This is a genomic window from Pseudomonas sp. A-R-19, from assembly GCF_019956575.1.
Taxonomy (GTDB): Bacteria; Pseudomonadota; Gammaproteobacteria; order Pseudomonadales; family Pseudomonadaceae; genus Aquipseudomonas.
On record NZ_JAHBDR010000104.1, the window covers coordinates 1 to 114,359 of the forward strand.

Consider the following 114,359-nt stretch of genomic DNA (forward strand, 5'->3'; position numbering starts at 1 on the left):
GCTCGCGAAGAGGGTGGGTCAGTCGAAGACATTGCCGTCTGACACTCCCTCTTCGCGAGCAAGCCCGCTCCCACAGGGTCCGTCGTGCAGACAAACATCCCAATGGACAGTCGGCTGTATCAGGCCAATGATGAAGGTCAGTGGCCTCCTGCGAGAGTCATGAACCCATGAACATTCTCTACGATGAGCGCGTTGACGGCGCCTTGCCCGACGTCGACAAACAGGCGCTCCTGCACGCCCTGCAAACCCGCTTGCCGGCTCTGGAAATCCTGCATCAGCAGGAGGAGCTCAAGCCCTACGAATGCGATGGGCTGTCGGCCTATCGCACCACCCCGCTGCTGGTGGTGCTGCCCCGGCACATCGACGAGGTGCAAGGGGTGCTGCGCGTCTGCCATGAACGGCAGGTCGCCGTGGTGGCCCGTGGCGCCGGTACCGGTTTGTCCGGTGGAGCGCTGCCCCTGGAGAAAGGCGTGCTGCTAGTGATGGCGCGCTTCAACAACATCCTGCACATCGATCCCGCCGCCCGTACCGCACGGGTTCAGCCCGGCGTGCGCAATCTGGCGATTTCCCAGGCGGCGGCCCCCTTCGGCCTGTATTACGCGCCGGATCCGTCCTCGCAAATCGCCTGCTCGATTGGCGGCAATGTCGCGGAAAATGCCGGTGGCGTGCACTGCCTGAAATACGGCCTGACCGTGCACAACATACTCAAGGTCGACATCCTTACCGTGGACGGTGAGCAGTTGAGCCTGGGCTCCAACGCCCTCGACTCCCCCGGCTTCGACCTGTTGGCACTGTTCACCGGCTCCGAAGGCCTGCTCGGGGTGATCACCGAGGTCACGGTCAAGCTGCTGCCCAAACCGCAGACCGCCAAGGTGCTGCTGGCGGCGTTCGACTCCGTGGAAAAAGCCGGGCGCGCGGTCGGTGACATCATCGCCGCCGGCATCATCCCCGGTGGCCTGGAAATGATGGACAACCTGGCCATCCGCGCCGCCGAGGACTTCATCCACGCCGGTTATCCGGTGGATGCCCAGGCCATCCTGCTGTGCGAGCTCGATGGCGTTGAAGCCGATGTCGCCGATGACTGCGAGCGGGTGCGCCAGGTACTGCAACAGGCCGGCGCAACCGAGGTGCGCCAGGCCAAAGACGAAGCCGAGCGCGTGCGTTTCTGGGCCGGGCGCAAGAATGCCTTCCCGGCGGTCGGCCGCCTCTCGCCGGACTATTACTGCATGGACGGCACCATCCCCCGTCGCGAACTGCCCGGTGTGCTGCATGCCATCGCCGAACTGTCGAACGAGTACGGCCTGCGGGTGGCTAACGTGTTCCATGCCGGGGACGGCAACATGCATCCGTTGATCCTGTTCGATGCCAATCAACCCGGTGAACTGGATCGAGCCGAAGCCCTGGGCGGCAAGATCCTGGAGTTGTGCGTGAAAGTCGGCGGCAGCATCACCGGTGAACACGGCGTGGGCCGCGAGAAGATCAATCAGATGTGCGCGCAGTTCAACAGCGATGAGCTGACCCTGTTCCATGCCATCAAGGCCGCCTTCGACCCAAGCGGCCTGCTCAACCCCGGCAAGAACATTCCGACCCTGCACCGCTGCGCCGAATTCGGTGCCATGCACGTGCATGGCGGGCAACTGCCCTTCCCCGAGCTGGAGCGTTTCTGATGCACGGCCCTGAAGATTTCGACGACAGCCCGTCACTGCTGGAGCAGGTCAATCAGGCGCTGGAAAACGCCACGCCGTTGCGCATCCAGGGTTCCAACAGCAAAGGCTTCCTGGGGCGCACCACCGCCGGGGAAATTCTCGACACCCGCTCGCACCGGGGCATCGTCAGTTACGACCCGACAGAGCTGGTGATCACCGCCCGTTGCGGCACGCCGTTGTCGGAGCTGGCGCAAGTGCTGGATGCCGCGCAACAGATGCTGCCCTGCGAACCGCCGTCCTTCGGCGACGGCGCTACTGTCGGCGGCATGATCGCCTGCGGGTTGTCCGGGCCACGGCGCCCGTGGTCCGGCTCGGTGCGGGATTTCGTCCTCGGCACGCGGGTGATCACAGGGCATGGCAAGCTGTTGCGCTTCGGTGGCGAAGTGATGAAGAACGTCGCCGGCTACGACCTGTCGCGCCTGATGGCCGGCAGTCATGGCAGCCTCGGGCTGCTCACCGAAGTCTCGCTCAAAGTGCTGCCCAAACCCCGGCAGTGCCTGAGCATCAGCCTGGAAATGAACACCGAACGGGCCTTGCTGCGCCTGGCGGAATGGGGCCAGCAACCGCTGCCGATCAGCGCCGCCTGTCACGACGGCACACGCCTGCACCTGCGGCTCGAGGGCGGTGAGGGTTCGGTGGCGGCGGCCCATGAGCGCCTCGGCGGCGAACGGCTGGACGCTGCCTTCTGGGACGATCTCAACGAACAGCGCCTGAGTTACTTCGATGAAGACCAGCCGCTGTGGCGCCTGTCCCTGCCGCACAACACGCCACGCCTGTCGCTGCCGGGTCGCCAGTTGCTCGACTGGGGCGGCGCCCAGCGCTGGCTGAAGTCCGATGCCGAAGCGGCGTTCATCCGCCAGGTGGTCGACGAGGTCGGCGGTCATGTCACCTGCTTCAGCCACGGCCTGACCGACAGCCCCTTCCATCCGCTGCCGCCGGCGCTGATGCGTTATCACCGCAACCTCAAACAACAACTCGATCCACGGGGCATCTTCAACCCCGGACGCCTGTACGCGGAGCTTTGAACCATGCAGACGACCTTGAGTGAACGCGCCAGCCATCTGCCCCGTGCCGCAGAAGCCGAAAGCATCCTGCGCACCTGCGTGCACTGCGGCTTCTGCAATGCCACGTGTCCGACCTATCAATTGCTCGGCGATGAACTGGACGGACCGCGAGGCCGCATCTACCTGATCAAGCAAGTGCTGGAAGGCAACGACGTCACGCAAAAGACCCAGCAACACCTGGACCGCTGCCTGTCGTGCCGCAACTGCGAAACCACCTGCCCGTCGGGCGTCGATTATCACAACCTGCTGGACATCGGCCGGGCGGTGGTCGATGCGGCGGTGCCGCGCCCGCTCGGTCAACGCCTGTTGCGCGAAGGGTTGCGCCAGACCGTGCCGCATCCCGATCTGTTCAAGAGCCTGGTCAATGGCGGTCAGGTGTTCCGCGCCCTGCTGCCCGGCCTCCTGCAAAGCAAGTTGCCGCGCAGTGTCTACCCGGCCAAGCCGCGGCCCATGACCCACCGTGAGCGCCAGGTGCTGATGCTCGAAGGTTGCGTGCAGCCCGGCCTGTCACCCAACACCAATGCCGCCGCGGCGCGGGTGCTGGACCGGTTGGGGATCAGCGTCATCGCGACCCGCGAAGCCGGTTGCTGTGGTGCCGTGGATTACCACCTGGATGCCCAGGCCGCCGGTCTCGATCGCGCCCGGCGCAACATCGACGCGTGGTGGCCGGGCATCGAAAAAGGCGCCGAGGCGATTGTGCAGACCGCCAGCGGTTGCGGCGCCTTTATCAAGGACTACGGCCATCTGCTCGCCAGCGACCCGGCCTATGCAGCCAAGGCGAAAAAGGTCAGCGAACTGGCCCGGGACCTGGTGGAGGTGTTGCGCGACGAACCCCTGGAAAAACTTGGCATCCACGCCTCCCAGCGCCTGGCCTTCCATTGCCCCTGCACCTTGCAGCACGGGCAGAAACTCGGCGGAGCCGTGGAAGCGCTGCTGAGCGAACTCGGTTTCAACCTCACGCCCGTTCCCGATGGGCACCTGTGCTGCGGCTCGGCGGGCACCTATTCGCTGACCCAGCCCGAATTGTCGCGACAACTGCGCGACAACAAGCTCAACGCCCTGGAAAGCGGCCATCCCGAGGTGATTGTCACGGCCAACATTGGCTGCCAGTCGCACCTCGACGGCGCGGGCCGAACCCCGGTGCGGCACTGGATCGAACTGGTCGAAGCCGCCCTGCCTTAAGCGAATCCTGGAGATGCCCATGAACAGCAAAGCCGTCCTGAGCCAGGCCGAAGTCGGCCAGATCATCAAAGCCGCCCGCGCCGAAGCACAGGCCAACCAATGGGCCGTGACCATAGTGGTGGTCGATGACGGCGGCCACCCGCTGGCCCTCGAACGCCTCGACGGCTGCGCGCCGAGCAGCGCGTACATCGCCACCGAAAAGGCCCGCACCTCAGCCCTCGGGCGACGCGAATCGAAAAGTTATGAGGACATGGTCAACAGTGGGCGCTACGCTTTCCTGTCAGCACCGGTGCTGACTTCGCTTGAGGGTGGCGTGCCGATTGTTTTCGATGGGCAGGTGATTGGTGCTGTCGGGGTGTCGGGCGTCAAGCCCGAACAGGATGCGCAGGTGGCGAAGGCCGGGGCGCAGTGCCTGGAATGAGGTGTCGGCTTCACCCTTTTCCCCTGTGGATGGGCTTGTGGCGAGGGGGCTTGCCCCCGTTGGGTCGCGAAGCGGCCCCCGAAAAATGGGACTGCTGCGCAGTCCAACGGGGGCAAGCCCCCTCGCCACAGGCCCGCTCCCACAGGGGCCGCGTTCAACCAGCCGAGAGGAACTCTGCGATGCCCCGTCTAACCGCAAAAGACTTCGCCCCCGAACTGCTGGAACTCTACGACTACTACGCCCACGGCAAGATCAACCGCCGGGAGTTTCTCGACCGTGCGGCGTTGTTCACCTTCGGCGGCTTGACCGCTGGCGCCCTGCTCGCCGCGCTAAGCCCCAACTATGCGCTGGCCGAGCAGGTCGAGTTCACCGATCCGGACATCCTTGCCGAATACGTCACCTACCCGTCGCCCAAGGGCCACGGCCAGGTTCGCGGTTACCTGGTGCGCCCGGCCAAGACCGCCGGCAAAGTACCGGCGGTGGTGGTCGTGCACGAGAACCGTGGGCTCAATCCGTACATCGAAGACGTGGCCCGGCGAGTGGCCAAGGCCGGGTTCATCGCCCTCGCCCCGGATGGCCTGACGTCGGTCGGCGGTTATCCCGGCAATGACGACAAGGGTCGCGAGCTTCAAGCCACGGTCGATCCGGAAAAGCTGATGAACGACTTTTTCGCCGCCGTCGAGTGGATGATGAAACACCCGGCCGCTACGGGAAAAGTCGGCATCACCGGGTTCTGCTACGGCGGTGGCGTGACCAACGCGGCGGCCGTGGCTTTTCCGGAATTGGGTGCCGCCGTGTCGTTCTATGGCCGTCAGCCGACGGCGGAGGAAGTGCCCCGGATCAAGGCCCCGGTGATGCTGCACTACGGCGAACTGGATACGCGGATCAACGAAGGCTGGCCCGCCTATGAGAAAGCGTTGAAGGCCGGGGGCAAGACCTATGAGGCCTACATTTACCCGGGCTGCAATCATGGTTTTCACAATGACTCGACACCGCGTTATGACGAGGCGGCGGCGAAGCTGGCGTGGGAGCGGACGGTGGGGTGGTTTAAGAAGTATCTGGTTTGACCGGGAGTTCTTGGTCTGCGGGGCCGGCCTCTTCGCGAGCAAGCCCGCTCCCACATTGGATCTCTGTCGTACACAGATTTTGTGTTCACTGGAGATCCCCTGTGGGAGCGGGCTTGCTCGCGAAGGCGATCTTAAGGCCGCAGCAGTTACTTCGGCTGAGCCACCGTCCGCAGATACGGCTTCAATGTCTTGAAGCCCTCCGGGTATTTCTTCTTCGCATCTTCGTCAGACACTGAAGTCGGGATGATCACATCCTCACCCGGCCGCCAGTTCACCGGCGTGGCAACGGTGTGCTTGGCATTCAGTTGCAGGGAATCGAGCAGGCGCAGCACTTCATCGAAATTACGCCCGGCGCTCATCGGGTAGATCAGCATGGCCTTGACCTTCTTGTCCGGGCCGACGATGAATACCGAACGCACCGTGGCGTTGTCCACTGCCGTACGCGCGCCGCCGCTGGCATTGGGGTGGATCATGTCGTAGAGCTTGGCCACCACCAGGTTCTCGTCGCCGATCAGCGGATAGTTGACCGCGCAGCCCTGGGTCTCGGCAATGTCACCGACCCAGCGGTTATGGTCACTGACCGGGTCGACGCTGAGGCCGAGGACCTTGGTGTTGCGCTTGTCGAATTCCGGCTTGAGTTTGGCCAGGTAACCCAGTTCGGTGGTGCACACCGGGGTGAAATCCTTGGGATGGGAAAACAGGATAGCCCAGCCATCGCCGACCCATTGGTGAAAATTGAGCGTGCCTTCGGTGGTTTCAGCGGTGAAATCCGGTGCTTCGTCGCCAATGCGGATAGCCATGTTCGATCTCCTTGCAGTGATGGACAGGGACGCCGTCAGGGCACCGAATGCGCTTTCAACGGCATGGACGCGAGACAGTATAGGAGAGGTTGCGGGACTCGCCGGACCGCATCGGGTGCGTCGTTAGCCGACCAGCGCGATCAGTTGCTGACGCTGGGCGTCGGTCAATGTCGGGCCGAATCCGGCCCTGGCATTTTCCGCCATGTAGCGCGGGTTGCCGGTGCCCGGAATCACGCAGGTCACCGCCGAATGCGACAGCAGGAACTTCAGCGCCAGTTGCGGCCAGCTCTTGACCCCGACTTGCGCCGCCCAGCCTGGCAGCGGTTTGTCTTTCAGTTTGGCCAGCAAGCCGCCACCGCCAAACGGTCGATTGCAGATCACCGCCACGCCCCGTTCGCGGCACAACGGCAGCAGGCGTTTCTCGACGCCGCGATCATCCAGCGCGTAGTTGATCTGCAAGAAATCCACTGGCTCGGCCTTGAGTACCGCTTCCACTTCTTCATAGGCCGATGGGGTGTAATGGGTGATGCCGATGTAGCGGATGCGCCCTGCTTCCTTCCAGTGGCGCAGGGTCGGCAGGTGCGTCTGCCAGTCCAGCAGGTTGTGGATCTGCATCAGGTCGATAATGTCGGTCTGCAACAGGGCGAAGGATTGCTCCATCTGCGCAATGCCTTCTTCGCGGCCCCGGGTCCACACCTTGGTGGCCAGGAACGCCGGCGAACGTGGCTCATGGATCGACAGCAGTTCGCCGATGGTCTGTTCGGCGCGACCATACATCGGCGAGCTGTCGATCAACGTGCCGCCCTTGTCGAACAACGCATCCAGTACCGTGGGCAGGTCCTTGTAGGTCGGTTGCGAAGGCTCGACGTCGAATCCGCGATAAGTGCCCAAGCCTACGATCGGCAAGGGCTCGTTACTGGAAGGAATGGCGCGAGTCTGCATGGTCTTGCCTCCTGTTCCCGTCGGCGGCGCGGGTTGTGCCCCCACCGGACCGAACGTGAAGACCGCCGAAGCACCGGCAGCCAGCGTGAGTATTTCTCTACGGGTGTAACCCTCAGGATGGCTCATAAAACGCTTCTCACCAGTCGTTCGGGTTCGGTCCGTTGCGTCGACCGTCCGGACAACCCGCGCCAAAGGTCGATTGACTACACTCAGAAAGCCTTGCGCCAGCCACTTTCAAACCCCGAGCGTTCATGCCGCCCACTAACGTTAGTCGAATGTCACGCACCCTGGTGTTGCTCGTCGTCATCGTCGCTGCGCTGTACCTGGCGCTGTGCGTCGCGCTGTTCGTGTTTCAACGGGCGCTGATCTATTACCCGCAACCGCGCACCGTCGGGACAGCCGCAACGCTGCTGACCCTGCCGGTCGCCGACGCACAGGTGCTGGTCACTGTCCGCCCTCACGATGGCCCGAACGCGCTGGTTTATTTCGGCGGCAATGCCGAGGACGTCTCGCGCAACCTGCCCGGGTTCACCCAGGCGTTCCCTGACTACGCGCTGTATCTGCTGCATTACCGTGGCTTTGGCGGGAGTTCCGGCTCGCCATCCGAAGAGGCCATTGCCCGCGATGCCATCACGTTGTTCGACCAGGTGTATGCCACCCATCCGCATGTGGCGGTGGTCGGGCGCAGCCTGGGTTCCGGGGTTGCCGTGCGCCTTGCCAGCCAGCGGCCGGCCGCGCGGCTGGTGCTGATCACGCCCTACAACAGCCTCGAAGGGCTGGCCGCCCGTCAGTTCCGCTGGTTTCCGGTGCGCTGGTTGCTGAAGGACAAATACCCGTCCTGGCAGTACGCCGCCCGCATCACGGTGCCGACGGTATTGATTGCGGCCGGGCATGACGAAGTGATTCCGCGCTCCAGCACCGAGCGCCTGTTGAGTCACTTCACCAAAGGCGTGGCTTCGATGCAGGTCATCGAGGGAACGGGGCATAACTCGATCGGCGAAAGCCCTGAATACCTCAAGGCGCTGGGGGATGGGTTGTAACGGGATCAGCGGTCTTTGTGGCGAGGGGGCTTGCCCCCGTTGGACTACGAAGTAGTCCCCAACCCAGACGATACGGTATATCAGACAAACTTTTGCGACCGCTTCGCGGTCGAACGGGGGCAAGCCCCCTCGCCACAAAAAGCCAAATCGCTTTTGGCGACAGGCTATGGCCGTTCATCCGAGAACTCACCTGCGCCCAATAAAAACATATTTTTATGCCTATATTGATATTGTCGAATGTTTCCACTCTCTGAGGGTGCCGTCATGAATATCAAAACCCTGGCTTTGCTCCTGCTGGCATTGTGTGCACAACCGGTCTGGAGCCAGACGCCTGCCGCTTCACCCGCCGCTGCCGACAGCCCCGCGCTGACCACGCGCCTGGCCTTGCGTGACCTTTGGGTCGAGCACATTTTCTGGATCCGAAACTACGCGCTGGCCAATCAATCCGCCGACCAGAGACAAGCCAAGGTCGCCGCCGACCAGGTCGTCGACAACGCCACCAAAATCGCCAACAGCATTGCCCCGCTCTACGGCCAACCGGCGGCAGATCAATTGCTCAAGCTGCTTGCCGGTCACTGGGGCGCGGTGAAACACTACAGCGATGCCACCGTCGCCAAGGATGCGAAAGGCAAGCAGGCCGCCGTCACCGAGCTGACCAGCAATGCCAAGGCGATCGCGGCTTTCCTGGCCGGTGCCAACCCCAATCTGCCTGAAGCCACACTGGTCAACATGCTGTCGGCCCATGGCGGTCACCACATCGCCCAGATCGATGAGTTTGCCGCGCACGATTACGCTGGCGAAGCCCGTACCTGGGCGATGATGCGCACGCACATCCTGGCCCTGGCCGACGCCTTGACCGGCGCGCTGGTCAAGCAATTCCCGGACAAGTTCTGATATCGCGCGAGGGCACACCATGCTGGAAGGACTGGGCCGAACACAGCAAGACCTGCTCAATGCCCTACTGCACCATGCCGGCGGCATGAGCATTGACGAGTTGGCTGAACATCTGGCCGTCACACGTACGGCGATCCGCCAACACCTGGCGGCGCTGGAGCGTGACGACCTGGTGCTGCGCGGCGACACCCGCCCGACGGGCCGTCGCCCCGAGCAGCTGTATCGGCTCACCGCCCACGCGCGGGAGCAATTCCCTCGCCACTATCAGCTGCTGGCCAGCGTATTGATCGGTGAAGTCGCCGCCATCATCGGCCCCGAAGCCCTGGCCTCGCTGATGCGCAGCATGGGCCGAAAACTGGCCTTGGACCGTGAACAACAGGTCGTTGACGAAGCCAGGATCGTCCAGCACATGAACCAGGCGGGCTACGAAGCCGAGGTGTTTTTTCGCTCAGGCGACAGCCCGGAAATCGTTGCGCACAACTGCGTGTTCCATCGCCTGGCCGCCGAGCATCCGGTGGTCTGCGAACTGGACCTGGCCTTGATCGGCGCGCTGGGCGGCGGTGAAGTCGAACACAGCGAATGCATGGTGCGTGGCGGGCATGTCTGTCGCTTCAAGCTGCGACCGACAGAAAGCCCGGAGCCGCCGCTCGAACCCTGACGTTACAGATCGACCATCTGCATGTTCGCCTTGAGAAACCCCATCAACTCGGCCGCCGCTGGCGACAGGCTCTGCCCCTTGCGGCACAGGATGCCGATCTGGCGCTCCACCCGCGGCTCTGACAGCGGCAGGAACACCAGTTTCTCGTTGCCCTGCGGGAACGCCAGGGACGGCAGCGTGGTGATGCCGATGCCCTCTTCCAGCATCGCGATCAGCGAAATCATGTTGGAGACGAACAGCAGACTGCTGTCCAGCAACCCCGCCGCCTCCGTGCCAGCGAGCAAGCGCGACGTGCCATTGCGCACCAGCGGGTAGGCTTGCAGGCTCGACCAGTGCAATGCCTCGCCGCTCGCCACCAATGGATGATCGTGGCGGCAGACCACCCCCACCCGATCACTCAGGATCGGCACGAACTCAATGTTTTCGTCCGCTGTCCACACGCTGCTGATCGCAAAGTCCACCTGCCCCTGGACCAACAACTGCTGGACGCTGTCGGCGTTGCCGTCCTGCATGCTGATCTGCATTTTCGGGTGCTCGCTGACAAACCGTGCCAGCAGATGCGGCAGCAACCGACTGGCCACCGATGGCACCGTGGCGATGCTCACCTGACCGATTTCATGCCGTGCCAGCAAGCTGACTTCACGGGCGATACGGTCGTGATGCGCGAGCAAATCCTGGAACAGCGGCAAACAGTGTTCGCCGAAGGGTGTCAGTTCGGTCTTGCCGCCCTTTTCGAACAATGGCTGGCCGAGTTTCTGCTCCAGCTCACGCACGGCCAGGGACAGCGCCGGTTGCGTGCGATAGGCCTGCTTCGCCGCGCCGTGAAAGCTTTTCAGCTGGGCGACCAGGACGAAATAGCGCAGTTGGGTAATCTTCAGCTCAGGCAGCACGGTAAGTTTTCCTTATCATTTCATATTTATTATTAATTTTTATTTGCAGACTAATACTCTCAAGATGGGGCCAACGCAATCGGAGGTTCCCATGGCACTGCAACCCTACAAAAACTACATCGGCGGCAACTGGTGCGAAGGCCAGGGCGTCATCGCCAACCACAGCCCTTCGGATGTTCAAGACCTCATCGGCCACTACCAGCAAGCCAGCGCCGAACAGACGCTCGACGCCATCGCTGCCGCCCGCGACGCCCAGCCGTTATGGGCCGCCAGCGGCCTGGAACAGCGCCAGCAAGTGCTGATGGCCATCGGCAACGAGCTGATGGCACGCAAGGAAGAACTCGGCGAACTGCTCTCCCGGGAAGAAGGCAAACCGCTGGCAGAGGGCATCGGCGAGGTCAATCGCTCCGCGCAGTTCTTCCACTACTACGCCGCCGAAGTGCTGCGCCAGATGGGCGAGACCGCCGCCTCGGTACGCCCCGGCATCGAGATCGAAGTGCAGCGTGAACCGGTCGGTGTGGTCGGCATCATCACCCCGTGGAATTTCCCCATGGCCACCGCCGCCTGGAAGATTGCCCCGGCCCTGGCCTTCGGCAATGCCGTGGTGTTCAAACCGGCCAACCTGGTGCCGGCCAGCGCCTGGGCCCTGACCGAAATCATCAGCCGCCAGGCCCTGCCCGCCGGCACCTTCAACCTGGTCATGGGCAGCGGCGCGGTGGTCGGCGAAAGCCTGATCCAGTCCGCCGACATCGATGCGTTGACCTTCACCGGTTCCCTGCAGACCGGTCGCCGCGTCGCGGTCGCCACCGCCGGCAACCTGGTGCGTTGCCAACTGGAAATGGGCAGCAAGAACGCCCTGGTGGTGCTCGATGACGCCGACCTCGACATCGCCGTGGAATGCGCGTTGAACGGCGCCTTCTTCGGCACCGGGCAAAAGTGCACGGCTTCTTCGCGATTGATCGTCTGCGACGGCATCCATGACCGTTTCGTCGAGGCACTGGTGGCGCGCATGCGTCAGCTGAAGGTCGGCCATGCCCTCGGCCAGGGCGTACAGATCGGCCCGGTGGCCGAAGCCCGGCAACTGGAGCAGAACCTCCATTACCTGCAACTGGCCGAAGACGAAGGCGCGACCCTGGTCGAGGGCGGCGAACTGCTCAACCTGGAGCCGGCCGGGCACTACATGCGCCCCGCCCTGTTCATCAATACCCACAACAGCATGCGCATCAACCGCGAGGAAATCTTCGGGCCGATTGCCTGTGTGATCCGGGTCAACGATTACGAACAAGCCTTGTCGGTGTTGAACGATACCGAATATGGCCTCACCGCCGGGATCATCACCCAGTCGCTGCGTTATGCCAGCGACTTCAAGCGCCGGGCCCGTACCGGTTGCGTGATGGTCAACCTGCCCACCGCCGGCACCGATTACCACGTGCCGTTCGGCGGCCGCAAAGCCTCCAGCTTCGGACCACGCGAGCAAGGGCAATACGCCCGCGAGTTCTACACCGTGGTCAAGACCACCTACGTGCGACCTTGAACGGGAGATCAGCATGCACGACTTATTGATGATCGACGGCCTGCAATATTCCCACTGGAACGAAGAGATCTTTCGCCAGATGCGCGAAGGCGGCCTGAGCGCGGTGCACGCCACCATCGCCTACCACGAGAACGCCCGGGAAACCCTGTCGCGCATCGGCGAGTGGAACCGTCGATTCGAAACCTGGCCGCAGCTGATTCGCCCGGTGCGCGAGGCGTCGGACATTCGCCTGGCCCATCAGGAAGGCCGCGTGGGGATTTTCTTCGGCTTCCAGAACTGCTCGCCGATTGAAGACGACATCAGCCTGGTGGAGGTTTTCCGCCAGCTCGGTGTGCTGATCATGCAGCTCACCTACAACAACCAGAGCCTGCTGGCCAGCGGTTGCTACGAGACCGAAGACAATGGCATCAGCCGTTTCGGCCGCCAGGTGATCCGCGAGATGAACCGCGTCGGCATGCTCATCGACATGTCCCACAGCGCCGAGCGCAGCACGCTTGAAGCCATCGAGCTGTCGAGCCGGCCGGTGATCGTCTCCCACGCCAACCCGTCGAGTTTCCACGCGGCCAAGCGCAACAAATCCAACGCGGTGTTGCGCGGCATCGCCGAGTCCGGCGGCCTGCTCGGTTTCAGCACTTACCCGTTCCACCTCAAGGGTGCGTCGGGCTGCACCCTGGAAGACTTCTGCGACATGGTCGCCAGCACCGCGGAGTTGATGGGCGTCGAACACATCGGCATCGGCACCGACCTGTGCCAGCAACAACCGCTGCAAGTGCTCGAATGGATGCGCAACGGGCGCTGGAGCAAAGACAAGGATTACGGCGAAGGCTCGAAGGACAACGCCAACTGGCCGGCACCGCTGCAATGGTTCCGTGACAGCCGGGACTTCCCGGTCATCGCCCAGGGTCTGCGCGACCGAGGCTTCGCCGAGGACGAGGTACGCAACATCATGGGACTCAACTGGCTGCGCCTGCTGGAAAACGCTACGACGGCGCAAAACTGACTCTTGATCGACACCGTGAGGACAGCATGAAAAATAACAACAATAGCCTCCCGTTCATCTCCCCGACCGGCGATGCACAGCCCCAGGCGCGTATTTTGGAGGCATCATGAAAACTTCCGACACCCTGCAAGCCGACGTCCAGCCAATGGACCTTGCACCGCCGAAAAAAAACATCGACTGGCCGCTGTTCCTGATCAGTGGCGGCTTCCTTGGCGCCTTCCTGATCGCGGCACTGGTCGACATCGATGGCGTGTCGCACCTGGTGAACACGCTGTTCGCCTGGTCGACGAAGTTCTTCGGCTTGTACTGGCAGATCCTGATGCTCGCGACCTTCGCCATGAGCCTGTTCATCTGCTTCAGCAAATGCGGGCGGGTACGCCTGGGCGGCATCGACCAGCGTCCCGATACCAGCACCTTCAACTGGATCGCCGTGATCATGTGCGCCCTGCTCGCTGGCGGCGGCGCGTTCTGGGCGGCAGCGGAACCGATGATGCACTTCGCCAGCCCGCCGCCGTTGTTCGCCGGGGTGCAACCGCACACCGAAGCCGCCGCACACGTTGCGCTCGCGCAATCATTCGTGCACTGGGGCTTCCTGGCCTGGGCAGTGCTGGGCAGCCTGCTGGCCATCGTGCTGATGCATCTGCATTACGACAAAGGCCTGCCGCTGGCGCCGCGCACCCTGCTCTATCCGTTGTTCGGCGAACGTGCGCTCAAGGGACCGATCGGCACGCTGGCGGACGCCACCTCGATCATCGCCGTGGTTGCTGGCACCATCGGCCCGATCGGGTTCCTCGGCCTGCAGATCAGCAGTGCGTTGCACTCGGTATGGGGCATCCCCAACGACCTGGTGGTGCAGTCCATCACCATCGTGCTGGTCACGGTGATGTACACCATCTCCTGCCTGGTCGGGCTGGAGGGCATCCGCTTCGTCAGTGGCATCAACGTCTGGCTGATGATCGGCCTGGCGGTGTTCATGGTGCTGCTGGGGCCTACCGCCTTCATTCTCGGCGGCTTTCCCAGCGCGTTTGCCTTGCACCTGGAGCAGTTCATCCCGATGACCCTGTTCCGCGCCGATCCGAAATGGCTCGACTGGTGGACGGTGTTCTACTGGGGCTGGTTCATTGGCTACGCGCCGATGGTTGCCCTGTACGTGGCGAAGATTTCCCGTGGCCGGACCATCCGTGAAGTGATCATGACCCTGTCGATCATCGCACCGCTGGTGACCATGTTCTGGTTCACCATCGTCGGTGGCGCCGGCATCGGTATGGAATTGCAAACCCCGGGCATCATCACCGCCCACGGCGCGCAGCCCGAAGACCTGCTGCTGGGCGTGACCCAGAACCTGCCCTTGGGTGGACTGATCTCGGCGCTGTTCCTGTTCCTGAGCTTCATCTCGGTGGCCACCAACGGCGATGCGATGGCGTTCACCGTGGCGATGGCCATGTCCAGCAATGACAAGCCGAAAGCATGGCTGCGGGCCTTCTGGGCCATCGGCATGGGCCTGGCCGCCGTGGTGTTGATCACCATTGGTTCGGGCGGGGTCACGGCGCTGCAATCCTTTATCGTAATTACCGCCGTACCGGTTTCACTGCTGATCCTGCCGTCGCTCTGGGATGCACTGCGCATCGCCCGGCAGATGGCTCGCGAACAGGCAGTCTGATGATGAACAGTTCAGGAATCGCAATGATGTCGCACACCGACGCAGACACCTCTCCGACCTTGCGGCCCGCCGCCCGGGTCATGGACCTGGAGCGGCTGGGCAGTCACTTTCAGAGCCGCTTGAGTTTCGTGCGCAGCAGCATGCGGCGGATGATGAACGAGCAGTGGCGCATCCAGCGCACCTGCTTCGACCTGGACGCCGAGGGCTTTGGTACGGCGATCTACCGCATCGACACCGCCAGTGCCCATTATCACTGCGTGATTTTTTCCATGTACCTGCCACCGGAAAAGCGCAGCGACCGGGTCATTGCCGATCAGTGGGACGTCAGTTTTGTCCTGCTCGCCGGCGACGTCGACGAGCAGCAATTGGCTGACTTGCGACGCAATGTGCCGCTGCAGGAAGCCGGGCGATTCGATTCGCGAGTGTTGGTGCTGTCGCGGGCCAACCGCAGCCTGCGCAACTTCGAGCGTTTCCTCGAAGCGCTGGCCGAAGGTTGCCAGCCAGACCCTCGGCAACTGGCCGAGGTCGGCTACCTGTATCGCACCACCGCGGTGTACGGCAACGGCAAGTTCGGCATCGCCGACTTCAGTTGCCTGCAAGGCACGGCGGACTTCACGCAACCCTTCAGTGCGCAAATGTTTACCGTGTACCTGTTGCGGCATTTCAGCATCGAACAGATCGAACACATGGCCCGGGCGCGCAACCCGCAGCGGGCGGTGGGTCTGGACCCGGCCCTGCAGCGTTACCTTGGAGTCGGCAATTCCACGGGACTGGGCATGGCGCCGTTCCTGATCAACCACCCGCAACTGGTCAACCAGTGGATGTGGGCGCGGGAAACGGCGTTGGGGTTGGTGCTGGCCCAAGCAGCTGACGTGCCTCAGGCGCAGCGCTTCCAGGCATTGCTGCAACGGGCCCGTCAGCACTTGCAGCAAACCCGCACCGATGACCAACGACAAAGCGGTATCGACCAGCAGACGCTGGCCGATCTCGATCATCTGGCCGAGTGGTTCACCGGCCAGCCCGTCAACGCGGGTTTGTGGTCGCAACTACAAGCCTGGGCCGACGTGAACGTCGGCGCCGGTTGCCAGGAACTGCTGGTCAGCCTGCTGCTGGAGTTGTACCCCGAACAGGTCGATCCGCTGGCCGGGCAGATGTCGGTCAACGAGGGGTTTCGCCTGAATGCCGAGATGCCGCTGGATGAACTGAGCGACCTCATCGAGACCGAGTACCGCTGGGCGCTCGAGTACGACTTGAGCGGTGCCGAGGCCAACCACTTCTTCTGGTATCGCTCGGCGGAAAAGGAAGAGCCACGCCTCGGCGAACGGGCCATGGAGCCAGGCGCAGAGAAAGAAATGCAACTGGGGATCGCGCACAACATTCAACGTTGCCATCGCGCCCTGCTGGCCTACCGCGAGCAACACCCACGGCAATTGACCGCGCACTTTCTGCTGGCACTGCCGCAGTTCAAAGGCACTGTCTGCCGCCTGCAAGGCATGGCCCGCTGCGCCTTCGGCGAGATCCGCGCCAACCTGATGGACCGCGGCATGCTGCCGATCCACTTGCTGCGCTGCAAACTGGCGTTCTTCGGCGCTGGCAAGTTCGACCCCAAGTCCAGCCGCTGGGTGCGCATCACCTTGTTCCAGGGGGCACCGCTGGTCAGCGAGATCGGCCAGCCGTTCGCCGACGACTGGAATTTCGCCGTCATGCCTGAACTGACCAACGCTGCCGGAGCACTCTGAAATGCGCGTATCACTCAATGAAATCCAGGTGATCTGCCGCAAGGCCTTCGAAGGCATCGGTTTTGCGCCCGGTGATTGCGACGACGCCGCCGAGATGATCGCCAGGCTGCAACAGCAAGGCCTCGACGGCATCGGCGCGCTGAAAAAGGCCTTGGACTTTCTTCACGATGAAGTCGATCGCCCCATCGAAACCTGCTACGAAGACGCCACGCAACTGACCCTCGATGCCCATGGCCAAAGCGTGTTGCGCTGCGCCGCCCAGGCCATCGAACTGGGGGTGAGCAAGGCCTTGCGTGGCGGTAGTGCGCTGATCCGCATTCGTCACTGCCACAACCGCATTCTGCTGCTGGGCTACCTGGCGCGCTGTGCCGGAGAAGGCCTGAACTTTTGTGTGTATTGGCGCGATGCCCGGCAGGAACTGGTGGCCACCTTCAGCGCCGGGAACACCCACCCGGCCTTGCGCGTGTATGACCTGCCGCAACCGGCGCAGGGCGACGAGCAAAGCATCAACGTGCTGATGTCCAGGCACTTCGCGCTGCTGCCACGGCTGAGTGCCGAAGACGCGGCCCCGACGTTTGAACACAGTCAGCCAACCCCCGCGGGTGGGCTGCAGGTCAATGATGAAGTCTGGGCCCAGTTGAAGAAACTCGGTGAGCGGGTGCTGGTGGAAAGCACCGAAGAATCCCGTCGCCGTGGCGCCGGCGAAGGCAGCGACACCCGATAAAACCCTCAAATCTGCATCAGGAATCATCCATGAAACAGGCGATCAAGACCGATCTCTTTGCCTCGCGCGCGCCATTGGAATGGGCGGTTGTCGGCAACGGCACGCTGTACACCGCGCAAATCCCCATCGACCGTCAGGGCCAGGTGGTGAGCGGCGGCATCGAAGCGCAAACCCGGCAAACCCTGGACAACCTGCGCCATACCCTGCAAGCCGCCGGCAGTTCGCTGGACGCGGTCACCCAGGTGCTGATCTACGTCACCGACCGCAGTTATCTGGCAACCGTGAATGCCGTCTACGCCGAGTACTTCCAGGCGCCCTACCCCAATCGTGCTGCCATAGTCGTGGCAGGTTTGGCCCGGGAAGAAATGCTGGTGGAGTTGGTGGTGTACGCCTGCGTGGATTGATCGATTCAGGACCGCGTGCGGGTCACTGTTTCTAAACGGGCATTGGTGTACACAAAACTTGTGGGAGCGGGCTTGCTCGCGAAAGCGGGGTGTCAGGCACCATCGATGTTGAATGTGCCGGCCCCTTCGCGAGCAAGCCCGCTCCCACAGAAGACCTACCCTTCGTCGGACATTTCGCTCCGACAATAAACAGGTTCACGTCCGCCGTGAACCTTGTTCCAGGAAGCCAGTCATACCCCAGCGTTTTTTCCTCTCCTATCGTCGTCATCTCATTCGAGTTGTCCGTCCATGCGCCAAACTGTCGTTGCCTTGCGCTTTTCTTCGCTGTGCCTGTTTTCCCTGCTCCCCGTTTTCGCCAGCCCCGCCCACGCCGATGGGCAACGACAACTGGTCGACGCCATCAACGACTATCGCGCCCATCCGCAAGGCTGCGACCGGCGACCGACGCAACGTTTATCACCCCTGAGGCTGAAATCGAACCTGGCCCTGCCCGTTGGCTACGGCGGTGGGTTGCGGGACCGGTTAAAGGCTTCCGGCTATCAGGCCACCATGGTGCGGTCGATCCGCGTGGTGGGTGCACGGGATGCCGAAGAAGCGTTCGATATGTTCCAGGACGAGCACTGCGCCGCGCTGCTCGACAACCAATACGCCGATATCGGCGTCAGCCGTTCCGGCAGTGAGTGGCAGGTGGTGCTCGCCAAGCCGGTACTCGACGGGCAAACCGGCGATCCACGCAGCGCCGCCCAGGCGTTGCTGGCGCAGGTCAACGCAGCCCGGGGCAAACCGCGCCTGTGCGGTCGCCAGCGTTTCGCCGCCGCGCGACCGCTGTCCTGGAGTTCGGCCTTGGGTTCCGCTGCACAAAGCCACAGCAAGGCCATGGCCTACGGCAACTATTTCGCCCACCAGGACCCCGACGGCGACATGCCCTCCGACCGCGCCAGGGCCGCCGGTTACCGTGGCCGCCAGATCGGTGAAAACATCGCCGCCGGGCAAGGCTCCCCGAGCAAGGCCATGGCCGGCTGGCTCGCCAGCCCCGGGCATTGCGCCAACCTGATGAACCCGATGTTCACCCAGGTCGGTGCCGCGTACGCCGCCAACGCGCGCAGCGACAATGGTGTTTACTGGACAATGCTGTTTGGCGCGCCTTGAGCCGCCGGCCGCCCCCACCTTGCGGGCATTAAAAAGCCCGCTCTGAGCGGGCTTTGTGGGTGAATGTAACAAGTAGGTGGCCGGTGCTGGTCTCCGGCTTACAAGGTTTATCAGGCCTCCCACAAAAGAGTCGTGAAACCGTAATGGAACTCTTCTGCTTCACACGGCATAAGGGCTGGATCCCAGCGCGGGGATCTTTCTAACCGTGTACCCTTCGGAACGCGCCCCACGTCTCCTTGCTATCCTTTTGCGCATCAGTCTGCGTCTTCACCTACAGGATTGAGAATAGCAAAACAGGCGCGATTGCCAACCAGGCTTTTAGACCGATTTCGACCAGCAGAAAACCCGGCAGGAAACAAAAATACTATCGACAAGGAGATGACGTTACATGGATGAGTTTCACCGGGGCAGTTGCCTCTGCGGCACCGTCAAATATGGTTTGTCGAGCGAGCTGAAAGCCGTCACCCATTGCCATTGCGGCCAATGCCGAAAGAGCCATGGGGCTGCGTTTGCGACCTACGCTAGCACACCCGCCTCGGCGCTATCGATCATGACCGGCACTGATTCGCTGATGGCCTATGAATCGTCCAAAGGCGTCACGCGGCGGTTCTGTTGCCGCTGTGGATCTTCACTGTTCTGGACTGACTCGACAGGCGCATTTTCCGACTGGGTTTCGATTGCCCTCGGCACCCTGGATACGCCGCTGCGCCCCCGCAAGCAAAAACATGTGCATGTCGGCTCGAAAGCGGACTGGCACGACATCAGCGATCAGCATCCTCAGACGGACTGAGGCACATTCAACATCCATGGCGCCTGACCCACCGCCATCGCGAGCAAGCCCGCTCCCACAGTTGATTTGCGTCGAATGCGATATCTGCGTACACCCTGAAGAATGTGGGAGCGGGCTTGCTCGCGAAGAGGCCGGCACATTCAACATCCATGGCGCCTGACACACCGTCTTCGCGAGCAAGCCCGCTCCCACAGTTGATTTGCGTCGAATGCGATATCTGCGTACACCCTGAAGAATGTGGGAGCAGGCTCTGCGTCCGTGCTTCACGAAGGCCGGCGCACCACCCTCACCTTGCCGCTACCCCCACCACCGCAGAACAACCGCTCGCCGCCATCGGACTCCAGTCCCGACACGCCGACGCCCTCCGGCATCTTGAGGCTCTCCAGCACTTCACCGGTTTGCGAGTCGATGCGCCGCAGTTCACTCTCGTCGCCCTCCCAGGTGCCATGCCACAGCGAGCCTTGCACCCAGGTCACGCCGGTGACGTAGCGGTTGGATTCGATGGTGCGCAGGATCTTGCCCGTCTCGGGGTCGATCTGGTGGATCTTGCGTTCGCGGTACTGGCCCACCCACAACGTCCCTTCGGCCCAGGTCAGCCCCGAATCGGTGCCTGCGCCAGGCGCAGGAATCGTCGAGAGGATGCGGCCGCTGCGCGGGTCGATCTTGTGGATGCGGTCTTCGGCGATCTGGAACAGGTGCTCGCCATCGAACGCGGTGCCCGCATGGGCGGCGACATCGATGGAGCTCAGCACCTTGCCGCTTTCCGGGTCCAGGGCGTTGATTTTGTCGTTGCAGGCGAACCAGACCTTTTCGCCGTCCCAGGTCACGCCGCACACATGGTCGACATCGGCAAACGGGCCATATTCACGAATGACTTCAGCAGTTGCGTGTTTCATTCCGGCATTCCTCATTGGGGTTGGTGGCGTTCATCCTAGCCACCGGGCAGCGGCGCCGGGAGTAACAAGGTCGTCGCGAAACCCGGCACGGGCGGTGTCATCCAGCGCCGTGCGCGGCCACGGCCAAACCACTGCACCTTGCCCTGCTCCGCCAGTGTATCGAGCGCCCGTTGCACCGTGCGCTGGCTGGTGCCCAGCGCCAATGCCAGGGCGGAACTCGACCACGACTCACCATCGGCGAGGCAGGCAAAGACCGAGGCAAATTTTTCCTCGACCGGTTGCGCCAATGTCACCACATCGGTACACACCGGCGATTGCAGCGCATAACCGCGAGCTGTCGCGGTGATGCCGGCCAAGGGCCTGAGCGCTTGACGCAGCCTTCCGATTTCCACGCGAAGCCGGGCGCGATGGGATTCATCCGCGAGCTTCAAGCGGAACGCCCGGGCGATCAGCGTTTCCCGCGCAACATCGGCGGGCCACGCTTCGGCCAATGCGCGGGCCAGCAGGAACAGGATCGGCCGCGTCGCGAGCGACACCGACATGCCACAGCCACGCACGGCGTAGCGGCAGGCATCCACCACCAGCGACGTTGAGCTGAGCAAGGCTTCAACTTCCTCGAGCAACAGCGGCCGTGCTTCCCCTTGGGCAATCAGGCGTGCCGCGGGGGCATCGAGCAGTTGCGCAGCGTGTTCGACCTCGGCCATCAACGCGGCAATTCCCGTTTGACCGGCTGCCTGCCGGGCCCTGGTCAACGCATCCCGTGCCGCGCTCGATTGCAGGCGTCGAATGGCGATCCCCGCCAGCACCAGCTCATGGGTTGCGCGCAACGCCGGCGGCAACGCGCCGGGGTCGAGTCCGGCCAGTAACTGCTGCGCTTCATCGAGTTGACCGATCAGCAGCAAGCGGCGGATTTGCAGATACCGCGCATGGGCGGCATTGACCCGGTCACCGTGTTGCTCAAGGGTGACCCGCGCCGTTTCGAGCGCCTTGACCGGCCAGCCGAGCTCCCGCGAAGCCAGGGCGATTTCGGCCTCGGCCACCACACAGCGCGCCCGGGCCAGCACTTCTTTGGGCGCGAAAGCTCGTTGCGCGCGCTTGAGCAGCGCCCGGGCCCGCACCAGGTCGCCCAGTTGCGCCATGGCGATACCGCGCAGGGCCAGCGCCGGCGCATCGTCACGCAAGGCCACGCGGTCCATTGCGCCGAGCGGATTGCCCGCCGCCAGCGCCTGGGCGGCTGCCGTGATCATCGAGTCCATCGAAATCCCGCCACGCTTGTCACTCCCCTCATTCGATACCCGGGTTTAGTCTAATTCACGACCTTTCACCAGGAGCGTACAGCGATGAACACGCACAAAACCGCGACCCGTGACCAATGGCTGACGGCACGCCTGCAACTGCTCGAAGCGGAAAAGGCCCTGACCCGACGCAGCGATGAAGTGGCCAGGCAACGCCAGGCATTGCCGTGGGTTCGCCTCGACAAGACGTACCGTTTCGAGACCGACAACGGCAGCGCAACCCTGGCCGAGCTCTTTCAGGGGCGCTCGCAATTGCTGGTCTACCACTTCATGTTCGGCCCCGACTACACCGCCGGCTGCCCGTCCTGCTCAGCCATTGCCGATGGCTTCGACCCCTTGGTCATCCACCTGGCCAACCACGACGTGACCCTGATGGCGATCTCCCGCGCGCCCTTGGTAAAACTGCAGGCCTACAAGCGCCGGATGGGCTGGACTTTCCCCTGGGCCTCGGCCGCCGATAGCGACTTCACCGCCGACTTCAACGTCTACTTCACCGAAACCCAGCAGCGTGAAGGGCTGGTCGAATACAACTACCAGCGCGGCGGACATGCCATGGACGCCAGTCAGATCCCGGAACCGGTGAAACAGTTCGCCGCGACCTGTGGCACCGACGCGCCGACCTACTCCCGCGACCGGCCGGGGTTGAGCTCCTTTGTGTTGGAGGACGGCGCGATCTATCACACCTATTCCACCTACGCGCGGGGCCTTGACGGGTTGTGGAGCATGTACCAGTGGCTCGACCGCGCGCCCAGGGGACGCAATGAAACGGGGCCCTGGTGGCGCCGGCATGATGAGTACCAGTGAGCGCCGGCGGTGCCGGTCACTGAGCGCCGATGAAGACATCCGCCAGTTTGTCCACCAGTGCTGGCTTGGTCTGCAAGACCCAGCGCCGGGTCGCCCTTTCCTGCCATTCCTCGGCACGATCGAGGGTGTAGCGCGGCACAAAGTCACCGAGGAACCGACCCAGGTTGTGCAGCGTGACTTCATGCCCGGCGTCGGCCATTTGCTCGAGCAAGTCCCTCAGGGCCACTTCTAATTCGGGCGGCCACTGTTCGCCGCCCAACACCTGTTCGACCGAAGGGTGTCGATCACAACCAAGCGAATTGCAGACAGGCATCGGCATTTTCCTCGGTGTTGCGTTGTGTGTGAGTCAGCCAAAGATGCTGCACAGTTCAATGCTGCGCAACCACTTCACCTGACGAGCCCCGGAGTGGCGATCGCTACCCGAGACCAATGAAAGGTGTTCGCCAGGCTCCGTCTGCCCGTGCGCATGCTGTCGATACACCACCAACACCGCATCGCCCACGTCGGTATTGATCAATTCGTTCCAGCTGAACAACGCGACATAACCGTCACTGGCCCGCGCCACCACATAGGCGCGTTTCCAGCCCTTGGGGTCATCACTCTGCAACCCGGCCTTGAGCACAATTTCCCGCAGCAACACGCCGCGATAGCCCTTTTTCCGGGCTTTTTGCGCATTGCCTTCGCAGGTGTTGCTGGTCAGCGTCACCCAGTCATAGCCCGGCATGGCTTGCAGGTCGGCCACGCTCAAGCGCAGCGGGTTCTGTACTTGCCCGACCACCTCGAGTGTCTGTTCCGCCACATCGATGGTTGCGCCGGGCAGCAGCACGGGTTTGGCGCTGGGGCGAACAAGGCTTTGCACAGTCGAAAAAATGGAACGCATGGCGATGCTCCTGTCGTGGTTGACCAATCACCTGCAGGTCCCGGAGCGCGCATCGCCCGCCCGGGACCGCTACGCCGTGCTTAAAGCAGCGGCAGGCTGTAGCTGAGGATCAGGCGGTTTTCATCCAGGTCACTGCTGGCATTGCCACGCAAGCTGGCGTTGCGCCAGGAAATGCCCAGCCCCTTGAGTGGACCGCTTTGCAGCGCGTAATCGATACGCAGGTCGCGCTCCCATTCCTTGCGATCACCCGCGGCGGAATCGATGTTGTCGCCACTCAGATAAGTGACCACGGTCTTGAGCCCCGGCACGCCCAGCGCGACGAAGTCATAGCCGTACTCGGCCAGCCAGGTGCGCTCGCCGGCGCTGAGGAACTTGCCGATCTGCCGGTCCGTGATCAGGTACGCCGTGGCGCCGTCGCCCTGGTTGACGAACGGGAACGCGCTGTCGCCGGACACTTGCTGGTAGCCCGCGCTGAAGGCATGGCCGCTCAGGCTGTAGGTGAACAGCGCGCTCCAGGTGTTATTGTCCACCTCACCGGCGTGGGTGTCCCCCGCGCTCCAGAAGCCGCTGCTTTTGTAGCCCTGGGCACGTCCGGCCGCGTTGCCGTTCTTGCCATCGGCGCTGCTGTTGAAATAGCGCAGATCAGTCTTCAACGCGCCGGGGCCGATGGCCAGGGTGTGGATCAGGCCGAGGAAGTGCTGCTTATAGAAATCTTCGAGACTGCCGTAGTAGTACTGGGCGGTCAGGTCCTTGCTGATCTTGTAGTCGCCGCCGGCGAAGACAAAGTTGTCCGAGTCGGCCAGCGGCGTGCTGGCCGGAGTGCGGGCGGGACGTGTCGCGCCGGCGATGCGCAGATCGATATCGTCGGTGGAACTGCGGGTCTTGGTGCTTTGCAGTTGGCCGGCGGTGAGGGTCAGGCCGTCGATCTCGCTGGAGGTGATCTGCCCGCCTTCGAAGGTTTGCGGCAGCAGGCGACCGTCGTTGAAGTTGATCACCGGCAGCTTGGGCTGCAGGGTGCCCAGCCGCGCCTCGGTCTTGGAGATGCGCACCTTGCCGGTCACGCCGCCCTTGGAATATTCATCGACCGCGTGGCCGTCGCTGTCCGTGGGAAACAGCGCCCCCGGCGTACGGTCGATACCAGCCTTGCCCACGCGACCGCCGCTGTCCAGTTTCAGCCCGGTCATGGCGATGGCGTCCAGGCCAAAGCCGACGGTGCCCTGGGTGAATCCGGAGATCACGTTGAGTTGCAGCCCCTGCCCCCACTCCTTGGCCTGGCTGGCGTAGGCGGCATTGCCCACCTTGTCCTGGCTTTCGCGGTTGTCCGAATTGAAATAGAAATTGCGCAGGCTCAGCGAGGCCTTGCTGTCATCGATAAAACCGGCGGCGATGGCCTGGTGGGTCAAGCCACCCAGGGTGATGGCCAGGGCCAGGGGTTGCAGCTTCATTGTGTTTACTCCGGTACGGGGCTCTTGTTTTTTTGGTGTCCATGGACCTGATTCCCTCGAGACCTGACGTTTTCGCCTATCGCTATATATTTTTGTATATAGCGATAGGCGAAATTTACCGCTTGCAGGTCTGCAAGCGCCGTCGGTGCTACGTGATTGAGGCTAGGAAAAGGTTGAAACAGGTCTGGCGGCCTGCATCTTTCTAGAAGTTGACTTTTAAGTCAATAAATTTAACAAAAGTGAATGGAGCGTTTGATCACGCTTGCCGTAGGCGTTCAGCAGAAAGTAAAACAGAGTCACCAGAAATAAAGTGCGGTGGTTGCAGCGAGGGATTCGGTGTCACAACAGGCTCCGCCAGGTACTTAACACCCTCGGGCTGTTCAACCCGCACTTCACCTACCTTCAGGGTCTGGTGTTCGGTGAAGAGGCCGTCCGGGCAACGCTCCACGATACCCGTGCCCGATTGTCACTGGAGCCGGTGTTCAGCAATCTCATTTGCAGCTCATCAGTAGAACTCGTCTAGCAAACAGTAAAACGCTATACGTTGCTGATCTGGCTCCACACCATAGGCGCGAAAAAATGGCGCTACCCATGCCTGTCCAAGGTTGCGCTCTATGCTTCGGACAGTCAGTGCAAGATCTTGATAGATGTCACTGATGCCTAGCCGGCCGCAGTCGATATAGCCGGTAAAGTGACTTCCTTCGACCATGAAATTTGGCAGGCAGGCATCGCCATGGGTGACCGCAAGATCATATGTTTGAGGGAGCGTCGACAACATCTCTGCGAAAACATCCTCAGCGGTCCGACCCAGCCGCTCATCGTCAAAGTCTGCCTCGTCAACGAGCCCGGCCCTCACTCGACGCCTGGCGGTTGCAATGCGCTGCTCCAAGGAGTGATCAAAGGGACATGTCGCAATTGGTACCTGGTGCAGAGTACGTAGCGCCATCGCCAGGATGCTGACAACTTGGGGTGGAGACAAATCGTTGGCACTGGCCAGATCATGCCCGGGGACGGCACTCATGAGTAACCAATGGCGATTGTTTTCTGTCGTAGCATCAAGAACGGTTGGCCCAGGCAGGTCAAGCCGATTCATCCAGCGAAGACGCTCAATCTCCTCCGGCAGTTCACTGTGTGCACCAATGGGCTCGGACTTCACGAACAGGTGTTCGACGTTGATGCAGCGGATGCGAGAAACCTCGGCGCCTGACTCTCCGATAGCTTGTCGTTCTATAGGCGCCCCACTGAATGTTTGGGACCATTGGGTAGGAATATTCATGCTCTCACTTACTCAAGTGTTGGCGGATTGACTGCCAGTCGGTTGCATGACACGCAAGACTTAAACCCTGCTCACGTCGAAGCCAAGGCAATCACCACCGCGCACAGGTAGAGGCCAATTCCAAAGACGCTATGACTTATCACACTGCGCACGCAGTTCCTGGCTGGCGTGGGCGTCCGAGAGAATGCAAATCCTGCCCCCATGGCGGGCTGTATAACGAAAAGAGGAACTGCAACTGTCGCGAAGCCCACAGCGATTGCTGGCAGGAAGGTGGGTTCCTGCAGCCAGGCAACACCTTGAATGCACACCAGTAACACCGCGAAAGCAATGCCCGTGACGTAGTGTGCCACCCAACCCAGGGCCACCTCACCTCGCACCGGCATCGCTTGTCCAATGCTGGCATGAGCGAATGTACCTTGGCACACATGACCTACCCAGCGCCCTACGAAGGCGAAATTCAGCGCTGGAACGCCTAGGGCCTTCAGAAGAAACATCCACAAATCCATGACGACAGTAGCGCCGACCCCCAGCAGAAAAACCTGTGCAACCTCTTCCGGCAATGCCATACAGACCTCTTGTTCATGGACCAATTTATCTTGCGAATGCATGATAGAAGTTGAAGTCAACTTCAAGTCAATGGGCTGAAAATGGATATCACTGAGGTCGTCAAACGCACGGGAATTCCTGCCCACACATTGCGTTTCTACGAGAAGAAAGGCTTGATCGCGTCGGTCAGCCCGCGCGGGGCTCGACGCCAGTTTGCGCCGGCCGTGGTTGAGCAGTTGGCTGTTATCGCACTCGGACAGGCAGGTGGTCTCTCGCTGGATGAGATACATGCCATGCTCTCCCCGAGTGGCAAGGCCGTTGTTGATAGAGACGTGCTTTTGGCCAAGGCCGATGAGATTGATGCGACCGTCAAGCAACTACAGGCGATGAGTCGGGGATTGCGGCATGCGGCCGAATGTCCAGCCCCTAGCCACGCAGAATGCCCGAGATTTCATAGGTTACTCAAGGTCGCGGCGGCTGGCGCCTTTAAACGTGGCAGGCATTCGGCGCCATTCCCTTCGGCCGTTCGGTCTTGAGCACTCCGTACACGCGCATCAGTGCTCCGACATCACCACCATCACTTCAGCATCGGCGCCATCCTCGCCTTCAGCCAGATAAATATGACCGATCGAGCTGTTGAAATAGGCTGTTTCGCGACAGCCGATGCTGATGGATTCACCCGTTTCGAATTGAATCCGCACACGACCTGAAAGGACCACGGCGAACTCTTGTCCGGGGTGACGGATGTAGTCTTCGAACTGGTTCAGTTCACGCGCACAGATCCGCGCGTACATGGGCGTCATGCTGCGCCCGGGGAAATCCCCCGCCATCGGGTGATATTCATAATTGCCCGTGCTGTAGCTCGCCGCACTGTCGATGGCGGTGCTGACTACCGTGGGCTGTACTTCGCTGACGCCCGCCTTGGCCGGGCTGAACAGCTGGGAAATGTCCACACTCAGGGCACGAGCAGCGGCCGCGAGTTTTTCGTAACTCACCGACACTTGCGCCAGCTCCATCTTCGACAAGGTCGACAGCGCCACGCCCGAACGCTCGGACAGTTGTTTCAGCGTCAACTTCTGGTTTTTGCGGAGGACACGCAGGCGCGCGCCGACCTGGGCGCGATCTATCAAGGGATGGTCCGTGGGACACGAGACTCGATCGGAACTCATGCAGACTTCTCTGTCGTACGAAAAACGGTGCCTGGGGCTGAGCCAGGGCAAGGGCTGGAAATAATACCTCAAGGCAATGGGTTGACTGCGGAATTCTCATATCTTACATTTCTCGTATCTGAGAATTATAAAAATAAGGGGAAAACTAATTTTCCCCATCCCCAGAGACAGGAGTGATTTCGGTATGCAGGACAGCGAGTGTTTCGATTTCGCCATCATCGGCGGCGGTATTGCGGGGGCCTCCCTGGCCTATCGCTTGGCCGGGCAAGCCAGCGTTGTGGTGCTCGAGCGTGAGAGCCAGCCGGGTTATCACGCCACCGGACGCTCCGCCGCGATGTTCATGGAAAGCTATGGCACACCGCAGATCCAGGCATTGACCCGTGCCAGCCGGGACTTCTATGAGCAACCGCCAACCGACTTCACCGAACATGCGCTGCTGGAGCCTCGCGGCTGTCTGTACGTCGCCGGTGAGGGGCAACAATCCCTGCTGCGACAAACCTTCGATACCGGCCTGGCACAAGCTGGCAATGTTTCATTGATTGATACCGAGCAGGCCCTCGCGATGGTGCCCTGCCTGCGCCCGGAGGCGATTGTCGGGGCGATGCTCGAAACTGACGCCCGCGACCTGGACGTCCACGCACTGCACCAAGGTTTTTTGCGGGCCATGCGCCGAGCCGGTGGCGTGCTGCAGTGCGATGCGCAACTGAGCGTCGCCACCCGCGAAGGTCGACACTGGCAGCTGACACTGGCCGACGGCCGCCAGTTGCGCGCGCGCAATCTGGTGAACGCCGCAGGTGCCTGGGCCGACCAGGTGGCGCAGCAATGCGGGGTGAAGCCCATTGGGATGCAACCCTGCCGACGCACCGCCTTTACCTTCGACGGCCCTGAGGGCATGGACTTTTCACGCTGGCCGGCGGTGATCGGCATCGACGAAAGTTTTTACTTCAAACCGGACGCTGGCCAACTGCTTGGCTCACCGGCCAACGCCGATCCCGTCCCGCCACAGGACGTGATGCCCGAAGAGCTGGACATCGCCACCGGGATCTACCACATCGAAGCCGCCACCTCCTTGACCATCCGCCGCCCACGCCACAGCTGGGCCGGCCTGCGCTCGTTCGTCGCCGACGGTGATCTGGTGGTCGGCTGGGACGATCACCGGGAAGGCTTCTTCTGGCTGGCGGCACAGGGTGGTTATGGCATTCAGTCCGCAGCCGGCGTATCGCAACTGGCCTGTGCCCAATTGCTCGATCAACCCCTACCCGAAACACTGCGCCGCCAAGGCGTCGAGCCACAACGCCTGGCACCTGGTCGTTTGCGCTGATCATCCCCCCCAATGAGGTTGCAAACCATGTCTGACAATTTTCAGCGTTACCCCAGCCACCTGCCCTATCCGTTCTCCAAGGCCATTCGGGTCGGCGACTTTCTATTCCTTTCAGGGCAAGTCCCGATGAACCCTCTGGGCGAGGTGGTGCTCGGTGATATCCGCGAGCAAACCGAGGCCGCGATGGCCCGCATCGGCGAGACCCTGGCCGAATGCGGCGTGGGTTTTGACCAGGTGGTGAAGGCCACGGTATGGCTGACGGACATGCAACATTTCGCCGGTTTCAACGAGGTGTACAAGCGCCACTTCGAGAATGGTTTCCCGGTGCGCTCCACCGTCGGCGGCGCCCAGTTGGCGCTGGGGGTCGATGTGGAGATCGAAGTCCAGGCCTGGGTCGGCGCCCGCTGATCCACCCAGCTGTTTGCCAGTGCGATGCCCCGGGACGGCCATGAACAGTGGTCGTCCCCATAAGCCATAACAAAAACAATTCGAGGGAAATCGTCATGAAAGAAAGTCTGAAAATAGCCGGTGCATTTGTCGGTGTGATCGTCGGTGCAGGATTCGCCTCCGGTCGGGAACTGCAGATGATGTTCGTGGATTTTGGCGTATGGGGACTGCTCGGGGCGGTGGTCAGCGCCGCGCTCTTCACCTTTCTCGGGATGGCATTGGCGGGTATGGGTAGCCGCCTGCGGGCAAAGTCCCACAAGGACGTCGTCTATGCACTGTGCGGACGCTACCTGGGCACCTTTGTCGACCTGATGATCACCTTCTTCATGTTTGCGGTGACCGTGGTCATGTTGGCCGGCGGCGGCGCCTTGCTGGAACAACAGTTCGGCATCCCCGCCCTGTTCGGCAGCGTGGCGGTGACCTTGATCGTGGTTGCCATCGTGTGCCTGGATGTGCAGAAGGTCATTGGCATGATCGGCGCCGTCACTCCGCTGTTGATCCTGACGGCGGTAGCGGTAGCCCTTTATGGCGTCGCTACCCGGGGCTTGAGTTTCGGTGAACTCAATCAACTGGCCAGCCAGCAAGACGCTGGCGCGAGCCATTGGTTGCTGGGAGCGTTGTTGTACGTGTCTTACAACATCGTGGCCGGGGTGCCGTTTCTGGCGATCATGGGCGGCGCCGCAAAATCCGAGAAGCAAGCCATCTGGGGTGGCATCTTCGGTGGCGCATTGCTGGGGCTGCTGATGCTGGTGATGAGCCTCGGATTGCTGTCACGCCTGGACAGCGTGGCGGATTTGCCAATGCCCATGCTGTCCATCGCCACGGAGGTTTCGCCGGTCCTCGGCCTGCTGATGGCGGTGATCATTTTCCTGATGATCGTCAACACGGCCGTCGGTACCCTGTATTCCTTTTCGGCCCGGCTACTGCCGGCAGGCACTCGCAAATTCCGCATCGGCTCAGCGGCCGCTGGCGCACTGGCTTTCGTCGGCAGCCTGGTCGGGTTTGTCAACCTGGTGGGCCAGGTCTATCCACTCTTTGGCTACCTGGGCTTTTTGCTGATTGGCGCAGTGGTCGTTGGCTGGTTACGCGTAGGACGCCTGGCCCAGGCTTAAATAGTCGATAGTGGCGCGCTGAGTAAAAAAACGATCAATGCGACCGTGGCTATCAAAGGTATCGGCAGGCCGTACGGGGCGATACTCATCGCCAGCGGCGCAATCAGACTGTCAACGCCCAGAGCAAACCAGCACTGGCGTTGGCGGTCACAGATCCCGCCCCAAATATTGTTGATCGATCAGAATCAGTGCCAGGCAGATCTGCAGATGGAGCACCGTTGCGCGGAGCACGCGTATGGCACAATGTTTTCTTCCTGACTCAATCGCTGAGGCCTCATGATCCGCGACTTTCGAAACGTTGACCTAGAGCCCGTATTGGACATTTGGCTACGAGCGTCAATCCAGGCGCATCACTTCATAGCCCCCGAATTCTGGCGTAGCCAGCTTGATGCTATGCGTGAAATCTACCTACCCGGCGCCATGTCCCGAGTATTTGAGGCAGACGGGACGGTAGTAGGATTCTGCTCTGTATATGGAGACACACTTGCGGCGCTATTCGTATCGCCTGAGCGTCAGGGGGACGGTATCGGTTCGCAGCTTCTCGCGGACGCCATGGCATCCAGGTCAACTCTACAGCTGACTGTGTATTCGGCGAATGCGCCTGGTATCCATCTCTATGAGAACCAGGGCTTTGTAGTTCTCAATGAACAACTGGACGCGCACACTGGCCACCTTGAGAAGGTGATGCGCTGGGTCGCCTGATCTGACTAATGTAGCTATACGACAGGTCGCGCCAGCTTCAGCGTAAGCGTCCGCCCAACTGACCTTGCGTTGTTAAGGGCCCGTGATTCTCGATGGGAAGACGGACAAGGAGCAATCAACAGCTGGCGCAAACCCGGCGGGTACTCCGTACCAGTCTCCGGATGTTTTCTTAGTGGGTAGCCATCCTCGTAACACACATTCCTGATGCCATCGCTTAGCGCCAAGGTGAGCGCGAACAAATTCCTTACATGTTTCTACATCTTCGAACGCGGCGTACAACGGCAACTTACATCGCCTTCCAATAATCGGCATCGGAATAATAAAAAGACCGATTACATGGAGAGTTTCAAATGCCCTTTACTCGTACTGTTCTAGCGTTGTCCCTCGGCCTGTTTTTTTTGCAGAGCCAGGCTCAGGCGGCGCCGCCGCTGTCGCTTACTAATGGCAACTCCGAGCTGACTGCGCAAATCAGTAATGCCTGGATTGAAATCAACAAGACCGCGTTAGAGCACAATATCCGAGCCCTGCAAGCGGAGCTCGCCGGCAAGTCGAAACTCTGTGCGGTACTAAAAGCCGACGCTTATGGTCATGGTATCGGGTTGGTGATGCCTTCGGTGATCGCGCTCGGTGTACCGTGTGTGGCGGTCGCCAGTAACGAAGAGGCGCGAGTGGTTCGCGAAAGCGGCTTTAAAGGTCAGTTAATCCGTGTTCGCACCGCTTCCTTGGGGGAGCTGGAAAATGCTCTGCAGTACAACATCGAGGAACTGGTTGGCAACCTCGATTTCGCCCGCCAGGCGGCCGATCTTGCACATAAACACGGTCGCAAACTGCAGGTGCACATCGGCCTCAACTCAAGCGGCATGAGCCGTAACGGCGTGGAAATGGCCACCGAACAGGGCAAGAAAGACGCCGTGGCAATCACAAAGGTACCGAATCTGGAAGTGGTCGCAATCATGACCCACTTCGCGGTGGAGGATAAGGACGACGTACGCAAGGGCCTGGCAACCTTCAATGAACAAGCGGCTTGGCTGATGGACGTGGCCCAGCTCGATCGCAAGAAAATCACCCTGCACGCGGCCAACTCCTTCGCCACCCTGGAAGTACCCGAATCGCGCCTGGACATGGTGCGCACGGGCGGCGCGTTGTTTGGCGATACCGTCATTTCGCGCACTGAATATCGGCGCGTGATGCAATTCAAGTCGCATGTGGCCTCGGTCAATAACTATCCCGCTGGAAACACTGTGGGTTACGACCGCACCTTCACCCTGACACGTGATTCGAAACTCGCCAACATCACGGTCGGTTACTCCGATGGGTATCGCCGCGTGTTCACCAATAAAGGCGTGGTATTGATCAATGGACATCGCGTGCCGGTGGTGGGCAAGGTTTCGATGAACACCGTGATGGTCGATGTCTCGGATGCACCCGACGTCAAGGCAGGTGATGAAGTAGTGCTGTTCGGCAAGCAAGGCGCAAACGAAGTCAGCCAGGCTGAAGTCGAAGAGATCAACGGTGCGCTTCTGGCCGACCTCTACACCGTCTGGGGCAGTGCCAACCCGAAAATACTGGTCGAGAAGTAATCCCACCACCATTGTAAATTACCGGGCACGCTCATTCGTGCACCGTTTTGCCAAGCGCGCAAAAGCTCAAATGCATGGCAGGGACCGACAGGAGAGAGGTCGCATTCTCTTGTCGGAAGGTGACCATTATGTTTTTTTCCGCGCTGACTCAACGTATCGCCGATGTCGGCGCAGTCGCCTGAGATATTCACTACTGCGCCATGGTGTTTGATCACGCCCGCCCCCGGCGCTCGGAAGCGAAAGCGCACCTTATCTATCGTGCAGATGCTTCTTCAAGAACGACCGGGTTCGTTCGTGGACAGGGTTTTGCAGGATCTCTTCGGGTGCCCCCTCCTCGACCACCACCCCGCCGTCCATGAAGACAATCCGGTCTGCCACTTCGCCAGCAAAACGCATTTCATGAGTGACGATCAACATCGTCATATGCTCCGCAGCGAGTTGCTTCATGACCAGGTTGACCTCTTCGACGAGCTCCGGGTCCAGTGCCGATGTCGCTTCATCGAACAGCATGACTTTCGGCTGCATCGCCAGGGCCCTGGCTATGGCCACCCGCTGTTTCTGCCCGCCCGACAGGCGAGAAGGATATTCGTCAAACTTGCTGGCCAGGCCAACTTTTGACAAGTATTCCATTGCCAATTCACGAGACGCTTTTTTGCCGAGCCCCTTGAGCTTTACCGGGCCAAGGGCAATGTTTTCATACACGGTCAGGTGCGGAAACAGGTTGAAGTGCTGGAATACCATGCCCATCTGCTGCCGCACGGCATTGATGTGCTGTTCGAACGCACGACCTTTCAATGGCCGGTTGACTTGCTCGCCCTCCAGCCAGATCTCGCCGTCGTCGAGCACTTCCAGGTGATTGATCGAGCGCAGGAGCGTGCTCTTGCCAGAACCGCTCGGGCCGATGATGGCGATGATTTGTCCGCGAGAGATGGAAAGATCGATGCCCTTGAGTACTTCAAGTGCTCCGTAAGCCTTGCGGGCGCCCTTCACTTCAACCATGAATTGCTTGCTGCTCATCGTGACATCTCTACCTTGTTTTCGAGAAGATGCAGGCCGCCTTCCAGAACAAGATTGGCTGCATAGTAAATAACCGCAACAGTCAGATAAAACTCGAACGGACTATAGGTTTCGCTCACGGCAAGTTGCGCGCTGTACACCAACTCGGCAATACCGATGATGGAAACCAGGGAGGTGTCCTTCAACAGGACAATCAGGTTGTTTCCCAGTGGCGCAATAGTCCTGCGCAGCGCCTGCGGCACGATGATGTAACGCTGGGTCTGTCCACGGCTGAGGCCAATGGAGCGCGCACCTTCGATCTGCCCCGGGTCTACCGACACCACGCCGGCACGAATGACGTCGGCGTTGTAGACGGCAAAGTGCAAACTAAGACCAATGATGCCAGCCACCAGCGCGGGAATATCGATGCCTACTTGCACAAGACCATAATAAATCACGTACAACTGCAGAAGCAGTGGCGTGCCCATCAGCAACCAGGTCATGAAACGCACGGGCAGCGCCAACACCTTGGGCGCATAAAGAACAATGAGTGCAAAGGCTATCCCGGCCATCAAACTCAACAGGCTGGAACTTACAAACATCACGACCGTCCACCAAAGACCGGTCGCAAGCAGCTCGGAATAAGGTGTAACTATACTAAGATCCAGGCTTTGCATAGGAATGCTCTCACCTTGCCGCGAAGCGATTATCGAGATAGTCGACAATAAATCTGACCGAGTAGACCATCACGATGTAAAGCAATGCAGACACCATGAAAATCTCAAAAGGCTTGTACGTTGAACTGATAAAGCGTTGCGCTGTATATGAAAGTTCAACCACAGAGATCGTCGACACCAATGCAGAACCTTTGATAAGAGCGACAGCGTTCACTCCCAGCGGTCTTATCATCAGTTTTGCAGCTTGTGGCAGCGTGATGAACAATAAGGTTTGACCCCGCCCGAAACCAATTGAACGTGCCGCTTCTTCCTGGCCAGGGTCAACGTTGATGATAGCGCCCCGAATGGACTCGGCCATGTAGGCGGCGATATTCAGGCCCAGGCCGATGACGCCTGCCGCAAACGGCTCCAGCTCAAGTCCGATCTGCGGCCCGCCAAAGTAAATGATGAACAGCTGAACCAGGCAGGGAGTGCCGCGAAAAACGCTGATGTAGAGTCTTGCAAGGCATCGAAAGGCGAGAACCGTGGACAACCGGCCAGCCACCAGCACGATGGCGACCAGAAACCCAAGCACAAGAGCAAGCACAGAGATCTGCACCGTAATCCAGGCCGCCTCCAGGAAAAACGGGAATGTGCGTTGTATGAGAGTCAGATCCATGAGCACGCTCGGAAAAGTCTGATTGGCTGGCTCGACGGTAAGTCGAGCCATGCTAAATACGCATTAGCGGATATCGTTGCCAATCCACTTCATCGAGATCTTTTCGTAGGTGCCATCGGCGAGCATGTCTTCAAGTGCCTTCTGCATCGTCGCCTTGAGTTCAGGGTTGTTCTTGCGCAGGGCAATGCCCATTCCCTCAAGAGCACCGTCGCTGTCCGGTGGCGTAATGATGCGAACCTTCTGCCCGGTTTCCTTGACGGCGACCAGCACCGGAACACTGTCCATCACAATCGCGTCGATACGCCCAGCCTCCAGATCGACCAGCATTTCCGGAAGCCCCTTGTAGGTTCTGACCTTCAGGTTGCCGCGGGCCCTCGCCCATTTATCGTGCGCGTCGCCGAGGGTCACGCCGACAGACACATCCTTGAGATCATCGAGGCTTTTGATCGAAGAATCTTCCTTCACGACGATCGTGCGGCCGGCATGGTAATAGGGCCCGACGAAATCCACGGCCTTCTGCCGTTCCGGGGTAATGGTCATGGAAGCGATGATGGCGTCATATTTTTTCGCCAGAAGACCGGCAATGATCCCGTCGAATGGCGTGGTGATGATCTTCACTTTTACTCCCATCCGCTCAGCCAATGCCTCGCTGATGGAAGCATCGAATCCGACAATCTGGTTCTGCTCGTTGGCAAAGCTGAAGGGCGAGTATTGACCGCTCATCGCGATGCGGATTTCCTGGGAATCCTGGATCGACTTCAAATCATCAGCGTGAACAGCCGAGGTGGAAAGTAGCGCCGCTGCCGCCACGGTAGAAGCGACAATCAAACCCTTGAGCTTTTTGGTTAGCATTGGATGGCACCTTGGAAGAATTGTTTTTTATTTTCTTGGAGTTATTCAGCCGGCCTTCATGAAAAGTCTTGCATAGGCACTTTTGGAAAGCACCCGGCAAGGTGTCAGCCTGCCTGACACATTGCCGGAGTTGGCCGACACTATGCCGGGCCCGTTAAGTCAGCGGAGTGCGGCCTTGAAGCTTTCGTCCAGGACCTCGAGCAGAAAGTCAGCATTTGCCTGACTGAAAATCATCGATGGGCGCATCTTCAGGACATTGTCATGGGGACCTTCAGTACCGATCAAAATGCCCCGCTCCCTGGCACCATCGGCTACTTGTTTGGCCAACTGCGTGGCTGGAACTTTGGTCTTGCGATCCGTGACAAGTTCTATCCCGAGGAAAAGACCCTGCCCGCGCACATCGCCTATTGCCTCGTAACGCTGCTGCAACTTGCGAAAGCCGTCGAGCAGATAGTTGCCAATGGTCAGTGCGTTGAGTTTCAAGTTATCGCGCTCGATCACATCGAGCACCGAGAGCCCTACCGCACATGAAACCGGGCTGCCGGAAAAGGTATTGAAGTACTCCATGCCATTGTTGAAGCTGTCGGCAATTTCCCGCGTGGTCACCACTGCCGACATGGGATGGCCGTTGCCGATGGGCTTGCCCATGGACACTGCATCGGGCACCACCCCCTGGGTTTCAAAAGCCCACCAGTGGCTGCCTACACGACCAAAGCCGACCTGGACTTCGTCAGCCAGGCAAAGACCGCCCTCGGCACGGACCATTGCATAGACTTCTTTCAAGTAGTTTTCCGGGAAGAACAGTTGCCCGGCGACACTGGGAATGGACTCCGCCAGGAAGAACGCCGGCGCCCTGCCCTGCTTGCGCATGAGCTCGATCTGATCCGCCACGCTCTCGGCGTAACGCTTGCCAAGTTCCTCGAACGCCCAGTGATCCACACCCCGGTAGGCATCCGGGACCGCCGCCTCGAACACATGGTCTGCGCGCCCTTTACCGGCTTTACGCTTGTATTTGTAGGGGCTCAGGTCGATCAGTTCCTGTGTCGTGCCGTGGTAAGCCCAATCCAGCACGATCGCATCGTTACGCCCGGTGTGATTGCGCGCCATGCGCAGCATCAGGCTGTTGGCTTCACTTCCCGAACAACCGAAGGAAGCCACCGTCAGACCTTCAGGCAAAGTGGCGGTGAGCCGCTCTGCATACTCGACGATATTGTCGTGCAGGTAGCGAGTGTTGGTGTTCAGGCGTGCAGACTGCCGCGAAAGCGCTTGCACCACGTCCGGGTGAGAGTGGCCGAGATGGCAGACGTTATTGAAGCAGTCCAGATACGCCCGGCCAAAGTTATCGATCAACCAGACCCCGTCACCGCGAACGAACTTGATCGGGTCCGAATAAGAGATCGACAGGTTTGGCAGCAACAGCTCCTTGCGCTTGGCGACAAGCTCGGCCTTGGTGCGTCCGTCCTGGCTGTAGGTTTCCGCAGGAATCCCCGCGAGCGTCGATGCATCGGGGAACAGGTCCGCCCATACCTCAAGATAAGCCCGCTCACCCACGCCGATGAACTCGCCCGCTTTCAACCCGGTGTCGGTGGACATCTGAAAATGCACATGGGGGATCCACCCGCCATTTTCCGTATCCGCCCCCATGTATCCCACAAGCGCGCCAGCCTCCAGGCGGTCACCGGGCTTGAGCCGCGCCAGGGCTTCATGGGCCATGTGCCCCCACAGCGTGAGGAATGGCGGGCAACCTTCAGGCGAGTGCTTGAGCATGATCAAGCCGCCATAACCCAGCGGCTCATGCTCGACCTCGACGCTCTGCACCACACCGGCAACCGGCGTATAGAGCGGCGTTCCGGCGGGCATGATCAAGTCGACACCGACGTGAATGATCCGCCGCTGCCCTTCGATGAACCGCGACTCAAACGCCGTGTCGGTGTAGATGGTCCGTTCCTCGCCCCATGGCCCGATGCCGAGCGGCACCTTGTGCTCGGCGGAAAAATCACTCCACCACTGGGTTGCCTGCGCTGGACGCTGCTCGGCTGAAGCGATGGTCATCACATGCGAAGCGTCGCCGAACGGGGCAATGGCCTTGTTCATGGTCGCCGCCGATGGACGCACGATATCGGCGAAGGACTTGCTGTTTTCCGCCACCCAGCGGCGCACCGCACCCGCGCCTTCGATCGCGTCGAAACCACAGGCCTTGCGCAGGATCGCCGTCGCCAGCCGCGGGTTCATGCGATCCATCCTTTCCAGCAGTCGCCAGGCCGGCGCTTCGCTGATGCCAAGGTAGGGATTGTCTTGCGTGCGGTCGCAGCGCGAGGCCGACAAGGTGACACTGGTGACCAGGCGCATCGCAATGAGATTGAAGAGGACGTCAAGCTCCTCCGGCTGCAGAGGGTACTTGTCATGGAAACCGGCAGTGAGGGCGGCGGCCGCGCCGATCGGGTCTTCCATGTCGAGAATGGAATAGGCGCAGGTAATGGCGACTTCGGCAATCAGGATCGTATGGACCGCATCGCCAAAATCGATGACGCCCGAGACGCTCTGGTGATTGTGCGAGTCGACGAGGATGTTCCAGTCATTGCCGTCATTGTGAATGACTTGCGCACGCAGACGCGAAAGCTTCGGCTGGACGCTTTGTTCGAAGTTCTCAATGAAGCGTTCCAGGATGGCCCTTCTGCCAGGATCTGTGACGAAGTGCAGGCGCGATCGCGAACGTGCGGCGTGACGCAAATCCCAGTCGAGATCACGCACCGCGCCCGGATGAATGAAGCCCTGAAGTGCACGGTCGATCTCACCGAACGATTGGCCAAGGCTGCGCATCAATTCGAACGTACGCTCGACCTCGGCCAGCGGCGTTCCGTGCAACCAGCTCACCAGGCGCACCGCATGGGTTTCGCCGGTGTGCGCTACGGCCGAGGCCAGGTATTCACCGGCAAGGCTTTTCTTCAGAAAAGGCACGGTAAGCTCGGGGTTGTGAGTGGCGAGATGACTGAGAATGGCCGTCTGAAACTCGCTTTCAACGCGCGGCTCGGTCGAGTTGACGACCTTCAGAATCCATCCCGCATCGGTTCCGGTGTTCAACCGGTAGTTGCGGTCGCGCTCGCCATCCAGCGGCGTGGCCGTACCAATAACGTTGAAAAGCTGCTCACTGAGTTTTTCGGCATCCCCGGTCGAGAACTGGGGGGCAGGATGCGAGAGATTTGTCATGGTAGTTGTTTTCCAGGCCATTTTTTTCAGATAGCTTGGCACGCAACGCCCGGGACGGCAGTAGGTATACGGTCGGCTTGCGCCTGCATATTGCCGGAATCGACCGGCACAATTTCGGCAGCAAAATTAGGGAGTTCTGATGCGCGACCTGGACACGAAAGACCGCGAAATTCTCGAAATTCTTTCCAAGGAAGCCCGCATTGCCTTGAAGGCTCTGGCAGCGAGAATCGGGCTTTCAAGAAGCGCGACCAGCGAACGGGTCATCAACCTTGAACGCAATGGCGTGATCCGGGGCTACCGCGCGGACATCGGTGAAATCGACGCCAACGTGATTCGCGCCATCCTGCTGGTCTGCCTCAAGCGCACGCCTGCAATGGGCCTGCTCGACCTGCTTGCGCAAAACTCGCAGGTCCGCCGCGTGTCCTCGGTCAGTGGCCAGCTCGACCTGGTCATCGAGATCGAATCGCGAACCATCGATGACCTGAACCGGGTCAGAGACGCCGTCGCCAGTCACGATTATGTTGAGGACATTACTACCGCTGTTGTTCTGCGGCGCGATATTGATCGGCAGAGTTCCTGATTTGTTTGGGGGAGAAATTGCACTGCATTTGATCAGGCGTTTGCGTTCGACTTGATCAGTCATTTGCATTCGTTCTGACCACCCATTGCATCGGATTTGACCCGCTTGCTTCGTGGGCATGAGCGGCAGAGAACGGCTGAAGCGGTCGTTCGACTGATCAGACAAGGTGGTAAGGCTGGCGTCTTTTCCAGCGACAGGGACGAACGCATGACAGAGGTCTACCAGGGAAGCAGCCTTTGCATATCGATCATGTTATGCGCTACTTATTACGCTAAACCAGTGAGTCATAGTTCTGGACGTTCGCCCCGAAACGATTCAAAAAAGGATATCGATGAGGGATGAGCAATTACTCTTCAAGTGATGCGAGGACTTCGCTTTAGTCGAGGCACCCAATTGCTTAGGATGGCGCATGCCCTATCACATTATCTTGCTCGTACTTTTTGCAGCGCTCTTGCATGCCAGCTGGAATGCCGCATTGCGCGGTGGCGCCGACAGACTTTGGTCGATGACGATCATGTGCGTGGCGGTAGCCATTGCCAGCATCGCGATAGCCTTGTTTTTGGAAGCTCCGGCCCAAGCCAGCTGGTTCTACGCAGCGCTTTCAGCGGTGCTGCACGTTGGCTACAACTTGTTCCTGGTGCGCAGCTATAAGGTTGGAGACCTTGGGCAAACTTACCCTATATCTCGGGGCTCCTCGCCTATCCTGATTACCCTCGCGGCTTCGGTTTTTGCCGGAGAAACGGTTGGGCCAGTCGCGATGATCGGCATTTTACTGGTGTCAGGCGGAATCATTTCGCTGGCCTTTAGAGGGCGCAAGCTTGCCGTTCCCAGTCTGCCTTACGCCCTGGGAACCGGTTGTTTCATAGCGGCTTATAGCGTGACGGATGGCATTGGCGTCCGCCTGTCCGGCGCGCCGATGGCATACACGGTATGGATGTGCGCCTTGTGGGGCATCTTGATGCCTTTGGTGTATGTCGGCGTGCGCGACGCGAAGAGTTTATTTACCTTCCGACCGGGGTTCATGTCGGCCTTCGTTGGAGGTCTGGTCTCACTTCTGGCCTATGGCATCGTCATCTACGCCATGTCCGCCGCGCCCATGGGAGCGGTGTCGGCATTGCGCGAAACCAGCGTGTTGTTCGCGGCATTGATCGGATATTTCTTCTTGGGCGAAACACTGACTGCCCGAAAGATATTGGCATGCGCGGTGATTGCTGTCGGGACGATCATCATTGGCTGACGGCAGGGGCGCAAAGCCGAGGTCAGCTATGGGCTCGGTTACAGCCCTTCGCGATAGGCAACTACCGGCCAGGAGCGGACGGTGGACACAGTGATGTCAAATTGGTAGCGTCACCGATGCTGCTTTCGAATCTAGAAGGCCGTAGGGCTTGCCGTCATCCATGTCACATTTCTCCCTGAGCAATGTCGCGTTTGCCGCGACCACCTCTGAGACAAATACGGCTGGAGCGTAAACGAATTACCATCGAAGCATCCGGTGAATGGGAGAATCGCAAGTTTTCCTAAAGGTGATGAATTGGCAGGGCAGACGTTGCTTGGTCAGCACTATCTTGAGATTTCTGATCAGGTGCGACCAATTCTGCAATCAGTTATCCAGTACTGCTGATCGAGCGGGCATGCTAATTCGATATGTTAATGGGTGGTATTTATTTATGAGTCGTCAAATTTATTTTTGCAAATCATGGTTTAGAGCGAAGAAGAAGCCGACAGAAGTTTGGTCTAAAGAGCAGGCTGAGCTTGCTCATGCCAACAAGAAACCTTATACGGTATTAGTTGGCTCTGTCAGTCAGCCATACTGTTTTCTCGATATTTCTGACAAGGTAATAGGTATAGGATTTCTTGATGAGAATTTGCGTGTATCGCTGACGTACGCTTTTCAGGAGGTTGAGTCTGAAATGTTATTTTTAACTATGGCGATACACCGGGAGTTCGATGGCGAGTCAGACAAAGTTATTAGTGGCGTTTCATATTTATTTGACCGCAACGGGGGAGTTATTATCAGGAAAGAGTCGTTCAATCCTCATAAGCTTGAAATTGCGAACTCTCATACCGATGTTTCGTCAAATTATTCTCGAGCACCGTCATTTGGCGACTACGATGAGTTGATTCGAGTAGAGCGCGGCTAATTTGTTTAGCTGCCTCTTAACATCGCTAGAGAGTTTCTTGCTTCAAAATGGTGTAAAGCTAAAGGTTAATCACCAATTGACACGAAGATTGGATATGTGATTTTTTATCCAAAGGTTGATAGGCCGCTGCATGAGCTTCCGCGGGAAGAGGTTCGTAGTCCTAGCCACCGAGTTGCGAGAACGGAGTCTATGATATGTGCGAATGCGTGAACATGCCTGGCCGAATGGATGGCAGCAAAGTGGAAGAGCTAAGTAACCTTGCCCCATTTGTTGAAGAAATAAGCACCGATTTTAAGAAATGGGAAACGGCATTTAAGTGCAGGCATTGTGGTCAAAAATGGTTGGAGCGTTATGAATCACATGGCCATGCGAATGTTCCAACTGTGGAGAAGGTTCCTTAATTTCTAAGCGGCAGGGGCTATCTCAACTCGCCGATCCGCGTTGAAAAGCCCAGCCATTTCGCTGATCCTTTAGGCTTTGAATTAGTTTGCGGCAAAAACAAACTGCAACTTTAGATACCCACCGTCCGCTCTTTGCCGTGAGTTGCCCTCCGCGAAGGGCAGTTTTGGGTTGCAAGCAAGCTGTCTTGACGGCGAGTAACTCTCTGAATGCTTTCGGCTACTATACCTTTTGGCCGCTGGGCTCCATTCAAGCTTCGGGATATTACATGGAAACTGTCGACGCAAACCGCCTGAAGATCTGGCAAGCACTTTCAAATTTTTTTCTCGACACCGAGATCACCGACTCGACTTTTGACTATGTCGCTCGCGTAGTCTTGGATACAGGCTATTCGCCCCAAGAAATTCACAACATCCTATGGGGTGAGGTTTTCCCGGTACTTGAGGGAAACCTCAAATCCATTGCTGGCGAATGGGCGGGATGGACAGATGAATGGCTGTTAGAGCGTCTGTCGGTATGCGAAGCCTCTACGAACAAATTGGGTGACAGCGGCATTGTTAAAGAAATCAGTAGATGCTGGGGGCAAGTGGCAGTCCGGCTTCCGTCGGCGTACGCCTGAGACCCGATTTCGATCCATCGCCCTCGATGGCTTCTGGCTCGTATCGACCATTTTCAGTCGTTAGCGAACGTCTGCAATGGGTCGTTCTCTTCCCGGTATTGCCATGGAGCATCCTGGTCAAATCCGATGCAAATGACAGGTCAAGTCAAATGCAAATGGGTAGGCAAGTCTGTGAAATTACCTACCTCGGGGAAGAAGACTCAAGACCGCCCCCCCCACCAAAGCCCCCCTCGATTCATGATCAATCCGGCAACAGTGTTTATCTCGCCAACCGATTTTTACACCCCCGCCAAACACCTAACATTGGCTCTACCCAAGTGAGCAAAGCCAAACAGGGCCATCCACTCACACGGGAAAAATCGTTCACGGAATAACGCTCCAACCACGAGGTAAAGATCATGAAACTGCTAAAAATCGCACTCTTGCTTACACTTGCCGCCACCGGCACCCAGGCCTTTGCAGACGACAGCCACTCGACTGCCGCAAGCACTCAGGGACCGGTTGAAACCTACACATATGGCACGAAACTGGATATCAAACGCGTCATCGAAGTCTCGGAAATCGCCAATGAATGCGGACCGGTTCCGGCGCGCATGACCTACGAAGATTCCCAGGGTCAACGCCGCACCATCGAGTATCAAGTGATGGGCAGCGGTTGCTCGAACGGGTGAGCACTGTACGGGCGCTGGAGGGTCGACACTCCATGCGTACGGCGCCAACCACATCGCTACACCGATGCACCGACAATTTTTTCATCAGACGCCAGCAACCCGGGAATGGAGTGCTTCAGGAATTCCACCCAGGTTTTTATTTTTGCATCGACGAACTTGCGTGAAGCGTAGATCGCAAACAGGTTCAACTCTTCCAGCCGATACTCCGGCAATACCCGCACCAGCGTCCCCGCCCGCAGGCCTTCGACGGCCGACGCGATCGGCTGGATGCCAATGCCCATTCCGTTCTTGATTGCGAAGGTCATGGCGTCCGCCGTGTTGACGTGGAAGGGCGACACCGGCGTGCTGAACGTTTCTATCCCTTGCGGGCCTTCAAACACCCAGTTCTCCGATGGCATGACCGTGTTGACGATGCGCAGGCAATCATGGCCGTCGAGTTCACCGGGCGAGCCGGGTACCCCGCGTTTTGCCAGGTACGCCGGCGAGGCGCAGAGAATGCTGTAGGTGATACCCAGCCGCTGGGCGACAAAGCCGGAATCGGGCAGGTCTCGCGCCAGCACGATCGACATGTCGTAGCCCTCCTCCAGCAAATCCGGCAGGCGATTGGTCACGGTCAGGTCGAACAACACCGAAGGGTAGGTTTCCCGGTAGCGGGCGATGGCGCCGATCACGTAGTGGTTGCCAATGGCCGACATGGCGTGGATTTTCAGGCGGCCGGCGGGCATGACCTGGGCCGTACCCGCCTCGGCATCGGCTTCGCGCATGTCCTCCAGTATCCGCTCGCAGCGCTGCAAGTAGCGTACGCCGGCTTCGGTCAACGCCAGGCGTCGGGTGGTGCGGTTGATCAGGCGCGTTTGCAGGCGGGCCTCCAGGCTGGAAACGGCTTTGGATACGTTGGTCGTGGTGGTGTCCAACATCGTGGCCGCCGCGGTGAAGCTGCCGCTTTGGGCAACCGCGGCGAAACAGCGCAGGGTCTGCAAAACATCCATCGGTGTCACCTCAAGGGGTAGGCGGTCCTGTGACGGACCGCCCTGATGCCAGGCACTACGGCTTGCGTGGAATGAATCCGGGCACTCCGGTTTCAACCACCGAGTTGAAGCGTATACGGGTTGTGATGTCTTGTTGAATCTCGAGCATGGCCCTGTGCGGCAAGGTCGAGATATCGATGTTTTCGCGGATATGGCTTGGCGTGGCCGAGGTGGTCAGGAATGCCACGCCGCGTTGCACCGACCAGGCCAGCGCCACCTGGGCCGGGGTTTTCTGCAAGCGCCGGGCGATACCGGTGAGCACCGGGTCTTGCAGCACATTCGGCTCCATGCCATGCCCCAGAGGCGCAAACGCCAGCACGATGATCCCGTGTTCCTTGCAGAATTCCAGCAGCTCCCACTCCGGCAGATAAGGGTGGGCCTCGACCTGCACCACGGCCGGTTTTATCCGCGCCTCAGTGACCAGCGCCTTCAACGCTTCCAGGGTGATATCGGACACCCCGATGGACCTCGCCCGCCCCTCATCCACCAACCGTTCGAGCGCGCGCCACGTCTCGATCAATGTCACGCCGTTGTCGTAGATGACGTTGCCCTGCTCGTCCCTCGGGTCCTGGTTGTCACCGGGTTGAAAGGCAAACGGCGTGTGGATCAGGTAGCAGTCGATGTAGTCCACTTGCAGGCGTCGGCAACTGGCTTCGAACGCGGGCTCGACGCGCTCGGGACGGTGGTTGGTGTTCCACAGTTTGGTGGTGATGAACAGGTCCTCGCGGCGGACTTTACCGGCTGCCAGCACGTCCATCAGCGCAACACCCACCTGTTCTTCGTTGCGATAGCGCTCGGCGCAGTCGAAGTGGCGGAAACCGGCAGCCAGCGCTTCCTTCACCGCTTCAGTCGTGGTGGCGAGATCGCGAAACAACGTACCGAATCCAACCGCCGGCATCTCCACCGTCCCATGGTTGAGCGGGAATCGGGTATCGCGCAGCCCGTCGTGAAAAGCTTCATAGGTCATGTCAGTACTCCAGGCCGCAGCCATTATTGATACGAAGGTTTCTGCCCGTCGCCGGAGGCAACGCGTTGCTCGAAGACGCCGACCGAGTTGCCGCCCAGCGCAATGAACAACTGCACGGTGTCGAGGTACTGCGCGGTTTCCACGCGGATCTGCCCCAGCAGCGCCTGCTCAAAGGCACGCTCCGCTTCCAGGACCTGGAGAATGCTGTTCTCGCCTCGCGCGAAGGCTTGCTGGTTCAACTGCAGACTGGTTTGGGCCGCGTGCAATGCGTCGGTCTGGGCCAGGTGTTCCTCGGCGTCATGGTTGATCGCCTGCAAGGTGTCGGCGACCTGGCCGAACGAGCTGATGACCGTCTGTTGGTAACCGGCGAGCGTCGCCTTGTAGCCGTCGACGGCAGCCTGTTGTTCGGCCTTGAGCGTGCCGCCATCGAAGAGCGGCCCGGCCAAGCCCGCAGCAAAACCCCAGAGCGCCGCGCCGCCATTGCCCGAAGCCGCCTGCGCCAGGGACGCCGACAGCGTGACGTGGGGATAGAGATTCGCCGTCGCCACGCCCACCGCCGCGCTGGCCATGTGCAGTTGTGCTTCGGCTTGCAGCACATCCGGGCGATCGTGGGCCATTTCCGAAGGCAGGCTCACCGGCATGTTCGACGGCAGGACAAACTCGCTCAACTCGAAGTCGGGAGCGATCCAGTCCGCCGGCCCCTTCCCCGTCAGGATCGACAGCGCATGCCGGGCGGCATCGCGCTGCTGAGCCAGGGGCGGCAACAGGGTGCGGTCCTGGGCCAGCCGTGTCTCGGCCAGCGACACATCGATCTGCGTGGTGCTGCCATTGCTGCGGGCCATGCGCACCAGCTCAAGATTCCTCGCGTCGTTGGCCAGCAGTTTTTCCACGGCCTGGATCTGCGCATTGGCGGAGGCCACCAGCAACGCCTGGCTGGCGACGTTGCCGGTCAGGGTCAGGTACGCCGCTTCGTAGCGGTGAGTTTGCAGCTCGGTGAACGCCTGCTGCTGTTCAACAAGGCGCTTGTTGCCGCCGAACACATCAAGGTCGAACCCTACCCGCGGCCCGATCGCATAGAAGTTGGCGATCGAGGGTTCCTTGCTGTTGTGCAGCCGTTGCCGACCGGCCACGGCAGCAAAATCGACCTGCGGATACAGCGCACCCTGCGCCGCCGCCACAGAAGAAGCGGCCTGGCGGATCGTCGCATCGGCGGCCAGCAGATCGAGGTTGCCGTCGATGGCGCGACGCACCACGTGGTCGAGTTTCGGCGAGCCAAAGGCAGCCCACCAGTTGCCACGGACCTTCTTGCCGAGGTCAATGCGTGGGTTATTACCGTCAGCTAGACGCTGCTCGGCTTGCCGGTCATAGTGCTGCGACGCACTCGCCGCCGGGGCCCGGTAATCGGGGCCAACGGTGCAGGCGGTGAGGCATGCAAGCAGCGACAATCCCATGAATTTGGTTTGCAGCAGATAGCGGTTGAGGACCAGCGCATATGCATTCATTTGGCAAACTCCACGAAAACTAATTGGCCGCAACGGGCTTGCGAAGAAACAGCACCAGCGGGCTCACCACCAGCATCACCACCAGCAAAATCTTGAACTGGTCGACGACCGCGATGAACGCGGCCTGGCCGGTGATCATTTCGTTGAGCCCTTCCAGCGCCTGCAGCGGCGCCGAGGTCAGCGACTGCGTGGCGGCGCGGTACGGCGTCAGGTTGCTGACCAGCGCCATGTGCATCGCCTGGGTGTTGTTAAAGAAAAACAGCTGCACGATCGCCACCCCCAGCGTGCTGCCATAGACCCGGGCCAGATTGAACAGCCCGGTACCTTCAGGGCGCAGCGCCGGGTCGAGCGTACTGAACGCGACTTTGCTCACCGCCGGCATCAGGATGCCCAGGCCCGCGCCTTGGATCGCACCGGCCACAGCCACGGGCCACTCGTCCATCAGCGGTGAATAACCGAGCATCATCCAGTTGGCATAAATCACGATGGCGACACCGGCCGCGACGAAGAAGCGCCGGTCGAAGCGCTCGGGCAACCGCCCCATCAGCAGGAAGGCGCCGACCAGGCCGATGCCACGAGGGATCGTCAAGGCGCCGGTGGTGTCAGGCGGATAGCCGAGGATCTCGTCGAGCATCGGCGAGGTCAGGGCCATGGTCGACAACAGCACGAAACCGAGGGCGAAAAAGATCACCGTCGACAACACGAAGTTGCGGTCCTTGAGCAGGCGCTTGTTGAGGAAATGCACCTTCGAGGTCAGCACATGCACCACGAACAGGTAGATCCCCAGCGCCGACGCCATGGCTTCGATCCAGATCTCCGGCGAGGCGAACCAGTCCAGTCGCTCACCCCGGTCGAGCAGCATTTGCAGGCTGATCAGGCCGAGGGTGAAGGTGCCGAAACCGAAGAAATCAAACGCCGGCGGTTTCTCGGCTTTCTTCTCGGTCAACAACAGCGCCATCACCAGGAAGATGAACGCCGACAGCGGCACGCTGAGGTAGAACATCGGCCGCCAGCCAAAGTGCTCGGCGATCCAGCCACCGATGCTCGGGCCGCTGACGATGCCGAACAGCACGATGGCGGTCCAGCTCGCGCCAAAGGTTGCACGCTTTTGCACCGGCAAGGTTTCCATCGCGATCGCCATCGACAGCGGCGCCAGTACGCCACTGGCGAGGCCTTGAACGATGCGCGCGCCGACGAACTCCAGCGATGTCGTCGCTGCCGTGCCAAGCAACAAGCCCAGCACGAACAACGCCAGCGCCGCCTGATACACCCGCTTCAGGCCAAAGCGTGCGGCCAGCCACTGCGCGATTGGCATGCTGATTGCGCTGGCGGCCAGGTACGCGGTGAAAATCCACCCCGCCTGATCGTCGCTCATCGACAGGCTGCCCTGAATCAACCTGAGTGCCGAGTTCGGCAACGGCAGGTTGGCCGACTGCATATAGGTCGCCAGCAAGGCGGCGAACCTGAGCGAGCGCGCACCCTCCCCACCGGGACTTACCACGGATTGAGTGTTCATCAGGAGTTACCTGCGGTCAGCAACGCCTTGAGCGGGTGCCACCAGGGGCTTTGAAACTGGGTGTCGATCCGCACCGTGGCGCTGGTCCCGGAGAACAGCGGCAGCGCCGGGTCCTCTTCGTCGAGCTCAAGCCGTACCGGCACCCGCTGCGTGACCTTGACCCAGTTGCCGGTCGCATTTTCCGGCGGCAGCAAGGCGAAATCCGAGCCGGCCCCCGGGCTCATGCTGGTGACGTGGGCCTTGAACACGCGATCCGGGTAGGTATCGATGCGGATGGTGGCTTCCTGACCCGGGCGCATGTGGGCCACGTCGGTCTCGCGGAAGTTGGCCTCGATCCAGATCTCGTGACCGGACAACAGGGCAAAGGCCGGCGCACCACTGTTCAAGTGGTTGCCCACCTGCAGATCTTCGACCTTGGCCACGATGCCGTCCTGCGGCGCATACACCGTGGTGTACGAGAGGTACAGTTGCGCCTCGTCGAGTTGCGCCCTGGCTTCGCGTACCGTCGGGTGACTGTCGGCGTCGATGTTTGGATTGCCGTTCAAGGCCACCACGGTGCTGGCGATCTGTTGCTCGATGGACGCGATCCGTTGCCGCGCCACTTTCACGTCGGTGTCGGCCCGTTCGTAAATCGATTTCGAGACGAACTCGGAGGCGACCAGGGCTTTCTTGCGGGCAAAGTCCTTCTGGTCGAAGTCGGCCGACTCTTTTGCCGATTGCAGTTCCGCCTGTTGCTGGCGATAGCTGGCCTTGAGCCCGTCGATGCGCAGCCGCGCCACGCTGAGCTGCGCCTGGGCACGCTCGACGGCGATCTGGAAGGGTTGCGGGTCGATCCGGAACAGCACCTGGCCCTTGTGCACCTGCTGGTTGTCCTCGACGGCGATTTCCACCACTTGCCCGGAAATCCGCGCATTGATCGAGGCCTTCGCCACCCGGGCGTAAGCGTTATCGGTCGAAACATACGCCTGCCCCGACACGTGGTGGGCATAACCCAGCGCCGCGAAGAGGATGGGAACACCGACCATCAGCCAGGGGCGCAAGCGCTGTTTCAGCGGTTTTCCGGTGGGTGCGCCGACCGGGTTGGGGCCAGGCTGCTCGAAGGTCTGTGAAGCCGGGATATCGAACTGTTTGGTCATGATCGAGTTCACCTTTAGCCGGGTAATCGGGCCGGCATCGGCAACAAGCGCCAGCGGCCCGAATGAGAATGCATGCAGTAAGGAAGCAAGCCCGTGCGCGGTCGGGAGGATCGCTCCCAGCGCGTCGGTTTCGTCGCCGCAACACTCAGTTCGCGCTCGGCTACAACAAACCCTGATCAAGGAATTTCTGATTCCTTAATTTTGTGCGATGGTGTAAGAATATCCCTCGACCCAGCTCTCCACAAGGATTTTGTACAACATGGCACAAAATAAATCGACAGAGGGCAAAGGCCGTGGCCGCCCTCGGGCGTACGACCCGCAGACAGCGTTGCAGCAGGCACTCGGGGTGTTCTGGAACACCGGCTATTCCGGCGCGTCGCTCGACAGCATCGCCACCGCCGCCGGCATGAATCGCCCCAGCCTCTATGCGGCATTCGGCGACAAGCACGCGCTCTACATCAAAGCGCTGGAGCAGTATTGGGAATTCGCCGCGGCGGCCATGCACGAGGCACTGACGGACCTCGAGCTGCCGTTGGCCGAAGCCTTGCAGCGTTTCTACGAGGGGCAGTTGTCGATTTACTTCTCGGGCGACGGCCAGCCCCGGGGTTGCTTCGCCATCGGCACGGCCACCACCGAGGCCGTCGAGGACCCGCAGATTCGTGAAGTGCTGTCCGACCGCTTGAGCCGGCTGGATGCCGATCTGGAGGTTCGCCTACAAGCGGCCAAAGAGGCTGGCCAGCTCAAAGGCGACGCAGACCCAGCGGCCCTTGCCGTGCTTGCCTCGTCGCTGCTGCACAGCATTTCCATACGTGCGCGGGCCGGTAAATCCCGAGCCGAACTGACGGCGCTGGCGCGCAATGCAGTCAGAGTGATCTGCGGTGAGTGAAAAACTCGAGGATATTCTTGCCGGGGAATTGGCCGTGATCTTCTGCGGGATCAACCCCGGAATGACTGCCGCCGCCCAGGGGCACCATTTTGCCGGGCGCGGCAATCGTTTCTGGCGCACGCTGCACCTGGCCGGTTTTACCCCGGAGCTTGTGCAACCGGAAAACGATCGGACTCTCTTGAACTATCGATGCGGATTGACTGCGGTGGTCGAACGGCCGACAGCCAGTGCCGATCAGTTGTCCTTGCACGAGTTCAGCGCCGCCGCAGCGGGCTTCGAACAGAAAATCGCCCGCCATGCGCCGCGTTTCGTGGCGTTTCTGGGCAAGGCGGCGTATTGCGCGCTGTCCGGTCAGCGCAACATTGCCTGGGGCCTGCAAAGCAACAACTTCGGCAATGCCTCGGTCTGGGTATTGCCCAACCCCAGCGGCAGAAATCGCGGGTTCAGCCTTGAGCAACTGATAACGGCCTACCGTGAACTGCGGCTGGCGGTCGACGGCAATCGGCCGGCGTGATCACGTCGGCGGAATCGTCGCCAGCACACCGATAAAAATGGTCAACAGCAGAAAACCGCCGAGAAAAATCGTCATCTTGGCCATGTGGCCTCCCACGCAATGAATTGGCGGTACAGCGGGCGCCATGAGTTGCCCGAACTGCGTACCGTAGATTTATTGTCGGCCGATGGCTGTTTTCGTTACAGAGGCAGATTGCGCTGAAAAATACGGATCAGATTCCCTTTCAGGCTGTGTATTCGGGCCTTTTGCAGAGCGAAGTTTGTGCGCGGTGTCCACAAATGGCGTGACGATCAAACCCCACAGCGTCAGGTATCGCTCGTGATCCTGCTCCCCGGTGCCGTAATGGATGACTTCGGGTGTGGACCGGGTGACGTACAGCGTGCCGAACATCCAGTCCCACAGTGACAGATTGATGCCGAAGTTCTTGTTGAAGTGTCGCGGCGCATCGCTGTGATGAATCTGGTGTTGCGCCGGGCTGCTCAGCACCCGCTCAAGCACCGGCCCGAAGGACAGCCACACATGGCTGTGACGCAGGTTGGCCGCCAGGCTATTGAAGATGAACACCATGTAGGTCACGCCAAATAGCGTATAGCGGCTGATCTCCCCGCCACAGGCGTACCAGAAGACACCGGCAAAGGCGCCGATACAGATGATGTCCGTGAGCTTTTCCACCACATCTTCCAGAAAGTGCACCCGGCTGGCCGTCGCCGGCACCAGCACGGGCGCCGAATGATGGACTTTGTGGAAGGCCCACAGGTACCGCGAATGAAAGGCGCGATGGCCCCAGTAATGGCTGAAATCCTTGACCAGGAATACCCCGAGCCCATAGAGAAAGGTCAGCCCCAGGTTCTCCTGCACTTGCGTACGCGCGCCCCACAGGTTGCTGAAGAACGCGATGTAGTCCGCTGAACGCAAGACATACGGATCGACCAGGCCGACGATCGGCAGCACCAGGGCGACCTTGAGAATGGCGATCACGAAGTAATAGCGGTAGTCGAGCAGCGCCGAGCGGTGCAGGTAGACCCGGCGGCCACCGATGAACTGTGCGAACGAGCGCGCGTCGGTCAAGCCCCGGGATTTGCGGTACCGGAACAGGCAATAAGCGACGCTGTAAGACATGCAGAGAAAGGATAGCCCGAGTCGGCCGTTGAAGTCGAAAATGCCCAGGAACTGCCGGGTGACCGGCTCGATCACCCACTGGGATAAATAAAGATGGATTGCGGCGAGAACATCCATACCGGGCTGCCCAACGTAAATGGAAGGGCAATTGTAAATGAGAACGAGTCTTTAATGTGTTGATTTATGACCGAGTGTCAGCCACCCAGCGCAATGATCGCAAGGATCAGCACGGCCCCCGTGGTGGCCATGATCACCCCACCCTGCCACTGCGTGGCGCCCGCGTATCGGGCGAGCAGCCAGCCGGCGATGAACAGCACCACGAGGCCGACCAGGTTGGACAGGCGGATGGCGAGTGCCGTCTGGTCGAGCAGTATGAACGGCACCACCAGCGGAAAGGTCGAGCACACCACCAACAGGAAAACACCCAGGGCGCCCCTGAAGTCGTTCCAGCCCAGGCCGGCCCTGATCGGCAAGGGCGGCTGCTCGAGCAGCCGCCGGCGCAACAGCTCCAGGCCTTCGCTGCCGGCCGCCGTCGCGAACTGCAACGGCAATACTTGTGCAATGAGCGCCTGACCGGCCGCGGCGTCCGTGCCATTGCGCAGGGCAAGGTACAACTTGATCCTGCGCGTGCGCTCGACCAGTGCGCGCAACAGGTACATGACCGCATCGGCCAGTCCCCAGGCGAGATTGCAACCGAGCGCGGCGATCATCATCGTGCGTTCGGCGGCCTGGTCTGCCGTGGCCACGCTGATGGTGCCGGTGAACGTCATGGCCATCAGCAGGCCGAAGATCACCTCGGTAATGCGCTCGACAGGATCCAGTACAGGCGCCCTCTCGAATTGATCATTGCCTGTCATGAATTCACCTCCCCCGGGTCTGCCCGCACGATACCGGCCGACGCGTCGGCCAGGCACCGGTTGCCCGGACTGGCGATGCGCTTCCCCGTCAAGTGTAGATTGAACGGCTACACTCATGCGCACACGTTACCTGCTTCTAGAGGAGCGATTCATGCTTGATTACTTCGCACTGGGCCTGCTGATCTTTGTCGGGCTCGTCCTGTTCTACGGGGTCATCCTGCTCCACGACATCCCCTATGAAATTGCCGTCCACCGCAACCACCCCCACCAGGATGCGATCCACGCGACCGGGTGGGTCAGCCTGTTCACCCTGCACGCGCTCTGGCCGTTCCTGTGGATCTGGGCGATGGCCTACCGAGAGGACCGGGGCTGGGGGTTCAGTGACGGGCATTCACCCAAGAGCCATGTGGTTCACCTCGAACAACAGGTCGCCGAACTGCAAGGCCGGATCGAGCGCCTCGAAGCGACGGCGGGCACGGCACCGGGCAGGCTGCCAACGGACAATCTCGGCGAGGGCCTTTGAGCCATGGATCTATTACTCATACTGACGTATGCGGCACTCTGCGTTGCCATCTTCAAGATCTTCCGCATCCCCCTGAACAAATGGACGGTGCCCACGGCGGTGCTGGGCGGAATCCTGATCATCGGTGCGCTGATTTTCACCATGAACTACAACCATCCCTACTCCGAGGTGGCGCGTTCCTATTTCGTCTCGGTCCCGGTGATCCCCGTGGTCAGTGGCCAGGTGATCGACGTGCCGGTGAAGACCAACGAGCCCCTGGAAAAAGGCGATGTACTGTTTCGCATCGACCCCGCGCCTTTCGAGTACCGGGTCAAATCCCTCAAGGCACAGCTGATTGCCGCCCAGGCCGATCGCGCGCGGATCACCGAGTTGATCAAGCGTAATTTCAGTACCCAACGGGAACTGGATATGGTGGTCGCTCGCAGCGATGACCTGACTGCCCAACTGGGCAACGCGCAATACGAACTCGACAACACCACGGTGCGTGCGCCGAGCAAGGGCTTCGTCACCCACGTTTCGCTGCGTCCGGGCATGATGGCGACCAAATTGCCGCTGCGCCCGTCAATGGTGTTCATTCCTGCCGAAGGGCATTACTTCTCGGCATGGATGCGGCAGAACAGCCTGTTGCGCCTGACCGAAGGCGACGAGGCCGAAGTCGCGTTTGACGGCATTCCCGGGAAGGTGTTTGAAGGCAAGGTGAAAACCGTGGTGTCGGTCATCGCCGAAGGCCAGATTCAACCGTCGGGCACATTGATCGGCTTCACCGGCTCACCGCCGGCCGGCCGGGTGCCGGTGATCATTGAAATCACCGATCCCGACTATGCCCAGTACGCCGGCCAGATGCCGGGCGGGGCCTACGGCCAGGCGGCGCTGTACAGCCAGCATTTCCATCACATCGCGATGATGCGCAAGATCCTCCTGCGCATGGCCGCCTGGATGAACTACATCTTTCCGTTCCACTGATACGGCAGCGTCGGCAACTGACTCAATCCTTGAATTGGGTCAGTTGCCGGTTCAGCGAACCGGCCTGATGCCGCATCGCAGCTCCTACAAGGGACCGCGTCCTGGTCGAAACACGCAATACCCGTAAGAGCTGGCTTGCTGGCGATGGACTCCAGTGCGCCGCGTTTATCCGGTTTATACGCGTTATCGTTGACGACCATCGCTGGCAAGCCAGCTCCTACCAGGGACCGCGTACCGGTCGAGACACGCAATACCTGTAGGAGCCGGCTTGCCGGCGATGTACTCCAGTACGCCGCGTTTATCCGGTTTACCATCGCTGGCAAGCTGTACTTGGGCGAAAAGAGGAAGTCCTCACCGCTCATGTCACGACCGTCGCAGGTGACGAAGTCCTTGTACTTGCCGTCGGTCACGGAGGCACCGGCGTTGAACACGTCAAAAAGCTCGGTTTTCGAGTTCTTTTTCGGAGTTCAGAGAACGTGGGGCAAACAGAAGACAGCAACTTTACGGTGCAAGCTAGCGGGCAGAGGCAGGGGGAATTTTCGAATGTGGCGTCGAGGGGTTTTGCGGCGCTAGAGAATCCAGTTCAGCAGCAGGTGCGAGGCAATCCACGGAGACGCCTGGGCCACCGCCCATGCCAGCAGTGCGCATACGAGCAGGTAACCTGCAACGAACTTGAACATCGCGCGATCTTCCATGCCACCCTCCCGACTTTACAGCCATGCAGGGCGCTCATTGCGAATGCGTCACCATTACGACACCCGCTTCGCCCGTAAAGACTTCGAGTGTCAGAATGGTTTTCAGTTCCATTGGCGCACAAATCAGGAAAAAATTGGTTCTTCACGCAATCCCGGGAAACCGTAGGAGCCGGCTTGCTGGCGATGGACTCCAGTGCGCCGCGTTTATCCAGTTCGTACGCGTCATCGTTAACGACCATCGCTGGCAAGCCAGCTCCTACAGGAGACCGCGTCCTAGCCGAAATAATGTCAACGCCAAACCGTAGGAGCCGGCTTGCTGGCGATGGACTCCAGTGCGCCGCGTTTATCCAGTTCGTACGAGGGGGACCGCGTCCGAGTCGAAATGATGTGAACACCAAACCGTAGGAGCCGGCTTGCTGGCGATGGACTCCAGTGCGCCGCGTTTATCCAGTTCGTACGCGTCATCGTTAACGACCATCGCTGGCAAGACAGCGCCTACAAGGGACCGCGTCCGAGTCGAAATGATGTGAACACCAAACCGTAGGAGCCGGCTTGCTGGCGATGGACTCCAGTGCGCCGCGTTTATCCAGTTCGTACGAGGGGGACCGCGTCCGAGTCGAAATGATGTGAACACCAAACTGTAGGAGCCGGCTTGCTGGCGATGGGGCTCTAGTGCGCTGCGTTTATCCAGTTTGTACGCGTCATCGTTAACGACCATCGCTGGCAAGCCAGCTCCTACAAGGGACCGCGTCCTAGCCGAAATAATGTCAACGCCAAACTGTAGGAGCCGGCTTGCTGGCGATGGGCTCTAGTGCGCCGCGTTTATCCAGTTTGTACGCGTCATCGTTAACCACCATCGCTGGCAAGCCAGCGCCTACAAGGGACCGCGTCCACGCTGAAAATAGAGTGACGCCCCCCTGTTTCGAGGTCGGCCGGTTTGGCGCTCACTTCAGATACCACCCCCAAGGTTCGCCGTTGTAGCGGGTGATCTGCTTGGTTTCCAGGTAGTTGTTGTAGCCCCACTCGCCCAGCTCACGACCGATCCCGCTCTGCTTGTAGCCGCCCCACGGCGCTTCGACGAAGGTCGGCTGCGAGCAGTTGACCCAGACAATGCCGGCGCGAAAGCCGCGAGCGACCCGTTCGCAGCGCGGGATATCCCGGGACATGACCGCCGCCGCCAGGCCGAACGGTGAGTCATTGGCCTGGTGCAGCGCTTCGGCTTCCGTGTCGAAGGCGCGCAGGCACACGACCGGTCCGAAAATCTCCTCACGCCACAAAGCGCTGTCTTCGGGAACATCGGCGAAAATCGCCGGCGTCAGGTAATAACCCTTTTCCAGATAACCCGGCCGCACACCGCCCGAAACCAGTCGCGCACCCTCGGCCTGGCCGGCGGCAATGGCCGCCAGCACCTTGTCCAGTTGCCCCTGGCTGACCAGCGGCCCGAGTTTCACACCCGTGTCGAAACCCTGGCCAATCCGGATCTGCTCGGTCGCGACAATCAGGCGTTCCAGCAGCGCCGGGTACAACCCGCGTTCCACCAGCACCCGCGAAGTGGCTGAACAGACCTGGCCCTGGTTCCAGAAGATGCCGAACAGAATCCATTCCACCGCCGCCTCAAGATCACTGTCGGCAAAGATCACGAAGGGCGATTTGCCGCCCAGTTCCAGGCTGATATTTTTAATCTCGCTGGCGGCGGCCTGCATGATCTTGCGCCCGGTCGGCACGCTGCCGGTGAAGGCGATCTTGTCGACATCCGGGTGTTCGGCCAGCGGCGCTCCCGCCTCGCGACCCAAGCCCGTGACCACATTCAGCACCCCGGCCGGCAGCCCTGCCCTGTCAGCAATGCCGGCCAGTTCGAGGGCTGTCAGCGGCGTCAGTTCGGAGGGCTTGAGCACAACGGTGCAACCGGCCGCGAGTGCCGGGGCAACTTTCCACGAGGCCATCAGCATCGGGAAATTCCACGGGATGATCGCGGCGACCACACCCACCGGTTCCTTGATCACCGATGAGGTGAACCGCGCATCCGGCACCTCGATCGACCGTTCACTGTGTTGATCCGACTGCTCGGCAAGCCCCGCATAGAAGTCGAAGCACCCGGCAGTATCGGCGATGTCCCAAAGCGCTTCCGGCAGCGGCTTGCCGTTGTCGCGCACTTCGATGGCGGCCAGTTCGTCCTGACGGACACGAATACCCTCGGCGATCTTTCTCAGCACCTGTGCCCGTCGCGCGCCGGACCAACGGGGCCAGTCACCCTCGTCAAACGCCCTGCGCGCCGCGGCCACGGCCAGGTCGATGTCCTCGGCTGTCGCCGAGGCAACCCGCGCCAGCACCGTCTCGTCACTCGGATCGAGCGTGTCGAAAACACCGCGTTGAACCGGGCTGACCCACTCCCCGCCGATGTACAACCGTTGGTAGTCACCCAAGGGACACTCCTTGATCCTGCGCTGCCGACGCTGCTGGTACAGCTGTTCGGCGGCCTGCAATTGCTCGCGGTCATTGACCCCGAGCACGTCGGCTTCCTCCACTTCCACGGCAGTCACGGTCAGCCCCGCCTCGTTGGCCACCGCCACCGCATCGGTGAGGTAGTACTCGCCCTGGACGTTGCGGTTGCCGATGCGATCGAGCAACCACAGGCAGGTGTCGGCGCGCAGGCCCATGACGCCGCCGTTGCAGAAGTTGATGTCCAGCTCCTGCGGGCTGGCGTCCTTGGCTTCGCGGATGGCCAGTAAACGCCCCCGCTCCACCAGCAGGCGCCCGTAAGGGCCCGGATGCTGTGTGTGGAATCCCGCCACCGCCACCGCTGCGCCGTCGATCAGTGCCCGACGCAAACGGTTCAAGGTCTGCGCGGTGATCAACGGCGAATCGCCGAACAGCACCAGCACACAACCCTGCTCGTGAGCCTCCAGTGCCGGCCGTGCCGCCAGCAACGCATGGGCCGTGCCCAGTTGCTCGTGCTGGGTAAACACCCGTGCCGTCGGTGCAACCTGATCCAGGTACTCGGCCACCAGATGGCCGCCGGCACCCAACACCACCGCTCGCTGCTCGATGCCCGCCGCCTCCACCGCCGCCAGCACATGGCCGAGCAGCGGCCGGCTGCCCACCGGGTGCAAGACCTTGGGCAACGGCGAACGCATGCGCGTGCCCTGCCCGGCCGCCAGAATCACCGCCAGCGTCGGCCAGTCAATGTTGTCGCTCATCGCGATCCTCCTGTGTGCATCCCGGCTTCAGGCCGGATCGCGATAGAAAACGTCGTCGGCATACGGATACCACCAGTCCTGGATTTTCGGCTGGTGGTCGATGATGACCATTTTCGAGCGGCGAAACGCTTCCAGCCCCTGACGCCCGAGCTCGCGCCCAAGGCCGGACATTTTCCAGCCACCGAACGGCAACGCATCGTTGTCGATCAGCGGATTGTTGACCCAGACCATCCCCGCTTCCAGACGCTCGGCAGCCTCCATGGCTTCGGCCAGATCGGTGGAAAACAGCGAGGCGCCAAGGCCGAACGGCGAGTCATTGGCCAACCGCACCGCCTCGTCGAAATCGCTGACACGGCAGATCGCCGCCACCGGGCCGAAGCACTCTTCCTGAAGAATCGCCATGTCGCCGGTCACGCCGGTGAGGATGGTCGGTTCATAGAACCAGCCGACGTTGTGCCCGGGTGGAATCCGTCCGCCACACACCACTTTCGCGCCCTTGGCCACGGCGTCGTCGACCAGGCGCATGACCTTGTTGCGCGCCGCCTCGCTGACCATCGGCCCGATCTCCGAGCGCTCCAGGCCATGACCGATGCGCAAGGCACGGGCACGCTCGGCGAACCTGGCGACAAATTCGTCATGGACCTCGTCGACGACATAGAAGCGCTCGGCCGACGTGCAGATCTGCCCGCTGAGGTGGAACGCAGCCGTCACCGCACCCGCCGCCGCGACATCCAGCGGTGCGTGCCTGGAGATGATCAGCGGATCGCTGCCACCAGCCTCGATCACACAAGGTTTCATCCGTTCGGCGCAGGCCACGGCCACGGCTTTACCCGCCGCGACACTGCCGGTGAAGGCCACCGCGTGAGTCTGCGCCGACTGCACCAGCAACTGCGCGGTGACTGCATCGCCCGGCACACAGGACACCAGCCCCGGCAACAGCGCGGTGAAATGCTCCATGAACTTGAGGGTGCACAGGGTCGTGGCTTCCGCCGGCTTGATGATGCAGGCATTGCCCGCCGCCAGCGACGCGGCGACCGTCCAGCACATCAGCAGGATCGGAAAGTTGAACGGCATGATGTGCACGCTGACGCCATAGGGCTCGTAGCGCACATGCTGGAAGGAACCGATCTGCGTGGTGCCGGCGACCTTGCCGGCATCGTCCCGGGCCATTTCCGCGTAGTAGCGAAAGATCGGCGCACAGTTGGCCAACTCGCCCATGGCCTCGGGAAACGGCTTGCCCATTTCCAGGGTCATCAGGCGCGCCACTTCACGGTTGCAGGCAAGGTTCTGTTCGATGGCATTGGCCAGTTGATGCAGGCGCGCGGCGCGGCTTTTGGCATCCACTACGCGCCATTGTTTTTGCGCGGCGGTGGCGGCGTCGATGGCAGCTTGCACATCGGTATCGTCACACACGCCGACTTGCCCGACCGCTTGCAGGGTCGCCGGGTCGAGCACCTCGCGCACGCGGCCATCGGTCAGCGGCAGGAACTCGGAATTGATGAAGCGCAATGCAATGTCAGTGTTGAACGTGGCCATGGGATGATCCTTGAACCAATCGATAAGGGGTTTCACGCAATGTCGCCAGGGTCTCGGCGGGCAGTTCCGCACGCCAGCCCGGCACGTGCCGGTCAAGCCACTGGCGCAGCGGCGCAAAGGCCTCGGCGTCCAGGGCGCGGATAAACAGACCGAGGGTGCGCGGCAAGTGCGCCAGGTAACCGTGCTTGCCGTCCCGGCCGGCCAGGCGCACGAAAATCCCCAGCACCTTGGCGTGACGCTGGGCAGCCAGGCGCCGGTAATCTTCGAGAAAACCCGGCGCATCCAGCTCCGGGCGCTGCAACAGGTAATGGCTGATCAGGGCCACCCGCAGCGCCTCCGGCACATCACGACGGGCGTCTTCGAGCAGTGACATCAAGTCATAGGCCGCCGCCCCGGCCAGCGCGTCCTGGAAATCCAGCAAGCCACAGGCCGCGACGCCTTCGCGGCCTTGCAGCAGCATCAGGTTGTCGACGTGGAAGTCGCGCAGCACCAGGGCTTCGCGGCGCTGTGCGACGTCGCGGCAAGCGTCGGCGAACAGCGCCAGATACTCATCGCGCAGGGCCAGTGCCGCCTCTTCGCCGATCAACAGCGGCACGTACCAATCAATAAAGAGCGCGTACTCGGCCGCCAGTCGCTGCTCGTCGTAAGGCGCCAGCTCCGCGGCGGGCGCTGCGCGATGCAACGCCACCAGCGTATCGACCGCCAGGTGATACAACGCCGACTCCGAATGCCCGGCCAGCAGCAGCCGGGTGTAGGTGTCGTGACCAAAATCCTCGATCAGCGCCAGCCCCGCCACCTCGTCCACTTCCAGCAAGGCCGGCGCGGACAGGCCCAGCCTCTGCAACTGCCGGGCGATCCGCACGAACGGGCCGATGGGTTCGCTGTGTGGCGGCGAATCCATCAGCAACAGGCCGGCGCCGTCCAGGCGGAAATAACGCCGGGTCGAAGCATCCGCCGGCAAGGCGACCAGCAAGGCCCCGGCAAAACCGGCGCGAGCCAGGAAGGCGGCGCGCTGGTCCTCACGGGTTGGCAATTGCGCCAGTGCATCTGTCATGGCAGTCACCGGATCATGTAGACCTTTTTCACGGTCTCGTGGACGGTACACACGCCTTTCCAGTCCTTGCGGAAGAAGGCGGCGGTGTCTGGCTTGATCTCGATCACTTCGCCGGACTCGTGGACGTAAGTGCAGCGACCTTCGAGGAAGTGGCAGAACTCGTCGCTGGTGACATGGCAGAACCACTTGCCGGGGGTGCAGATCCAGATGCCGCATTCGGACTGGCCTTCGGGGCCTTTGTGCAGCACCACGCCGGAAACACGGGATTCACCTTCAAGCATGGTCGGGATCACGCCCCAATCCTTGACGTCGGTGATGCTCAGCGGGTCGTACAGAAACGGGGTAGTCATTTATTTTCTCCAGTAAATTGTCATTCTCGGACCTGTAGGAGCCGGCTTGCTGGCGATAGCGCCGGGACTGTCGACACATATGTCGCCCGACGTACCGCCATCGCCAGCAAGTCGGCTCCTACAAAGTTCAGGCCAGCATGTAAACGTTGCGCAGGGTTTCGCGGACGTCGCATTCACCCGTCCATCCGGCCGGGAACAGCACCAGGGTGTTGGGACGCACCTCGATCACTTCGCCGTTGTCATGGCGGTAGGTCGCGTGCCCGGCGATGAAATGGCACAACTCGTCCCGGGGAATCGACAGCCGCCAGCGCCCAGGGGTACACACCCACAACCCGGTTTCAGGACTGTTGTTCGGCCCCTTGAACAGCAAGCGCCCGCTGGAATGCGAGACGCCTTCGACGGCGTCGCTCTGCACGCCCCAGTCCACCAGGTCGGTGCGGCTGCTGACGGCTTCGAGGTACGGCGTGATACCCGCCGTGGTGGATGAATCAGGCATCGTTGAGCACCTTGTCGAGAATCGCGGCCGCGTCTTGCGGCCCCTTGCGGGATTGCATCTGCACGCTGGTGCGCTGCAGGCGTTGGCGCATCGCCTCGTCGTTGAGGCACGCGTGGAGTTTTTCTGCGAGCTGTTCTTCGCTCCACTCATAACGGTCGAGCTTGAAGCCGTGGCCGCTTTCTTCAGCGCGCATGGCGTTGTCGTGGCCGTCCCAGACGTAGGACATGACGATCGCCGGTTTGCCGAAGAACAGGCACTCGGTGAAGCTGTTGTTGCCGCCGTGGTGGATCACCGCGTCGACCTGGGCAATCACCGACGGCTGCGGGAACCAGTTGGAAATCTGCACGTTGTCCGGCAGGTCCGGGTACTCATCAAGGTGCTCGCCGACGTTGAACAGCGCCCGGTAAGGCAGCTTGCCCACCGCCTCGATCAGGCGCTTGAGCAGCTCGACATCGCCGGAACCGAGGCTGCCGAAACTGGCGTACAGCAACGGCTTGTCGTTGTTCGCGCGAAACTGCGGAATCTCGTACGGGGTGTCGTGGCGCACGCAACCCTGCAGGTAATGGAAACGCTCGGCCGGCAGCGGATGGCGGCGGTCGAACTTGACAGCATCCGGGTACAGCAGCAGGTTCATGAACGGCGAGGTTTCAAAGAAGGTGCCCAGCGGATACGGCTGCTCGCCATGGGCCTGGAGGAACTGGTTGAAGTCCTCGTGGATCGGCCCGACCACTTCCTCGAAGCGCTGGCGAAACTGCGCGTGGCCGGCCTTGTCATCGATGCTCATGCCCGACAGGTGCGGCGGGATATCCGGGTCTTCGATCTCGTTCTCCGAGCAGGAAATGATCCGCACCCACGGCTTGCCGTACTGCTTGATCGCCGGAAACAGGATCACGTTGTCGACGCAGATCAGGTCCGGCTTGACCTTGTCCAGCACCGCCGGCAGGTCCTTTTGCGCCCACTTGGCGGTTTCGACGATGGCCGCCCAGCACTCCTTGACGTAGTTGTCGATCTGCTCGAGCGGCGACTTGCGGAAGTTCGGAATGTGGCCGTTGATGAAGTCGACCCAATAGCGGGCCATCTCCTCGGCCGGCATCGGCGCCGACATGTTGACCATGTGCTCTTCAAAACCATAACCGGCGTAGACACCGCTCATGCCCGGGTCGGTCAAGAACACCGCCTTGTGCCCCATGGCTTCACAGGCCTGGGCGATACCGACTGAGTTCAGCGCCGGGCCGTAGGCGGCTTCCGGAAAGAATGCGATCACTTTCTGTTTCATCGAGTGCTGCTCCTGCCTGGTCTTTTTATTGTTCAGCGCGTCAATACGCGGGCATGCCGGGCCTGCCAGCCCAGCCGGATGGTCGTGTCGATTGCAAAATGGGCGAATTCGAACTGTGAGGACGGCACGCGCACGATCAGCGGTTTGTCGCTGAGCGGAGTCTGCACGTGCAGGTTGGTGTCGAGGCCGTGGTAGGCGACTTCGACGATCTTGCCGCTGACCTGATTGGCGCATTCGCCGCCCTGCTCCGTCAGCACTTGCAGGCGCTCGGGGCGCACCACCACGGCAACGGCCTGGCCGCTCACCAGCGGCGCGTCAGTTTCCACGCGCAGTTCCTGGCCGTTGACGCGCACCGAGTGCTGGCCCGAGCGCACGCCTTCGAGCAGGTTGCTGACGCCGATGAAGTTGGCGACAAAACGGCTGTTGGGGTTTTCGTAGAGCTCGGTCGGGCTGCCGCACTGGCAGACCTTGCCGCCGTCGAGCACGGCCATGCGGTCGGACATCACCAGGGCTTCTTCCTGGTCGTGGGTGACGATGATGAAGGTGATGCCGCTCTCGTGTTGCAGGCGCTTGAGTTCCAGCTGCATCTTTTCCCGCAGCTTCTTGTCGAGGGCGCCCAAGGGTTCGTCGAGCAGCAACACCCGTGGTCGCTTGACCAGGGCCCGGGCCAGCGCCACCCGCTGACGCTGGCCGCCGGAGAGTTGATCGGGCTTGCGTTCGGCCAGTTCACCCAGCTGCGCGGTGCTCAGCACTTCATCGACCCGCCGGCGGATTTCGCTCTCCGGCAGGCGCTCCATCTCCAGGCCATAGGCAATGTTCTTGCGCACGGTCATGTTGGGGAACAGCGCGTAGGACTGGAACATCAGGTTCAGCGGCCGCTTGTTCGCCGGCAGCGGCGAGATGTCGTTGCCGTCCAGATAGATGCAGCCACCGCTGGGGGTTTCGAAACCGGCGAGCATGCGCAACAGCGTGGTCTTGCCGCAGCCGGACGGCCCGAGCAGCGCGAAGAACTCGTTCTCGCGGATGCTCAGCGACACCTCGTTGACCGCCAGGCCGTTGCCATAAGATTTGCTGACCTTATCCAGGATCAGTACCGCAGATGAGTTATTCATGGGTGCGAGGAGCCTTGTTGAGACGCTGCGAAGCCAGCAGCGCGGTGATGCTGACCAGCATCACCAGCGTCGCCAGAGCATTGATTTCCGGGGTGACGCCGAAGCGGATCATGGCGTAGATCTGCATGGGCAACGTGGTCGAGGCCTGGCCGGAACCGGAGTTGAAAAAGGCGATGATGAATTCGTCCACCGACAGGGTGAACGAGAGCAAACCGCCGGCCAGCACGCCGGGGAAAATCACCGGCAATAGCACCCGGCGCAAGGTGGTGAACCAGCCCGCGCCGAGGTCGATCGAGGCTTCGAGAATCGAATAGTCGAAGTGCTTGAGCCGCGTGCGCACCACCGCGCAGACGAAGGCGATGTTGAACACGGCGTGGCTGATGATGATCGAGTGCAGCCCGAGGCCGACCTTGAGCAGGTTGAAAAAGCTCAGCAGCGCGATCGCCAGCACGATGTCGGGAATGATCATCGGCGCCATCAGCAAGGTGTCGACCACCTGGCCCTTGTGGTTGTCCTTGCGGCGCAACTCGATGCCCAGCGCCAGGAAGGTGCCGAGCACGCAGGCAATGAAGGTCGCCGACAAGGCAACGATCAGGGTGTTGAGCGCCGCCGACAGGATCGCCGTGTTGTGCGCCAGCGCCGCGTACCATTTCAGCGAGACGCCGCCCCAGGCGGTGGGCAAACCGGACTTGTTGAACGACAGCAGGATCAACACCAGGATCGGTATATAAAGGAAGGCGTACACCAGCCCCAGGTGCGAACCGAGCACGGTGGCGCTGACAGAACGTGGCTGACTCATGAGCGCGCCCCTTCTGCACGACGGACCACCAGGGCCTGGATGAACAACAGGATCAACATGATCGCGATCAGGAAGAAGCTCAGCGCCGCACCGAACGGCCAGTCCCGCGCCGTGAGGAATTGCGAGTAGATCAGGTTGCCGACCATCTGCACCTGCTTGCCACCCAACAGGTCGGCCGTGATGAAATTGCCGATGCTCAGCACGAAGACAAACACCGCGCCCGCCGCGATACCCGGCACGCTCAGCGGCAGGATGATCCGGCGGAAGGTCATCCAGCCCGAGGCGCCGAGGTCTTTGGAGGCATCCCACAGTTCGTTGTTGATCCGTGACAGCGAGGAGAAAATCGCCAGGATCACGAAGGGGATGTAGTTGTAGACCAGCCCCAGGACTACGGACGACTCGGTGTACAGCAGGCTGATGGGTTCACCGCTGTAGCCGAACACTTGCAGCAGGCGGTTGATCAGGCCTTCGCGGTTGAGCAGGACGATCCAGGCGTAAGTGCGGATCAGGTAGTTGCTCCAGAACGGCAGCATCACCAAAAACAGATACACCGCCTGACGCCGCCGTGGCGCCCGGGCAATCGCATAGGCCGCCGGGTAACCGATCAGCACCGCGAACAGCGTGGCCAGCCCGGCGATCTTCGCCGACTTGAGCAGGATGCCCAGGTACAGCGGATCGAATGCGCGCTGGTAGTTTTCCCAGGTGAACAACCAGTCGATGCCGCCATAGGCACCGCGTTCGACGAAGCTGTAGACCAGCACCAGCAGGCACGGAATCACCAGGAACATCAGCAGCCAGCCAAAGCCGGGCGCAAGAAGCCAGGCCGACAGACGCCTGTCAGCATGCAAAGCACTCATTAACCCTATCCTCCCGCCTCAGGACAGAGGCGGCTTGCGAGCGTGGCGAGGCATGCCGGGCATGCCTCGAATCGATGCGGCGTTAGTTCTGCGCCGCCATGATTTCGGTGACGGCGCGGGTGTAGGCCTTTTGCGTGGTGCCGCCGAGGTCGCGCAATTGCTCCATCTTCACCAGCTCGCTCGGGGCGATGGTCAGGTTGGGGTATTGCTTGAGCAGGTCTGCGGACAGCCCGGCCATGGCCGCCTGGTTGGGGATTTTGTAGAGGATGTTTTCAGCGACCCAGACGTGGTTTTCCTTGGCCAGCATGAAGTTGACGAATTTGAAGGCTTCGTCCTGGTGCTTGGAACTCTTGAGCACGACCATGGTGTCGACCCATAGGTCGGAACCTTCCTTGGGCACCACGAACTTGATCGCCGCGTTGGCTTGCGTGCCGTAGTTGCACCAGCCGTCCCAGGCGTGGGCCATCAGTGATTCGCCAGAGGCCAGCTTGGAATAGAAGGTGGTGTCGTCGAAGGCCAGAATGCGTTTTTTGGTGGCAATCAACTGGTCGCGAACGGCGGCGATTTGCGCAGGGTCGCTGTCGTTGACCGACCAGCCCTTGGCGAGGAAACCGGCGCCGAGCATCCAGCGGTCGGTGGCCAGCATCGTCACCTTGCCCTTGAGGGCATCGCTCGGATTGAGCAGCTCGTTCCAGCTCTGCGGCGCCGGCGTCACCTTGTCGGAGCGGTAGCAGATGCCGGTGGTGCCCCAGGTGTAAGGCACAGAGAACCGGTTGCCCTGGTCATATTCCAGGTGCGTGGCTTCGGGGTAGAGGTTTTTCAGGTTGGGGACCTTGACCGGATCGATGTCCGCCAGCAGCCCCTGCTTGTGCAGGACTTCGGCGAACGGCGAGGAGACGAACACCACGTCGTAACCTTCACCACCGGACGCCATCAGCTTGCCCATGATTTCTTCGTTGGTGGCGTGCAGCGCCTTGTCGACGTCCACACCGCTGGCAGCCTTGAACTTCTCCAGCGCATCCGGGGCCATGTAGCCGTCCCAGATGGAAATCACCATGTCTTTTGCACTTGCAGCCTGTGAGGCGATCGCCAGGGAAACGGCCAATCCCGCGCACAGAAGATCATTCAGCTTGCTCATAAATACTCACCCGACGATTGTTTATTGTTGTGTTCGAAGGCAGTACGGCAAAACGAGAAACGATTGCTGGTGTTTTTTTTTAGAAATTAGGACCAGTATCAAAAGATGTCAACGCATTTTTTCCGGCCTGACGTCCAACCGGCGCATGACATAAGATGAGCAACTGAGTCCCACAGCGGTTCACAACGAGAAAAGACGCTTGAGCACGACAGCCGAAAAAAAACCGCGCACCAATCACCTCGAACTGGCCCGGCGCATCCTCGAGCACACCCAGGAAAGCGGCCTGGTGGCCGGCGATCCGGTGGCCGAACAGGCCCTGGCCCGCACGTTCCAGGTCTCGCGCACGCTGATTCGCGGTGCACTGAAAGTGCTGCTGGAAGAGAATCTACTGAGCCATGAGGCCGGCAAGGGTTACACCCTGTTGGCATCCCCGGCTGGCTCGGCATTCAACGCCGCCTTGCCGCAAGCCGAGGAAGAAGAACTGGCCGCCTCGGTTCTGCGCGACCGCATGGCCGGGCGCCTGGGCGACAGCATCAGCATCAGCGAACTGATGCGCCGCTACGACATCGGCCGGCCGGCGGCGCAAAAAGCCCTGCAGCAATTGAGCGAAAGCCAGGCCATCGAGCGCGGCCCCGGCCAGTCCTGGCTGTTTCGCCCATCACTGAACAGCCTCGCCGCCCTCGAAGAAAGCCTGAAATTCCGCCTGATCCTCGAGCCCGAAGCCCTGCTCAGCCCGAGCTTCAATGCCGACCCGCAACGCCTGGCGCTGTTGCGCAGCGCCATGCAAGGCCTGCTCGCCCGCCCCGTCGAAGACTTCGATCTGCAGCAGTTTCGCGAGCTGGACATCAGCTTCCACGAACTGCTGGCCCAGAGCTGCGGCAACCGCTTCATCAGCGACGCCCTGCTCCAGCACCAAGGCTTGCGCCGTCTGCCGAACCTGCTGCCGTCGGTGAGCGTGCACCGCCTGCAGGAAGCCCTGCGCGAGCACCTGCAGATCATTGCGCAGATCGAGCGTGGGCAGATGGAGATCGCCGCCGACCTGCTGCGCCTGCACCTGCGCCTGAGCGCCGCGCAACGCCCGCAAACCGCCAACCGTGGCATCCCGCAAAGTCATCTGTTCGGGCGTCGCTAACCGATTCGAAAAAACATGATGATTTTTTTTTGAAAATAAGACAGCATCAAAAACACCTTCAGGAGCGGCGGGTCTGACCCGCCATGGACAGTCCCTCGCCATGCAAAAACAAAAACTGATCGCCCTGTTTCCGGAAGCCAGTTTCGGCGCGGCCTTGAACTGCATTGGTATCGCTCAGTCGCTGCGTGAACTGGGCGCCAAGCCGGTGTTCATCTGTCATGAGCATTTCCAGGGGCTGTTCGCCGAATACGGTTTCGACGAATACCCGATTCCGCAAGTGAGCCCGTTGTCGGCGGCGGAACACCAGCACTACTGGGAGCGCTTCATCGAGCGCAGCATCCCGTACTTCGACCAGACCCCGCTGGCACAGATCGACAGCTACGTGGCGCCGGCCTGGGAAGCGATCATCGACACCGCCATCGAGTCGGAAAAGCCGCTGCAGCAGTTGCTCAGCCGCTTGAAGCCGGACGTGATCGTGCTCGACAACGTGGTGATGTTCCCGGCCATCGCCAACGCCGGCTGCCCGTGGGTGCGAGTGGTGTCCTGCGTCGAAACCGAACTGCCGGATGCCGCCGTTCCGCCGTACCTGTCCGGGTGCCTGGCCAGTGACCCCCAGGCCTGCGAGGGTTACACCGAGCAGTACCTCAAGGCTGTCGCACCGGCCCATGAACGCTTTTCGCAGTTTCTCCTGAGTAACGGCACCGCGCCGTGCCCACCGGGACAATTCCTCACCGATTCGCCGTGGCTGAACCTGCTGCTGTCGCCGACACCGGTGCGCTATGAACGCCAGCAACCGCTGGACCCGCAGCGCTACGTCTACCTCGACGGTTGTGTGCGCCGCGAAGCGCCGTACATCGTCCCGGACTTTCCTCGGCACAACGACGCGCCGCTGATCTACCTCAGCTTCGGCAGCCTCGGCGCCGCCGACACCGGGATGATGAAGCGCCTGATCAGCACGATCGAAACCTTGCCTTATCGCTTCCTGGTCAACGTCGGCGCCTACCGCGACATGTACACCACCGTGCCGGACAACGTGTACCTGGACAGCTGGTTTGCCCAGCCGGCGGTGCTCAAGGAGTGCGATGTGTTCATCCACCACGGCGGCAACAACAGCTTCTGCGAAGCGCTGTATTTCGGCCTGCCGTCGCTGATCATTCCCTATTGCTGGGACGGTCACGACAACGCCGCCCGCGCCGAGGAAGTCGGCGTCGGCCGCTACCTGCCGCGCTTTGCCGATCCCGTGGCCGCGCTGCCCGCCGCGCTTGAACAGCTGCTGGCCGACCAGGCGATGAAACAACGCCTCACCGCGTTCAGCGAGCGCATGCAGGCGACCCGCGGCACCGAGATTGCCGCCCGCGCCATTCTCGACCTCTAGCCAAAACAACAAAAACCATCGGGCAAGCGAGCGCCATCGTCGCTGCCCGACACACGCCGGAGTTTCAGCATGAATGCCCCATCGCATCTCGATGCGCTTGACCATGTCCTGCCCCATCCCTTCTGGCAGGACACCGTCACCCCACCGCCTGCCGCACCGTCCGTCACCGGCACTGTGCAATGCGACCTGGCGGTGGTCGGCGGCGGATTCACCGGATTGTGGACGGCGCTGCTAGCACGCCAGCGCAACCCGGGCATGAGCATCGCGATCATCGAGGCGCGCCGTTGCGGCGGTGAGGCCAGCGGACGCAACGGCGGTTTCTGCGCGCCGAGCATCTCCCATGGGGTATCCAACGCGCTCAAGCGCTGGCCGGATGAAGCGCAGCAGTTGATTCGCCTGGGCCGGCAGAACCTCGATGAGCTGGCCGTCGACCTGCAACGCTTCGGCATGCAGGTCGAGTTCGAACGCCAGGGCAAACTCAACGTCGCGACGCAGCCGTGGCAGGTCGATGGGCTGCGTTCGATGCAACGCAACTATGCCCGGTTCGACATCGATTGCCAGTGGCTCGAAGGCAAGGAACTGGCAGAGAAACTCGACTCCCCGGCCTACGCGGCCGGTCTGTTCGAACCCAATTACGCCCTGCTCAACCCGGCAAAAATGGCTGCCGAACTGCGCCGTGTCTGCCTGGAACAAGGGATTCAACTGTTCGAAAACAGCCCTGTTTTGCAACTGGATGCGGACAAGGACAACGTGCGCCTGCGCACAGCCAATGGCGAAATCATCGCCGGGCAGATCGCCCTCGCCACCAACATCGCCCCGCCGCTGCTCGGCCATCTGGCATCGAGCGTGATCCCGGTCTATGACTACTCACTGGTCACGGAGCCACTGCGCGATGCACAACTGGCAGCCATCGGCTGGACCGGCCGCTACGGCATCGCCGACGCCGGCAACCAGTTCCACTATCTGCGCAAGACCGCCGACAACCGCATTCTCTGGGCGGGTTTTGACGCCATCTACCATTTCGGCGGGCGCCGCGACGAGGCCCTGACCCAGCGCCCACAAAGCTTTCAGCGCCTGGCCGAGCAGTTTCAGCAGACCTTCCCGGCCCTGCGCGATGTGCGCTTCAGCCATGCCTGGGGCGGCATCATCGACACCTCCGCACGCACCACGATGTTCACCGGTTGCGAGCACCAGGGCCGCGTCGCCTATGCCCTGGGCTTCACCGGGCAAGGGGTGTCCGCCAGCCGCTTCGCCGCGTTGAACATGCTCGACCTGTTGGCCGGCGAGCGCACCGAGCGTACCGAGCTGCTGATGACCTCCAAGGCGCCCTTCCGCTTTCCGCCCGAACCCTTGCGTTATGTCGGCGTGAAACTGGCCCAACGCTCACTGGCGCGCGAAGACCGCGACGGTCACCGCGACCTGCTGCTCAAGACCTTCGATGCCTTTGGCATCGGCTTCGATTCCTGATCCGGAGACCACCATGTCCACAGCCCTGCCCCGGCACGTCATCGACTTCGCCAGCGACCTTGTCCCCCGTGAAACCGAAATCAACGACCCGGCCGTGGTCGACGCGCCTTATCGCAGCAAGAGTTGGCGGCACTTCGTGGCGCCCGGGAAAAACGCCGTGGCCGGCATCTGGGAGGCGGGACCGCACCGCGAGCGTTGCCAGTGCGATTACGATGAGCTGTGTCACATTCTCGAAGGCACGGTGCGCCTGACCGATGCCGAGGGCGTCGCGCGCACATTCGGCCCCGGTGATTCCTTCGTGGTCGCCAGCGGATTTAACGGCACCTGGGAAAACCTCACCACGGTGCGCAAGGTCTACTTCATCCTCGGCTAAACGGCGGATGGAATGAGCAACAAACAACCCGTGGCGAGGGAGCTTGCTCCCGTTCGGCTGCGCAGCAGTCGCAAACCCTGTTTGCTCGGTGCTACCTGATTGATCCGGTTTTTGGGCCGCTGCGCAGCCCAGCGGGAGCAAGCTCCCTCGCCACAGGGGCTGGGGGGTTCGTCCTTTAAGTGGTTACTTGCCGTACCTGGTTTCGCCCGTTGCGCTTGGCCTGGTACAGCGCGTCGTCGGCGCGGGTCAGCAGGCTTTCCGGGGTGTCGCCGGGTTGGGCATGGGCCACGCCGAACGACGCGGTGATGGTATCCAGCACCGTGTCGGTACTCCGGGCCTTGACCCGCAGCGACTGGATTTTCAGGCGCAGGCGCTCGGCAAAAACGCCGGCAGCCGCCAGGTCCGGGCAATCCTTGAGCACCACGCAAAACTCTTCTCCGCCATAACGCGCCGCGAACGCTTCGCCGGGCAGCGAATCGCGCAGCACCTGGGCGACATGCTGAAGCACGCGGTCGCCCAGGGGATGGCCGTACTGGTCGTTGAATTGCTTGAAGTGGTCGATATCCAGCATCACCAGCGCCACGCCTGCTGGCGCGCTGTTCATCGCCTGCTCAAGCTTGCGGTTGAAGGTGCTGCGGTTGAGCAATTCGGTCAGGCCATCGAGGGTCGCCGCCAACTGGGCGCGCTCCAGCTTGTCGCGCAGGCTTTTGATCTCATGCTGCGCGGACTGCAACTGGGAGAGGAAGTGCTCCTGCTGACTCTGCATCAGCTGGGTGCTCTGTTGCAGCTGGATCAGGATGCTCGGCAAGCGCTCGCTGGCCGGTTCTTCGAGCATTTGCAGGTATTGGCCGAGGCTGGCCTGGAAATTCTGGTTGCCCTTCACGCTGCGCGAAACATCGCGCTCCATGTCGTCGACCAGGTTGATCGCGTCCTGCTGTCCGGAACGGGCGTCCGCCAGCTCATCGCGGATGATGTACTCGCGAAACAGCTTGGTGGCGGACTCCGGCGGGAAGTAATCGAAGTCGTTGACCACCCGGTCCAGGTGCCGGTTGAGCTCCGGCTCCTGGCCTTTGCTGTAGGTGTACCAGAGCGCGTAGTGCACCGGATTGGGCGGAATGTTGTGACGAACCATCAGCGGCACTGCCTGCTTGAGCAATGCCGCCGCCTCGCGGGAGTCTTCTGGATACAGCGCTAGAACAGTCGCACGCGTGTCTGATTGGCTCATGGCTTCACTGTGGTTGTTTATCATTGGCGTTTGGCAAACTCGCTGAGCATAGCCATACGCCTGAAAAACAGCTATCGCCAATTACACAATCCTTTCAACGCGGTACGCCTGTTCCAACCGTCATTACATGTTGCCCGTCATCACACCTGCCATGTTCTGCCGGCGACGGTAAGCGGTGTCGCGGTTCGCCAGCCAGTAGTACAGCGGCGTGGTCACGATCAGGCCGACCAGCCACGACAGATCCGCACCGTCGATATGCACCGCCACGGGACCGGTGTAGATCGGCGTGTTCATGAACGGGATCTGCACCACGATGCCGATCGCGTAGGCCAGCAGTGCCTGCGGGTTGAAGCGGCCATAGATGCCGCCGTCGACGCGGAAGATCGAGGCGATGTCGTAGTCGCCCTTGTGGATCGCGTAGAAGTCGATGAGGTTGATCGCTGTCCACGGCACCAGCACCACCAGCAACGCCAGCACCAGGTCGACGAAGTGCCCGATGAAATCCGCCGAGGCGCCGATGGCCGCCACGCAGCAACCGGCCAGGATGATCAGCGACAGTACCGCCCGGCTCTGTGCCGTCGGAATCCAGCGGTGGGCGAAGGTTTGCAGCAAGGTGATCACCGAGAGCACGGAACCATACAGGTTCAAGGCGTTGTGGCTGATCACGCTGAGCAGGAACAGCACCAGCATCAACGGGCCGATGGCACCGGTGGCGAGCTTCACGGCGTCCATGGTGTCCATGCCCACCGGCGTTGCCAGCACGGCGACGGCGCCGAACACGAAGGACAGGATCGAGCCCAGCGACGAGCCGAGGTAAGTCGCCCAGAAGGTCGAGCTGACTTTCACGTCCTTGGGCAGGTAGCGCGAATAGTCGGACACGTAGGGCGCGAATGCGATCTGCCAGAGTGCCGCCAGCGACACCGTGGCCAGCCAGCCGGAAATGTTGAAACTGCCACGGGTGAGGAAGTCGTCGGTCTGCACATGGGTCAGGATGTAGCCGAAGCCCAGCACGATGCCCAGGCCCAGCACCCAGGTGCCGATGCGGTTGAGCACGTGGATGAAGCGGTAGCCGATGATGCCGATGATCCCTGAGCCGAGGCCGCCGAGGACGATGCCGACCGACACCGGCACGCTCTCGACCACGCCGTGCAACGACTTGCCGGCCAGGACGATGTTGGAAGCGAAGAAGCCGATGTACATCACCCCGGCAATCACCACCACCAGCAACGCACCCAGCGAACCGAACTGCGCGCGACTCTGGATCATCTGCGGAATGCCCATCTGCGGGCCTTGCGCCGAGTGCAGCGCCATCAGCACCCCGCCGACCAGGTGGCCGACGATGATCGCGACAATGCCCCAGACCAGGTTCAGGTGAAACAGCTGCACGCCGAGCGCGCCGGTGACGATGGGCAGTGGTGCGATGTTGCCGCCGAACCACAGGGTGAACAGATCTTTGACCTTTCCGTGGCGATCCTCAGGAGGGACGTACCCGATCGTGTGTTTCTCGATGAGCGGGGCGGATGAAGCGGTGGTGGACATGACGAACTCCAAGGCAAGGATGAGTACGTGTTCGTACTTCGGTGTGCGCGGACGGAACGGCGCATTTCTTGTAGGAGGCGATCATGGACAAAGAGCAGCGGGAGGAAAATTAGTTAATTTGTGCCTTTAAACGTTAAAAAATATTGCGCGGTAATGGCTATTTATCAGCAGGAAAAACCAATTAAAGACAAAATCAAGCCAAAGACAAAACCCCTGTAGGAGCGGGCTCGCCCGCGATGGCGGTGGGTCAGCCAACGAAGATGTTGGATCTGATGGCCTCTTCGCGAGCAAGCCCGCTCCCACAGGGGTAAAGGGTTGACCACAAATTTTGCGAACAACCGAGAAACCTGTAGGAGCGGGCTTGCCCGCGATGGCGGCGTGTCAGCCAACGAAGATGCTGGATCTGATGGCCTCATCGCGAGCAAGCCCGCTCCTACAGGGTTCTGCGTTTGTCAGGCACTTCAATGTTGGACCTGATGGCCTCTTCGCGAGCAAGCCCACTCCTACAGGGGTAAAGGGTTGACCACAAATATTGCGCACAACCGAGAAACCTGTAGGAGCGGGCTCGCCCGCGATGGCGGCGTGTCAGCCAACGAAGATGTTGGATCTGATGGCCTCTTCGCGGGCAAGCCCGCTCCTACAGGGGTAAAGGGTTGACTGCAAAACTTGCGACCAACCGGGATTTTTGTGGGAGCGGGCTTGCTCGCGAAGAGGGAGTGTCAGTTGACATCTATTCAGCTGACATACCGCCTTCGCGAGCAAGCCCGCTCCCACAAGGGTGTGTGTGTTGGCTGAGTTATCGCGCAGCCCAGGCATTGAAGCGCTGTTCGAGCTCTTCGCCGTGGTCGACCCAGAACTCCGCATCCATCGCTCGGGCGCCGGCCAGGTTGGCTTCGGCGGTCGGCAGTTGCTCCTGCACGGCTTTGGGCAGCAATGGCAGGGTCTGGCGATGCACCGGGCCGTAAGGGATGTTTTCCGAGAAGACTTTTTGCGTCTGCGGCTGACTGGCAAACGCGATGAAGTTTTCCGCCAGCGCCTTGTTCGGCGTGCCCTTGACCACCGCCCAGTATTCCGGGTCGTACAGGCTCTGCGGCCAGACGATGCTCAGCTTCATGCCTTCCTTCTGCGCCGAGGCAATCCGCCCGTTGTAGGCCGCGCTCATCACCACGTCACCGGCCACCAGCCATTGCGCCGGCTGGGCGCCCGCCTCCCACCACTGGATGTTCGGCTTGATCTGGTCGAGCTTGGCAAAGGCCCGCGTCACGCCTTGGGGCGTGTTCAGGACCTTGTAGATGTCATCCGCCTTGACGCCGTCAGCCAGCAAGGCGATTTCCAGGGTGTACTTGGCACTCTTGCGCAAACCGCGCTTGCCCGGGAAGTCGGCGACGTTCCAGAAGTCCGCCCAGGACTGCGGCGCCTTGGCCTGCTTGCTCTGGTCAAAGGCCATGACCATCGACCAGACGTAAGTGGCCACCCCGCATTCGGTCAGCGCACCGGGCACGAAGTTCGCCGCATCACCGAAGCGCCCCGCGTCGAGCTTCTCGAACAGGCCTTCCTCGCAGCCGCGCAACAACTCGGGGCTTTCGACTTCCACCACGTCCCAACTGGTGTGACCGGCCGAAACCATGGCCTTGATCTTCGACAGCTCGCCGTTGTACTCACCGGCGATGATGTTGCCCGCGCCGCTGGCGTTGAAGGGCTGGAAATAGGCCTTATCCTGGGCCTGTTTGGTCGCGCCACCGAAGGAAATCACGGTGAGGTCCTGGGGGGCCGCCCACGCACTGGCACTCAACAACGCCAGGGCAAACGGAACACTGCAACGCAAGGATCTGGACATGGATCGCTTCCTCGGGCCTTGTGGCCCGTTGTTGTTATGGGTGTTCGGATTCACTCAAGTAAGCCGCCAGGCGATCCATCAGGCGGTCACAGGCCGCCATCTGTTCGACGCTGACAAATTCATCGGGCTTGTGCCCCTGGTCCATGCTGCCGGGACCGCAGACCACCGACGGGATACCGGCCTGGTCGAACAGCCCGCCTTCGGTGCCAAAGGCCACGGTGCTGAACTCGTCGCTGCCGCACAGTTGGGCAATCAGTCGGGCTGCGGCGCTGTCGGTCGGTGTCGCCAGGCCGGGATAGGCCGAGATTTTTTCAAAGCGGATGCCGGTATCGCTGTCCACGGCCTGCATGGCCGGCAGCAACGTCTGCTCGGCGTAGTCCTGCAACTCGTCGACGACTACTTGCGGGGCGAAGTCCGGCAAGGCGCGGATCTCGAAATCGAAACGGCAATCGGCGGGCACGATGTTTAGCGCCGTACCGCCCTGGATCACCCCGACCTGCACGGTGGAGAACGCCGGATCGAAGCGTTTGTCGTGCAACTGCGGGCGCGCCAGGGTGGTGCCGATGTCACCCAGCCGGCCGATCAGGCGCGCGGCCTGCTCGATGGCATTGACCCCATAAGGCGCGTAGGCCGAATGACAGGCCGCGCCGCGCACGTGGCAACGCATCGCCAGCTTGCCCTTGTGGCCGAGCACCGGCTTGAGTTCGGTCGGCTCGCCGATCAGGCACAAGGCCGGTGCCGGGATGCGTTGCGGCAGCACTTCGAGCAAGCCGCGCACGCCGAGGCAACCGACCTCTTCGTCATAGGAAAACGCCAAATGCACCGGGCGCTTCAAGGGGCTGGCGAGAAACATCGGCACCGCCGCCAGCACCGAGGCCAGATAACCTTTCATGTCCGCGGTGCCGCGCCCATACAGCTTGCCGCCCGCCTCGCTCAGGCAGAACGGCTCGACCGTCCACGCCTGACCGTCCACCGGCACCACGTCGGTGTGACCGGACAGCACGATGCCGCCGGCCACGCTCGGGCCGACCGAGGCCAACAGATTGGCCTTGGTCCGCTCGGCGTTGTAGATCAGTTCGCAATCCACGCCCAGCTCGCGCAGGTAGTCGCGCACGAACTCGATCAACTCAAGGTTCGAGTCGCGGCTGACCGTGGCGAACCCGATCAACCGCGCGAGCATGGCGCGGCTGCGCAACTCACTCATCGCCGGGCACTCCATACGCGGGGGCCAGGGTCGGATTGAGGGCGCGGGTCAGATAATCCTGAAGTTGCGGCTCGTAGGCCGTCCACAGTTTGCCCAGCTCGCCAATCGGGTTTTCATCGGCCCAATCCACCCGCAGGTCGACAATCGGCCAGGTCAGGTCACCGACCACCGACAGCGTCGCCGAGTGCACCGCGCCCGCTTCGCCGCCGGCGTCCTGCCCGGCCTGCAAGGCGTTCATCAGTCGGGTGGCGAGGCAGCCTTCGCTGTTTTCGAACGCCGCGACCATCGCCTCGATCACCCCGCTGTTGGCCAGCAGGTTGCCGGCCGCCACGCATTGGTCACCGGCCACGGCGTTATTGATGCCCAGCGCATGGTTGCCGCTGAACACCGCCGTGCGCCCCTGGGCATCGACCACCGCGACCTGGCGATACTGGCTGTAGCCGTTGCGGGTCAAAGAGTGGTCCAGCGCCTGGGGCGGTGCCGAGCCGTTGGCCAGTTCATCGAGGATCTGCGGGCCAAGGGCCGGCAGCGTGATGTTCTGGCTCGACACCGCGCCGACACCGGCACGCAGCCACGGGCAGCGCGCACCGACGGCAATGCTCGAAGAACTGATGGCAATGCCCAACTGGCCGGTCTCGGCGCAGCGACCCACGATGGAAAAAGTCATGGCGAATTCCTTATTCAGGGATGACAGCGATCACATCAATTTCCATCAGCCACTGCGGCTGGCCGAGGGCGCTGACCACAAGGCCAGTGGAAATCGGGAACACGCCCTTGAGCCACTTGCCGACTTCCTGGTACACCGGCTCGCGGTAGCGCGGGTCGATCAGGTAAGTGGTGGTCTTGACGATGTGGCTCATGTCGCTGCCCGCCTCTTCGAGCAATTGCTTGACGTTGCGCATGGCCTGTTCGGCCTGGGCGCGCGGATCACCGAGGCCCACCAGTTGACCGTTGAAATCGGTACCGACCTGACCACGCACATACACGGTGTTGCCGGCGCGCACGGCCTGGCACAGGTCGTTGTCGAGCGTCTGGTTCGGGTAGGTGTCTTTGGTGTTGAACATGCGGATGCGGGTATGAGTAGGCATCAACGAACTCCCATGAGGCTGGCTTTCTGAAGAGGTGCGCGGGCGGCGTCGGCTTGACGCTGGGTCGCATCCCGATAGTTGAAATAGGTGTGCTGTTTAACGATGTGATCGGCAATGTGCTTGGCGTCGTGCCAAACGCCCCAGATGAACGCGGAGCCACGACGGGACTGCCACGGCAACCCGACGAAATACACGCCCGGCTCGGCCGACACGCCGCGCTGGTGCTGCGGCTTGCCGTTGTCCTTGAAGGCGTCGACCTTCAGCCAGCTGTAATCGGTGGAGTAACCGGTGGCCCAGATGATCGTGGTCACGCCGGCCTTGACCAGGTCGAGTTCAAGGATCGGCTGGGTCACGCAGTCCGGATCGGCCAGCATGGCGCGCGCTTCCGGTTCCAGCGGCAGGTCGAGGCCGTTGCGTTCGATGTAGGCGTCGGCCTTGTCGAGCAGCGCCAGGTAGTTTTCATCGCCACGGCGGATGTTGTCGGCGAGGTTGTTTTCGAAACTCACCACGGCGCCATTGAACGCTTGGGTCAGGCCGACCAGGGTCATGCCTTGATGGGCCAGGCGGCGGAAGTCCACGGTGTGGCCGCCACGGGCACCGCTCACGGCGATGGTCACGTGTTCCTTGCCCGGCTGCATGGCCTCGGCATCCCACTCGCCGAGCACCCCCAGCCACCAGCAGAAATCACGGTTGCGATAGGCGCGCGGCGGACGATCGTGGGCGCCCACCGACAGGTAGACCTGCTTGCCGGAGCGTTGCAGTTCATCGGCGATCTGCACGCCCGAAGAGCCGGCGCCCACCACCAGCACCGCGCCTTCGGCCAGTTGCTGCGGGTTGTAGTATTGAGCGGAGTGAATCTGGCTGATGCCGGCGATATCCGTGGCGATCGGCGGAATGGCCGGACGCTGGAACGGACCGGTGGCGACCACTACATGGCGAGCCTCGATCACGCCCTCGGAGGTTTCAACGGTGAACCCCGGACGATCGGTATTGCGTTCGACTTTTTTCACGTCCACGCCAGTGCGGATCGGCGCATTGAATTTACGGGCATAGGCTTCGAAGTACGCAGCCACCTGTTCTTTACCGGCGAAGGCATCCGGGTCCAGGCCGTCGAATTCCAAGCCCGGGAAGCGGTCGTGCCAGGCCGGGCCGTTAGCCACCAGCGAATCCCAACGGCCGGTGCGCCAGGCTTCGGCAACACGGTTGCGCTCCAGCACCAGGTGGGGCACACCGAGTTTGCTCAAGTGTTCACTCATGGCCACGCCGGCCTGGCCGGCGCCAACAACAAGCGTATCAATTACGGTTTTATCAACTGTCATGGCTGTGCACTTCTGAAAGGTGGTTTGATTCAGGTCGGTCATGGCTGCCGCCTCGATTCTGATCACTGTTGTGCTTCTGCTACGGCTATCGGTGTCAGGGTGTTGGCCGCATTCTGTTCGGAGCCGGGGATTAGCGAAATTATGTTTTTTGTGGTTGCTGGCGAGGAAAAAGCGTCGAGCCGACCGATCGGCTGTGCGAGGTTGCGGGTGGCCGGATCCCGGCCTATGGTCCTAGCGATGCAATGCCTGTGATTGACGCCTGATGGCACATTGCAGGCCGCTGTCCACCCAGTGCGAATTAGCGCAAGGAAGTGACGACATGCTTACCAATTCCCGCCCTGCCGTGCTCGAACTGATCGGCAATACACCGTTGGTGCGCGTCAGCCGGTTCGATACCGGCCCGTGCACGCTGTTTCTCAAACTCGAATCACAGAACCCCGGCGGTTCGATCAAGGACCGTATCGGCCTGGCGATGATCGATGCCGCCGAGCGCGATGGCCGCCTCAAACCCGGCGGCACCATCGTCGAAGCCACCGCCGGCAACACCGGCCTGGGCCTGGCCCTGGTCGGCCGCGCCAAGGGCTACCGGGTGGTGCTGGTGGTGCCGGACAAGATGTCCACCGAGAAGGTCTTGCACCTCAAGGCCATGGGCGCCGAGGTGCACATCACCCGCTCCGACGTCGGCAAGGGTCATCCCGAGTACTACCAGGACGTCGCCGCGCGGCTGGCGGCGGAAATTCCCGATGCGTTCTTCGCCGACCAGTTCAATAACCCGGCCAACCCCCTGGCCCATGAATGCAGCACCGCGCCGGAGATCTGGGCGCAGACCCAGCACGATCTGGACGCGATCGTCGTCGGTGTCGGTTCGGCCGGCACCCTCACCGGCCTGACCCGCTTCTTCAAACGGGTGCAGCCGGACCTGGAAATGGTCCTGGCCGACCCGGTCGGCTCGGTGATGGCCGAATACAGCCGCAGTGGCACCCTCCCCACCCCCGGCTCCTGGGCGGTGGAAGGCATCGGCGAAGACTTCATTCCGTCGATCTCCGACCTGTCCAGCGTGCGCCACGCCTATTCGATCAGCGACGAGGAAAGCTTCGACCATGCCCGCCAGTTGCTGCGCGCCGAAGGCATTCTCGGCGGTTCGTCGACCGGTACTTTATTGGCCGCCGCCCTGCGTTACTGCCGCGAACAGACCCAGCCGAAACGCGTGGTCAGCTTCGTCTGCGACACCGGTACGCGTTACCTGTCGAAGGTCTACAACGACCAGTGGATGAACGATCAGGGCTTGCTGCAACGCAAGCACTACGGCGACCTGCGCGACCTGATCGCGCGGCGCTTCGAAGATGGCCGGGTGATCAGCGTCGGCCCCGACGACACCCTGCTCACCGCGTTCCAGCGCATGCGCCTGGCGGACGTCTCGCAACTGCCAGTATTGGTGAAGGGTCAGCAACTGGTCGGCGTGATCGACGAATCCGACATCCTGCTGGGCGTACACGAAGACGTTGCGCACTTCCGCAAGACCGTGGCCAGCGCCATGACCGACAAACTGCAAACCCTGTCCCCCGCCGCCACGCTGGCGGAACTGGAGGCAGAGCTGGGCCGTGGCCTGGTGGCGATCATCCAGGATGCCTCGGGCTTCCACGGCCTGATTACCCGAACCGACATGCTCAACCATTTGCGGAGATCCCTGCCATGAGTCAACAGGACAAAAACGCCCCGCCACAGGGCTTCGCCACCCGGGTGATCCACGCCGGGCAAGTGCCGGACCCGACCACCGGGGCGCTGATGCCGCCGATCTACGCCAACTCCACCTACCTGCAACAGAGCCCCGGCGTGCACAAGGGCTTCGACTACGGGCGCTCGCACAACCCGACGCGCTTTGCCCTGGAGCGCTGCGTGGCCGACCTCGAAGGCGGCACCCGGGGCTTTGCCTTCGCCTCGGGGCTGGCGACCATTTCCACGGTGCTCGAACTGCTCGACGCCGGCTCGCACATCGTCTCTGGCAACGACCTGTACGGCGGCACCTTCCGCCTGTTCGACAAGGTGCGCCAGCGCAGCGCCGGACACCGCTTCAGCTTCGTCGACCTGACCGACCTGGCGGCGTTCGAAGCCTCCCTGCAAGACGACACCCGCATGGTCATGGTCGAGACCCCGAGCAATCCGCTGCTGCGCCTCACCGACCTCGCCGCCATCGCCCGCACCTGCCGCGCGCGCGGGATCATCTGCGTGGCCGACAACACCTTCGCCAGCCCGTGGATCCAGCGCCCGCTGGAACTGGGTTTCGACATCGTGCTGCACTCGACCACCAAATACCTCAACGGCCACTCCGACGTGATCGGCGGCATCGCCGTGGTCGGCGACAACGCTGAACTGGCCGAGCGCCTGGGCTTTTTGCAGAACGCCGTCGGCGCCATCGCCGGCCCCTTCGATGCCTTCCTCACCCTGCGCGGGGTGAAGACCCTGGCCCTGCGCATGGAACGCCATTGCAGCAACGCACTGGACCTGGCGCAGTGGCTGGAACGCCAACCGCAAGTCTCAAGGGTCTACTACCCCGGCCTGCCCTCGCACCCGCAACACGAACTGGCGCAACGGCAAATGCGCGGCTTCGGCGGCATGATCGCCCTCGACCTCAACAGCGACCTGGCCGGCGCCAAACGCTTCCTCGAGAACGTACAGATCTTCGCCCTGGCCGAAAGCCTGGGCGGCGTGGAAAGCCTGATCGAACACCCGGCGATCATGACCCACGCCACCATCCCGCCGGATACCCGTGCGGAACTGGGAATTGGCGACGGGTTGGTGAGGTTGTCGGTGGGGGTTGAGGATGTGGAGGATTTGCGTGCGGATCTGGCGCAGGCGTTGGCAAAGATGTAAATCACCAGAATTGAGTAACACCGCAAAACCTGTGGGAGCGGGCTTGCTCGCGAAGACGGCGGCACATCCAACATCGATGTGACTGATATACCGCTTTCGCGAGCAGGCTCGCTCCTACACTTGAATTTCTGTCGTACAAAAATGGGCTGTTCACCAGAGATCCACTGTGGGAGCGGGCTTGCTCGCGAAGACGGCGGCACATCCAACATCGATGTGACTGATATACCGCTTTCGCGAGCAGGCTCGCTCCTACACTTGAATTTCTGTCGTACAAAAAATGGGCTGCTCACCAGAGATCCACTGTGGGAGCGGGCTTGCTCGCGAAGACGGCGGCACATCCAACATCGATGTGACTGATATACCGCTTTCGCGAGCAAGCCCGCTCCTACACTTGAATTTCTGTCGTACAAAAATGGGCTGTTCACCAGAGATCCACTGTGGGAGCGGGCTTGCTCGCGAAGACGGCGGCACATCCAACATCGGTGTGACTGATATACCGCTTTCGCGAGCAAGCCCGCTCCCACATTTAAATTTCTGTCATACACAAATTTTATGTTCACCAGAAATCCACTGTGGGAGCGGGCTTGCTCGCGAAGACGGCGGCACATCCAACATCGATGTGACTGATATACCGCTTTCGCGAGCAAGCCCGCTCCCACATTTAAATTTCTGTCATACACAAATTTTGTGCTCACCAGAGAACCACTGTAGGAGCGAGCTTGCTGGCGATGGCGGCGGATCAGTCAATATTGATGCTGTCTGACACTCCGCAATCGCGAGCAAGCTCGCTCCTACAGGTTTTGCTGGCCTGGCACACAAGAGTCCCTATAATCCCGACGTTTTCGTCTACCCTCACGAAGCGTCGTGCAGCAATTAGCGTGTGCGGGGCGCATCGACATTTTTCCGCTATTGAATCGGAGAACTTCCATGCTCAAACGTACCCTGGCCTTGGCCGTCGGCCTGACCCTATCCGTTACCGCCCTGCTGGCACAGGCTGCCGACACCCTCAAGGTCAGCGCCATTCCCGACGAAGCCCCCACCGAATTGCTGCGCAAGTTCAAGCCGCTGGGCGAATACCTGGAGAAGCAACTGGGCATGAAGGTCGAGTTCGTGCCGGTGTCCGACTACCCGGCGGTGGTCGAGGCGCTGGCCACCGACCGCATCGACATGGCCTGGCTGGGCGGTTTCACCTTCGTGCAGGCGCGCCTGAAAACCGGCAATGCCATTCCGTTGGTACAGCGTGAGCAGGATGCGCAGTTCACCAGCAAATTCATCACCGCCGACCCGAACGTCAAGTCGCTGGCCGACCTCAAGGGCAAGTCCTTCGCCTTCGGTTCGGTGTCGTCGACGTCCGGCAGCTTGATGCCGCGCTATTTCATGCTGCAGGACGGCATCAAGCCGGAAACCTACTTCAGCCGCGTCGGCTACTCCGGCGCCCACGACGCCACCGTCGCCTGGGTCCAGGCCGGCAAAGTCGACGCCGGCGTGCTCAATGCCAGCGTCTGGGAAAAACTGGTCAAGGCCGGCAAGGTCGACACCGACAAGGTCAAGGTCTTCGCCACCACGCCGGCCTACTTCGACTACAACTGGACCGTGCGCGGCACCCTCGACCCGGCCCTGGCCGAGAAGATCAAGGCGGCCTTCCTCGCGCTCGACCCGGCAAAACCCGAAGACAAGGCCATCCTGGACCTGCAAGCCGCCAGCCGCTTCATCGCGACCAAGCCTGAGAACTACAAGGGCATCGAGGAAGCCGCGCGCGCTGCCGACCTGCTGAAATGACATTGCATCTGAACCGCGTCAGCCTCACCCACGACACGGGCGTGCTGGCGCTAAATGAGATCGACCTGCACATCACCGCCGGTGAGCAGGTCGCAATCATCGGCCCGTCCGGCGCCGGCAAGTCGAGCCTGCTCAACCTGCTCGCCACCGCCCTGCGCCCCGGCAGCGGCACGGTCGAGGTGCTCGGCGAACAAGCCTGGCACCTCTCCGCACGTCGACGTCAGCAACTGCGCGCACGCATCGGCCTGGTGCATCAGGCGCCACCACTGCCACCGCGCCAGCGCGTGGTCACCGCGGTGCTGGCCGGCAAACTGGGCCAATGGGGTTTTGCCAAAAGCCTGCTGAGCCTTTTGCATCCAGTGGATGTGCCTGGCGCGCGGGCGGCCCTGCTCAAACTCGATCTTGGCGACAAGCTGTTCGCCCAGTGCCAGCAATTGTCCGGCGGCCAGTTGCAGCGCGTGGGCATTGCCCGAGTGCTGTACCAGGCCCCCGAAGTGCTGCTGGCCGACGAGCCGGTGTCGGCGATGGACCCGGTCCTGGCCGGGCACACCCTGTCGATCCTCTGCCGCCACGCCCGGGAACACAAGGTGACCCTGGTCGCCAGCCTGCATGCCGTGGAACTGGCCCTGACGCACTTCTCGCGCATCATCGGTCTGCGTGACGGCCAGGTCCTGTTCGACCTTCCCGCCAGCGAAGTCGACCACGATTTGCTCGACAGGCTCTACGCCAACGAGCAACTGCAATCGCCGCCCGCTCCGGTGGCGCCCTTGAGCCTGCAGATTCCCCGATGCTGACGCGCGATACGCGGGACCCGGCCACCCTTCCTCGTCTGCTGCTCACGCTGTTAGCGCTTGCCCTGCTGTGGCCCGGCATCCATTTCAGCGAGCTGGACCTGGGCGTGCTGTTCAAGGACGACAGCCAAAGCGAGATGGGCCGTTTCGTCTCGGCCTTCTGGCCCCCCGCCCATGACCAAGAGTTCCTCGAGTTACTCTGGCAAGCCACGTTGCAGACCCTGGCCATCGCCACCGCCGGCATGGCCCTGGCCCTGATGTTGGCCGTGCCCGCCGGCCTGCTCGCCAGCCGCGCGCTGTCGCTGTCGGCGGCTTCGCGCGGCGGTCGCCCCAGCGCCCTGGGCCGGCTGCTGCGCTGGCCGGTGCGAGGCTTGCTGATCTTCCTGCGCAGCGTGCCGGAAATCGTCTGGGCCCTGCTGTTCGTGCGCGCCGTCGGCCTCGGCCCGACCGCCGGGGTGCTGGCGATCGCCATCACCTACAGCGGCATGCTCGGCAAGGTCTACGCGGAAATCTTCGAGTCGGTCGACCAGCGCCCCGCCCACGCCCTGCTGCAAGCCGGCAGCGGTCGATTGACCGCGTTCTGCTACGGCATCCTGCCCAATGTCGCGGCGGAATTGCTGTCGTACACCGTGTATCGCTGGGAATGCGCGATCCGCGCCTCCGTGGTGATGGGCTTCGTCGGCGCCGGCGGCCTGGGCCAGCAGATCGACCTGTCGTTGCGCATGTTCGCCGGCGGTGAAGTGGCGAGCATGCTGCTGACCTTTTTCGTCCTGGTGCTGTTCGCCGACCAGATCAGCCGCCTGCTGCGCTGGAGGTTCGCATGAATCGCCTGATCAACCTGCTGCTCATCCTGTGCATCGGCGCAGCGGTCGTCGCCTCGTTCAGCTACCTGGGCATCGACCTCGGCGAACTGACCGGCAGCGGCAACCTGCAACAGATGGGCGCCTACGTCCTGCGTTTTCTCAGCCCGGACCTGAGCGCCGGCCATCTGCAAGCCATCGGCCGAGGCGCCGTGGAAACCCTGGCCATGTCAGCCCTGGGCACCCTGCTCGCGGCGGTGTTCGGCCTGCTCCTGGCGTTGCCAGCGGCCGGGCGATTCGGCTGGCCGTTGCAGAGCGCATCACGACTTGTGCTTAACGCCCTGCGCGCCATTCCCGAACTGGTGTGGGCGGCGTTGATGGTGCTGGCCGCCGGACTCGGCCCAAACGCCGGGACCCTGGCACTGGCGATGCACACCACCGGGGTGCTCGGTCGACTGTTCGCCGAAGCCTTGGAAAACACCCCGCCGCAACCGGCTGAAGCCATTCGTTTGCAGGGCGGTAATGTGGTTTGGGCTTTCTGCTACGGCACACTGCCCAACCTGTTTCCGCAGTTGCTGGCGTACATTTTGTACCGCTGGGAGAACAATATTCGGATGGCCAGTGTGCTGGGTTTTGTTGGGGCTGGGGGGTTGGGGCAGATGCTTTATGTGAGTCTTAGTCTGTTTCAGGAGGCTCAGGCGAGTACGGTGATATTGGCGATGTTGGTGCTGGTGTTTGCGGTTGATGGGTTGAGTAGTTGGAGTCGGCAGCGTTGGGTTAAGGCGTGAAGCGGCCAGTGTGTCGTCGTGATCGCGGGCAAGTCGGATCGCCGCCTTAACATATACAGGGGCGCGCATCGGCTGACAGGACGCAAGAGGAGAGAGAAACTGAAAGTTCATTAGCGGTCAGCTGTGGATGAACGTCCAGAGATCGGTATTCAGTTTTTCAATAGCGTCTTTAAAGTCCTTGGTGGTGATTTTCTGACTTTCGTTCTCTAGCTGGTTGCCGAATACCTTACGCACCACTTTGACCATTGTTTGATTGGTTCTTGCGTCTATGAACTCGGCTTCAACAAATAGATTAGTGTCTTGATCCCTGTGACCGGTAGCTGCCTGTGTCGCTCCGACAACGGCCGCAATCGGCATCACTTCATACCACTTCATACCTTCGTTCGAAGCGCTGACGCCAGTGATTGCCGCCCGCAGAATCAGGGGGCGTGACCTGGCCGGTGCGGCGGCGGCGTTAGACACCCTCTGGTATTTCTGTCCCAGCACGATTTTGGCCTTTCTGGACATGAAGTCCTGCAAGTCGGCCAGCGTCTGTTGATTGACCTGCTCATTGGGTTTGGGCGAGGGATAAAACTCCAGCGTTCTGAACGCTATGGTGTCATACGCATTCGGGTTCCACGACGGGCTCACCCAGCGCATTGCCTTCTCACCCGTGGCGGTGGTCACTTCTTGCAGGTTGTTGTAACTGGACAGGAAGCCCGAATATTGCTCGCGTTCAGTGACTTGGGAGGTGCAACCGCCGAGTAGCAGGTATGTCAGTGCGACGCCAACAAACAGTTTATGGTCCAAGGACATGGTGGGTTCACTCCACGATTTAGTCGCGCTCAGTCAACTGAAAAACAGAAACGCCAAGTCATGTTTCTCTTCATGGCTTGAATGCAGGCGTTGTAGGACTCACCGGAGATTGATTGCCGTTGTGAACTGGATCTGCTGCACCGACATACCGCAGAGACAGCCCCCAGCCCAACTGACATTGATGCCCCCAGAGCATAGTCCGTTCTTGCAGATCTGCGGCACGATCTCAAGGTCTGGCACTGGTCGAGTACTGCCTTTGGCGAGAGGCAGAAAACGGCCAAAAGCAGACCATGGACACGCAGCTAACACGTCAGTCATGTGCTAAGTAATATGTCGCTTTCACCTTTCTTGATGTCGCGTTTACAATGTCGATTTTTTGATTGCTCAATGGATTACGCATGAACATGGGATGTTATGCCAAAAGCCGTTCGGCATCTAAAAGTTGAATTTAAGGAGCAATAAAATGGAAATCAAGATTGATGTATTGGGTTCTCCAACAGAAAAGGATAAAGCAGTTCTGAATAATAGGTTTTCAGAATATCTTCGAATTCAATATCCAAATCTGCCACCAGAATCGGAAGATAAAATATTTATGGTGGTTGCACACGATGAAGTAGGCGACTACATCGGTGCAATAAGCTGTAATTGTTACTGGGATGGCTTAGAAATTGACACCTTTTGGGTTAAGGAATCTCATCGCGGTAAAAAAGTAGGATCTATGCTTTTGGAAAAAGCAGAAGCGATTGGTGCCAACAATGGAGCAGTAGTTGCATTCTTAAAAACCGTTGATGCTAAAAAGTTCTATGAGCGGCATGGATATGAGATTTATGGTGTTCTTGAGGATCGCCCAATTGGGACTAACCTGTATCATTTAAAGAAACGGCTAGTAAAACATGCATAACAACTGGTTCAAATCGTTCACTTCGCTCAATGGGACGGGCTAAAGCCCCCCTTAACCAAATGCTGGTCAGAGTCCGCTATGGGTCGATTTCTGCCTGTAGCCACCGTCAGCTTTTGGCCGTTCTCTGCCGGTCACGGTTACAAAGCCAGCTGATCAAATCCGATGCAACCGGTGGTCAAGTGCAGGGCAATTCCGCACCTGACAACCAAACCGGTAATGCCCACGCAAAAACCCCTTCCTGCGCGACAGCACAGGAAGGGGTTTTTTCGTTAAGGCCGATCAGTCTTTAGCCTGGCTCAACTTGGTGAACAGCTCAGTCGGTACTTTCTTGCCGTTGGAGGTGAACTGGTTGGTGCGGAACTTGTACACCTCACCCTCGGACAGGAAACCGTCGCCGTTGGTGTCCATCGCCTTGAATTCCTCTGTGCCCTTGGGGGCCACGGTCAGCAGTTCCTTGAGCGACACGCGGCCGTCGTGGTCGGCGTCGGTGCGTGCGAAAGACGCATCGCCGCATTTGCCTTCACCGCACTTGCCTTCGGCCTGGGTCTTCTGGGCGCTGGCTTCGGCGCCGCATTTGCCTTCGCCACACTTGCCTTCGGCCTGGGTCTTCTTGGCGCTGGCTTCGGCGCCGCATTTGCCTTCGCCACATTTGCCTTCGCTGGTCTTCTCCGCGGCGGCCAGTTGGTAGCCTTGCGGTAAGGCTTCGGCGGAGAACGCGGTGGAGGCGAAGTTGATACCGCCGACCAGTGCAACTGCGAGCAGGCCAATACGGGTTTTGTTCGACTGGATACGAGACATGTTGATACTCCGGATCAATGGCGTGGCTGGACCACTATTGGTCGTACCACAAGGGGTGATGAACCTGGTGGCGAGGTGCGTTGTGCATCTCGCTTTGACAGGTCTATTTGGCCCCAGTGGTGTATCCGGGCTGTATCCGTGAAGTGATGGTTTTGTATGGCTGTATGCGGATGCAGCGCCCTGATACACGGCGATACACGAAAGGCGTTACTCGGTTGTTGATGTCCGAAAGAGCTCTTGTTTAAAAAGGTTGTAGGGTATTTCCGGGGGGCTACAAGACCTTGCGTCGTTGCCTACGGTTACGCCAGAATCCGCCGGCTTGTGCGCCTAGCCCCTGGTCTCTATCGTTTCTGCGCCACTGCCCATCAGTGGTCGGGTCTGGAAACCCCGGAATGAAAATGGCGCGACTGCGCCTTTCATAACTATGCTTGCGCGCTTTTAAGTGTGCACTCCGTTATGGCGGCTGTGCGCGGGAGACCTTCGGGTCTACCGGGTTGCCGTTTCCCCGGGTTTCCAGCCTGCGTACAGCTGCCACCTCTTCGTCTGGAAACGAACGTGGCAGCTTCAACCATGAAGCGGAGACAGCCATGTTCAAGGTCACCCCCAACCCGCCGGACACCGATCCGGCATCCCCGTACGAACCCGATTCAAAACATCTCGACGAGGCTGCCCTCGCCTTCCCCTCGGCCGCCGACATCAAAGCCACACCGCGCACGCCAGGTTCGCTGTTTACCGTCGATCCCAAGGTCGATACCGAAACCCTGATGGTGTATCTGGTCGAGACGCTGGCCTCGGTCGATGTGATGGTGCATCAGTTGGTGGATCATCTGGACGGCGGATCGCGCAATGCCCTGCTGGGGATTTCCAACAGTGTGATGTTGGCGGAGATCACGGCGAATCGGGTGTTGGATCAGATTGATCCGCGTGAATAATCACTGATTCTGTGGCAAACGCTGACCCTGTGGCGAGGGGGCTTGCCCCCGTTCGGCGGCGAAGCCGTCGCAAAACCTGATTGCACTGTTTGACTGAAGAAAAGCGGGGCCGCTTCGCAGCCCAACGGGGGCAAGCCCCCTCGCCACAAATGTCGGCAGGCTCAATTGGCGCAACAACACTTACATCGCACTGAATCATTGGCAGACGCTAACTCTGGAGCTAACACCGCCCTTGTGGCGAGGGAGCTTGCCCCCGTTCGGCGGCGAAGCCGTCGCAAAACCTGATTGCACTGTTTGACTGAAGAAAAGCGGGGCCGCTTCGCAGCCCAGCGGGAGCAAGCTCCCTCGCCACAAATGTCGGCAGGCTCAATTGGCGCAACAACACTTACATCGCACTGAATCATTGGCAGACGCTAACTCTGGAGCTAACACCGCCCTTGTGGCGAGGGAGCTTGCTCCCGCTCGGCGGCGAAGCCGTCGCAAAACCTGATTGCACTGTTTGACTGAAGAAAAGCGGGGCCGCTTCGCAGCCCAACGGGGGCAAGCCCCCTCGCCACAAATGTCGGCAGGCTCAATTGGCGCAACAACACTTACATCGCACTGATTCATTGGCAGACGCTAACTCTGGAGCTAACACCGCCCTTGTGGCGAGGGAGCTTGCTCCCGCTCGGCGGCGAAGCCGTCGCAAAATCTGATTGCACTGTTTGACTGAAGAAAAGCGGGGCCGCTTCGCAGCCCAACGGGGGCAAGCCCCCTCGCCACAGGGTTTGTGTGTTTGATGTTGGGGGATTGCTAGTTCGGGTCGAGCAACCCGCCGCTCCAGTTACGCGACACCCGGCTGCCGGTGAATTTCGCCACGCCCATGCCCTGGGGGATCAGGCGATCGCGATAGCGTGTCACCAGGCGCCCGGCTTGCTCGGCATGCAGGATCACTTCGGAGGATGGATCGCCCGGGGTCCTGAGGATTCGCGCAAAGCGCTGGCCTTCCTCGACGAAATCCCCCAACTCTTTTTCGAAAATCAGCACGCCGGGTTGCGGGGCGATGATGGTTTCCATGTGGCCCATTTCCACCACCTCGACGGGCCAGTCTGCAGGTGTCACTGACTCATCGATGACGCCGCAACCGCATAGCCAGTTGTAGAGTCCATCGGCATCCGACTCGGCGAAACGGTCGCTGACATCGCCCTGCCCGCGCAGCTCCAGGGTCGCCGCCATACGGTGCTCGGTGATGCCTTCTCGCAACCAGGGGGCGATGATGGTTTCCTCGAAGGAGCCGTCGCCGCCGTCGTCCCAGATGATCGCCACGTCCATCTTCATCGCCGCCGCCAGTTCGCGGCCGCGGGTCTGGAAACTGCGGTGCACGTAGAGGTACGGCAAGGCTTCGTCATCGGTGTGCAGGTCGAGCATCACGTCGGCCGGGGCGGCCAGTTGCACCAGTTGCTTTTGCCATTGCTGGACGCAGGTCGAAGGTCGCTCCATGGCTGCCGACTGGTCGAACGCGCGGTTGAAGTTGTGCCCGGTGGCGTCGTGGTAACGCCCGAGAATCCGCCCTTGGCGAAACTGCCCGATGCCCAGCGGGTTGGCCTGCGGCACCACGGTGATGTTGCCCTTAAGCCGGCCCTGGGCTTCGGCGGTTTGCAGCCTTTGCATCAGCAGGTGCAGGACCAGCATCCCGGCGATTTCATCGGCATGCACGCCGGCCTGCAGGTGCACGTTGGGTCCGCTGCCGTCGCCGCCATAGCGCCAGGCACCGACTCGCACGTCGTCACCGTTGTTGTTGCGAACACTGAACGAAATATCCTGCGGCATTGGCTTTCCCTCCCGTCATGACCGTTGAAAAACGCTGTATCGCTGCTGTCGAGGCTGGTGATTGAACAGACGTTCAACTAAGCTCGACTGCGTGGAACCTCACCCAAGGACAGCCTTGTGCCAACCGTTGCCCCGAAGAACCGTCGCGCCGAACCCGAAGACCGCCGCGAAATGCTGGTGGCCGCCACGCTGCGCTGCCTGGGCCGCGACGGTCACGCCGGGATTTCCGTGCGGCGCATCGCTACCGAAGCCGGGGTGTCCGTGGGGTTGCTCAACCATCACTTCGGCAGCATCGAGGCCCTGATCGCCGACACCTACCAGCGGCTCGCGAGCGAACTGACCACCGCCCTGCTCCAGGAAATCGAACAGGCCCAGACGCCTGCGCAAAAGATCGATGCCTTTCTCGAAGGCTCGTTCTCCCCAAGGGTCATGGACCCGAAACTGCTCGGCGTGTGGGTGGTGTTCTGGAGCCTGATCCGGCACTCCGAACACGTCAGCCAGTCCCACGAAAAAAGCTACCGCGCCTACCTCGATCTGATCCGCCAGTTGCTCGACGGCCTGGCCGCCAGCGAAGGTTTCGTGATTCACGACACGCGGCTGGCGGCCATCGGTTTATCGGCGATGCTCGACGGTCTCTGGCTCGAGTGGTGCCTGAACCCCGAGACCTTCAGCGCCGCCAACGGGCTGCACATCTGTCGTTGCTGGATAAAGGGGCTGCGAAACGGAGCATTCGGCACCGACGACGTCCTGTGACGCGTGCCGGCCGAAGATCATCGCCAGGGTGCCGCTGACGGCGATCAGCCCGGCGCCGATCATCAGCGACGTGTCCATCAGCGTGCCCCAGACCAGGCTCGACAGGGCGAACGCCCAGATCAGCCCGGTGTACTCGAACGGCGCGAGCAAGGTCGCGGTGGCGCGGCGGAAACTGGCGAACAACAGGAACTGACCGATGCCGCCCACCAGGCCGGCGCCGAGCATGCCCAGCCAGGCGGGTGTCGGCGAAGGCGTGTGAGTCCACGGCAGGGCCACCGCCATGCAAATCACGAACACCACGTTGGTGATCAGCATCTGCTCCAGCACCGAGGTCTGCTCGTCCACCTGACGCAACTGGATGTAGGTGAATGCCCAGCACACCGCCGCCAACAAGGTCAGCACGATGGGCAACGGCTCGGTCATGTTGTCGGGGCGACAGGCAATGACCACTCCGACAAAACCGATGATCAGGCTGAACCACTGCCAGCCGCTGGCGCGTTCCTTGAGGATCACCGCCGCCAGCACCGTGACCATGATCGGCGCGGAAAAATACAGGGTGGTCATTTCGGCCAGGGTCAGGTCGCGGGCCGCCGTGTAGTACAGCACCCAGGCGACGATCGACAGCAGACCGCGCACCACCAGCAGGCGCCGACTGGGTGAATGCCAGGCCCGGCGGATCACACGCAGTCGGCCTGCCAGCAGCACCGCCACGACCACCACGGCGGCGCGCCAGAACAGAATGGTGACCACCGAATAGTCGGCCACCAGCCATTTGATCAGCGCATCCTGAAAGGACAGGAACGCATAGCCCAGGACGCACAGGCCAATGCCTTGCAGCGAGCGGTCAACCCTTGACGAACTCATCAGGCCGACCTGCGCACCGGCGTGCCGCGCCGTTCGGCGAAGGCAAACAGCGCCTCGATCAGGAAGGTCAGGCAGACGTAGACACCGGCCACCAGCAAAAGCGGTTCATACACTTGCAGGGTTTGTGCGCGGACCACGTTGGCGGCGCCGAGCAGATCGATCACGGCGATGGTCGAGGCCAGCGCCGTGGACTTGAGCAGCATCACGGTTTCCCCGGCCAGGGTCGGCAGCAACAGGCGCATGGCCCGGGGCAACCGTACCCGCAGCAAGGACTGGCGCTTGGTCATGCCGAAGGCCGAAGCCGCTTCCATCTCGCCCTTGGGCACCGCCAGCAGGCCACCGCGAATCACCTCGCCGACATAGGCGCCGACCGACACCACCAGGGCGAACACGATGTACCAGTAACCGTCGCGCAGGTACGGCCAGAGGAAGCTGCCGCGAATCAGCGGGAACTGGGCAAACAGGCTGCCCAGGCCGTAGTAGAAGATGTAGATCTGGATCAGCAACGGCGTGCCGCGGGTGACGCTGGTGTAGAACAGGCTGACCTTGGCGATCACCTTGTTTTTCGAGATCCGCGCCAGGGCCACCAGGACCGCCAGGGCAAACCCGAACACACTGGCGATCAGTAGAATCGTGAGGGTGGTTTGCAAGCCCCGGCCCAACAGTGCCGCGTATTCAATTATCCACGCTGGAATCATTTCATTTACTCAGCCGGTTCAGTCAACAAGAGGCATCCAGCGACGAATACGTCGCTCCAGCCGACCCGACAGATAGTTCGACGCCAGTGTCACCGCGTAGTACAGCGCGGCAGCCGTGAGGTAGAACAACAGATAGTGGCGCGTCGAACCCGCGCCTTGCTTGGCGGTGTACAGCAGTTCGTTGGTGCCGACCACGCTGATCAGCGCGCTGTCCTTGATCAGGTTGATCCACAGGTTGGCCATGCCGGCCATGGCGTACGGCGCCATGATCGGCAGCGTGACCCGGCGGAACAGCCCGAAACCGCTCAGGCCAAATGCCTTGGCCGCTTCGATCTGGCCGAAGGGAATCGCCTGGATCGCCGCGCGGAAAATCTCCGAGGCGTAGGCGCCCTGCACCAGCCCCAGCACGACGATGGCCGCCAGCGGACCGCTGACATTGACCACGCCGTAACCCAGGTGGGTCATCAGCGAATTGAGGAGCATGGAACCGACGTAGTACAGCAACAGAATCAGCAGCAGTTCCGGCACCGCACGGAACAAGGTGGTGTAGCCGCGCATCAGCGCCGCAATCGGCTTCGGCGCGCCCAGCTTGAGGCACGCCACCACCAGCCCGATCGCCAGCCCGAGCACGAAGGCCCCGGCGGAAATCTGCAGGGTCATCCACAGCCCCTTCAGCAGCGCACTGCCCCATCCCTGCTCGGTGAAATTGATCAGATCGAACATTGCCGGCATTTCAGTCTCCAGTTGGAGGACACGGTCCCCTGTAGGAGCGAGCCCGCTCGCGAAAAACGTTAACGATGACGCGGTCACTCAGATGACCCGCGGCGCTTTTGCGTCCATCGCGAGCAGGCTCGCTCCTACAGGGGATCTACGTTTAACCCGTCGTCAGAACGCAGGCTTCACGCTGGTGCCGAAGTAGCTCTGGGACAGGTCGTCGTAGTCCTTGCTCGCCAGCAACTGCTGGATGGCCTTGTCGAGCTTGGCCTTGAGTTCGGTGTCGTCCTTGCGCATGCCGGCGCCTACGCCTTTGCCGAAGATCGGGTCGTAGGGCACGGTGCTGAGGTAGGCCAGGTCCTTGGCATCCGGGGTCTTGATGAACGAAGCCATGGCGGTGCCGTCGGCCATCATCAGGTCGATGCGCCCGGCGATCAGGTCGGCGTTGGCCGAGTCCTGGGTGTCGTAGTACTTAACGTCGGCAATTTTTTCGTAGTAGGTCTTCAGGTAGCTGGCGCTGACGGTCGAGTTTTGCACGCCGATGATCTTGCCCTTGAGGTCATCCGGGTACTTCTTCACCGACGCCTCTTTCGGGCCGACGACGGCAATCACCGAGTCGTAGTAGGCCTTGCTGAAGGCGATCTGTTTTTCCCGTTCTTCGGTCACCGACATCGAGGAAAAGATCACGTCGATCTTCTTCGCCAGCAGCGACGGAATGATGCCGTCCCACGCCACTTCCTTGATCTCGCAATCGGCTTTCATTTCGCTGCACAGCTTGTGGATCAGGTCGACTTCGAAGCCCTTCCACTCCCCGTTGGGTTGTTTCTCGGTGTACGGCGGATAGGGTTCGGCGGCCACCGCGAACCTGATCGGCTGTGCTTGCGCCGCACTCATGCCGGCCAGCAATACGCAGGTGGCACCGGTCAACCAGTTTGCAAAACGTCGATTTCCCATGTTGTTTTCCCGTCTTTTTATGATGAGTTAGCGAGTCTGATGAGCGTTGACGAATTGCCGGCAACGCTCGCTGCGTGGGCGTACGAACACTTCGTCCGGCGAACCGGTTTCCTCGATCAGCCCTTGATGCAGGAAGGCGACTTTGGAAGAGACATCGCGTGCGAACGCCATTTCATGGGTCACCAGGATCATGGTCCGGCCTTCTTCGGCGAGGGAGCGGATCACCCGCAGCACTTCCCCGACCAGTTCCGGGTCGAGTGCCGAGGTGGGTTCATCGAACAGCATGACCTTGGGCCGCATGGCCAGGGCCCGGGCGATGGCTACCCGTTGTTGCTGTCCCCCGGAGAGAAACGCCGGGTACTCGTTGCGCTTGGCCGCAAGGCCGACGCGTTCGAGCAGGGCTTCGGCCCGTTCAGTGGCCTCCGCACGGCTTTCACGCAGGACCTGGGTCGGCGCTTCGATGAGGTTTTCCAGCACGGTGCGATGGGGCCAGAGGTTGAAGTTCTGGAACACCATGCCCAGGCTGGAACGGATGCGCACCAGCTGTTTGGCGTCCGACACCAGCGGTGCGCCGGGACGGTTCTGGTTGAGGTGAATGCTTTCGCCATCGACCAGGATGCGGCCCTGGTCCGGCACTTCGAGCATGTTGATGCAACGCAACAAGGTACTCTTGCCCGAGCCGCTGGCCCCGATCAGCGAGATCACTTCGCCCTCGCGGGCGGTCAGGGACACGCCCTTGAGCACTTCGATATTGCCGAAGCGCTTGTGCAGGCGATCGACCTCGATCATGGTCCTGGCCGCAACCGGTTCGACGGTCGCGGTACTGGTCACGGTGCCGATCACCGGCCTCGGTACCTCACCATTGAGCACCTGGACAAAACCGCGAATACGCTGGCAGGCCTGGGCCAGGCGCTCGTCACTGAGGGTGAACGACAGCCGCACAAACCCTTGGGCCGGCTCGCCGAACGCCGCCGCATCGAGCACCGAGACGCCCGCCTCGCGCAGCAGGCGCCAGGCGAATTCCAGCGAGGTCAGGCCGGTGCCGCGCACGTCCACCAGCACGAACATGCCGGCATCGGGGTTGAGCACGCTGATGCCCGGGCAATCGGCCAGGCCGGACACCACCAGGTCGCGGCGCCGACGATAGATCTCGCGCATGCCGTGGGTGACTTCATCAAAGGACTGCACGGCCTTGAGCGCCGCTTCCATGACAAACCCGGGCAAGCCGTAGAGCATGCTCAGCACCAGGGTTTCGACATGGTTGACCAGGGTTTCATTGGCCATGACCCAGCCGATGCGCCAACCGGTCATGGCATGGGATTTCGACAGGCTGCCGATCACCACGCAACGCTCGGCCATGCCCGGCAACGCTGCCAGGCTCTGGTGTTCACGCTCGTAGGCGAGGCTCTCGTAGACCTCGTCCACCACCACCCACAGGTCATGGGCGATGGCGAGGTCGGCGATGGCTTGCAGCTCTTCGCCACCCAGCACCACGCCGGTGGGGTTGTTCGGATTGGAGAAGAAAATCGCCCGGGTGCGCGGGGTAATGGCCTTGGCCAGCACGGCGGCATCGAGGCGGAAACCCGAGTCCGCCGCACAGGGCACCCGCACCAGCGTGGCGCCGGAGGCCTTGAGCGTGGCTTCGTAGGTGACGTACATCGGATCGAAGGCAATCACTTCGTCGCCGGCACCGAGCAGGCACATCGAGGTGGCGAACAGGGCGTTCTGCGCGCCTGCCGTGAGAATGATGTTCGAGGCCTGCAGTTCGCGGCCAATCGACTGGCTATAGCGGCCGGCGATGGCTTCGCGCAAGGCCTGGCGGCCGGCGATTTCGGTGTAGTGGGTGTCCCCTTCGCGCAGGGCGTGGATGGCGGCGTCGGTGATGAAATCGGGGGTGGGGAAATCCGGGTCGCCGACGCTGAGGATGATCACGTCCTCGCCGTTGCGTTGTGCCGCGTTGGCTGCGTAGTGAATATCCCAGGCGGCAACGCCCTGGCCACTGATCCGTTCAACAAAGGGTGAAAACCGCATGCCATTGCCTCGTTCGAATTGAAGAAACGCAAGCCCGCAACCAGCCGGGGGAAGGTGGCCCCCAACATAGTCCAGACTGAACACTCGTTCAACAGAAAACTCACAAGGCTTCGCGTTCAGCGCAAACAGGTCGTTTTCACGACAGTCGCGCCGTTTTTCAGCACGGCGCGATCAAGCGACGTGAAACGATTTTGCTGACCGCTCCCAGCACCAGCGCCAAAAGAATCAGCGCCGCAGCCACCGCAAACGTCAACCGCATCCCCTGCGCGATAGCCTCGGGTTGCGCCTGCAAGATATCCTGGCTGGCCGTGCCGAAGGCGAACACGGCGCCCATCACCGAGGCGCCCGTGATCAAGCCGAGATTGCGCGACAACCCGAGCAGGCCGGAAACCACACCACGCTGTTGCGCCTCGATTTGCAGCATGACGGCGGTATTGTTCGCCGCCTGGAACAGCGCATAGCCGGCCGTGAGGACCACCATTGGCGCGAGGTAACCAGGGATGCCGACGCTCATCGGCATGACAGGCAGGATGCACGCGCCGGTCAACATGGCAATCAGCCCGAGTGCACCCGAACGCTGCGCGCCCAGCCGGTCGACCAGGCGTCCGGCGGGCATGCCGGCCAGTGCCGCCACCAGCGGGCCGGCCGACATCACCAGCCCGACACTCGCCGCCTTCAACCCCAGCGCACCCGACAAATAGAACGGGCCGACCACCAGGGTGGCCATGACGACCGTGGTCACCAGGGTGCTCATGGCGAACCCGGCGCTCAGCAGCGGATTGCCCAACATCGTCAGGTTGAGCAGCGGCGACGCAGCCGTTTGCTCGACGAACACGAACAGGACCAGGCCGATCACCGCGACCAGCAGCAGTGCGGTTTTGAGCGGACCGAAGCTGTCGCGCCCGAGGGTCATGGCCAGCGTGTAAGCCAACAGGGTCAGGATCAGGACCAGCGTGCCGAGTGCGTCGAAGTCCGGGCGGGTGGAGGTGATTTCGTGGTGATCCACCGGTAAAAAGCGCCAGGCCAGTCCGAACGCCAACACACCCAAGGGTACGCTGAGCAGAAAAATCCCCTGCCAGCCCACCTGAGCAATCAACACGCCGCCCAGCGTCGGCCCCAGGCAAGTGCCCAGCGCCGACATCGTGCCGAGAACCCCCATCGCGCTGCCGGTTTTTTCCTTGGGCACCGCCCCGCTCACCAGCGCCAGGGTCAGCGCCATCATGGTGGCCGCGCCGACGCCCTGCAGGGCCCGGGCCGCTATCAGCAACCACAGGCCGGGCGCCAGGGCGCAGAGGAGCGAGGCGACGGTAAACAGTGCAATGCCGATCAACAGCAAGCGCCGCCGCCCCATGAGGTCGCCGAGCCGGCCGACACTGACGATCAGCGCGGTGATGCTCAGCAAGTAAGCGAGCACCACCCACTGCACGGCCTGGAACGACGCAGTAAACGCCTCGGCCAGTGCCGGCAATCCAACGTTGGCAATGCTGGTGCCCAGGGATGCCAGCAACATGGATAACGACAGGCTGGCCAAGGTTCCTCGAATCGATAGGGACTTCATTTTCTCGTGACTCCGCAAACAGGTTGTACCGAGACTAAGCCCAGCCATACCATGGCGGAAGACGCAGCAGTTGCACTTAATACGTGCATACAACGCCATCATGGAAGCGGGCCCTGTGGCGAGGGGGCTTGCCCCCGTTGGGTTGCGAAGCAGCCCCCAGCGATCCTTCAGGCAGACCAAGTCGCCTGGATTTACGGCGGCTTCGCCACCGAACGGGGGCAAGCCCCCTCGCCACAGAACTCCCTATCCACAGAACCCCCTCACCACAGGGGTCCCTATCCACAGGGGTCCCACTCCACAGGGCCCGCTCCCACAGGAACCCATTCCATGCCCGATCTGAATTTGCTGATCACCCTGAACGTATTGCTGGAGGAAGGCAGCGTAGCCCGTGCCGCAAAGCGTTTACGCCTAAGCCCGTCCGCCATGAGCCGGGCACTGGCGCGACTGCGCGAAACCACGGGCGATCCGCTGTTGGTGCGGGCCGGGCGCGGGCTGGTGCCCACCCCTCGGGCGCTGGAGTTGCGTGAGCGCGTGGGCTTGCTGGTGCAGGACGCCGAAGCCGTGCTGCGCCCCGCAGAAGCCCTCGATCTCAAGCAACTGACCCGCACCTTCACCCTGCGTACCAGCGACGGTTTCGTGGAAAACTTCGGACCGCCACTGATCGCCCGCCTCAACGCAGCAGCGCCCGGTGTCCGCTTGAATTTCGTGCAGAAACTCAACAAGGACAGCACCCTGCTGCGCGACGGTTCGGTGGACCTGGAAACCGGTGTGATCGACGAATCCACCAGCCCGGAAGTGTGCACCCGGATGCTGTTTCGCGACCGCTTCATTGGCCTTGTGCGTGAGGGTCACCCGTTGACTCAAGGTGAAATGACAGCGGTTCGTTATGCCGCCGCCCGGCACATCCTGGTCTCGCGCCGGGGCCACGAAAAAGGCGTCATGGACGACGCCTTGAGTGAACTGGGATTGCAGCGCGACATCGTCACCATCGTCGCCGGCTTCTCCTCTGCGATCGCATTGGCGCGGGCTTCAGAGCTGGTGGCCAGCGTACCCGAGCGACACGTCGGCAACCTGTGCCAGGGGATGCACTGCTTTGCCCTGCCCTTCCCCACGCCGCCGATCACGGTGTCGATGCTGTGGCACCCGCGCATGGACGCCGACCCGGCGCATCGCTGGCTGCGCGGTTGCGTGTGGGACGTTTGCAGTCAATAACGCCAGCGGAAAACGTAGGAGCGAGCCTGCTCGCGATGGTCGTTAACGATAACGCGTGCGTCCTGACTGAACGCGGTGCTCTTGAGTCCATCGCGAGCAAGCTCGCTCCTACATTACTGCTTGAGGATCAGCAGCGGCTCGCCTTTCTTGACGATGTAGGTGGCCAGTTCCGATGCCTTGTCCTGGCCTACGTTCTTCGCCACATGCGCAACGCCTGCGGGGATGTACAACGAATCGCCGGCCTTGAGCGTCACCGGTGCCCGCCCTTCCAGTTGATACTCGAAGGTGCCGCTGATCACGTGCGCCACCTCTACGCCCGGGTGGGCATGTTTGGGCGACGTCACGCCCGGATCGAAGTCCACGAGCACCTGAAGGACTTCGCGATCGGCGGCGCCCAGGTCTTCGCGTACCAGATCGGTTCGATGCAGGCCCTGCTGCCAGCTTTTCATCGCCGGGGCCGGCTGTACTTCCTGGGCCTGCGAGAGGCTCGCGAAGGTCGCCAGCCCCGCTGCTGCCAGGGCGATGCCAAGCTTGCCGATGGTGTGACGGGTGTTGATACGCAACATAGCCTTGCCTCCAGTTGAACCATGCTCGGCCGTGCCGAAAGCGGCGCGGTGCCGGTGATTGCATTTGAAGGCCGCCGTGTATCGCCAGGGTGTCGGGAAGCCCGGGTTTTGTATGTTCGGGTAACGGCGGGCGTTGCGGATACCTGCGGATACAAACCCGTCAGGCTTGCCACGCATTGGGGACGGGCAATAAAAAGGTTCTTCACGCAATCCCGGGAAACACCGGCAACGCAATACCTGTAGGAGCTGGCTTGCCAGCGATGGACCCAAGCGCGCCGCGTTTAGTCAGGACGCCCGCGTTATCGTTGACGACCATCGCTGGCGAGCCAGCTCCTACACGAGACCGCGTGACCTACAAATCCTGTAGGAGCCGGCTTGCTGGCGATGGGCTCAAGTGCGCCGGGTTCAGTCAGGACGCACGCGTTATCGTTGACGACCATCGCGAGCAAGCTCGCTCCTACAACAACACCGGGTCCTCAGTTGTTTTTCGCCAGCCTGGTATCCCCGCTGTCCCAACCACCGCCCAAGGATTTGTAGATCGCGACAATCGCGCGGTACTGGTCGGTTTCACCCAGTGCCTGGGCATCCTCGGCGTTCAACCGCTCGCGTTGTGCGTCGAGCAACACCAGGTAATCCACCACCCCTTCCTTGTATTGCGTCGCCGCCAGGTCGGCCGCAGCACGGCTCGACTCGCTTTGCTTGATCAGCGACAGCAAGCGTTGCTGGCGCTTGCCGTAGTCGCTGAAGGCGTTTTCCGATTCTTCCAGTGCGAGCAACACCTGTTGCTCATAGGTCGCCAATGCCCCTTCGGCGTCGGCGTTGGCCCCGCGAATACGCGCCCGCACGCTGCCCAGGTCAAACGCCGCCCAGGTGATGCTCGGCCCCAGGCTCCAGGCGCGGGCGGCGCTGGAACCGATTTGCGAACCACGCCCCGCCGTGAACCCGAGGAAGCCACTCAGGCTCACCCGTGGAAACAGGTCGGCGGTGGCCACGCCGACATCCGCCGTTGACCCCGCCAACCGACGCTCCGCCGCGAGCACATCCGGACGCCGGTGCAGCAGCTCGCCAGGGTCGCCAATCGGCAACGCCTTGGCGATGGCCGGCAAGTCTTTTGGACCCAGGTCGATGCCCAGCGTGTCCGGGCGCTCGCCCAGCAATGTGGCGATGCGGTTCTTGTGGTGCACCTGTTCCGCCTGCAGTTCCGGCACGCTCGCCTCGACGGCCGCCAACCGCGCATCGGCACGCACCACGTCGAGTTCGTTGCCCACGCCAGCGTCACGCAGACTCACCGTCACGCTGCGCGATTCGCTTTGATTCTTGAGGTTGGCCAGGGCGATTTTTTCCCGCAGTTGCGCACCGCGCAGCTGACCATAGGCATCCACCAACTCGGCGATCATGCTCACCCGCAGTTGGTACAGGTCCGCCGCCGTGGCGTCTTCCCGGGCATCGCTGGATTCCAGTTCGCGCTGGATGCGCCCGAACAGGTCGATCTCCCAAGCCATGTCCAGGCCCAGATCGTAGCGGTCGGTATTGACCCGATGCTCTGTCTGCCCCGGCACCTGCGACTTGCCCTGCTGGCTGCTGACCCGGCTGGTGACCACCGGCAGGTTGTCGTTGCTGACGTCATCGCGGATGGCCCGGGCGGCCTTCCAGCGGGCGAAGGCCACGCGCAGGTCGCGGTTGCCATTGAGCGCTTTGCCGACCAGTTGATTCAGTGTGGGGTCATCGAATTGCTGCCACCACACCGTTTCGAAACGCGATTGATCGTAGTTGGCTCCTTGCGCCGAGACGACATGGGCAGGTGCCGTGTCCGGGGTTTTGTAATCCGGCCCGACCGTGCAGGCGGCCAACGCGGTGACCAGCAGACTCGGTAACAACAGCTTGAAAGCGTTCATCAGTGTGCCTCCGGATCAATAACGTTGAGCGAGTGAACATGGGCCGCCTTGCGCGCGGCTTTACGTTCGATGTAGCGACGGATCAGGACAAAGAACACCGGCGTCAGCAGCAGGCCGAAGAAGGTCACCCCGAGCATCCCGGAGAACACGGCGACGCCCATGGCCCGGCGCATTTCCGAACCGGCACCGGTAGACGTCACCAGCGGAATCACCCCCATGATGAAGGCGAACGAGGTCATCAGGATCGGCCGCAGGCGCATGCGGCAGGCGTCCAGCACGGCGTCCAGCGGCGACAGGCCCTGGTCCTGTCTGTCCTTGGCGAACTCGACGATCAGGATCGCGTTCTTGCAGGCCAGCCCCACCAGTACGATCAGGCCGATCTGGGTGAAGATGTTGTTGTCGCCCTTGGAGATGATCACCCCGGCAATCGCCGACAGCAGCGTCATCGGTACGATCAGGATCACCGCCAGCGGCAGGCTCCAGCTTTCATACAGCGCTGCCAGCACCAGGAACGCCAGCAATACGCAGAGCGGGAACACCAGCAGCGCAGTGTTGCCGGAGAGGATCTGCTGGTAGGTCAGGTCGGTCCACTCGTAGGTCATGCCGTTGGGCAGCTCTTCCTTGAGCAGCTTTTCAATCGCCGCCTGCGCCTGGCCGGAGCTGTAGCCCGGGGCCGCGCTGCCGTTGATTTCCGCAGTGACAAAGCCGTTGTAATGCGAGACCCGGTCCGGCCCCGACGTCGGGCTGACCTTGACGAAGGTCGCCAGCGGAATCATCTCGCCACGGTCGTTGCGCACCTTCAACTGGCCGATCTGCTCCGGCTCCTGACGGAACTGTTGCTCAGCCTGGACATTGACCTGATAGGTACGGCCAAAACGGTTGAAGTCATTGGCGTACAGCGAGCCCAGATACACCTGCAGCGTGTCGAAAATGTCGTTGATCGCCACGCCGTGGGTCTTGGCTTTTTCGCGGTCGATGGCGGCCTCGACCTGGGGTACGTTGACCGTGTAGCTGGTGAACAGATTGGCGAGCTCGGGAACGCTGCGGCTCTTGCCGATGATGTTCATGGTTTCTTTGTACAGTTCGTCGTAACCCAGGTTGCCGCGGTCTTCGATCTGCAGGCGGAAACCGCCGATGGTGCCCAGGCCTTGAACCGGCGGTGGCGGGAACACCGCGGTGTAGGCGTCCTGAATGCCGCCGAACTTGGCGTTCAACGAAGCGGAAATCGCCCCGGCCGACAGGCTGGGGTCCTTGCGCTCATCGAATGGCCGCAAGCCGATGAACGCGATACCGGCGTTCGGGCTGTTGGTGAAGCCGTTGATCGACAGCCCCGGAAAGGCCACGGCACTGTCGAAACCCGGCTCGTTCATGGCAATGGTGCTCATGCGCCGGATCACCGACTCGGTGCGGTCCAGGCTGGCGGCGTCCGGCAATTGCGCAAACGTCACCAGGTACTTCTTGTCCTGGGTCGGCACGAACCCCGTCGGCGTGGTGCTGAAGCCCATGTACGTCATGGCGATCAGGCCGGCGTAAACCAGCAACGCCACGCTGCTGCCACGGATGATTTTTCCAACCGCCACCACATAGCCGTGACCGGCCTTTTCGAACAGACGGTTGAAGGGCTTGAACAACCAGCCACCGAGCAAGCGGTCCAGCACCTTGGAGAAACGGTCTTTCGGTGCGCCGTGAGCCTTGAGCAGTACCGCTGCCAACGCCGGCGACAAGGTCAGGGAGTTGAACGCCGAGATCACCGTCGAGATCGCGATGGTCAGGGCGAACTGCTTGTAGAACTGCCCGGTCAGCCCGGAAATGAACGCCGCCGGCACAAACACTGCACACAGCACCAATGCCGTGGCGATGATCGGCCCGGTCACTTCGCCCATGGCTTTTTTGGTGGCTTCGGCCGGTTCGAGTCCGGTTTCGATGTTTCGCTCGACGTTCTCTACGACCACGATGGCATCGTCGACCACGATGCCGATGGCCAGCACCAGGCCGAACAGCGACAGCGCATTGAGCGAGAAGCCGAGCAAGTGCATCACGGCAAAGGTGCCGATCAGCGACACCGGCACCGCCACCAGCGGAATGATCGACGCGCGCCAGGTTTGCAGGAACAGGATCACCACCAGCACCACCAGGATCAGCGCCTCGAACAGCGTGTGCACCACCGCCTCGATCGAGCTGCGCACGAAGATGGTCGGGTCGTAGACGATCTCGTAGTCCATGCCTTCCGGGAAGCTCTTCTTCAGCTCGGCCATCTTCGCCCGCACCTGGTCGGACACGTCGATCGCGTTCGAACCCGGGCGCTGGAAGATCGGCATCGCCACCGCTTCCTGGTTATTGAGCAGTGCGCGCAGTGCGTACTGGTTGGAGCCCAGTTCAATCCGGGCAATGTCCTTGAGGCGGGTGATCTCGCCATCGGCGCCACTGCGCACGATGACGTTTTCGAATTCTTCTTCGGTGACCAGCCTCCCCTGGGAGTTGATCGACATCTGGAAGCTAGTGGCATTCGGTGCAGGCGGCGAGCCCAGTTGGCCGGCCGCGACCTGACGGTTCTGTTCACGCACCGCATTGACCACGTCGGTGGCGGTCAGGTTGCGTGACGCGGTCTTGTTCGGGTCGAGCCAGATGCGCAGCGAGTAATCGCCGATGCCGAACATCTTCACGTCACCGATACCGTTCAGCCGCGACAGCTCATCCTTGACGTTGAGGATTGCGTAGTTGGACAGGTAGAGCATGTCGTAGCGCTTGTCCGGCGACACCAGGTGCACCAGCAGCGTCAGCTCGGGCGACGCCTTGTCGACGGTGATGCCGATGCGCGTCACCTCCTCCGGCAACTTGGGCTCGGTGCGGGTCACGCGGTTCTGCACCTGCACCTGGGCGTTGTCCAGGTCGGTGCCCAAGGCAAAGGTCACGGTGAGCGTGAGCCGGCCATCCGCCGTGGACTGCGAAGACATGTACAACATGTTCTCCACGCCGGTGATGGCTTGTTCGAGCGGCGCGGCCACGGTTTCGCCGATGACCTTGGGGTTGGCGCCCGGGTAGTTGGCATGGACCACCACGGTGGGCGGCACCACTTCCGGGTATTCGCTGATCGGCAACTGGAACAGCGAAATGCCGCCGGCAATCAGGATCAGCAGCGACAGCACCGCGGCGAAGATCGGCCGCGTGATAAAGAACTGGGAGAACTTCATGGCTGTGTTCCTTTATCCGCGAGGCGATACGGCAGCATCGGTTTTCACCAGCGCCGGTGACGGAGCGACGGGCTGATTACCCGCCTCGATGGCCTGCCGTTGACGGGCCAGGGTGGCGACGGTTTGTGCATCGGCCATCGGCGCGTCCTGAGGCGCGACCACCGCGCCGGGACGGACCCGCTGCAGACCGTTGATGACGATGCGGTCTTCCTTCTGCAAACCGCTGCGCACGATGCGCAAGCCTTCGAGCTTCGGCCCCAGGTCGACGCTGCGGTACACGGCCTTGTTGTCCTGGTCGATCACCAGCACGAACTTCTTGCCCAGGTCGGTGCCCACCGCCTCGTCCTTGATCAGCAGGCCGGCATAGGCCGCGCTGCCCACCAGTTTCAATCGGGCGTACAACCCCGGGGTGTATTGGCCGTCGGCGTTGTCGAACACCGCACGGCCGCGGATGGTGCCGGTCTTGGGATTGACCTGGTTATCGACAAAGTTCATCTGCCCCAGGTGGCGATTGCCCTCCTCGTTCGACAAGCCCATGTACACCGGCGTGGACTGGCTGCGCTGGCCTTGGCGGGAGAGCTGGCCGTACTTGAGGAACAGGCGTTCGTCCGCGTCGAAATAGGCGTAGACCTTGTCGGTGGAGACCACGCTGGTCAGCGCCGAGGTGTCGGCGGTGACGATGTTGCCGGCGGTGATTTCGGCACGGCTGACCCGGCCGCTGATCGGCGCGGTGACGCGGGTGAAGCTCAGGTTCAGGCGTGCGAGATCGAGTTGTGCCTGCACCGCATCGACGGCCGCCCGGGCTTCCTGGGCGGTGGTGGTGCGCGTGTCGGCCAGCTCCGCGGAGATGGCATTGCTGCTCAACAGGCGCTGGCCGCGTTGCGCTTCGTTGGCGGTTCGCAGCAGCGCGGCGCGAGCTTGTTGCAATTGTGCTTCAAGGCGGTGCACTTCGTGTTCGAACGGCCGTGGATCGATCTGGAACAGCAAATCCCCCTTCTTCACCGACTCGCCATCGGTGAAGGCCACGCGATCGATCTGCCCCGACACCCGCGGGCGAACCACGACAGTTTCCGGCGCCTCCAGACGGGCGGTGACCTCATCCCACTCGGTAATGGGTTGCTCAAGGACTTTTGCGACGGTGACAGAGGGCGCACCAGGCGCCTTGGCGGCATCGGGTGCGTGACCGCAGGCCGTGATGACTGCCAGGGTCAGGACAGCAAGTGGATAACGCAAAGGTTTGAGTGACTGTTCCATGGGGGGTGTCCGCCAGACGGTTAGGGGTTGGAAAATTCTCGGCCTCACGGGGGGCAGCGACGAATTGAATGGAGTGAACTTGGCTATCATCATTAATGATAGCTATCATGTTTAACCGCAAAAAAACCAATGTTCGAATCAAGCCTATGAATTAGCAGGGTTTTTTATTGGAATCCGTCAGACTGATGACGGAACAAATGGAGTCCAGCGCGGGCCCAAGCGCTTGCGCGACCTGCAAGGCACGGGTGGTCGGTTCCATTTTGTGGCCAATGCGTTTAAACAGAGGGTCGTTGAACAGTCTTCGCAGACGACCCAATGCACCGCTGACGGCCGGCTGGCCCAGGGACAGTCTTGCTGCGGCCCGAGTGACATTGCGCTCCTGAATGAGCGCCTCGAAAACCACCAGCAGATTGAGGTCGATACTGCGCAGATCATTACGTTTCATGGGTAAAAGCACCCTTTGCGGTGGTTCGACTCGAGCCACTGGCTCGGGACTGGCAAAACCATGACCGCGAATTTATATTACGACCATCATAATTACCACCCCCCCGGCGAATATTTGCCAGGGCGCTCATCGGATGGCAGGACCCGCTCATGAAAGTGACGAAAGACCAGGCAGCCGCCAACAAGGAAGCGATCCTCGGCGCGGCCTCGAAGATGTACCGGGAAAAAGGCATCGACGGCATCGGGATCGGCGAGCTGTCGCGCTCGGTAGGCCTGACCCACGGCGGCTTCTACGGACAGTTCCCGGGGGGCAAGGAGCAGTTGGCGTCAGAGGCGGTCAGCCGCACGTTCGAAACCAACATCGCAGACTGGCGAGCGGCCAGATCCATCCCCGAACTGCTCAAGGGTTACCTGACCCAGGGCCACTTGAAAAACTGGAGCGAAGGCTGCCCGATCCCTGCCCTGGGCGCCGATGTCGCGCGCAATGGCGGTGCCGTCAGCCACTCGTTCACCCAGGGCGTGCAGACCCTGATCGATACATTGCTGCCACTGGTCGACGGCGAAACCGACGAGGAAAAACACCAGGAAGCCTTGCGCATCCTGTCATCGATCACCGGGGCGATACTGATCGCCAGAGCCCTGGACAACCCGCGATTGTCGGAGCAGTTCCTGCAATCGGTGATCGATTCGTGGTCTGCCGACGCCGAAAAAACAGACGCGGGCTGAACGCTGACCTTCAGCACTCCGGGCAGCGTCGCCAAGACTGAACTAGCTTTACAGGCAAGGTCTTCCTGCCAGCGATCCACTGCCAACCGGCAAGGAGTTGTGATGCGTGCCACGGCATTTTCAGTCGGCCAGCCAGCCCCTTGGTTCCATTGCCGCACTCAACTCAGAGAACGCTTTTGCTTCGATACCATTGCCGGTCGGTATGTCGTGCTGTGTTTTTTCGGGTCTGCGGCTGATCCTGCAGCCACTGAAATACTGGACAGTATCCAGGCCCATCGCCAGCGGTTCGATGATGCTCAAGTCTGCTTCTTTGGTGTTTCCGTCGATCCGGATGATGAAAAGCTCAAGCGCGTGGAAAGTTTGATACCCGGCATACGCTTCATCTGGGATTTCGATCGGGCAGTCAGTCAACTCTACGGTGTCTTGCAGCCAGACGGCAGCATCAGGCAAATGACCTATGTGCTGGATCCTGCGCTACGAGTCCTGGCCATCGTCCCGATAGAGGCAGCGATTGATAACCATGTACCCTCTTTAGTGCGCTTTCTGGATAAATTGCCTGCACTGGCTGCGCCACATGCCGCCACGCCCCACGCCCCCGTCTTGGTGGTTCCGCGTATATTCGAGCCGTCGTTGTGTAAAGCACTTATCAGTTATTACGACGAACGCGGTGGAGAGGAATCCGGGTTCATGACAGAGCAATCGGGTAAAACCGTCCACATCAAAGACCACAGCCACAAACATCGTCGTGACTGCGTCATTGAAGATGAAGTTCTATCCAAAGCATGTTCATCGCGTATTACCAACCGCCTGCTTCCAGAGTTACAAAAAGCGTTCCAGTTCAATGCCACTCGAATGGAACGCTATCTGGTGTCCTGCTACAACAGCGAGGAAGGCGGCTATTTCCGACCCCACAGGGATAACACCACGAAGGGCACGGCGCATCGGCGTTTTGCCGTTTCCCTGTTTCTCAATACGGGAGAGTTCGAAGGTGGTTTCCTGCGTTTCCCGGAGTACGGAAAAGCACTTTACAACGCTCCTACAGGAGGGGCTGTGGTGTTTTCATGTTCACTTCTGCACGAAGCCACTTCTGTAACCCAAGGTCGCCGTTATATGTTTCTGCCGTTTCTATACGATGAAGCGGCCAGCGCCATTCGAGAGGAAAACCTCGCATTTATTCAAAGCTGACTCGCGAGCAACACAATTCAGCTTTCGCTTCATGGTCGCTGGATGCCCTCCGCTGATGCAGAAGTCGGAGGGCAAGCCGGGGTACTATCGCCGGTCATTCCAGCGTTACGACAACCTCCGCTATTTCAGATCGAAATGATTCAGGTTCATCACTTTGAAGGGCAACCCCTAGGGGTCAAAAAGCCTACTTCTGGGTTTGTATGGCTCGGTTTGGCTATGTAAAGACAGCTTTATGTCACGGTAGCAAGGAAATGCCAGAACCGACCCGCAGGGCGATCATTAAACAACTGGGTCTCTGAGAGCCCCTTCACCCCATCTGCACGCTGGACGATCACCTCCAAGGAGTGACCATGTACGACTATGCAATCCGTTTTGAGAAAGACACGTGTCCAGGCCTGGCGGTCTACTGCCGGGATCTTCCTTTACTCAATAGCTATGGCGATGACCGAGAGCACGCCATCAGCGAAGCCGTGGATGCCATCGAAACAACCCTGTCTATCTTTGTCGATCAGCGCCTGGCTATTCCCGCTTCATCTGCGCCAGAGACCGGAGAGGAAGTCATTCACTTACCTGCGGTGACAGTGGCCAAGATCGTTTTGTGGAACGAGATGATGGCGCGCGATATGTGCAAGGCCGATTTGTGCCGCCTACTCGGACTGGCTCAGACCCAAGGGGATCGCCTGGTCGACTTCCTGCACACCTCGAAGATGGAAGCCATCGAGAAAGCTTTGGCAGCCCTGGGCAAACGTATACGAGTGTCTGTCGAAGCAGTCTGAATAAAAAATCGGCCCCATCTGCACTCCGCATTCGCAGCGATGGGTGTTGTGGAGCCGAAAACGAAAAAGCCCCGCATATAGCGTAATGCTGTTCAGTTAAGGAAATTGTAGGAGCGAGCTTGCTCGCGATGGACTCAAGAGCGCCGCGTTTAGCCAGTAAATACGCGTTATCGTTAACGACCATCGCGAGCAAGCTCGCTCCTACAAAGGACCACATTCGCTTAAGTGAACAGCATTACGCATATAGCGAGGCCTGTAAATTTCTAGCGCTTTAGACTGACGCTACTAAACGCAGCTGCATAAAATCATTATCGAGACTCAGGTTATCGCACTCGCGACATAAACCGACGAAATCGAATGAATGCCGCGACCGGGTAATATCTAAAAAACAGAATATTTACAAGCGTCAGATTATATATCAAATACATTATGCCGGATGACAAAATCGCGTATAAAAACTCGCTCCTCCCGAAAAAACTCATTTTCTTTTTAGCAATTAGATTAGTGCAATCAAGATAATTAATATAAATCACAAAAAAAGAAAGCAAAACCAACAAAAACGGCAACATCAAAAAAACGCGTAGTGGTGCGTCTTCAAAATTAGACGCTGTAAATTTCGATTTACTTATAATTAAATACGAGTAGCCCAGCGCAAAAAACGGTGCAAGCAAACAAATATAGTTGGCGACAACCTTGGAAACCAGAGGAAAATTAGACGAGCCAAAACCCACACTCCCGAAAAAATATCTATCAATATCACTATCAAGAGCAGAGTAAAATGACGTATTCGCGTACGCTGGAACAAGAATTGAAAAAAAGAAAATTGGCAACAACGTAAATGCAAGAAAAAAATAGGGCACTTTCGCTTTTACAAACTTTATCCCTGATTGCACCTTTAACACTCCATATATTTGAAAAGCTTCACACCACCCTGCATGGCAGGGCAATTTCTGAAAAACATATTGATTCAAGATAACTAGTCGCGAAATGCACTTAAGGACGCAGTCGAGGATGAAATCCTGGAGAGCAATCCGCTCTCTGGGTGGGCCTTCAGCTAAGAACCCTGGAAGCATGCGGAACACATCTACCGGGTAATCTGGTCACTGGATGCCCTCCGCTGATGCAGAAGCCGGAGGGCAAGTCATTCCAGCTTTACGCCAACCTCCCCTATTTCAGATCGAATCGATCCAGGTTCATCACTTTGGTCCACGCAGCGACGAAGTCCATGACGAACTGCTGCTGCGCATCGGCGGTGGCATAGAATTCGGCCACCGCACGCAGCTGTGCATTGGAGCCGAAGACCAGGTCAACCCGGGTGCCCGTCCACTTCACCGCACCGGTCTTGCGATCACGTCCTTCAAACTCCTGTTGGGCGTCCGACACCGGCTTCCACTCCACGCCCATATCCAGCAGGTTGGTGAAGAAGTCGTTGGTCAGTGCCTCCGGCCGTTGGGTGAACACACCGTGTTTGCTCTGGCCGACATTGGCGTTCAACACCCGCAGCCCGCCCAGCAATACGGCCATTTCCGGCGCGCTGAGCGTCAACAGTTGTGCCTTGTCGATCAGCAGTTTTTCGGCGGGCACACGGTACTGTTGCTTCAGGTAGTTGCGGAAACCGTCGGCAATCGGCTCAAGGAAACCGAAGGATTCGACATCGGTCTGTTCCTGACTGGCGTCCGTGCGTCCCGGGCTGAATGGCACCGTTACGCTGTGGCCGGCGTTTTTCGCTGCCTGTTCGACCCCCGCGCCACCGGCGAGCACAATCAGGTCGGCCAGGGAGATTTTCTTGCCAGCGGATTGCCCGCCATTGAACTCCTTCTGGATGCCTTCGAGTTTGCCCAGCACATTGGCCAGTTGCTCCGGCTGGTTGGCCTGCCAGGACTTCTGCGGCGCCAGGCGCAGACGCCCGCCGTTGGCGCCGCCGCGTTTGTCGGAACCACGGAAGGTGGAAGCCGCCGCCCACGCCGTCGATACCAGTTGCCCAACCGACAGGCCGGAAGCCAGTACCTTGCTTTTCAGGGCCGCCACATCGCTGTCGTTTACCAGCGGATGATCGACGTCAGGGATCGGGTCTTGCCACAGCAGTTCTTCGGCCGGCATTTCCGGGCCGAGGTAGCGCGAGAGCGGGCCCATGTCACGGTGAAGGAGTTTGTACCAGGCGCGCGCGAAGGCATCGGCCAGCTGATCGGGATTGGCCAGGAAGCGCCGGGAAATCGGCTCGTAGATCGGATCGAAACGCAGGGCCAGGTCCGAGGTGAGCATGGTTGGATCGCGACGCTTGGACGGATCAAAGGCATCCGGAATGGTCCCGGCACCGGCGCCGTTCTTCGGCTTCCACTGATGGGCGCCAGCGGGGCTCTTGGTCAGTTCCCAGTCGAAACCGAAGAGGTTTTCCAGGTAGTTGTTGCTCCATTTGGTCGGCGTGGTGGTCCAGGTCACCTCCAGGCCGCTGGTGATGGTGTCGGCGCCCTTGCCGGTGCCGAATGTGCTCTTCCAGCCCAGGCCTTGCAGTTCCAGGCCGGCGGCTTCAGGTTCCGCCCCGACGTTGTCGGCAGGCCCGGCGCCGTGGGTCTTGCCGAAGGCGTGGCCACCGGCGATCAGCGCCACGGTTTCCTCATCGTTCATCGCCATGCGGCCGAAGGTTTCGCGGATGTCCAAGGCCGATGCGACAGGGTCGGGCTGACCCTCCGGGCCTTCCGGATTCACATAGATCAGGCCCATCTGCACGGCGGCGAGGGGGTTTTCCAGATTGCGCCCATTTTCGGTACGACTATCTTCGTTACGACCCGGCTCGGCCACGAGCGGGACATCGCCGGGTGCCTGTGCGGGCTTGCTGTCGTCTTTGCCATAGCGGCTATCGCCACCCAGCCATTTTTTTTCAGAACCCCAGTACACGTCTTCGTCCGGTTCCCAGACATCCGGACGGCCGCCGGAAAAACCAAAGGTCTTGAAGCCCATGGACTCAAGGGCGACGTTGCCAGTGAGGACGATCAGGTCGGCCCAGGAGATTTTGTTGCCGTACTTTTGCTTGATCGGCCAGAGCAGCCGGCGGGCCTTGTCGAGGCTGACGTTGTCCGGCCAGCTGTTGAGCGGGGCAAAGCGTTGCTGGCCGGAACCGGCGCCGCCCCGGCCGTCACCGGTGCGATAGGTACCGGCGGCGTGCCAGGACATGCGAATAAAGAAGGGGCCATAGTGACCAAAGTCCGCCGGCCACCAGTCCTGGGAATCGGTCATCAGCGCAGTCAGGTCTTTTTTCA

Annotated in this window: 104 protein-coding genes and 2 pseudogenes (1 of these 106 running past the window's edge); 49 read left to right on the plus strand and 57 right to left on the minus strand. The window is 61.0% G+C overall.

What is annotated here, in order from left to right; genetic code table 11:
- Window positions 1-167: 167 nt before the first annotated feature.
- The 5 genes from glcD to yghX all read left to right on the plus strand — a co-directional run bounded on the left by glcD (window position 168) and on the right by yghX (window position 5,440).
- Window positions 168-1,667, plus strand: a complete 1,500-nt coding sequence (glcD, locus tag KGA88_RS27920; RefSeq protein ID WP_110660572.1) for a glycolate oxidase subunit GlcD — start codon at window positions 168-170, stop codon at window positions 1,665-1,667.
- Entirely contained in the window at window positions 1,667-2,731 is a 1,065-nt protein-coding gene (gene glcE, locus KGA88_RS27925) for a glycolate oxidase subunit GlcE (protein ID WP_223595760.1), read from the plus strand. The genes glcD and glcE overlap by 1 nt, the downstream gene beginning before the upstream one ends.
- 3 nt (window positions 2,732-2,734) lie before the next feature.
- Complete coding sequence (gene glcF / locus KGA88_RS27930) at window positions 2,735-3,952, plus strand: glycolate oxidase subunit GlcF (RefSeq protein WP_223595762.1); 1,218 nt, start codon at window positions 2,735-2,737, stop codon at window positions 3,950-3,952.
- A gap of 19 nt (window positions 3,953-3,971) precedes the next feature.
- Window positions 3,972-4,373, plus strand: coding sequence for a heme-binding protein (locus tag KGA88_RS27935; protein WP_223595764.1), 402 nt, complete (start codon window positions 3,972-3,974; stop codon window positions 4,371-4,373).
- 179 nt (window positions 4,374-4,552) lie between these two features.
- A complete protein-coding gene (gene yghX / locus KGA88_RS27940; RefSeq protein WP_223595766.1) occupies window positions 4,553-5,440 on the plus strand; it encodes a YghX family hydrolase in 888 nt (295 codons plus the stop codon).
- Window positions 5,441-5,586: 146 nt separating this feature from the next.
- On the opposite strand, the gene KGA88_RS27945 is transcribed toward yghX, so the two are convergent.
- Window positions 5,587-6,240, minus strand: coding sequence for a peroxiredoxin (locus tag KGA88_RS27945; protein ID WP_223595768.1), 654 nt, complete (start codon window positions 6,238-6,240; stop codon window positions 5,587-5,589).
- A gap of 123 nt (window positions 6,241-6,363) precedes the next feature.
- Window positions 6,364-7,308: an aldo/keto reductase gene (locus tag KGA88_RS27950; protein ID WP_223595770.1), complete on the minus strand. Its 945-nt coding sequence runs from the start codon at window positions 7,306-7,308 to the stop codon at window positions 6,364-6,366.
- 125 nt (window positions 7,309-7,433) lie between these two features.
- On the opposite strand from KGA88_RS27950, the gene KGA88_RS27955 reads away from it, so the two are divergent.
- The 3 genes from KGA88_RS27955 to KGA88_RS27965 all read left to right on the plus strand — a co-directional run bounded on the left by KGA88_RS27955 (window position 7,434) and on the right by KGA88_RS27965 (window position 9,774).
- The gene (locus tag KGA88_RS27955; RefSeq protein ID WP_110663247.1) at window positions 7,434-8,222 is read left to right on the plus strand and encodes an alpha/beta hydrolase; all 789 of its coding nucleotides are present in this window, start codon (window positions 7,434-7,436) and stop codon (window positions 8,220-8,222) included.
- A gap of 264 nt (window positions 8,223-8,486) precedes the next feature.
- Entirely contained in the window at window positions 8,487-9,116 is a 630-nt protein-coding gene (locus KGA88_RS27960) for a hypothetical protein (protein WP_223595772.1), read from the plus strand.
- 19 nt (window positions 9,117-9,135) lie between these two features.
- Window positions 9,136-9,774, plus strand: a complete 639-nt coding sequence (locus KGA88_RS27965; RefSeq protein ID WP_223595774.1) for a helix-turn-helix transcriptional regulator — start codon at window positions 9,136-9,138, stop codon at window positions 9,772-9,774.
- A gap of 2 nt (window positions 9,775-9,776) precedes the next feature.
- On the opposite strand, the gene KGA88_RS27970 is transcribed toward KGA88_RS27965, so the two are convergent.
- Window positions 9,777-10,664: a LysR family transcriptional regulator gene (locus KGA88_RS27970; protein WP_223595776.1), complete on the minus strand. Its 888-nt coding sequence runs from the start codon at window positions 10,662-10,664 to the stop codon at window positions 9,777-9,779.
- A gap of 91 nt (window positions 10,665-10,755) precedes the next feature.
- Here KGA88_RS27970 and KGA88_RS27975 point away from each other — a divergent pair, with 91 nt between their 5' ends.
- From KGA88_RS27975 to KGA88_RS28010, 8 genes are all read left to right on the plus strand, one after another.
- A complete protein-coding gene (locus tag KGA88_RS27975; RefSeq protein ID WP_223595778.1) occupies window positions 10,756-12,198 on the plus strand; it encodes an aldehyde dehydrogenase family protein in 1,443 nt (480 codons plus the stop codon).
- Window positions 12,199-12,211: 13 nt separating this feature from the next.
- Window positions 12,212-13,198, plus strand: a complete 987-nt coding sequence (locus KGA88_RS27980; RefSeq protein ID WP_223595780.1) for a dipeptidase — start codon at window positions 12,212-12,214, stop codon at window positions 13,196-13,198.
- 106 nt (window positions 13,199-13,304) lie between these two features.
- On the plus strand, window positions 13,305-14,858 hold the full coding sequence (locus tag KGA88_RS27985) for a BCCT family transporter (protein ID WP_223595782.1): 1,554 nt from the start codon (window positions 13,305-13,307) through the stop codon (window positions 14,856-14,858).
- Between the two features lie 23 nt (window positions 14,859-14,881).
- Window positions 14,882-16,597 carry a hypothetical protein gene (locus tag KGA88_RS27990; RefSeq protein WP_223595785.1) on the plus strand — a complete coding sequence of 572 codons (1,716 nt, stop codon included), beginning with the start codon at window positions 14,882-14,884 and terminating at the stop codon, window positions 16,595-16,597.
- Between the two features lies 1 nt (window position 16,598).
- Complete coding sequence (locus tag KGA88_RS27995; RefSeq protein ID WP_110660953.1) at window positions 16,599-17,321, plus strand: DUF3726 domain-containing protein; 723 nt, start codon at window positions 16,599-16,601, stop codon at window positions 17,319-17,321.
- 29 nt (window positions 17,322-17,350) lie between these two features.
- On the plus strand, window positions 17,351-17,725 hold the full coding sequence (locus KGA88_RS28000) for a RidA family protein (protein ID WP_223595787.1): 375 nt from the start codon (window positions 17,351-17,353) through the stop codon (window positions 17,723-17,725).
- Between the two features lie 288 nt (window positions 17,726-18,013).
- Window positions 18,014-18,874, plus strand: a complete 861-nt coding sequence (locus KGA88_RS28005; RefSeq protein ID WP_223595789.1) for a CAP domain-containing protein — start codon at window positions 18,014-18,016, stop codon at window positions 18,872-18,874.
- Window positions 18,875-19,262: 388 nt separating this feature from the next.
- Window positions 19,263-19,664, plus strand: a complete 402-nt coding sequence (locus KGA88_RS28010; protein ID WP_223595791.1) for a GFA family protein — start codon at window positions 19,263-19,265, stop codon at window positions 19,662-19,664.
- A 263-nt stretch (window positions 19,665-19,927) separates the two neighbouring features.
- Here the strand turns inward: KGA88_RS28010 and KGA88_RS28015 are convergent, their stop codons facing one another.
- Together KGA88_RS28015 and KGA88_RS28020 are read right to left on the minus strand one after the other, a co-directional pair.
- A complete protein-coding gene (locus KGA88_RS28015; RefSeq protein WP_110657954.1) occupies window positions 19,928-20,560 on the minus strand; it encodes a DUF5074 domain-containing protein in 633 nt (210 codons plus the stop codon).
- Window positions 20,561-20,595: 35 nt separating this feature from the next.
- Window positions 20,596-21,816: a helix-turn-helix domain-containing protein gene (locus KGA88_RS28020; protein ID WP_223595793.1), complete on the minus strand. Its 1,221-nt coding sequence runs from the start codon at window positions 21,814-21,816 to the stop codon at window positions 20,596-20,598.
- Window positions 21,817-21,900: 84 nt separating this feature from the next.
- Between KGA88_RS28020 and KGA88_RS28025 the strand changes: the two genes are divergently transcribed.
- Entirely contained in the window at window positions 21,901-22,659 is a 759-nt protein-coding gene (locus tag KGA88_RS28025; protein WP_223595795.1) for a DUF899 domain-containing protein, read from the plus strand.
- Window positions 22,660-22,675: 16 nt separating this feature from the next.
- On the opposite strand, the gene KGA88_RS28030 is transcribed toward KGA88_RS28025, so the two are convergent.
- From KGA88_RS28030 to KGA88_RS28050, 5 genes are all read right to left on the minus strand, one after another.
- Window positions 22,676-22,972 carry a hypothetical protein gene (locus tag KGA88_RS28030; protein ID WP_110657960.1) on the minus strand — a complete coding sequence of 99 codons (297 nt, stop codon included), beginning with the start codon at window positions 22,970-22,972 and terminating at the stop codon, window positions 22,676-22,678.
- Between the two features lie 33 nt (window positions 22,973-23,005).
- On the minus strand, window positions 23,006-23,539 hold the full coding sequence (locus KGA88_RS28035; protein WP_110657962.1) for a molybdopterin-dependent oxidoreductase: 534 nt from the start codon (window positions 23,537-23,539) through the stop codon (window positions 23,006-23,008).
- A gap of 80 nt (window positions 23,540-23,619) precedes the next feature.
- Window positions 23,620-24,984, minus strand: coding sequence for an OprD family porin (locus KGA88_RS28040; RefSeq protein ID WP_223595797.1), 1,365 nt, complete (start codon window positions 24,982-24,984; stop codon window positions 23,620-23,622).
- Between the two features lie 505 nt (window positions 24,985-25,489).
- On the minus strand, window positions 25,490-26,260 hold the full coding sequence (locus KGA88_RS28045) for an APH(3')-II family aminoglycoside O-phosphotransferase (RefSeq protein WP_223595799.1): 771 nt from the start codon (window positions 26,258-26,260) through the stop codon (window positions 25,490-25,492).
- Between the two features lie 71 nt (window positions 26,261-26,331).
- Window positions 26,332-26,826: a DUF2938 domain-containing protein gene (locus KGA88_RS28050; protein WP_223595801.1), complete on the minus strand. Its 495-nt coding sequence runs from the start codon at window positions 26,824-26,826 to the stop codon at window positions 26,332-26,334.
- Window positions 26,827-26,907: 81 nt separating this feature from the next.
- On the opposite strand from KGA88_RS28050, the gene KGA88_RS28055 reads away from it, so the two are divergent.
- The gene (locus tag KGA88_RS28055; RefSeq protein ID WP_110657972.1) at window positions 26,908-27,342 is read left to right on the plus strand and encodes a helix-turn-helix domain-containing protein; all 435 of its coding nucleotides are present in this window, start codon (window positions 26,908-26,910) and stop codon (window positions 27,340-27,342) included.
- 18 nt (window positions 27,343-27,360) lie between these two features.
- On the opposite strand, the gene KGA88_RS28060 is transcribed toward KGA88_RS28055, so the two are convergent.
- Window positions 27,361-27,975, minus strand: coding sequence for a helix-turn-helix domain-containing protein (locus KGA88_RS28060; RefSeq protein ID WP_223595809.1), 615 nt, complete (start codon window positions 27,973-27,975; stop codon window positions 27,361-27,363).
- Between the two features lie 184 nt (window positions 27,976-28,159).
- Between KGA88_RS28060 and KGA88_RS28065 the strand changes: the two genes are divergently transcribed.
- The 5 genes from KGA88_RS28065 to alr all read left to right on the plus strand — a co-directional run bounded on the left by KGA88_RS28065 (window position 28,160) and on the right by alr (window position 33,137).
- A complete protein-coding gene (locus KGA88_RS28065) occupies window positions 28,160-29,296 on the plus strand; it encodes an NAD(P)/FAD-dependent oxidoreductase (protein WP_223595812.1) in 1,137 nt (378 codons plus the stop codon).
- Between the two features lie 27 nt (window positions 29,297-29,323).
- Window positions 29,324-29,704, plus strand: a complete 381-nt coding sequence (locus KGA88_RS28070; RefSeq protein ID WP_223595814.1) for a RidA family protein — start codon at window positions 29,324-29,326, stop codon at window positions 29,702-29,704.
- A gap of 95 nt (window positions 29,705-29,799) precedes the next feature.
- Window positions 29,800-30,855: a hypothetical protein gene (locus KGA88_RS28075; RefSeq protein WP_223595816.1), complete on the plus strand. Its 1,056-nt coding sequence runs from the start codon at window positions 29,800-29,802 to the stop codon at window positions 30,853-30,855.
- A 276-nt stretch (window positions 30,856-31,131) separates the two neighbouring features.
- On the plus strand, window positions 31,132-31,557 hold the full coding sequence (locus KGA88_RS28080) for a GNAT family N-acetyltransferase (protein ID WP_223595818.1): 426 nt from the start codon (window positions 31,132-31,134) through the stop codon (window positions 31,555-31,557).
- Between the two features lie 350 nt (window positions 31,558-31,907).
- Entirely contained in the window at window positions 31,908-33,137 is a 1,230-nt protein-coding gene (alr, locus tag KGA88_RS28085; protein ID WP_223595820.1) for an alanine racemase, read from the plus strand.
- A 249-nt stretch (window positions 33,138-33,386) separates the two neighbouring features.
- Here the strand turns inward: alr and KGA88_RS28090 are convergent, their stop codons facing one another.
- The 5 genes from KGA88_RS28090 to KGA88_RS28110 all read right to left on the minus strand — a co-directional run bounded on the left by KGA88_RS28090 (window position 33,387) and on the right by KGA88_RS28110 (window position 39,527).
- Complete coding sequence (locus tag KGA88_RS28090) at window positions 33,387-34,154, minus strand: amino acid ABC transporter ATP-binding protein (protein WP_110657976.1); 768 nt, start codon at window positions 34,152-34,154, stop codon at window positions 33,387-33,389.
- A complete protein-coding gene (locus tag KGA88_RS28095) occupies window positions 34,151-34,810 on the minus strand; it encodes an amino acid ABC transporter permease (RefSeq protein WP_223595822.1) in 660 nt (219 codons plus the stop codon). Before KGA88_RS28095 ends, KGA88_RS28090 begins: the two co-directional genes overlap by 4 nt.
- Before the next feature lie 10 nt (window positions 34,811-34,820).
- The gene (locus KGA88_RS28100; RefSeq protein WP_223595824.1) at window positions 34,821-35,468 is read right to left on the minus strand and encodes an amino acid ABC transporter permease; all 648 of its coding nucleotides are present in this window, start codon (window positions 35,466-35,468) and stop codon (window positions 34,821-34,823) included.
- Window positions 35,469-35,531: 63 nt separating this feature from the next.
- Window positions 35,532-36,320 (minus strand): ABC transporter substrate-binding protein, encoded by a 789-nt coding sequence (locus KGA88_RS28105; protein WP_223595826.1) that lies wholly within the window; start codon window positions 36,318-36,320, stop codon window positions 35,532-35,534.
- Between the two features lie 159 nt (window positions 36,321-36,479).
- Complete coding sequence (locus KGA88_RS28110) at window positions 36,480-39,527, minus strand: aminotransferase class III-fold pyridoxal phosphate-dependent enzyme (protein ID WP_223595828.1); 3,048 nt, start codon at window positions 39,525-39,527, stop codon at window positions 36,480-36,482.
- Between the two features lie 139 nt (window positions 39,528-39,666).
- On the opposite strand from KGA88_RS28110, the gene KGA88_RS28115 reads away from it, so the two are divergent.
- From KGA88_RS28115 to KGA88_RS28135, 5 genes are all read left to right on the plus strand, one after another.
- Complete coding sequence (locus KGA88_RS28115; RefSeq protein WP_007975212.1) at window positions 39,667-40,107, plus strand: Lrp/AsnC family transcriptional regulator; 441 nt, start codon at window positions 39,667-39,669, stop codon at window positions 40,105-40,107.
- A gap of 409 nt (window positions 40,108-40,516) precedes the next feature.
- The gene (locus KGA88_RS28120) at window positions 40,517-41,344 is read left to right on the plus strand and encodes a DMT family transporter (RefSeq protein WP_223595836.1); all 828 of its coding nucleotides are present in this window, start codon (window positions 40,517-40,519) and stop codon (window positions 41,342-41,344) included.
- Window positions 41,345-41,774: 430 nt separating this feature from the next.
- Window positions 41,775-42,248 (plus strand): lytic transglycosylase, encoded by a 474-nt coding sequence (locus KGA88_RS28125; protein ID WP_223595838.1) that lies wholly within the window; start codon window positions 41,775-41,777, stop codon window positions 42,246-42,248.
- A gap of 667 nt (window positions 42,249-42,915) precedes the next feature.
- Window positions 42,916-43,266, plus strand: coding sequence for a hypothetical protein (locus KGA88_RS28130; RefSeq protein WP_223595840.1), 351 nt, complete (start codon window positions 42,916-42,918; stop codon window positions 43,264-43,266).
- Between the two features lie 398 nt (window positions 43,267-43,664).
- Window positions 43,665-43,937 (plus strand): DUF2790 domain-containing protein, encoded by a 273-nt coding sequence (locus KGA88_RS28135; protein WP_110659904.1) that lies wholly within the window; start codon window positions 43,665-43,667, stop codon window positions 43,935-43,937.
- Between the two features lie 56 nt (window positions 43,938-43,993).
- Here the strand turns inward: KGA88_RS28135 and KGA88_RS28140 are convergent, their stop codons facing one another.
- The 5 genes from KGA88_RS28140 to KGA88_RS28160 are packed head-to-tail and all read right to left on the minus strand — an operon-like array spanning window position 43,994 to window position 50,086.
- Window positions 43,994-44,926: a LysR family transcriptional regulator gene (locus KGA88_RS28140; protein WP_110659903.1), complete on the minus strand. Its 933-nt coding sequence runs from the start codon at window positions 44,924-44,926 to the stop codon at window positions 43,994-43,996.
- A 55-nt stretch (window positions 44,927-44,981) separates the two neighbouring features.
- On the minus strand, window positions 44,982-45,932 hold the full coding sequence (locus tag KGA88_RS28145) for an aldo/keto reductase (protein ID WP_223595842.1): 951 nt from the start codon (window positions 45,930-45,932) through the stop codon (window positions 44,982-44,984).
- 23 nt (window positions 45,933-45,955) lie between these two features.
- Entirely contained in the window at window positions 45,956-47,434 is a 1,479-nt protein-coding gene (locus KGA88_RS28150) for an efflux transporter outer membrane subunit (protein ID WP_223595844.1), read from the minus strand.
- Between the two features lie 19 nt (window positions 47,435-47,453).
- The gene (locus tag KGA88_RS28155) at window positions 47,454-48,950 is read right to left on the minus strand and encodes a DHA2 family efflux MFS transporter permease subunit (RefSeq protein ID WP_223595846.1); all 1,497 of its coding nucleotides are present in this window, start codon (window positions 48,948-48,950) and stop codon (window positions 47,454-47,456) included.
- Window positions 48,950-50,086 (minus strand): HlyD family secretion protein, encoded by a 1,137-nt coding sequence (locus tag KGA88_RS28160; RefSeq protein WP_223595848.1) that lies wholly within the window; start codon window positions 50,084-50,086, stop codon window positions 48,950-48,952. The genes KGA88_RS28155 and KGA88_RS28160 overlap by 1 nt, the downstream gene beginning before the upstream one ends.
- 259 nt (window positions 50,087-50,345) lie before the next feature.
- On the opposite strand from KGA88_RS28160, the gene KGA88_RS28165 reads away from it, so the two are divergent.
- Both KGA88_RS28165 and mug read left to right on the plus strand, forming a co-directional pair.
- On the plus strand, window positions 50,346-50,972 hold the full coding sequence (locus KGA88_RS28165) for a TetR/AcrR family transcriptional regulator (protein ID WP_223595850.1): 627 nt from the start codon (window positions 50,346-50,348) through the stop codon (window positions 50,970-50,972).
- Window positions 50,965-51,486 (plus strand): G/U mismatch-specific DNA glycosylase, encoded by a 522-nt coding sequence (gene mug, locus KGA88_RS28170; RefSeq protein WP_223595852.1) that lies wholly within the window; start codon window positions 50,965-50,967, stop codon window positions 51,484-51,486. The genes KGA88_RS28165 and mug overlap by 8 nt, the downstream gene beginning before the upstream one ends.
- Window positions 51,487-51,639: 153 nt before the next feature.
- Here the strand turns inward: mug and KGA88_RS28175 are convergent, their stop codons facing one another.
- Together KGA88_RS28175 and KGA88_RS28180 are read right to left on the minus strand one after the other, a co-directional pair.
- Window positions 51,640-52,722, minus strand: coding sequence for a sterol desaturase family protein (locus KGA88_RS28175; RefSeq protein ID WP_223595854.1), 1,083 nt, complete (start codon window positions 52,720-52,722; stop codon window positions 51,640-51,642).
- A 77-nt stretch (window positions 52,723-52,799) separates the two neighbouring features.
- Window positions 52,800-53,462, minus strand: coding sequence for a hypothetical protein (locus tag KGA88_RS28180; RefSeq protein ID WP_223595856.1), 663 nt, complete (start codon window positions 53,460-53,462; stop codon window positions 52,800-52,802).
- 151 nt (window positions 53,463-53,613) lie between these two features.
- On the opposite strand from KGA88_RS28180, the gene KGA88_RS28185 reads away from it, so the two are divergent.
- Together KGA88_RS28185 and KGA88_RS28190 are read left to right on the plus strand one after the other, a co-directional pair.
- Window positions 53,614-53,985 (plus strand): DUF3302 domain-containing protein, encoded by a 372-nt coding sequence (locus KGA88_RS28185; RefSeq protein ID WP_110659894.1) that lies wholly within the window; start codon window positions 53,614-53,616, stop codon window positions 53,983-53,985.
- A 3-nt stretch (window positions 53,986-53,988) separates the two neighbouring features.
- Entirely contained in the window at window positions 53,989-54,948 is a 960-nt protein-coding gene (locus KGA88_RS28190) for an HlyD family secretion protein (protein ID WP_223595864.1), read from the plus strand.
- Here KGA88_RS28190 and KGA88_RS28195 read toward each other — a convergent pair.
- From KGA88_RS28195 to KGA88_RS28250, 12 genes and pseudogenes are all read right to left on the minus strand, one after another.
- Window positions 54,927-55,379: a hypothetical protein gene (locus tag KGA88_RS28195; protein WP_223595866.1), complete on the minus strand. Its 453-nt coding sequence runs from the start codon at window positions 55,377-55,379 to the stop codon at window positions 54,927-54,929. The two genes, KGA88_RS28190 and KGA88_RS28195, sit on opposite strands and share 22 nt — an antisense overlap.
- Window positions 55,380-56,587: 1,208 nt before the next feature.
- Entirely contained in the window at window positions 56,588-58,066 is a 1,479-nt protein-coding gene (locus KGA88_RS28200; RefSeq protein ID WP_223596000.1) for an aldehyde dehydrogenase family protein, read from the minus strand.
- A 303-nt stretch (window positions 58,067-58,369) separates the two neighbouring features.
- Window positions 58,370-58,840, minus strand: a pseudogene (locus KGA88_RS28205) (NTP transferase domain-containing protein); the annotation flags it as partial.
- Window positions 58,841-58,867: 27 nt separating this feature from the next.
- Window positions 58,868-60,376, minus strand: coding sequence for an aldehyde dehydrogenase family protein (locus KGA88_RS28210; protein ID WP_223595868.1), 1,509 nt, complete (start codon window positions 60,374-60,376; stop codon window positions 58,868-58,870).
- Entirely contained in the window at window positions 60,357-61,430 is a 1,074-nt protein-coding gene (locus KGA88_RS28215; RefSeq protein WP_110661550.1) for an aminoglycoside phosphotransferase family protein, read from the minus strand. Before KGA88_RS28215 ends, KGA88_RS28210 begins: the two co-directional genes overlap by 20 nt.
- A 5-nt stretch (window positions 61,431-61,435) precedes the next feature.
- Window positions 61,436-61,780, minus strand: a complete 345-nt coding sequence (locus KGA88_RS28220) for a cupin domain-containing protein (RefSeq protein ID WP_110661547.1) — start codon at window positions 61,778-61,780, stop codon at window positions 61,436-61,438.
- Window positions 61,781-61,907: 127 nt separating this feature from the next.
- On the minus strand, window positions 61,908-62,276 hold the full coding sequence (locus KGA88_RS28225) for a cupin domain-containing protein (protein WP_110661545.1): 369 nt from the start codon (window positions 62,274-62,276) through the stop codon (window positions 61,908-61,910).
- Window positions 62,269-63,552 (minus strand): nucleotide disphospho-sugar-binding domain-containing protein, encoded by a 1,284-nt coding sequence (locus KGA88_RS28230; RefSeq protein ID WP_223595870.1) that lies wholly within the window; start codon window positions 63,550-63,552, stop codon window positions 62,269-62,271. The genes KGA88_RS28225 and KGA88_RS28230 overlap by 8 nt, the downstream gene beginning before the upstream one ends.
- A 32-nt stretch (window positions 63,553-63,584) precedes the next feature.
- A complete protein-coding gene (locus KGA88_RS28235; protein WP_223595872.1) occupies window positions 63,585-64,664 on the minus strand; it encodes an ABC transporter ATP-binding protein in 1,080 nt (359 codons plus the stop codon).
- Window positions 64,657-65,463 carry an ABC transporter permease gene (locus KGA88_RS28240; protein WP_110661264.1) on the minus strand — a complete coding sequence of 269 codons (807 nt, stop codon included), beginning with the start codon at window positions 65,461-65,463 and terminating at the stop codon, window positions 64,657-64,659. The genes KGA88_RS28235 and KGA88_RS28240 overlap by 8 nt, the downstream gene beginning before the upstream one ends.
- Window positions 65,460-66,320: an ABC transporter permease gene (locus KGA88_RS28245; RefSeq protein ID WP_223595874.1), complete on the minus strand. Its 861-nt coding sequence runs from the start codon at window positions 66,318-66,320 to the stop codon at window positions 65,460-65,462. The genes KGA88_RS28240 and KGA88_RS28245 overlap by 4 nt, the downstream gene beginning before the upstream one ends.
- 82 nt (window positions 66,321-66,402) lie before the next feature.
- On the minus strand, window positions 66,403-67,458 hold the full coding sequence (locus KGA88_RS28250; protein WP_160385385.1) for a spermidine/putrescine ABC transporter substrate-binding protein: 1,056 nt from the start codon (window positions 67,456-67,458) through the stop codon (window positions 66,403-66,405).
- Window positions 67,459-67,657: 199 nt separating this feature from the next.
- On the opposite strand from KGA88_RS28250, the gene KGA88_RS28255 reads away from it, so the two are divergent.
- The 4 genes from KGA88_RS28255 to KGA88_RS28270 all read left to right on the plus strand — a co-directional run bounded on the left by KGA88_RS28255 (window position 67,658) and on the right by KGA88_RS28270 (window position 71,805).
- The gene (locus tag KGA88_RS28255; RefSeq protein ID WP_223595876.1) at window positions 67,658-68,590 is read left to right on the plus strand and encodes a GntR family transcriptional regulator; all 933 of its coding nucleotides are present in this window, start codon (window positions 67,658-67,660) and stop codon (window positions 68,588-68,590) included.
- Between the two features lie 100 nt (window positions 68,591-68,690).
- The gene (locus KGA88_RS28260; RefSeq protein WP_223595886.1) at window positions 68,691-69,965 is read left to right on the plus strand and encodes a nucleotide disphospho-sugar-binding domain-containing protein; all 1,275 of its coding nucleotides are present in this window, start codon (window positions 68,691-68,693) and stop codon (window positions 69,963-69,965) included.
- A gap of 69 nt (window positions 69,966-70,034) precedes the next feature.
- The gene (locus KGA88_RS28265; RefSeq protein ID WP_223595888.1) at window positions 70,035-71,432 is read left to right on the plus strand and encodes an NAD(P)/FAD-dependent oxidoreductase; all 1,398 of its coding nucleotides are present in this window, start codon (window positions 70,035-70,037) and stop codon (window positions 71,430-71,432) included.
- Window positions 71,433-71,445: 13 nt separating this feature from the next.
- A complete protein-coding gene (locus KGA88_RS28270) occupies window positions 71,446-71,805 on the plus strand; it encodes a cupin domain-containing protein (protein WP_223595890.1) in 360 nt (119 codons plus the stop codon).
- 175 nt (window positions 71,806-71,980) lie between these two features.
- On the opposite strand, the gene KGA88_RS28275 is transcribed toward KGA88_RS28270, so the two are convergent.
- The 7 genes from KGA88_RS28275 to KGA88_RS28305 form a co-directional block, all read right to left on the minus strand.
- Window positions 71,981-73,030, minus strand: a complete 1,050-nt coding sequence (locus KGA88_RS28275; protein ID WP_223595893.1) for a GGDEF domain-containing protein — start codon at window positions 73,028-73,030, stop codon at window positions 71,981-71,983.
- Window positions 73,031-73,153: 123 nt separating this feature from the next.
- Entirely contained in the window at window positions 73,154-74,569 is a 1,416-nt protein-coding gene (locus KGA88_RS28280; RefSeq protein ID WP_110661956.1) for a purine-cytosine permease family protein, read from the minus strand.
- Between the two features lie 796 nt (window positions 74,570-75,365).
- A complete protein-coding gene (locus KGA88_RS28285; protein ID WP_223595894.1) occupies window positions 75,366-76,406 on the minus strand; it encodes an ABC transporter substrate-binding protein in 1,041 nt (346 codons plus the stop codon).
- Window positions 76,407-76,440: 34 nt separating this feature from the next.
- Window positions 76,441-77,610, minus strand: a complete 1,170-nt coding sequence (argE, locus tag KGA88_RS28290) for an acetylornithine deacetylase (protein WP_223595896.1) — start codon at window positions 77,608-77,610, stop codon at window positions 76,441-76,443.
- Window positions 77,603-78,277 carry a DUF1028 domain-containing protein gene (locus KGA88_RS28295; protein ID WP_223595898.1) on the minus strand — a complete coding sequence of 225 codons (675 nt, stop codon included), beginning with the start codon at window positions 78,275-78,277 and terminating at the stop codon, window positions 77,603-77,605. The genes argE and KGA88_RS28295 overlap by 8 nt, the downstream gene beginning before the upstream one ends.
- Window positions 78,278-78,287: 10 nt before the next feature.
- Window positions 78,288-78,698 (minus strand): RidA family protein, encoded by a 411-nt coding sequence (locus KGA88_RS28300; protein WP_046042476.1) that lies wholly within the window; start codon window positions 78,696-78,698, stop codon window positions 78,288-78,290.
- Window positions 78,698-80,059: a flavin-containing monooxygenase gene (locus KGA88_RS28305; RefSeq protein ID WP_223595900.1), complete on the minus strand. Its 1,362-nt coding sequence runs from the start codon at window positions 80,057-80,059 to the stop codon at window positions 78,698-78,700. Before KGA88_RS28305 ends, KGA88_RS28300 begins: the two co-directional genes overlap by 1 nt.
- Before the next feature lie 277 nt (window positions 80,060-80,336).
- On the opposite strand from KGA88_RS28305, the gene KGA88_RS28310 reads away from it, so the two are divergent.
- The 6 genes from KGA88_RS28310 (at window position 80,337) to phnE (ending at window position 87,046) form a co-directional block, all read left to right on the plus strand.
- Window positions 80,337-81,713, plus strand: coding sequence for a pyridoxal-phosphate dependent enzyme (locus tag KGA88_RS28310; protein ID WP_223595902.1), 1,377 nt, complete (start codon window positions 80,337-80,339; stop codon window positions 81,711-81,713).
- Window positions 81,710-82,888, plus strand: a complete 1,179-nt coding sequence (locus tag KGA88_RS28315; protein WP_223595904.1) for a trans-sulfuration enzyme family protein — start codon at window positions 81,710-81,712, stop codon at window positions 82,886-82,888. The genes KGA88_RS28310 and KGA88_RS28315 overlap by 4 nt, the downstream gene beginning before the upstream one ends.
- A gap of 927 nt (window positions 82,889-83,815) precedes the next feature.
- On the plus strand, window positions 83,816-84,667 hold the full coding sequence (locus KGA88_RS28320) for a putative selenate ABC transporter substrate-binding protein (protein ID WP_223595906.1): 852 nt from the start codon (window positions 83,816-83,818) through the stop codon (window positions 84,665-84,667).
- Window positions 84,664-85,461, plus strand: coding sequence for a phosphonate ABC transporter ATP-binding protein (locus KGA88_RS28325; RefSeq protein WP_223595908.1), 798 nt, complete (start codon window positions 84,664-84,666; stop codon window positions 85,459-85,461). The genes KGA88_RS28320 and KGA88_RS28325 overlap by 4 nt, the downstream gene beginning before the upstream one ends.
- Window positions 85,455-86,282 (plus strand): PhnE/PtxC family ABC transporter permease, encoded by an 828-nt coding sequence (locus KGA88_RS28330; protein ID WP_223595910.1) that lies wholly within the window; start codon window positions 85,455-85,457, stop codon window positions 86,280-86,282. Before KGA88_RS28325 ends, KGA88_RS28330 begins: the two co-directional genes overlap by 7 nt.
- Window positions 86,279-87,046 (plus strand): phosphonate ABC transporter, permease protein PhnE, encoded by a 768-nt coding sequence (gene phnE / locus KGA88_RS28335; RefSeq protein WP_223595913.1) that lies wholly within the window; start codon window positions 86,279-86,281, stop codon window positions 87,044-87,046. Before KGA88_RS28330 ends, phnE begins: the two co-directional genes overlap by 4 nt.
- 117 nt (window positions 87,047-87,163) lie before the next feature.
- On the opposite strand, the gene KGA88_RS28340 is transcribed toward phnE, so the two are convergent.
- Complete coding sequence (locus tag KGA88_RS28340) at window positions 87,164-87,841, minus strand: DUF3313 domain-containing protein (RefSeq protein ID WP_223595920.1); 678 nt, start codon at window positions 87,839-87,841, stop codon at window positions 87,164-87,166.
- 463 nt (window positions 87,842-88,304) lie between these two features.
- Here KGA88_RS28340 and KGA88_RS28345 point away from each other — a divergent pair, with 463 nt between their 5' ends.
- A complete protein-coding gene (locus KGA88_RS28345) occupies window positions 88,305-88,742 on the plus strand; it encodes a GNAT family N-acetyltransferase (RefSeq protein ID WP_223595922.1) in 438 nt (145 codons plus the stop codon).
- Between the two features lie 279 nt (window positions 88,743-89,021).
- Here the strand turns inward: KGA88_RS28345 and KGA88_RS28350 are convergent, their stop codons facing one another.
- Complete coding sequence (locus KGA88_RS28350) at window positions 89,022-89,540, minus strand: hypothetical protein (protein WP_223595924.1); 519 nt, start codon at window positions 89,538-89,540, stop codon at window positions 89,022-89,024.
- Between the two features lie 587 nt (window positions 89,541-90,127).
- Here KGA88_RS28350 and KGA88_RS28355 point away from each other — a divergent pair.
- The gene (locus tag KGA88_RS28355; protein WP_223595926.1) at window positions 90,128-90,472 is read left to right on the plus strand and encodes a DUF6124 family protein; all 345 of its coding nucleotides are present in this window, start codon (window positions 90,128-90,130) and stop codon (window positions 90,470-90,472) included.
- A gap of 792 nt (window positions 90,473-91,264) precedes the next feature.
- On the opposite strand, the gene KGA88_RS28360 is transcribed toward KGA88_RS28355, so the two are convergent.
- On the minus strand, window positions 91,265-92,281 hold the full coding sequence (locus tag KGA88_RS28360; protein WP_223595928.1) for a succinylglutamate desuccinylase/aspartoacylase family protein: 1,017 nt from the start codon (window positions 92,279-92,281) through the stop codon (window positions 91,265-91,267).
- 171 nt (window positions 92,282-92,452) lie between these two features.
- On the opposite strand from KGA88_RS28360, the pseudogene KGA88_RS28365 reads away from it, so the two are divergent.
- Window positions 92,453-92,938 (plus strand): annotated as a pseudogene (locus KGA88_RS28365) (TetR family transcriptional regulator C-terminal domain-containing protein); the annotation flags it as partial.
- Here the strand turns inward: KGA88_RS28365 and KGA88_RS28370 are convergent.
- The 6 genes from KGA88_RS28370 to KGA88_RS28400 all read right to left on the minus strand — a co-directional run bounded on the left by KGA88_RS28370 (window position 92,894) and on the right by KGA88_RS28400 (window position 99,853).
- Complete coding sequence (locus KGA88_RS28370; RefSeq protein ID WP_223595930.1) at window positions 92,894-93,898, minus strand: DMT family transporter; 1,005 nt, start codon at window positions 93,896-93,898, stop codon at window positions 92,894-92,896. The pseudogene KGA88_RS28365 and the gene KGA88_RS28370 overlap by 45 nt on opposite strands.
- Window positions 93,898-94,596 carry an ABC transporter permease gene (locus tag KGA88_RS28375; protein ID WP_110658704.1) on the minus strand — a complete coding sequence of 233 codons (699 nt, stop codon included), beginning with the start codon at window positions 94,594-94,596 and terminating at the stop codon, window positions 93,898-93,900. Before KGA88_RS28375 ends, KGA88_RS28370 begins: the two co-directional genes overlap by 1 nt.
- Window positions 94,597-94,614: 18 nt before the next feature.
- Entirely contained in the window at window positions 94,615-95,328 is a 714-nt protein-coding gene (locus tag KGA88_RS28380) for an ABC transporter permease (protein ID WP_110658706.1), read from the minus strand.
- Between the two features lie 153 nt (window positions 95,329-95,481).
- Window positions 95,482-96,264: a transporter substrate-binding domain-containing protein gene (locus tag KGA88_RS28385; protein WP_223595932.1), complete on the minus strand. Its 783-nt coding sequence runs from the start codon at window positions 96,262-96,264 to the stop codon at window positions 95,482-95,484.
- Window positions 96,265-96,291: 27 nt separating this feature from the next.
- Entirely contained in the window at window positions 96,292-98,295 is a 2,004-nt protein-coding gene (locus KGA88_RS31620) for an aminotransferase class I/II-fold pyridoxal phosphate-dependent enzyme (protein WP_317851688.1), read from the minus strand.
- A gap of 157 nt (window positions 98,296-98,452) precedes the next feature.
- Window positions 98,453-99,853 carry an MFS transporter gene (locus KGA88_RS28400; RefSeq protein ID WP_223595934.1) on the minus strand — a complete coding sequence of 467 codons (1,401 nt, stop codon included), beginning with the start codon at window positions 99,851-99,853 and terminating at the stop codon, window positions 98,453-98,455.
- Between the two features lie 327 nt (window positions 99,854-100,180).
- On the opposite strand from KGA88_RS28400, the gene KGA88_RS28405 reads away from it, so the two are divergent.
- The gene (locus KGA88_RS28405) at window positions 100,181-101,065 is read left to right on the plus strand and encodes a LysR family transcriptional regulator (RefSeq protein ID WP_223595936.1); all 885 of its coding nucleotides are present in this window, start codon (window positions 100,181-100,183) and stop codon (window positions 101,063-101,065) included.
- 113 nt (window positions 101,066-101,178) lie between these two features.
- Here the strand turns inward: KGA88_RS28405 and KGA88_RS28410 are convergent, their stop codons facing one another.
- The 5 genes from KGA88_RS28410 to KGA88_RS28430 all read right to left on the minus strand — a co-directional run bounded on the left by KGA88_RS28410 (window position 101,179) and on the right by KGA88_RS28430 (window position 108,416).
- Complete coding sequence (locus tag KGA88_RS28410; protein ID WP_223595938.1) at window positions 101,179-101,631, minus strand: cupin domain-containing protein; 453 nt, start codon at window positions 101,629-101,631, stop codon at window positions 101,179-101,181.
- Between the two features lie 476 nt (window positions 101,632-102,107).
- Window positions 102,108-103,526: an efflux transporter outer membrane subunit gene (locus tag KGA88_RS28415; RefSeq protein ID WP_223595940.1), complete on the minus strand. Its 1,419-nt coding sequence runs from the start codon at window positions 103,524-103,526 to the stop codon at window positions 102,108-102,110.
- Window positions 103,526-106,717 carry an efflux RND transporter permease subunit gene (locus KGA88_RS28420; protein ID WP_223595942.1) on the minus strand — a complete coding sequence of 1,064 codons (3,192 nt, stop codon included), beginning with the start codon at window positions 106,715-106,717 and terminating at the stop codon, window positions 103,526-103,528. Before KGA88_RS28420 ends, KGA88_RS28415 begins: the two co-directional genes overlap by 1 nt.
- Before the next feature lie 12 nt (window positions 106,718-106,729).
- Window positions 106,730-107,971: a multidrug efflux RND transporter periplasmic adaptor subunit MexE gene (mexE, locus tag KGA88_RS28425; RefSeq protein WP_110661495.1), complete on the minus strand. Its 1,242-nt coding sequence runs from the start codon at window positions 107,969-107,971 to the stop codon at window positions 106,730-106,732.
- 151 nt (window positions 107,972-108,122) lie between these two features.
- A complete protein-coding gene (locus KGA88_RS28430) occupies window positions 108,123-108,416 on the minus strand; it encodes a LysR family transcriptional regulator (RefSeq protein ID WP_110661493.1) in 294 nt (97 codons plus the stop codon).
- Window positions 108,417-108,565: 149 nt separating this feature from the next.
- On the opposite strand from KGA88_RS28430, the gene KGA88_RS28435 reads away from it, so the two are divergent.
- The 3 genes from KGA88_RS28435 to KGA88_RS28445 all read left to right on the plus strand — a co-directional run bounded on the left by KGA88_RS28435 (window position 108,566) and on the right by KGA88_RS28445 (window position 111,102).
- Window positions 108,566-109,141, plus strand: coding sequence for a TetR/AcrR family transcriptional regulator (locus KGA88_RS28435; protein ID WP_110661491.1), 576 nt, complete (start codon window positions 108,566-108,568; stop codon window positions 109,139-109,141).
- A 102-nt stretch (window positions 109,142-109,243) separates the two neighbouring features.
- Window positions 109,244-110,326 (plus strand): redoxin domain-containing protein, encoded by a 1,083-nt coding sequence (locus tag KGA88_RS28440; protein WP_110661489.1) that lies wholly within the window; start codon window positions 109,244-109,246, stop codon window positions 110,324-110,326.
- A gap of 350 nt (window positions 110,327-110,676) precedes the next feature.
- Window positions 110,677-111,102, plus strand: a complete 426-nt coding sequence (locus KGA88_RS28445) for a type II toxin-antitoxin system HicB family antitoxin (RefSeq protein WP_110661487.1) — start codon at window positions 110,677-110,679, stop codon at window positions 111,100-111,102.
- Between the two features lie 1,167 nt (window positions 111,103-112,269).
- On the opposite strand, the gene katG is transcribed toward KGA88_RS28445, so the two are convergent.
- Window positions 112,270-114,359, minus strand: the 3' portion of a protein-coding gene (gene katG / locus KGA88_RS28450; protein WP_223595945.1) for a catalase/peroxidase HPI. Its footprint extends 178 nt past the window's final position; only the last 2,090 of its 2,268 coding nucleotides appear in the window; its start codon lies beyond the right edge, outside the window; its stop codon occupies window positions 112,270-112,272.

Coding starts and splice junctions, on each gene's coding strand:
- mexE (WP_110661495.1), bottom strand. CDS start 107,971: ATGGAACAGTCACTCAAACCTTTGCGTTATCCACTTGCTGTCCTGACC.
- KGA88_RS28140 (WP_110659903.1), bottom strand. CDS start 44,926: ATGGATGTTTTGCAGACCCTGCGCTGTTTCGCCGCGGTTGCCCAAAGC.
- KGA88_RS27995 (WP_110660953.1), top strand. CDS start 16,599: ATGCGCGTATCACTCAATGAAATCCAGGTGATCTGCCGCAAGGCCTTC.
- KGA88_RS28135 (WP_110659904.1), top strand. CDS start 43,665: ATGAAACTGCTAAAAATCGCACTCTTGCTTACACTTGCCGCCACCGGC.
- KGA88_RS28215 (WP_110661550.1), bottom strand. CDS start 61,430: ATGACAGATGCACTGGCGCAATTGCCAACCCGTGAGGACCAGCGCGCC.
- KGA88_RS28060 (WP_223595809.1), bottom strand. CDS start 27,975: ATGAGTTCCGATCGAGTCTCGTGTCCCACGGACCATCCCTTGATAGAT.
- KGA88_RS28320 (WP_223595906.1), top strand. CDS start 83,816: ATGCTCAAACGTACCCTGGCCTTGGCCGTCGGCCTGACCCTATCCGTT.
- alr (WP_223595820.1), top strand. CDS start 31,908: ATGCCCTTTACTCGTACTGTTCTAGCGTTGTCCCTCGGCCTGTTTTTT.
- KGA88_RS28075 (WP_223595816.1), top strand. CDS start 29,800: ATGAAAGAAAGTCTGAAAATAGCCGGTGCATTTGTCGGTGTGATCGTC.
- KGA88_RS28430 (WP_110661493.1), bottom strand. CDS start 108,416: ATGAAACGTAATGATCTGCGCAGTATCGACCTCAATCTGCTGGTGGTT.
- KGA88_RS28020 (WP_223595793.1), bottom strand. CDS start 21,816: ATGGACTCGATGATCACGGCAGCCGCCCAGGCGCTGGCGGCGGGCAAT.
- KGA88_RS28310 (WP_223595902.1), top strand. CDS start 80,337: ATGCTTACCAATTCCCGCCCTGCCGTGCTCGAACTGATCGGCAATACA.
- KGA88_RS28370 (WP_223595930.1), bottom strand. CDS start 93,898: ATGAGTTCGTCAAGGGTTGACCGCTCGCTGCAAGGCATTGGCCTGTGC.
- KGA88_RS28145 (WP_223595842.1), bottom strand. CDS start 45,932: ATGACCTATGAAGCTTTTCACGACGGGCTGCGCGATACCCGATTCCCG.
- KGA88_RS27965 (WP_223595774.1), top strand. CDS start 9,136: ATGCTGGAAGGACTGGGCCGAACACAGCAAGACCTGCTCAATGCCCTA.
- KGA88_RS28400 (WP_223595934.1), bottom strand. CDS start 99,853: ATGAAGTCCCTATCGATTCGAGGAACCTTGGCCAGCCTGTCGTTATCC.
- KGA88_RS27975 (WP_223595778.1), top strand. CDS start 10,756: ATGGCACTGCAACCCTACAAAAACTACATCGGCGGCAACTGGTGCGAA.
- glcF (WP_223595762.1), top strand. CDS start 2,735: ATGCAGACGACCTTGAGTGAACGCGCCAGCCATCTGCCCCGTGCCGCA.
- KGA88_RS27990 (WP_223595785.1), top strand. CDS start 14,882: ATGATGTCGCACACCGACGCAGACACCTCTCCGACCTTGCGGCCCGCC.
- KGA88_RS28345 (WP_223595922.1), top strand. CDS start 88,305: ATGGAAATCAAGATTGATGTATTGGGTTCTCCAACAGAAAAGGATAAA.
- KGA88_RS28165 (WP_223595850.1), top strand. CDS start 50,346: ATGGCACAAAATAAATCGACAGAGGGCAAAGGCCGTGGCCGCCCTCGG.
- KGA88_RS28160 (WP_223595848.1), bottom strand. CDS start 50,086: ATGACCAAACAGTTCGATATCCCGGCTTCACAGACCTTCGAGCAGCCT.
- KGA88_RS31620 (WP_317851688.1), bottom strand. CDS start 98,295: ATGCGGTTTTCACCCTTTGTTGAACGGATCAGTGGCCAGGGCGTTGCC.
- KGA88_RS28120 (WP_223595836.1), top strand. CDS start 40,517: ATGCCCTATCACATTATCTTGCTCGTACTTTTTGCAGCGCTCTTGCAT.
- glcE (WP_223595760.1), top strand. CDS start 1,667: ATGCACGGCCCTGAAGATTTCGACGACAGCCCGTCACTGCTGGAGCAG.
- KGA88_RS28220 (WP_110661547.1), bottom strand. CDS start 61,780: ATGACTACCCCGTTTCTGTACGACCCGCTGAGCATCACCGACGTCAAG.
- KGA88_RS28445 (WP_110661487.1), top strand. CDS start 110,677: ATGTACGACTATGCAATCCGTTTTGAGAAAGACACGTGTCCAGGCCTG.
- KGA88_RS28150 (WP_223595844.1), bottom strand. CDS start 47,434: ATGAATGCATATGCGCTGGTCCTCAACCGCTATCTGCTGCAAACCAAA.
- KGA88_RS28305 (WP_223595900.1), bottom strand. CDS start 80,059: ATGACCGACCTGAATCAAACCACCTTTCAGAAGTGCACAGCCATGACA.
- KGA88_RS28045 (WP_223595799.1), bottom strand. CDS start 26,260: ATGAATATTCCTACCCAATGGTCCCAAACATTCAGTGGGGCGCCTATA.
- KGA88_RS28420 (WP_223595942.1), bottom strand. CDS start 106,717: ATGAAGTTCTCCCAGTTCTTTATCACGCGGCCGATCTTCGCCGCGGTG.
- KGA88_RS27945 (WP_223595768.1), bottom strand. CDS start 6,240: ATGGCTATCCGCATTGGCGACGAAGCACCGGATTTCACCGCTGAAACC.
- KGA88_RS28280 (WP_110661956.1), bottom strand. CDS start 74,569: ATGTCCACCACCGCTTCATCCGCCCCGCTCATCGAGAAACACACGATC.
- KGA88_RS28095 (WP_223595822.1), bottom strand. CDS start 34,810: ATGCAAAGCCTGGATCTTAGTATAGTTACACCTTATTCCGAGCTGCTT.
- KGA88_RS28440 (WP_110661489.1), top strand. CDS start 109,244: ATGCGTGCCACGGCATTTTCAGTCGGCCAGCCAGCCCCTTGGTTCCAT.
- KGA88_RS27935 (WP_223595764.1), top strand. CDS start 3,972: ATGAACAGCAAAGCCGTCCTGAGCCAGGCCGAAGTCGGCCAGATCATC.
- KGA88_RS28010 (WP_223595791.1), top strand. CDS start 19,263: ATGGATGAGTTTCACCGGGGCAGTTGCCTCTGCGGCACCGTCAAATAT.
- KGA88_RS28110 (WP_223595828.1), bottom strand. CDS start 39,527: ATGACAAATCTCTCGCATCCTGCCCCCCAGTTCTCGACCGGGGATGCC.
- KGA88_RS28035 (WP_110657962.1), bottom strand. CDS start 23,539: ATGCGTTCCATTTTTTCGACTGTGCAAAGCCTTGTTCGCCCCAGCGCC.
- KGA88_RS28270 (WP_223595890.1), top strand. CDS start 71,446: ATGTCCACAGCCCTGCCCCGGCACGTCATCGACTTCGCCAGCGACCTT.
- KGA88_RS28225 (WP_110661545.1), bottom strand. CDS start 62,276: ATGCCTGATTCATCCACCACGGCGGGTATCACGCCGTACCTCGAAGCC.
- glcD (WP_110660572.1), top strand. CDS start 168: ATGAACATTCTCTACGATGAGCGCGTTGACGGCGCCTTGCCCGACGTC.
- KGA88_RS28250 (WP_160385385.1), bottom strand. CDS start 67,458: ATGAGCAAGCTGAATGATCTTCTGTGCGCGGGATTGGCCGTTTCCCTG.
- KGA88_RS28410 (WP_223595938.1), bottom strand. CDS start 101,631: ATGTTGCGTATCAACACCCGTCACACCATCGGCAAGCTTGGCATCGCC.
- KGA88_RS28295 (WP_223595898.1), bottom strand. CDS start 78,277: ATGACTTTTTCCATCGTGGGTCGCTGCGCCGAGACCGGCCAGTTGGGC.
- KGA88_RS28090 (WP_110657976.1), bottom strand. CDS start 34,154: ATGAGCAGCAAGCAATTCATGGTTGAAGTGAAGGGCGCCCGCAAGGCT.
- argE (WP_223595896.1), bottom strand. CDS start 77,610: ATGAGTGAGTTGCGCAGCCGCGCCATGCTCGCGCGGTTGATCGGGTTC.
- KGA88_RS28385 (WP_223595932.1), bottom strand. CDS start 96,264: ATGGGAAATCGACGTTTTGCAAACTGGTTGACCGGTGCCACCTGCGTA.
- KGA88_RS27950 (WP_223595770.1), bottom strand. CDS start 7,308: ATGAGCCATCCTGAGGGTTACACCCGTAGAGAAATACTCACGCTGGCT.
- KGA88_RS28340 (WP_223595920.1), bottom strand. CDS start 87,841: ATGTCCTTGGACCATAAACTGTTTGTTGGCGTCGCACTGACATACCTG.
- KGA88_RS28000 (WP_223595787.1), top strand. CDS start 17,351: ATGAAACAGGCGATCAAGACCGATCTCTTTGCCTCGCGCGCGCCATTG.
- KGA88_RS28080 (WP_223595818.1), top strand. CDS start 31,132: ATGATCCGCGACTTTCGAAACGTTGACCTAGAGCCCGTATTGGACATT.
- KGA88_RS28300 (WP_046042476.1), bottom strand. CDS start 78,698: ATGCCTACTCATACCCGCATCCGCATGTTCAACACCAAAGACACCTAC.
- KGA88_RS28155 (WP_223595846.1), bottom strand. CDS start 48,950: ATGAACACTCAATCCGTGGTAAGTCCCGGTGGGGAGGGTGCGCGCTCG.
- KGA88_RS28130 (WP_223595840.1), top strand. CDS start 42,916: ATGGAAACTGTCGACGCAAACCGCCTGAAGATCTGGCAAGCACTTTCA.
- KGA88_RS28100 (WP_223595824.1), bottom strand. CDS start 35,468: ATGGATCTGACTCTCATACAACGCACATTCCCGTTTTTCCTGGAGGCG.
- KGA88_RS28240 (WP_110661264.1), bottom strand. CDS start 65,463: ATGAGTCAGCCACGTTCTGTCAGCGCCACCGTGCTCGGTTCGCACCTG.
- KGA88_RS28265 (WP_223595888.1), top strand. CDS start 70,035: ATGAATGCCCCATCGCATCTCGATGCGCTTGACCATGTCCTGCCCCAT.
- KGA88_RS28180 (WP_223595856.1), bottom strand. CDS start 53,462: ATGACAGGCAATGATCAATTCGAGAGGGCGCCTGTACTGGATCCTGTC.
- phnE (WP_223595913.1), top strand. CDS start 86,279: ATGAATCGCCTGATCAACCTGCTGCTCATCCTGTGCATCGGCGCAGCG.
- KGA88_RS28030 (WP_110657960.1), bottom strand. CDS start 22,972: ATGCCTGTCTGCAATTCGCTTGGTTGTGATCGACACCCTTCGGTCGAA.
- KGA88_RS28025 (WP_223595795.1), top strand. CDS start 21,901: ATGAACACGCACAAAACCGCGACCCGTGACCAATGGCTGACGGCACGC.
- KGA88_RS28285 (WP_223595894.1), bottom strand. CDS start 76,406: ATGTCCAGATCCTTGCGTTGCAGTGTTCCGTTTGCCCTGGCGTTGTTG.
- KGA88_RS27960 (WP_223595772.1), top strand. CDS start 8,487: ATGAATATCAAAACCCTGGCTTTGCTCCTGCTGGCATTGTGTGCACAA.
- KGA88_RS28325 (WP_223595908.1), top strand. CDS start 84,664: ATGACATTGCATCTGAACCGCGTCAGCCTCACCCACGACACGGGCGTG.
- KGA88_RS28360 (WP_223595928.1), bottom strand. CDS start 92,281: ATGCCGCAGGATATTTCGTTCAGTGTTCGCAACAACAACGGTGACGAC.
- KGA88_RS28350 (WP_223595924.1), bottom strand. CDS start 89,540: ATGTCTCGTATCCAGTCGAACAAAACCCGTATTGGCCTGCTCGCAGTT.
- KGA88_RS28375 (WP_110658704.1), bottom strand. CDS start 94,596: ATGATTCCAGCGTGGATAATTGAATACGCGGCACTGTTGGGCCGGGGC.
- KGA88_RS28005 (WP_223595789.1), top strand. CDS start 18,014: ATGCGCCAAACTGTCGTTGCCTTGCGCTTTTCTTCGCTGTGCCTGTTT.
- KGA88_RS27985 (WP_223595782.1), top strand. CDS start 13,305: ATGAAAACTTCCGACACCCTGCAAGCCGACGTCCAGCCAATGGACCTT.
- KGA88_RS27955 (WP_110663247.1), top strand. CDS start 7,434: ATGCCGCCCACTAACGTTAGTCGAATGTCACGCACCCTGGTGTTGCTC.
- KGA88_RS28260 (WP_223595886.1), top strand. CDS start 68,691: ATGCAAAAACAAAAACTGATCGCCCTGTTTCCGGAAGCCAGTTTCGGC.
- KGA88_RS28380 (WP_110658706.1), bottom strand. CDS start 95,328: ATGCCGGCAATGTTCGATCTGATCAATTTCACCGAGCAGGGATGGGGC.
- KGA88_RS28185 (WP_110659894.1), top strand. CDS start 53,614: ATGCTTGATTACTTCGCACTGGGCCTGCTGATCTTTGTCGGGCTCGTC.
- KGA88_RS28125 (WP_223595838.1), top strand. CDS start 41,775: ATGAGTCGTCAAATTTATTTTTGCAAATCATGGTTTAGAGCGAAGAAG.
- KGA88_RS28115 (WP_007975212.1), top strand. CDS start 39,667: ATGCGCGACCTGGACACGAAAGACCGCGAAATTCTCGAAATTCTTTCC.
- KGA88_RS28065 (WP_223595812.1), top strand. CDS start 28,160: ATGCAGGACAGCGAGTGTTTCGATTTCGCCATCATCGGCGGCGGTATT.
- yghX (WP_223595766.1), top strand. CDS start 4,553: ATGCCCCGTCTAACCGCAAAAGACTTCGCCCCCGAACTGCTGGAACTC.
- KGA88_RS28190 (WP_223595864.1), top strand. CDS start 53,989: ATGGATCTATTACTCATACTGACGTATGCGGCACTCTGCGTTGCCATC.
- KGA88_RS28245 (WP_223595874.1), bottom strand. CDS start 66,320: ATGAGTGCTTTGCATGCTGACAGGCGTCTGTCGGCCTGGCTTCTTGCG.
- KGA88_RS28415 (WP_223595940.1), bottom strand. CDS start 103,526: ATGAACGCTTTCAAGCTGTTGTTACCGAGTCTGCTGGTCACCGCGTTG.
- KGA88_RS28175 (WP_223595854.1), bottom strand. CDS start 52,722: ATGGATGTTCTCGCCGCAATCCATCTTTATTTATCCCAGTGGGTGATC.
- KGA88_RS28105 (WP_223595826.1), bottom strand. CDS start 36,320: ATGCTAACCAAAAAGCTCAAGGGTTTGATTGTCGCTTCTACCGTGGCG.
- KGA88_RS28275 (WP_223595893.1), bottom strand. CDS start 73,030: ATGAGCCAATCAGACACGCGTGCGACTGTTCTAGCGCTGTATCCAGAA.
- KGA88_RS28405 (WP_223595936.1), top strand. CDS start 100,181: ATGCCCGATCTGAATTTGCTGATCACCCTGAACGTATTGCTGGAGGAA.
- KGA88_RS28050 (WP_223595801.1), bottom strand. CDS start 26,826: ATGGCATTGCCGGAAGAGGTTGCACAGGTTTTTCTGCTGGGGGTCGGC.
- KGA88_RS28330 (WP_223595910.1), top strand. CDS start 85,455: ATGCTGACGCGCGATACGCGGGACCCGGCCACCCTTCCTCGTCTGCTG.
- KGA88_RS28015 (WP_110657954.1), bottom strand. CDS start 20,560: ATGAAACACGCAACTGCTGAAGTCATTCGTGAATATGGCCCGTTTGCC.
- KGA88_RS28235 (WP_223595872.1), bottom strand. CDS start 64,664: ATGAATAACTCATCTGCGGTACTGATCCTGGATAAGGTCAGCAAATCT.
- KGA88_RS27980 (WP_223595780.1), top strand. CDS start 12,212: ATGCACGACTTATTGATGATCGACGGCCTGCAATATTCCCACTGGAAC.
- KGA88_RS28355 (WP_223595926.1), top strand. CDS start 90,128: ATGTTCAAGGTCACCCCCAACCCGCCGGACACCGATCCGGCATCCCCG.
- KGA88_RS28040 (WP_223595797.1), bottom strand. CDS start 24,984: ATGAAGCTGCAACCCCTGGCCCTGGCCATCACCCTGGGTGGCTTGACC.
- KGA88_RS28315 (WP_223595904.1), top strand. CDS start 81,710: ATGAGTCAACAGGACAAAAACGCCCCGCCACAGGGCTTCGCCACCCGG.
- KGA88_RS28435 (WP_110661491.1), top strand. CDS start 108,566: ATGAAAGTGACGAAAGACCAGGCAGCCGCCAACAAGGAAGCGATCCTC.
- KGA88_RS28210 (WP_223595868.1), bottom strand. CDS start 60,376: ATGGCCACGTTCAACACTGACATTGCATTGCGCTTCATCAATTCCGAG.
- KGA88_RS28055 (WP_110657972.1), top strand. CDS start 26,908: ATGGATATCACTGAGGTCGTCAAACGCACGGGAATTCCTGCCCACACA.
- KGA88_RS28070 (WP_223595814.1), top strand. CDS start 29,324: ATGTCTGACAATTTTCAGCGTTACCCCAGCCACCTGCCCTATCCGTTC.
- KGA88_RS28230 (WP_223595870.1), bottom strand. CDS start 63,552: ATGAAACAGAAAGTGATCGCATTCTTTCCGGAAGCCGCCTACGGCCCG.